Origin of the sequence: Pseudarthrobacter sp. MM222, assembly GCF_947090775.1 — a bacterium.
Classification (GTDB): domain Bacteria; phylum Actinomycetota; class Actinomycetes; order Actinomycetales; family Micrococcaceae; genus Arthrobacter.
The window spans coordinates 1,893,258-2,006,429 of sequence record NZ_OX352321.1 but is presented as its reverse complement, the minus strand read 5'-3'; the positions used below and the strand labels follow the sequence as shown (position 1 = coordinate 2,006,429).

Below are 113,172 nucleotides of genomic sequence, written 5' to 3'. Positions count from 1 at the left end.
GGCTGGTCCTTCGATCCCAAGCGGCCCTGCCTCGTCCGCTAGCCGTGGTCCGCTAGGCACCGTCCGCTAAGCCAAATCCCCTAGGGGATCCCCACTTCCGCACGGCCGGCCCTCCTTCCGCAACGAGGAGACGGCCGTGCGGAAACCCACCTCCGGCGCACCTGGCGGCAGGTACCTGACGGAAAGGTAAGAAACTTGGGCGGCGTCGTCACCGGAATACTGATTGTCGCCTCCGTCATCGCAGTCGGATACGTCGCTGCCCGGCTGCGGATCCTCGGACCGGAGGTCCAGGGCGCCCTGACCCGGACGGCCTACTACATCACCAACCCGGCACTGCTGTTCACAGTGGTGGCTGGAAGCGATATCCGGGCCGCGCTCGGCACCGATGCCCCGCTGGCGCTGCTCTCCGCAGCGGCAGTGGGGCTGCTATATTGCCTGCTCAGTTTCCTGTTCTTCCGCCGGCCGGTGGCGGAGACCGCCGTCGGCGCCATGGCGAGCAGCTACGCGAACGCCAATAACATTGGCATCCCCGTGTCCCTGTACGCCGTGGGAACGGCCCAGCATGTGGCTCCCGTGCTGTTGGCGCAGATCCTGGTGATGGCACCTTTCTATCTGACCGTGCTGGGCCTCGCATCGGGGTCGGACATCTCCTGGCGGAAGCTGCTCCTCCAGCCGCTCGGCAACCCGATGATCATCGCCTCCGGCCTGGGCGCAGCCGTCGCACTGACGGCCTGGACCGTGCCGGGACTGTTGCTGAAACCGATCGACATGCTCGCCGCCGGAGCGGTCCCGATGGTGCTGCTGGCCTTCGGGCTCTCCCTGGCCGGCAAGGCCCCGCTGCAAAAAGGCGACGGCCGCACCGAATCGCTCGTGGCCACTGTCTTGAAGATTATCGGCATGCCCCTGATCGTGTGGGCCCTGGGCCGCTTCGTCTTCGGACTCGAGGGGCAGCATCTGCTGGCCAGTGTGATCATGGGGGCGCTGCCGACAGCCCAGAATGTGTTTCTGTTCGCCGCCCCCTACGGCCGTGGCGTGATCGTTGCCCGTGACGTGATCCTGTGCACCACGCTGCTCTGCGTCGGCTCCCTGCTGGCCATCGCCTGGCTGCTTGGTTGATCGAGGCGATGCCGGAACGACACTTGTTCTACAACTTTTGAACTTGTATCCTAAGTTAGGTGGGGCGGAGTTGCCCCGCAGGAACTTTCAGGGAGACCCATGACCAGCGTTGATCTCATCCGCCACGTAAAGCTGTCCACGGCCAGGCTTCCGCTCGCCGTTCCGATCAGCGACGCGAAGGTGTTCACCGGACGCCAGAAGCCCATGACCGAAGTCGTGTTCCTCTTCGCGGAAATCACCACCGAACAGGGCCACAGCGGCATCGGCTTCAGCTACTCCAAGCGAGCCGGCGGCCCGGCCCAGTACGCCCACGCCAAGGAAGTCGCGGAAGGCATTATCGGCGAGGACCCGAACGACATCGGCCGGCTCTACACCAAGCTGCTCTGGGCCGGAGCCTCCGTCGGCCGCTCGGGAGTGGCCACCCAGGCCCTCGCCGCCGTCGACATTGCACTCTACGACCTCAAGGCCAAGCGTGCCGGCCTGCCGCTCGCCAAGTTCCTGGGCTCCTACCGGGACTCCGTGCAGACCTACAACACCTCCGGCGGCTTCCTGAACGCCTCCCTCGATGAGGTCAAAGCCCGCGCCACCGTGCTCCTCGACGAAGGCATCGGCGGCATCAAGATCAAGGTCGGCCTTCCGGACACGGCCGAGGACCTGCGCCGCGTCGCCGGCATCCGCGAGCACATCGGCTGGGACGTGCCGCTTATGGTTGACGCCAACCAGCAGTGGGACCGCGCCACCGCCCTCCGGATGGGGCGCCGGCTGGAGGAGTTCAACCTCGTCTGGATTGAGGAACCGCTGGACGCCTATGACTTCGAAGGCCACGCGGACCTCGCCCGCGCCCTCGACACCCCCATCGCCACCGGCGAAATGCTGGCTTCCGTCGCGGAGCACAAGGGGCTGATCAATGCCAACGGCTGCGACATCATCCAGCCTGATGCGCCGCGGGTGGGCGGTATCACGCAGTTCCTGCGCCTCGCGGCCCTGGCCGATGAGCGAGGTCTGGGCCTCGCCCCGCATTTCGCCATGGAAATCCACCTCCACCTCGCGGCCGCCTACCCGCGCGAGCCGTGGGTGGAGCACTTCGACTGGCTCGATCCGCTCTTCAACGAGCGCCTCGAAACCAAGAACGGCCGCATGTTGGTACCAGACCGCCCCGGGCTCGGCATCTCCCTCAGCGAGCAGGCACGCGCCTGGACGACGGAGTCAGTGGAATTCGGCAAGTAACCTTGAAGCCATGAGCCGGAACCTGACCGCGGACCTTGCCACCGATCTTCGCAGGCGCATCGTCGACGGCGACATCCAGCCGGGCGCGAAACTGCCCAGCGAAAACGCCCTGATCAGCGAATTCGGCGTCAGCCGGACCGTGGTCCGCTCGGCATTGACCCGGCTGCAGGCCGAGGGACTGGTCGAAACCGAACGGGGGCGGGGCAGCTTTGCGCTGACCCCGCCGCCGGACGGACCGCAGCAGGCCGCCGGAAGCCGCCCCGTGGCCAGCCTGGAGGACCGACTGTGGCAGCTGGAGTTCCGCATAGCGGTGGAGTCCGAAGCCGCCGCCCTCGCCGCCCGGAACCATACGGACCGGCAGCTGAAGGCCGTCCGGAAGGCGTTTGAGGAGTTCACGGAGAGCGCTGCGCACCCGGCCCATGCAATGAAGGCAGACTACGAGTTTCACCGTGCCATTGCCGCGGCGTCCGGAAATCCCTTTTACTCCGACTGCTTGGCATCCCTGGGGCAGACCATGATCGCCATGCCGCGCGCCCGCCTTCTCGGCGGCGACGAGCACCTCGCGCGCGACCACTTCGATCAGGTGGTCCAGGAGCATCGGTCAATCGTCGCCGCCATCGCGGAGGGCGACGGACCGTCCTCGTCGGCCGCAATGCGGAGCCATTTGGCAAACTCCCGACGCCGGTTGCGCACCGCCGCTCCAGGCCCCGGCTGAGGTCACGGAGCGCCCTCCCGCGACAGTTGAGACAGTAGGGTGGGTCTCGTTCCTGAGGTAGGCAAGCGGATATCCGGCCGACAGCAGCCTTCCCCGGACGCCGCCCGGTCATAGATGGCGGCATCCGGGGCGACGGGCCCAGCGAGTCCTTGAAGGTATCCGGTGATGCACAATTTGAGTTGGACGGGCATTACTGCCGCCGAATAAGGTGAATGCATCGCTGTGGCGCGGGCCACAAGCACGCCGCCCCGGCCTGCCAGCTTCGCCAGTTCAAAGGAATTCCCCCAATGCAGTCTGTAGACGACGCTGTCACGGACGTGGCCTTGGCCACGAAAAAGTTCTTCAAAAGGGTGCTGCCCATCATGCTGGTCATGCTGGTGTGCAACCAGCTCAACCGGTCCAACATCGGTTACGCCCAGGAGCATCTGCAGGCTGACGTCGGCATCGGCGCCGCCGCATACGGCTTCGGGGCCGGATTATTCTTCATCGCCTACGCCATCTTCGAACTGCCCAGCAACGTGATGATGGAGAAGTTCGGCGCCAAAGTCTGGCTCGCCCGGATCATGATCAGCTGGGGCATCGTTTCTTTCCTGATGGCATTCGTGCAGAACGAGACCATGTTCTACGTCCTGCGGTTCCTGCTGGGGGCCGCGGAAGCCGGGTTCTTCCCCGCCGTGATCTTCTATTTCGCCCGCTGGGTGCCGGCAGGTCAGCGCGGCAAGGCCACGGCGATCTTCATCGCCGGTTCATCGATCGCCGCGGCCCTCTCGGGCCCGATCGCAGGTTTGTTGCTGAGCCTGCACGATGTGCTCGGCCTTCGCGGCTGGCAGTGGCTGTTCGGCTTTGAAGGACTGCTGTCGGTCGCCGTGGGCGTCGTGGTGTTCTTCCTGCTCGACGCGAAGATCCAGGACGCCACGTGGCTGAGCGCCGGGGAAAAGGCCGCCCTGTCAGCTGCAATTGCCCACGAGGACGCCCAGCACGCCGCCTCCTCCCCGGGCAAGGGAACGCTCAACCGCTGGAAGATGCTGCTGAACCCGCAGATCCTCCTGCTGTGCGGTATCTACTTCGCCGTCCAGCTCTCCATTTACGCCAATACTTTCTGGTTGCCCACCATTGTCAAGCGCATCCCGGGAACCACCGACCTCAGCGTCGGGTTCCTCTCGGCGATTCCGTGGGTCTGCGCCGTGATCGCCATGTACTTTGCCGCCCGGTGGCAGGACAAGGCGAAGTCGAAGCGGCCTTTGCTCGTTGCTGCACTGCTGGTCGCCGCGGTCGGCACCCTCGCAGCCGCCGTCGCCTCGCCCGTGCTGGCACTGGTCTTCCTGGCGGTCGCCGCCATGGGCTTCAAGAGCGCCTCGCCCCTGTTCTGGACCATCCCGCAGTCGGGGCTGCACCCGATGATCCTCGCCCCGGCCATCGCCATCATCAACTCGCTCGGAAACCTGGGCGGCTTCGTGGCGCCCTTCGGCTTCGGCCTGATCAAGGAACAAACGGGCAGCGTCGTCCCGGGGCTCTTCGCCCTGGCCGCGGCGTCGACGATCGCCGCCGGTCTGGTCTACTTCCTGAAGGAACGCCGAACCGAAGCCGCGGCTGACCGGACCGCAGGCGAGAGCGCGGAGGAAGCCGCAGCAGAACTCGCCACTTCCCGGTGAGGGCCTAGGCCCAGAACGCGTCGCCCTGCGCGGTGTCAGCGTAGAACTCGCGGCCTTCGGCAATCTTGCCGTCGCGAATTTGGAAGGCGATTGCACCGTCCGTGTCCAGGCTCCTGCCGTTGTTCTCCGCCTGGTTGTGCTGCAGGCCGACGGTGTGGTTTTCACCGGCGACGACGTCCTGGAGGGTCACCTTCAGCTGGCCACCCGAACGTGTTCCGAGTTCCTCAAAGTAGGCCAGGATGGCGCTCCATCCTTCCTTCCTGCCCGAAAGCGCGCCGTTTCCGGGAACGTACCAGACGGCATCTTCGGCGAACAACCCCCTGAGTGTCTCCATATCGCCCGCGCTGAAGGCCTCGTAACCGCGTCGGACCAGTTCAGCATTCTCTTCTGTGCCCATTTCGACCACCTCTCCGTCGTCGTTGTCGGGTCAGCTTTCTTCGAACGAAATAAGGCTAGTCCGGTCGGTATTGCGTGTCGATGGGTCGCGGGTTGGGCTCACCCCCCTGTCCGTTGCCCGGCGGCGGCGACGGCCAGGAACGTCCTCCCGGCGTAGATTGCGTTTCAATCATTGAAAACGAAGAGCATCGACGACGTCGATCCACGGCACTCTTGAGTGGACACCTCTGTAGATTAGTGACAGGAAAGAAGGAAGCGATGTCCCTCAGCGTTGAGGAAATGAACCAGCAGCTCCCGGTGGCCAACGTGCTCCCCGGCGAGGCCGTCCCGTACTACATGGCCTCGGGCGAAGGCGCGCGCTACGAGATCAACGGTCAACTCGTCACGGTCATCGCGCGCGCGGCGGACAGCGGTGGAATTTTCAGCGCCGCCTATATTTCCGGCGGCATGGGCGCGGAGTCCCCGTTTGTCAGCCACGCAGTGGAACACAAAACTCTGTACGTCTTCGACGGAATCCTGCACGTCTGGCTGCCGGGCGAGAGCCGGATCCTCACCCCGGGAGACTCCGTGGTCATCCCGCCCGGAACACCCCACGCCTACCGGATGGCCAGCCACTACACCCGGTTCCTGAACTGGATGACCCCCGGAGGCGCCGAGGCGTACTACGAGCGCGTCGGCACGCCCGTCGACTCCCACGTCCCGCCCGTCACCCCGGGCCGGAAACCAAGCCGGCAGGAATGCGTCGAGGTGGGCGCCGAATTCGGCATCACTTTCCCGGAGGTGGAACGGGTTGCGCCCTCCCTGCAGCAGAACGCCGGCCTGCCCCCGGCCGCCAGCCCCTACTTCCTCAGCGCCGGTGAGGGCGAGCGGCTGGTGAGCTACCAGACGATGTTCACCTACCTCTCCCGGCCGGCGAACACGGGTTCCAACTACTTTGCCGTGCACACCAAGGGGGCCAAGTCCCCCTACATTCCGCTGCACTTTCACGAACAGCACACGGAGAACTTCCTCTGCACCGAGGGCCGGATGTGGATCTACGCCAACGGCCGCGAGGTCCTGCTGACCAAGGGCGATTTCCTGCACGCCCCCGCGGGCACCATCCACTCCTTCGCTTTCGATGCCCACAACACACAGATGGTCGGGTTCCTGACGCCATCGGTCTTCAACGGCTTCTTCGAGTACTTCAACAAGCGCACCGAGGACTACCACTACACCGAAGGCGGCACGCCGTATATGGACATGGAAGGGTTTGGCCGGGCGCAGGCCGAGATGGACCTGACCGTGGTGGGTCCCCCGCCGCAGCGCCGCGCGGCCCTGGACCTCTGACCTCGACTGCTGAACCCGCCCGACCACAAGGCAATGGCCCGGAACCCCGCGAGGGTTCCGGGCCATTCCCGTCGGTGGATCATCGAATGCTCCGTAGGCGCCCTTTTGGCCCTGAATACGGCAGTTACGGAGCAGTCGATGGGGACTGCTTCACCAGGGCGCGGCCATAATCGTTACCGTTGGGGGTCCTGACCACCGTGTGCATGTGGAACGGCGCGGGCTCGTCATTGCTGAGGAACACCCCCGTGTGGTGGTCCAGCTCCAGGATCAGCACGGGACTCTGCAGCCGGAAGTAGAAGGCTTCCGGCGCCTTCCAGCCGCCGATCCAGCTGAACCACGTCTCGCCGTAATGCTCCTGAATTTCGCGTCTACGTGCCGCCCGTGGACCCTGCGGCAGGTAGGCGATGAAGTCTTCCACAACGTCATCCAGCACGGCCCGGGCCTCCGCCGGCATGGAGCTGACCAGGATGCCCTCGTACGGGATCACCCGATTGTCCTGGAAGCAGCCACCCAGGTGCCGCTCGTCGCCGGAATGGATCCGCCCGTCCGGCATGGCCGGGTCCACCATGGCCTCGTACACCGTGGCCTCTTGCCGCCGACCGTCCGGCAGGGCGGCCATCAGTTGCCGCGCGAGGGCGATCCGCTCCTTGAAGACCTTCACGCCCCGGTGCGGCCCGGCGTCAATACCGTCCGGTTCGGCGCCCAGGAAGACGGGTGAGATCACCAGTTGGGTGCCCGCTACCAGGCAGTTCAGGGCCACGTGGTGGCCAAAAAGCTGCCAGCCCCACGGCGCAGTTTCGGACGGCTCGCCATAGAGGGCGAAGTTGTAGCTGAACTCGTTCAGCAGCAGCGGCAGCTCCACCAGGTCGCCCAGGAACCCGTTGATCCGCATGAGGTTCCGGACCAGCTGGAATCCGGCCGGGCTCAGGCTTGCCTCCACGACGGCCAATGCTGCATCCCGGACATCGGAATCCAGCTCGTCCAGCCGGAGCCCGGTGTCGTGCTGCATAAACTCCGGGTTGGCCCAGCTCTGCCACTCGGTGGCGTCCACGGCGTAGGTCAGCCGGGACATCTCGTTCGAAGTCGCGGCAGAGAGCAGCTTCCGGGCGGCCGCTACCATCGCAGCCGTCGGTGCCTCTTCGCCCTGCCGGGCAGCAGCCAGCGGATATAGGCCGGGCCGGGGCAGGCCGTCGTTGGTGATGCCCTTGAACGGCTGCGGATACAGCTCCTTCCAACCCTCGATCATGGGGCCGGCGAAAGAGTCGGTAGTGGCTGCCACGGCGTACTCGCGGGCATTAAGTCCTCGGATTTCCGCCACGCGCGGGTGGTCGGGGGAAAACAGGAACTCACGGAATGACGGCGCTGACACGGGTGTCCCTTTCCTTGTCAGGGGTTATCGAGGCACGCTGCGCAACCCAACCAGCGGCCACGGCTAGCGCTTCCGCTGCCGCCTCGGCCGAACTTCCGCGCCAGGCAACGTGCTGGTCAGGGCGGACCAGGACAGCGTCCGCGCGCCACAAGTCCGCCATCGGCGTCCCGTCGTCGGCCGGTCCGACGGCGGCTACTGTCACCGGGATGCCACGCTGTGCCGCCGCGTCGAGGACGGGCCGGAAAGCTTGGTCCTCCGGGACTCCGCCCAGCGCACCGGCGTCGGCCAGCAAAGTGAAGCCGGCCCCGAGGCTGCTGTACACCGAAGTGGTGGTGTCCAGCCACGCGTGCGGAAGCAGGCCTCCCGGACTGGCCGATGGTATATAGCGGATGGGGTCCTCGGCTGGAGCAGTCGAACCGTCCGGCACCACGACGGGCGAGTCCGCGTAGGAGTAGCCGAGAACCAGTCCCAACGAATCGAACTCGCTCTGTTTCACCGCGAGGGCCCAGTGCGCTGTCTGCCTGGCGCGGCCGCCTTCCTCGCCCCCGCTGCGCAGGGCAGGGTCAGCAAAGTGGTAGGCCAGCGCCTTGCCGTTGGCGGCGGCATCGCGGATGGTCCTCGCAGCCACGGGCCGTCGTTCCAGCTCGTAGCTGTCCAGGAGCTCCGGGCCCGCCCAGCCGGACAGGTGGGCGGCGATTTTCCAGGCCAGGTTGGCGGCGTCGCCGATGCAGGTGTTGAAGCCGTGCCCGCCCCACGGCGGATTCAGGTGTGCCGCGTCGCCCACCAGGAAGACGCCGTTCCGGCCGTAGGCCGGTGCGAGGAGCATGCGGGCCGTCCACGGATCGGTGGCGACTACGTCAACGTCCACGTCTGCGCCCACCAGCCGGCGGACCATGGCGGCGGCGCCATCCCCCGCGGTGCTGCCGGGGCCCGACGTTTGGGCCGCGGTGGCGTCCACGCCCTGGATGATGGCCCACCAGGTATCGGCGAGATCCATCCGGCCCACCATGCCGGCGGTTTCCGTGCTAACGACCCAGTATTGGACGGCCGGAGGCAGGCTGATCGCGGAGCCCAAATCCTTGGAACGGAACAAGATGCTGATGTTGGACAGGGCGGCGGAACCGCCTTCGAGGCGGATGCCCAGGCTGCGGCGTACGGCGGACGAAGCGCCGTCGGCCCCGACCACGAAGCGGGCGGTGATGGCGCGGGAACGTCCCGCGCCGTCCGCCACCGAAACAACAGATCCGGAACCGGCGCTGGTGCCGCCCGCGCCGGCATGACCGGCCTGACCAGCGACATCCTGAACGGTGACATCCTGAACATGCCACCCGGACAGCAGGGTGACAAGCGGCGACTCGGTCACCGCCGCGCGGAGGACGCCCTCAAGGACGGGCTGCGGAACCTGCTGGCCGCACTCGGGCTGCGGCCCGTAGCGGCCGGGCACCAGCTGGAAGGCGCGGCGGAATGTGCGCAGCTCATGGGCCGAAGGGCCAGTGAGACCGGTGCAGAAGATGACGTCCTGGGCGTAGCCCACGGGCAGGGGCGCCGCGGCCCGGAGTGCCTCCGCGAGTCCCAGCCGGCGCAGGTGCGTCATGGTGCGGGCGTTAGTGGTCTTGGCGCGTGGGCGCGATGGGTCCACGGAAGTGCGGGGCTCGACCACCACGCTGGGGATGCCACGGGAGGCCAGGTCCAGAGACAGGAAGAGTCCGCTGGGGCCGCCGCCGGAGATCAGTACCTGCACCTCTTCCGGCAGCGCATCAGGGGCGGCAGCGTGGACGGTGACCATCAGGCGCGGCCGCGGAGTGAGATGTCGCCGACGGGAGTGGTGAGGGTGCCGAGTTTGTCGATCTCCACCTCCACCGTGTCGCCCGGTTGCAGCAGCCACTGCGGGCTGCGCGCATAGCCAACACCCTCCGGGGTTCCGGTGGCGATCACATCGCCCGGGTGGAGGGTGAAAGTCTGGCTGATCAGCGAGATGATGGCCGGCACGGAGAAGATCATGTCCCGGGTGTTGCCGTTCTGGACTTCGGTGCCGTTCACGCGGGTGCGGACTTGGAGGCCGTCGCGGAGGTCCCCCACCTCATCACGGCTGACCAGCGGGCCGAGCGGTCCGGTAAAATCGCCGTTTTTCCCCAGGGTCCACTGGGTGGTGAGCTTCTGGGCGTGCCGGGCGGTCAGGTCATTGAAGGTGGAGTAGCCAAAGACCGCTTCGCCCGCTTCGTCCTCGTCGGCTGATTGGACGCGCCGGCCGATGTACGCCGCCACTTCGCCTTCCCAGTCCAGGCCGGCCTCGCCCAATGGAACCGGTACCGGCACATTCCCGACCGAGAGGGACGCCGTCCAGCGGCCGAACAGCGTGGGGTAGGGAGGGAGGTCCTGGTCCTTGTAACTGCCTTCTGCCGCGTGGGCCTTGTAGTTCAGGCCAACGCAGATGACCCGGGCGGCTGCAGGCACCAGCGGCACCTCCGTGACGGCGGCCCGCTCATGCCAGTTCCCGGCGTCGGACATGAGGGCGGCGGACTTGTCCTGCCAGCCGGCCACGTCCGCCCAAAACTCGGCCGCGGGTGCCAACGGGAAGACGCGGGAGCCGGCAAGGGCTGCTGCCCAGGCCGAGCCGCGGTGGTTGATGCCGATGTACTGCATGTGGAGCCTTTCAGGTCTAGCCAAGGCACAAGAGATGCCAAACAGGCTGGTTCAAGTCAGATGGTTAAGAGTCAGAAACTGTGCGCTTGCCTGCGGAAGAAATCGATGGTGGCTTCGAGGACCTTCTGCGCCGCCGCCGGACTCTTGTCCGGCAGCGACCACATGTGGTCGCTGCCCTCAATGAGGAGAAGTTCGACGTCGGTCCCGGCGGCTTCCAGCGCCGCCGCAAGGGTGGAGGACTGCGCCGCCGGGACGAACCGGTCAGCGGTGCCGTGCGCGAGGAAGAACGGCGGTGCGTGCTCCCCGGCGTAGGTCAGGGGGCTTGCGGCTGCGGCCTTGTCCGGGGCGTCCGCGGGCTGCGCCCCGAGCAGGAGCGCCTCGCGGGAGCCGGGATCGTCAGCACGGGCAACTGCGTCCGGGAGCGCCTGGGCGCCCATGCGGAACAGGTCGGTGGGCGGGTACCAGGCGGCGACGGCGGCGACGGCGTCGCTGATGCCACCAAGCCCATCGGGGTCATCGAAATGGCCGCGATATCCCGCTGCACCGCCTGTCAGTCCCACCAGGCTGGCGAGGTGGCCGCCGGCCGAATCGCCCCACGCGTAGATCCGGTCCGGGTCCACGTTGAAGCCAGCGGCATGCGTGCGGAGCCAGCGGATCGCAGCCTTTGCATCCAGCAGCTGGGCGGGGAAGTCGGCCACTGAACTCAGCCGGTAATCGGCGGAAGCAACCACGAACCCGGCTTCAACGAGCCGGTCGATCGGGCTCAGGCCCAGGGAGTCCACCGTGGGCCCAAGGGAGGAGCGGGCACCTACCCGCCAGCCGCCGCCGTGGTAATGGACCACCGCCGGGAAGGCTTGGGACTGCCGCCCCCCGGACTGCTGTGCGGCGGCGGGAAGATACAGGTCCAGCAGCAGTTCCGCGGCCCCTTCGGGCTGCGCAAATGCGATCCCTTTCAGGGTCTTTCCTGCCGTCATCGTCGACTCCATCTCCGTACCGTGTCATTTCAGAACTGCGTCATCGCAGCACCGTGTCATCTCTGCACCGTGTCATCTCTGCACCGTGTCATCCCTGCCGCGCGGTGCGTGGTCCGCGTCATAACTCAACTTTCGCTGATGGCGGCGCTCGTCGGCGCCCGCGATTTCACTCAATGGAAATCGGCGCCCGCGACCCTGCCGTCGCGAGTTCCCGGGCAAGGAACTCCAGCACCGGCCGCGACTGGGGGCTGCCCGCCGCATGATTGAGATGACCGTGCACCGCGCCGCGGGCCAGGAAAAAGGACACGGGAACACCTGCGCGCTCCAGGTTAGCCGCGAAGAGCTCAGAGGAGCCCCGGACGTCGTCGTACTCGCAGGCCACGATGGCAGTCGGCGGCAGCCCGGACGGGTCTGCGTAGCCGGGCATGGCATACGAGGACGCCATGCTGACGGGACCGCCGATGTAGTTCTCCGCGTTCCGTACGCAGTCTTCGGGGGTGAAGCGAAGGTGCCTGGGCAGCGTCGCCATCACTTCCTCGTCCAGGCCCTCCGCAGGCGGCGGCAGCTCGGCGTGCAGGAAGGGGTAGGCCAGCAGCAGTTTCGCGGGGACCGGCTTTCCGGCGTCGGTGAGGTACAGCGCGGCACCAACGGCGAGGTTGCCGCCAGCGCCGGCGCCGCCTAGGCACAGGAGCTCCGGGTCCAGCCCAAGGCCGGAGGCGTTCCTGCGGGTCCAGAACCAGGCGGTCAAGGCGTCCTCGTGGGGCACGGGAAAGTGCACGCCGTCGCGGGCCAGCCGGTAGTCCACTGACAGCACCGGCGTCCCGGAGGAGGCCAGCACCCGGCCCAAGTAGTCGGATTCGGGCATGTCCAGGCCGCCGCTGACGAAGCCTCCCCCGTGAAGCCACACCAGGGCGGGTCCGGCCCTGCGGGGGGCCTCACCGTAGATGCGGATGGTCACCGGGCCATGCCGGCCGTCAGCGGTGACGGCGTGGATTGGAACATCGGGACCGACATGTCCGGCCGGGGCTTCCGGACCCTCTGGGGCCGCAAGGTACTGGGCGAAGCCGGCATCGGGAGCCAGCCCCGCGTCCTTGGCTGGAGCAGTGGACTCACGCTCCCGGGATGTCATGGCCGGCCCAGCGTCCGGGAAAAGAAGTCCACGGCGGCAGCAAGGATGGCCTCGATCTGCTCTTCCGCCCCGAAGAAGCAGTGGTCCCCGCCTTTGATCGTGACCACCTCGCGCTCCACCCCTGCGCCCGCAAGCGCGGCGGAAAGAAGGTCTGTCTGTGCATGCGGCACCAGGCCGTCACTGTCACCGTGCACCAGCAGGAACGGCGGCGCGTCGGCGGTCACGTAGCTGACCGGGCTTGCCGCTGCCAGGAGCGCGGGATCATCCGAGCCGCCCACCAGCATGTATTCGGGCTGCAGGGGCATCCCCGCTGGAACAGCGGACGTCAAAGCCGGCGGGAACAGCCCGGCCGGAGTGTTCATGGGCGGAATGTCAACGAGTGAGGAGACACCGTAAAAGTCGACGACGGCGCTGATACGACTGGGGTGCCCCTGCGCCCCAAGACCGCCGTGCAGATCCTCCCGGTTGCCAGTCAGCCCGAGCAGGGCAGCAAGGTGGCCGCCGGCAGATTCGCCCCAGGCTCCGAACCGTCCGGGATCGATTCCAAGGTCCTCTGCCATTTCACGCAGGTAACGGACAGCCGCCTTCACGTCATGCAGCTGCGCCGGGAACGGGGCCTCCAGGGAGTGCCGGTAGTCAACGGTGGCGCAGGCAATCCCCGCCTCATTGAGCAGCCGGAACACCGAATCGGGCGCAAAGGTGGGCGGCAGCTCGCGGCGGTCACCCAGCTGGAAGGCGCCGCCATGGACCCACACCACCAGCGGCACGGGCCCGGCGGCCTGCCGGGGAAGCCAGATGTCCATCTTGAGCGGCCGGAAACCGATCGCGCGGGCGTAAGTGATTTCGCGGTGCACCGCGGAGACGTCCGAGAGGGTCTCGGCAACGCCCGGGGCGTCAAAGACGGGGAATGGGGGAACGTCCATTCCGCCCGGTCGGGCAGGATTCAGCCGCTCGGTTTCGTAAACCTCGGTGGCTTCATTTGCGGTCATGGTGCGCTCCTCACAAGCTCGGGTTCTGTGGCGATGCCGCCGCTGGCGGGGGCAGTAAAGTGATGCGTTCCGGGCCCGACGACGGCGGCAGGCTTGCCGGGGAGACGGACTTCGGCGATGGTCCTGGGCGGGACGGTTGCCTTCAGCCGCAGCCCGCCGTCGCCTCTGGTCCACTCCACCCCAATCAGGCCCTGCGGGCCGAAATGGGAGGTGGCCGCAGAGGTCAGGCCCGCCCCGGGCCGCGGCTCGATGATGATCCGTTCGTAGCCGGCGCTGCCGGGAGCCTGCCGCAGGCCTGCCGTGCAGCGGTGGAGGAAGGACACCACGGCGCCCTTGCTGTAGTGGTTCAGGGATTGGTGCGGGTTGCCGCCGGCGTCGAGGCCGTTCCACAGCTCCCACATGGTGGTGGCGCCGCGGTCCACCATCACCAGCCAGGACGGTTCGGACTCCTGCATGAGGAGTTCATAGGCCAGGTCCAATTCACCGTTTTCGGCGAGGACGGGCAGCAGGTAGGGCGTGGCCAGGAAGCCTGTCCCCACGTGGGTGCCGGCCTCCCTGATGAGCGAAACCAGTTGCCTTGTGACAGTGGCGCGCCGCTCCGGGCTGGCAAGGCCGAACGCGAGGGCGCGGACGCAGTTCGCCTGGCTTGCCTGGGCGACTCGCCCGGAGGAGTCCAGGTATTCCGTCTCCCAGGCCCGCCGGACGTTCTCGGAGAGTTCAGCGAGCGCGGCGGCGTCGTCCGTGTGGCCCAGGACGCCGGCAATTCTGGCCATCAGGGCTGTGGTGTTCCGGTAATAGGCGGTGGCCACAATGCCGTGATCGGCGGAACGGGCGGCGAACAGGTCCGGCTCTGGACCGTCCGGTTCCATCCATTCGCCCCAGTGGAACCCGGTGTCCCAGAGGTACCTTTCGTGTTGCGCCGGGACCGTGCCGGCAGCCGCCCGGACCGGGTGCCGTTGGGATTCTGCGGTGGTCCGGACAAAGTCCAGCCAGCGCTGCATTGCTTCCCAGTTCTCGGCAAGGACTGCGGCATCGCCGGTGGCCAGGTACACCTCCCACGGCACCATCGCGATGGCGTCACCCCAGCCCGCCGAACCGTTGACGAAGGCCATGAAATCCGCCGACGTGATCACCGGACCCGGCGACGGCGAGATGTTGGCGATGACGCCGTTCTCCCACTGGTCGGCGCGGACGTCGTTAAGCCACTTCCGCGAGAACCCCGCCACGTCGTAGAGATACGCCGCCGTGGGAACGAACAGCTGCCAGTCCCCCGTCCAGCCGGCCTTTTCCCGCTGGGGACAGTCCGTGGGAACTTCACAGGCATTGTCCCTGAAGCTCCACTGCACAATGCTATGCAGTTTGTTGAGCCGGTCATCGCTGCAGGTGAAGGTGCCCAGGGGTTCCAGGTCGGTGTGGACGAGGCAAGCCGTGATGTCCTCCGGCGCAAGGTCCGCGGGAAGTCCCTGCACGGACACGTACTGGAAGCCGTGGCTGGTGTGCCGCGGTTCAAACACTTCCCCCGAAGCGCCCGACGTCGTCACCTCATCAACCTGCCCGGCGGCAAGGAACTGGCCGGGGTGGCGGAAATCGTGCGGGCGCAGGTGGTCCTGGGTCACGTCGCCGTCGGCGTCCAGCGCCTCGCCGTACACCAGCGTGATGGTCTCCCCCGGGCCGCCCAGCCTGGTGAGGCGCAGCCAGCCGTGGATGTTCTGGCCGAAGTCCACCACCTGGTTTCCGTTGGCAAGGCGGGTTATGGATATTGGCGCGAGTTCCTCCACGATCCGGGTGGGCGGCGCCACCGGGCCGGTCAAAGTTTGGTAGCTGCAGTCCCGCACGACGGCGTTTTCCTCGGCTGCCGCCTTTCCCTTGAGTGGACCAGCCAGCGTCCGGAAGTCCACGCGCTGCCCCGCCATCAGGTCAGCACTGAGGATCTCCGTTGGGGACACCCGCCACGAGGCATCCGTGCCGATCACCGTCCTGTGGCCGGCGGACTGCATCTCCAGCTGCGCGAGGAGTGCGGTGTGCCTGCCGTACATGTCGGCGTCGCGCGTGTACCCGAAGGTTCCGCGGTACCAGCCGTCCGTGAGGACGGCGCTGACGGTGTTGGTACCAGAACGCAGCAGCGCGGTGACGTCGTAGGCCTGCACCTGGAGGGTGGTGTTGTAGCTGGTGGAGCCGGGAGTGAGCTGCTGATCGCCGACGCGCCTGCCGTTAAGAAACAGCTCGTATATGCCGTGCGCTGTGGCGTACGCACGGGCGTATTCAGGGACAGCGGCCAGGGTGAACGTCTTGTGCAGGGCGTAGCCGGGGCGTTCTCCGGGGGCAGGAACAACCGGCTCGTCGGGGCCGATCCACCGTGCCGTCCAATCCGAGGGGTGCAGGAGCCCCAGCTCCACAGGCATCGGCCCGGACCAGGCGCCTTCGGTTTCCGTGCCGTCCGCGGCAGTGTTCCATGTCCGGACCTGCCACACGAAACGGCTGCGCGAGTCAAGCGACGGGCCGGAGTACGGCACCAGCACGTGCTGGGCGGACTCCACCCGGCCGGTGTCCCAGCCGTTGCTGGCCCTGATCTGATAGGCAGCCTGCGAGATGGTTGCGGCGGGCCCAGTCCCCTCAGGCAGCGTCCAGCTGAGGCGGGGTCGGGGATTGGTGATGCCTATCGCCTCGCGGAGGTGCTCCACGCGGAGCCGGGTGGGCGCGTTCGGGGCCGGGCGTGTTTCCGCGACGTCGGCGTCGAGACTGATAAGGGTCATACAGCAGGCTCCTGAATATGGGTAGCTGGAGTTCCAGCTTCGTTTCCACCGGGCGGTCATCCACAGCGCACTTTCATTGGTTGGAATAGTATTGTGGTCTAGCTCACGGACTACGGTCCGAACCACAACGGCACAAGGACCCAAGCCATGTCTGTCCCCTTGGACACCGAAACCGCCGCCACCCGCGGGAAGCGGCCCAAGCAGGGTGAACCGGTCATTGACCGGGCGTTGAGCCTGCTCGCGGTCTTTTCCGACCGCCGTCGCGCGCTGACCCTTTCGGAACTGGCACGCCATGCCGGGATGCCGGCGCCCACGGCGCTCCGTCTGATCGCCCGGCTGGTTGCCTGGGGTGCCCTGGAACGGCTCGACGACGGCCGGTACGTCGTCGGGGTCCGCTTGTGGGAGGTGGCATCCCTGTCCCCGCGGGGCCACGGAGTGCGCGAGATTGCGCTGCCCTACCTTGAGGACCTCTTCGAGGTGACCCGCCATCACGTTTTGCTGGCCGTTCTCGACAACGAGCAGGCAGTGCTGATCGAGCGGCTCTCGTCGAAGGACGCCACCGAAGTGGCGTACCGGGTCGGCGGGCGCGCGCCCCTGCGGTCAACCGCCGTCGGGCTGGTGCTCCTGGCGGGCGCAGACCAGCAGTTCCAGGAAGTTACCCTGCGGAAGCCGCCGGAGCATGAACCCGGAGTGGAGCCCATGCCGGAAGGGCAATTGCGCCGTACCCTCTCGGATGTGCGGCGCACCGGGATCGCGATGATCCGCCGATCGTCCCCCTCGCGGACGGTGTCCGTGGCCTCGCCGATCTTCGACGCGCAGGGTGCTGTGGTGGCCGCGCTGTCCATCGTGGTCCCCGACGGCTCCACCCCGCCCAACGTGCTGGCTCCCGCGGTCCGGGCCACGGCGCGTGCCGTCTCCAGGAACCTGGGGCACCACGCCGAGGTCAGCCCGGATGTGCGGACGCACTCTGAAGGGTGACAGCCCTGGAGAACCAGGGTGGGCTGGCGTTAGTGCTGGCCCTTGATCACGAAGTAGGAGCCGCGGATTGTGCCGGCGAGCTTTGACTTTTGGCGCGCGAACTTGAAGCTTGACGCCAGCTCCTCGGGCACGTCCATGCCTTCGGAGAGCTTGAAACCTACTGCGCGCTTCGCGCCTTCCGCGATGCCGTACATGACGTTGATGGCCAGGCCTGACTCGTAAAACACGTAGGCCATCCGCATACCGTCCACCTCGAAGGAAGAAACCTCAAGCGGGCGGGCGGCGATGGCGATGTTGCGCTCCCTGGAGAGAATGCCGTGGATCCAGTCGAGCGTCTCGGGCGCCTGCCCCGCCGGAGTGACGGTGAAATCGTGGTCGTACTTATTCTTGAAGTAGCGCGCCTCGTTGGCGCGCAGCCCGGCCAGCGCCTCCACGACAGGTGACGATTCCAAACCAACGGTGGAGACATTCTTGAAATCTACGGTGTACGGCATGCATCCTCCTGGGAGTTTCCTCCGCACATCGTCGCAGACGCAGACCGTCCGCTGCACCTGGACCGCGCCGTCGAACGAGGGCGCTGACCATTCCTGCCGCCGCTAGCCGTAGTTGCCGGGTCCCGGCCTTCCGCTTCGGCTACACCGCCGAGGAAACGGCCAGCCCGGCGGGCGCGGTGAACCGGTGCGTGCCGCCGCTGACGCTGCGGCGCTCACCGCCCGGAAGTTCGACGTCGGCCTCCACTCCATCCGGCACCGTCGCCTCAACAAGGAGCGCGCCGTCGACGACCTGCCAGTCCACGCGGACGGTTCCGTGCGGGGTCTTCAGCGAGGTCCTGGCCCAGTCGATGCCGACGCCTGGCACCGGCGCGATCCTGATTCTGCTGTAGCCCGGAGCCAGCGGGCTGATGCCACCGATTCCCTTGTGCAGCCAGTCCGCCACGGCCCCCAGGGCGTAGTGGTTGAAGCTGGTCATCTCGCCCGGATTGATGGTGCCGTCCGAGAGCATGGAGTCCCAGCGTTCCCAGACCGTGGTGGCACCCATCGTGACCGGATACAGCCAGGACGGGCAGCCCTGCTCCAGGAGCAGGCGGTAGGCCTCTTCGCTGTGCCCGGTATCGGTTAGGGCCGCGGTAATGAAGGGGGTGCCGGCGAAGCCGGTGGACACGCGGTAGTTGTTCAGGCGGACCAGTTCCGCAAGGCGTTCCCCGGCGAAGTCGCGGTGCTCGACGCCGGGAAGGATGCCGAAGGCAATCGCCAGCGCGTAGACCGTGGTGCAGTCGCTGCGGATGGTGCCGTCGGCGCCCACGTAGTGCTCCAGGAAGGAGGCCTGGACCCGTGCCGCGAGCTGCTCGAAGTACTTGGCGTCGTCCTGGTATCCGAGCAGCCGCGCCGTTTGGGCGGTGATTGAGGCGGTGCGGAACATGCACGCCGTGGCCACGACGCCGGTGTCCGCCTTCGCGTCCCACGGCTTGTCCGGATCGGCATCCGGGTCGAGCCAGTCACCGAACTGGAAGCCGTGGTCCCAGAGACCGGTGGGTGAGAGCAGGCCTTCCACCCGGCGGGTGTGTGAGGTCATCGATTGGTACTGGTTCTTCAGGACGGTGTCGTCGCCGTACGCCTCCCACAGTGCCCACGGCACCCAGACGGAAGCTTCGCTCCACAGTGCAGACGATTCCGGCGCCGGAAACTCCGCCGGTTGCGGACAGTATTTGAGGGCGTCCGGGACGGTGATGGGCACCAGGCCGTCGGCCGCTTTCTGCTCGGCTGCCAGGTCCAGGAGCCAATCCTGCAGGAAGCCCTTGACGTCGTAAAGAAATGCTGCCGTGGGGGCAAAGACGGCTATGTCGCCGGTCCAGCCGAGCCGCTCATCACGCTGCGGGCAGTCTGTGGGCAGGTCCAGGAAGTTGCCCCGAAGCCCCCACACGATGTTGCGGTGGAGCTGGTTGACCAGCTCGTTGGAGCACTCGAAGGTGCCGGTGCGCTCCAGCTGCGAATGGACCACCACTGCCTCCAGGGAGTCCTCCGTGAGCGTGCCAGGCCAGCCGGAAACCTCTGCGTAGCGGAAGCCGTGGAACGTCTTGGTCGGCTCAAAGAAGTCCTCGCCACCGGAGAGAATGAACGTGTCCGTCGCCTCCGCGGAACGCAGGGGCCGGACGCCCAGCTCGCCGTCGTCGAGCACTTCTGCGTGGCGGACTCTGATGGTGTTTCCGGCCTTGCCCCGCACGGTGAACCGAAGCCAGCCCACGAGGTTCTGTCCGAAGTCCACGAGTGTTTTGCCACTGGGTGACGTAAAGATCTGCACGGGCTTCAGAACCTCGGTGCGCACCACCGGCGGACCCACGGGTTCGGCGAGCCGCCCGGCGTCGAATTCCAGCGTGTGGACCCCCGCCCAGGTGCCGGCGTCAAAGTTTGGTTCCGCCCAGCCGGGCTGGTTCCGGCGGGCGTCCATGGTCTGCCCGTCGTAGAGGTCGTTGGCTGTGGTGGCTGACGGGCCGGACTGCCAGGAGGAATCCGAAGCGATGGACTGGATGTGCCCGTCCGCGAACTCGATGTCCAGCTGCCCGAAGAAACCCAACTGTTGCCCGTACAGGGCAGACATGCCGTGCCAGGCCAGGCGTCCGCGGTACCAGCCGTTCCCAAGCGAGACACCGAGGGCCGTTGTTGGCTGCACCAGGTGCGTGACGTCGTAGCTGCGGCAGCGGAGCCGCCACTCGTACGAGCTCCAGCCGGGGCTCAGCACGTCATCGCCCACGGGAACGCCGTTGATCTGGGCCTCGTAGACGCCGAAGGCGGTGGCCCGAAGCGTAGCTTTTTCCACGGCGCCGTGGCCCTCCGCGAGCTGGAATTCCTTGCGCAGGAGCGGGGCGCCGTCGAAGTCTTCGTCAGGGGTGATCATGGCTGCTTGCCAGGGTGCCAGTGGCATGGGGTGGTGTTCCGTTCTGGTGGGTGTGTACATGTCAGTGCGTGACGGAGCGGGAGGTCTGGGGCTTAGGGAAGGCGCGTTAGGACGCGTGGTGGCAGGCGACCTCGGAGGCCCCCACCAGCCGGAGCGCGGGGCGTTGCGTCCGGCACAGGTCGGTGGCGAGCGGGCAGCGCTGGCTGAAGGGGCAGCCGCCCGGCACTGCCGTTGCGGCGGCAGCAGTCCGAACGCCGAGGGACTCGCGGGCATGCCGGCGGGCGGCCTGCTCGGCGGGCCGCGGCACCGGGGACGCTGCCACGAGGGCCTGTGTGAACGGGTGCTTGGGATTCTCGGTGACGGCGGCGGCGGGTCCGCTTTCCATCACCTGCCCGCGGTAGAGGACCACGACGCGCTGGGCCAGGAACTGCACCACGGCGATGTCGTGGGCGATGAACAGGTAGCCCAGGCCGCGTTCGTCGCGCAGGTCGGCCAACAGGTTCAGCACCTGGGCCTGGGTGGAAAGGTCCAGCGCGCTCACGGCTTCGTCGCAGACCACCAGGTTGGGGTCGCAGATGAGGGCACGTGCCACGGAGATGCGCTGCCGCTGGCCGCCGGAGAACTGGCTGGGGTACCGGTCCACGGCGTCGCGGGGCAACCCCACACGTTCCAGCATGTCCGCTGCGCGCTGCCTGGCCTCGGCGGGCCTCACGCCGCGGAGCCGGAGCGGTTCTGCCAGCGAGGAGCCCACTGTGTTCCGCGGATTCAGGGAGGAGTTGGGGTCCTGGAAGACGGCGCGCAGTTCCCCGCCGAGGGCCCTTCGCTGGGAGGCAGCAGCAGAGGTGATGTCCGTGCCCTGGTAGCTGATGGACCCGCCGGAGACCTTTTGCAGTCCCAGGATGGCTTTGCCGATGGTCGACTTGCCCGAGCCTGATTCACCAACAAGTCCCACGGTTTCCCCCGGGGCGATGCTGAAGCTCACGCCGTCGACGGCGGCCGGCGCGGCTGCCGCCTTCCGGCCGCGTCCGTAGCGGACCACGAGGTCCTTGACGTCGAGCAACGGCTGGGCGGAGGCGGGCCGCGGGGATTCGGGGCGGACCGAGGTTGCGGTGCTCATGCGTGATCCTTTTCAACAGTCCTGGGTTCAAGTTCAACGGTTCCGGCGGCAGCCGTTCCGGTGTCACCGGTCCGGGCGTCCACCAGATTCAGAACGTGGTGGCTGGGTACGTCCGTGGCGACCCAGTCCAGTCCTTCAACGGCCAGTTCGTCCGCTTTGACACAGCGCACCACGCCGTCGCCGGTTCCGGACGGCAGCAGCGGGATGGGGACCAGGCAGGCGGAGCCGGCGAACTGGCAGCGGGCGGCGAAGCGGCACGTGCTGGGCCAGTCCTGGGGCTGGGGCACCTGCCCGTTGATGGTGGCAAGCCGCTCGGGCATATCCGAGGCGTCGTTGGCATGCGGATCCGCAGCCAGCAGGGCCAGGGTGTAGGGGTGGCGCGGGTTGTCCAGGATGCTGTTCGTCCGGCCGCTTTCCACCACCTGGCCTGCGTACATGACGGCCACCTGGTCGCAAAGGTCGGCCACGACGCCGAGATCGTGGGTGACCATCACAACGGACATTCCGGTGTCCTTCACCAGGCTGCGCAGGAGGGAAAGGATCTCGGCCTGCACGGTGACGTCCAGTGCGGTGGTGGGTTCGTCTGCCACTAGCAGGCGGGGTCGGCCGGAGAGCGCCAGCGCGATGGCCACGCGCTGGGCCATGCCGCCGCTGATTTGGTGGGGGTAGGTATTCAGGATGCGCGCCGCGTCCACGATGCCCACTTTTTCGAGCAGGCTCAGGGCCTCGGCCTTCGCTTCGGCCCTGCCCCTCCTGCGGAGTCGCCGGACGGCGGCTGTGAGCTGGTAGCCCACGGTAAACATAGGGTCCAGGGCGCGCATGGGTTCCTGCGAAATAAGGGCAATTTCCCGTCCGCGGATGCCTTCCATTTCCCTATCGCTGGCCGCGGCCAGGTTTTTGCCGTTCCAGCGGATCTGCCCGCCGGTCACGGAAACCCCGGAGGGCAGCAGTCCCAGGAGGGACAGCGCCGTCATGGTCTTGCCGCAGCCGGATTCGCCCACCAGGCCCAGGACGGTGCCCGGTTCGACGTCGAAGGAGACGTCCGTTACCAGGCGGGGGCCGTTGTCCACGCCGACAGCGAGGTTGCGGACGCTCAGAGTGTCTTTCGCAGCCGCGTCCTCTGTAGCCGGAGCAGCCGCGGCGATCGCGGGGACCGCCGTTTTTACGGACTTCGTCCGACGCCGCCGTGCCGCCGAAGAGGGCAGGTGCGAGGCGGTGGCGTTGGGTGATTTGCCGAGGGCGTTGCCGATTGCGTTGGCGGCCAGGACCGTCAGCGCCAGCACGGCACCAGTTGGGACCATGAGCCAGGGGGCGTCATAAACGTGCTGGGAGGCACCCTGAATCATGCCGCCCCAACTGGGTTGCGGAATGGGCGGGCCGAAGCCGATGAAGGCCAGGCCGGCCTGGATGAGCATGCCGACGGCGAAGATCAGTGCAGACTGGACCACAATCGTGTTCGTGAGGCCGGGCAGCACGTGGCGGAGGCTGATGCCGGCCGTGCCGACGCCGTCCACCCTGGCTGCGTCCACGTAGAGCTGGGACTGCAGGGACTTTGCCTGGCCGAGCATGACCCGGTAGATGCCCGCCGAGATCAGCACGCCCAGGATGGCCATGATCAGCGGGATGTTCGTTCCCACGGCCCCGATGACGGCCAGGATGATCACCGTGCCGGGCAGGGACATCATGATTTCGGTGACGCGGCTGATGACGGCTTCCACGCGCTCACCCGTGGCGGCCGCCAGCATTGCCAGGAGGGTGCCGAGCCCGACGCCGACAATCACCGTGATCAGGGACGTCCCCAACGTCCCGGCGGCGGAAGCGAAGATGCGGCTTAGGAGGTCCCGTCCCAGCTCGTCGGTGCCGAGCCAGTGCGCCGCGGTGGGTCCGGACAGGACGGCGGTGAAATCCTGGTCCTCCGTTTTGAAGGGCAGCCACAGCGGTGCGGTCAGGGAGGCGGCTACGAGCATGGCCAGCCAGATCACCCCGGCGACGCTTGCCGGAGAGGCGAACAGCTTGTTGGGGATCATGAGGCACGCAACTTCGGATCGAGGAACTTGGTGGCGAATTCCAGCAACAGGTTCACGGCAACCACCACAACGGTGGCGATTACCACTACGCCCTGCACGGATGGGGCGTCATGGGTGCTGACAGAGTTCTGGACGGCCTGGCCAAGGCCCGGCATGGCGAACAACTGCTCTGCGATGACTGAGCCGCCGAAAAGCTGGATGAACTGCAGGGCGATGCCTGCCACGATTGGGAGGCTGGCGTAGCGCAGGGCGTGGACGTACAGGATTTTCCACGAGGGGGTAGCGGTGGCCCGGAGGGTGCGGATGTGCTCTTGCTGGAGCGCCTCGAGCATGGAGGCCCTGGTCTGGCGGGCAATGAACGCCGCTCCGCCCACGGCCAGGGTGATTACCGGCAGCGCCAGCGACAGCGCCCAGTCCTGTGGGGAGTCCTCGAACGGAACATAGCCGGTGGCCGGAAAGACGGAAGACTGAACCGCCAGAAAGTAGACAAAGATGATGCCGATCCAGAAGGCCGGCAGGGCGACGGCCATGCCAGCTGCTCCTCCGATGATGCGGTCCACCATGCCGCCCCGGACGGCCGCGGTGACGCCCAGTCCAATCCCAAGGACGGCGCTGAGCAGGGTGGCCCCGGCGGCCAGGGACGCGGTGACGGGGAGCCTGCTCGCGAGGTCCGCGCTGACCGAACGTCCGTCAATGAGCGAGATGCCAAGGTCACCCTGGACTGCGGCGCCGAGCCAACTGAAGAACTGGACCAGGAGCGGATCGGACCAGCCGAGACGCCGGTTGACCTCATCGATCGCTTCCTGGGAGGCGCCGGCCCCGAGGGATACGGCTCCCGGGCTGCCGGGCATTGCGTGCACCAGCAGGAACGCCAGCACCGCCACCACCAGCACGGTGGCCAGTGCCATCAGCAGGCGCTTGGTGATAAATAATGCCATGGTGACCTCCATCGGTCAGGCCCGGCCGGGCGGGCTCTCTGGAAGAGCCCGCCCGGCCGGTCCGGGTATTAGCTGGCCGGCTTGTAGGACGAGAGGAGCGGGTAGGCGTTGGTGCCGGCGAACTGCACCTGCGCCACCTTCTTGGTGTTGTAGCCCTGGTTGGTCAGGGCTTCATAGAGCGGGATCATCCAGCCGGATTCCACCAGCCGGGTGTTCAGCTTGGTCAGCGCCGGCTTGGCGGCGGCCTCGTCCTTGGCTGCCGCAGCCTCGCCGGTGGCAGCCGCCAACTGGTCGTCGGTGGCCTTCTGGACGTTGGTGAAGCCGTTCAGGATCGCTCCGTACATCACGCCGACGGGGTTGTCCCAGTTCAGCGGGGCGTACCCCAGGGGCGTGGTGGCGACCGCGGCAAACGCTTCATCCGTCGAGGACGCCATCTTCACGTTCATCGTGATTCCGACCGCGGCCAGGTCCTTCTGGACTGCCTGCAGGTCCGTCTGGGTCTGGGCGCTGGCGATGATGGTGAATTCGAACCCGTTCGGGTAGCCGGCTTCGGCCAGCAGGCTCTTGGCCTTTTCCGGGTTGTAGGCGAACTTGGTTTCAAGATCCTTGGTGAAGCCTGCGGAGTCCCTGGGCAGGGCGTTCCAGGCGGGGATATCCCCCTTGTGGAGGGCGTCCACCAGGGCCTGGCGGTTGATGGCGTACTGGATCGCCTGCCGGACCTTCTCTTCGGCGAACGCCGGTGCAGTCCTGCCGATCTTGTCAAAGGAAATCATGGTGTTGACGGTGCCGCCGATCTGGGACACGCCTACCCCCTTGGACTTAGTGAAGTCGACGGTGGACGACGTCAGCATGGCCACGTCCGCCTGGCCGGACACCAGCGCGTTTGCGCGGGCCTGCGGGTCCTGGACCACGCTGAAGATGACCTTGGTGAACGCGTATTTCGAGGCGTCCGGGTTCTTGTCGTTTTTCACCAGGACGTACTTGTTGCCCTTCACCGTGCCGGGATCCAGGGTGTACGGACCGGACCCGTCGGGGGTTGCGGAAAGGCTGGCCGCGTCCGTGACGCCGTTCTTGCCAACGATCATGCCGGTGGTGGAAGCCAGGTTCTTCTCGAACCCCGGTTGCGGCTTGGCAAACGTCAAGGCCACCTGGGTGGGGCTGACCACGTCCACGGAGGTGATTTCCTGGGCGCCGCCCTTGGCAACTGCGGAGTAGGCGCTCAGTGCGGGATCGGAGCGGCGGTCAAGGTTTGCCTTGACCAGCCCGGCGTCGAGCTTTGACCCGTCTGTGAACGTCACGCCGTCCTTGAGCGTCAGTGTCAGTACGGTGTTGTCCGCGTTGTAAGCGAATTCCTTGGCCAGGCCCGGGCCTGCGGAACCATCCGGTTGAAGCGTCATCAGGCTCTCGTAGAGGCCCTCGAAAAACTGCCGTTGGGCCGCTGAGACGCGCAGCGGGTCGAAGCCGAACGATGCCGAGTCGCTGTCGATGGCGAGGGTCAACGTATTGGTATCCGCCTTGGCGGCCGCTTGGCTGGAGCCGCCGCCACAGGCGGTCAGCGATCCCAGCAGGAGCGCTCCGGCCAGAACGGCGGAGCTCGCACGAGCGGTGGAGTTCACAAGTTTCATGTAGTGCGCCTTTGCATTCTGATGTGACAACGGAGAAAAGATGTCTTGGGGCTGGCGGCTGGCCGGCTCCTCACAAGCATCGGCGCGCGGCGCTGGGCGCTCACATGAGAATGTCATTGATTGAAAAAGTATTGTGGCCTCGGTCACGTCACGGGAAAGGATTGAAAGCCAGGGCAGAGACGCCCCGAGCGCCGTTCTCAAGGCGCTGAACCGAAAGGAACTACATATGACCACCGCATCAGCATTCCCGCAGGACTTCCTCTGGGGCGTCGCCACCGCCGGGCACCAGGTGGAGGGAAACAACGTCAACAGCGACACGTGGTTCCTGGAGCACCTTCCGGGCACCATGTTTTCCGAGCCCTCCGGGGATGCCGTGGACCACTATCACCGCTACCGCGAGGACATCGCCCTGATCGCGAGCCTCGGGTTCACCAGTTACCGCTTTTCCTTTGAGTGGGCACGCATCGAACCGGAGGAGGGGCACTTCTCAGTTGCCGAACTAAACCATTACCGGCGCGTTCTGGAGGCCTGCCACGAGCACGGACTCACCCCCGTGGTCACGTTCCATCACTTCACGTCCCCGCGGTGGCTCCTGGCCGTCGGCGGATGGGAAGGCACTCGGACGGCGGAGCTCTTCGCCCGCTACTGCGACCGGCTGATGGCGCACCTGGGCGACCTTATCGGCGTGGCCTGCACGTTGAATGAACCAAACCTCCCGTGGCTGCTGGAGTCCTTCGGCATCGGCGGCGTGGCCCCGGAAGAGCGCGGGTCCGTGCCAGTGTGGGCCGCAGCTGCGGAACGCCTCGGCGTGGATGCAAGTACGGTTGCCCCTTTCCAGTTCTGTTCCACGGAAGCCGGGTTCAACGTGAAGCTGGCGGCACACCGGGCCGCCACGGCAGTCATCAAGGCCCGGCGACCGGAACTTCCGGTGGGCTGGACCCTTGCGAACTCAGATATCCAGTTCATTGACGGCGGCCGCGAACTTGCCGACCGGGTGCGCCGCGACGTAAACGAACGCTTCCTCGAGGCCTCCCGCGGTGACGATTTCGTGGGAATCCAGACCTACGGCCGCACCGTCTATGGTCCGGACGGCCATGCCCCGGCCCCGGAAGGCGCGGAGACCAACCAGATGGGTGAGGAGATCTACCCACAGGCCCTTGAGGCAACCATTCGGGAAGCCGCCCGGATTGCCGGCATACCTGTGATCGTGACGGAAAACGGCCTGGCCACGGAGGACGATTCGCAGCGGGTGGAGTACCTGCGGGCCGCGGTGGACTGCGTTGCCGCCTGCCTGGCGGACGGCATTGACGTCCGGGGATACATCGCGTGGACGGCCTTCGACAACTACGAATGGGTTTTCGGCTACCGCCCGAAGTTCGGCCTGATCGCCGTGGACCGGGCCACGCAGGAGCGGACACCGAAGGAGAGCGCCCGCTGGCTGGGCAACGTTGCCCGCACCAACGCGATGATCGTCCAGGCCGCCGACGCGACGGCCTAGAGGGAGCAGGCAACATGAGCGCAACCGCGGACGCGGCACGGCCGGCCCTGGCGTTTGCCACCACTACGGCCGGCGTCGTACGTGGCTGTGTGCGGCACCTTGACGGCCGTCCCGTCCGCACCTTCCTAGGCGTTCCGTACGCGGAATCGCCGGCGGGCGGTCGACGCTTCCTGCCCCCGCTTCCGGTTCAACCCTGGGAAGGAACACGGGACTGCACGGCGCCGGGGGCGATGGCGCCGCAAAACGCCGACGCCTTCACGCCCCCGTCTGACCGCTTTCCTGAACTCTGGGATGAGGAGAGCTGCCTCAACGTCAACGTGTGGACACCCGGAGCCGACGGCGGCGGCCGCCCGGTGTTGGTCTGGATCCATGGCGGCGCCTACCTCACCGGTTCCAACAACGGCGCCCTGCACGACGGCGGGGCACTGGCTTCCGCGATGGACGTTGTGGTGGTCGCCCTCAACTACCGGCTGGGCGCCCTGGGCTTCCTGCACCTGCCGGAGCTTCTGGGGCCCGCGTACGCAGACTCGTCTAATGTGGCGCTTCTGGACCAGCTGGAGGCGTTGCGTTGGGTGGCCCGGAACATCGCGTCGTTCGGCGGCGATCCCGGTAACGTGACGCTGTTTGGCGAATCCGCCGGCGCGGCAGCTGTCGGCACCCTGCTGGGAATGCCGGCGTCGGAGGGCTTGTTCCGCCGCGCCATTCTGCAAAGCGGGACCGCCGAACGGTTCCGCAGCGCGGAGGAGTCAGCGCTGGTGACGCAGGAGTTCCTCGGCCTGTGTGGCCTGGACGCAGCGCGTGCCAAGGAGCTGCTGGACCTACCCGTCGGTCAGCTGCTGGCGGCGCAGAATGCTTTGGAAAGCGCTGCCGCAGCCGTCACCTTCGGCGTTCCGTTGCCGTTCCAGCCCACCGCCGGGACACCCGCAATTCCGCGGCCCCCGCTGGACGCAATCCGGCTCGGGTGCAACTCCCGGATTGACCTGCTGGTTGGCACCAACCTCAACGAGGGTTCCTTCGCCGTGGAATTCAGGCCTGCCGCGCCGTCGGACCCGCCACAACTTGCTGACCGCGTGGACCTGATGCTGGCGCGGGCCAGTTCGAATCCGTCCGGGGCGCGGGCCAGCTACGAGGAAGCACTTGCTAGGACCCTGGGCCTTCCGCCGAACGGCAAGCAGCTCCTCGAGGCCTACCTTGCCGATGTGCATTACCGGCAGCCCACCAACAGGCTTCTGGCGGCGCGCAGCGGCTCCCAGGGGAAGAACTTCAGTTACCTCTTCACGTGGGAGAGCCCGGCCATGGGCGGCAAGCTCGGCTCCTGCCACGCGCTGGACATCCCGTTTGTGTTCCGGCAGTTGGAGGCCGCGGAGGCGAAGTTCCTGACCCGGGGAATCGCACCCCAGGCCCTGGGAGACTCGATGAGTTCCGCGTGGGCCAATTTTGCCCGATCCGGCGCGCCCCAGGCCGCCGGGCTTCCCCCATGGCCGGAATACGGCCGCCAGCACCGGCAGACCATGATCCTCGACGTCATTTCCCGCGTGGAGTCCGACCCGCGGGGTGCACTCCGCGAATTCTGGGCTGCCGACCAGGCCGTCCGTCCAACCATAGGGAGCGGGGGTCCGGGCTGAGGGTCCGCGGCGCAGACGAGCGACGCCGTCACCAGCCGCCGCGCGTCGGCGTATGTCCCTTTCGGGCGTCGTCGGGCATTCGCAAGTTCCGGTCGCCGTGCTCGGGCGGTTCGACTACACGGACCCTTGACACGTCCCGAAGCGGAGTCTAGGACTGGCAGTGTCCAGTCCACCCCACCAGCGTAGGAGCAGAAATGGAGACCACGGCCTACGGAGTCGTGCACTTCTTCCCAGGAGGCACCAAGGAGCAGTACGACGCTGCAATTGCCGCTGTCCATCCAGGCGAGGGCGTTCTGCCGGAGGGCCAGATCTTTCACGCCGCAGGCTCCTCCGCGGGCGGTTGGACCATCATGGCGGTCCATGAATCGAAGGAGAGCTGGGAGACATTCCGCAACGGGACCCTGATGCCGCGGATGGAGCAGGGCATCGAGGGCGGCTTCGCCTCCCCGCCCGAGGAGACCGTCGTCGATCTCTACACGCTCATGCCCTAGCGAAACCTGAGCCCGGGCGCATGCGGCAGGCCTCCCCTGGCGGGGAGGCCTGCCGCATGCACCGGAGCGGCCGGTCGTGGTGCGAAGGGGGTACTGACAGTACCTGTATCAGCAGGGACTCCCGCGGGCTGCGGGGTCCCTGTTTACTTGATAGGGGTCCACCGACCCCACCCCTGACGCAATTCCCAAGAACCACTGGAGACACATGCTGACCGTTAATGCCTATGCCGCCCCGTCTGCTGACGGAGCCCTCGTACCGACCACCATCGAGCGCCGCGACGTTGGCGCCCACGACGTCCTGATCGAGATCAAGTACGCCGGCATCTGCCACTCCGATATCCACACCGTCCGCGGCGACTGGGGTCCCCAGACCTACCCGCTGGTTCCCGGACACGAGATCGCGGGTATCGTCACCGAAATCGGCTCCGCCGTCACCAAGCATCAGGTTGGCGACCGCGTCGGCGTCGGCTGCATGGTCAATTCCTGCCGGGAGTGCGCCAACTGCCTGAAGGGCGAGGAGCAGTACTGCCTCAACGGAATGACCGGCACCTACGGAGCCGTGGACCGGGACGGCACCATCACACAGGGTGGCTACTCCACCCACGCCGTTGTCACCGAAGACTTCGTGGTCCGCATTCCCGAGGGCATCGACCTCGACGTCGCCGCCCCGCTGCTCTGCGCCGGCATCACCACCTACTCCCCGCTGCGGCACTGGGGCGCTGGCCCCGGCAAGAAGGTCGCCGTCGTCGGCCTCGGCGGACTCGGGCACATGGCCGTCAAGCTTGCCCACGCGATGGGTGCCGAGGTCACCGTCCTCTCCCAGTCGCTGAAGAAGCAGGAAGACGGGCTGCGCCTGGGCGCGGACCACTACTATGCCACCAGCGACGAAGGGACCTTCGAGACGCTCGCCGGGAGCTTCGACCTGATCATCAACACCGTCAGCGCCTCGATCGACATCAGCTCCTACCTGCAGCTGCTGGCCCTCGACGGTGCCCTCGTCAACGTCGGAGCCCCTGCCGAACCCCTCCCGGTGAACGCGTTCGCCCTCATCATGGGACGCCGTTCCTTCGCGGGCTCCGCAATCGGCGGCATCCGCGAAACCCAGGAAATGCTCGACTTCTGCGCCGAACACAACCTCGGGGCCGAAATCGAGGTCATCCCGGCCGGGAAAATCAACGAGGCCTACGAACGCGTCCTCGCGTCTGACGTTCGCTACCGCTTCGTGATCGACGCCGCGACGCTGGCCTAAAGCATCCAACTGACATCTTCAACGCAGGAGGAAACGCTGTGGGGCGACCTCATTGTGATGAAGCCGGGCGACACGGTCTACACACCGCCGGGCGAATGGCACTGGCACGGCGCCGCGCCCGAGCACTTCATGACCCATCTGGCGATGTGGGAAGCCGCGGGTGAGGGCCAGGGCCCCGAAACTACCTGGGGCGAGCACATCAGCGACGCCGAATACGGCAGCCGCTAGCAACAGGCCCCTGCCCCGGAGGTAACTCCGGGGCAGGGGCAGCCCTCGTGCCCGGGGCGTGCGCTCCCGGTCCACCAGTCTTTCGTGGCACGATCTTTTCAGGGCCCGGTAAAGGGCCCAGACGCCTGACAGGCCCTCCGACGACGAAAGGCACCACCCATGAGCCTTGAACAGCCCGACCTGACTCCCGGACCCGACGCCGAATTCGATCCGGACTCCACGGCCAATCAGCCGGAGGGCGCTCTCCGGTCCCTGATCGGCCGCATCGAGCATGAAATGGCGACACTCCAGTTCGGCGGCTTCAGCCAGGGCAACGCCCTCGAGCTCGGTCTGCTCCTCGTGGAACTCGGCACGGAACGAAACCTGCCGATAGCGATCGATATCCGCCGAGGCGCCCACGTCCTCTTCCATGTGTCGCTGCCCGGAGCGACCGCCGACAACGAGATCTGGGTGGAAAGAAAGAGCAGGACCGCAGAACAGTATGCGGAGCCCTCGCTCCTGGTCGGCCTCCGGGGGCGGCTCGGCGGCGGCAGAATCGAAGACAACGGCTGGTTCGATCAGTCGCGCTACGCCGCGCACGGCGGGGCCTTTCCCCTCTACGTGAAGGAAACAGGAGCCGTGGCAACGGTGACAGTGTCCGGGCTGCCGCAGAAGGCGGACCACGATCTTGTGGTCGAGGCCCTGACGGCATTCAAGGACACCGCCTAGGCCGCCACCAGGCTGCCTCGGCGAACCCCGCCGAGACCTTCGCTCCCGGCGCCCCGGACAGGCCCCCGTCCTGCGGGCGCCGGAATGAGAGAATCGGGGGCGTGACTGATCTCGATCTTGACATGCACTGGTACACGGGGACGCAAACCCGAAGGGGCGATGCCGCTCCCCCCATCCAGCTCCACCGGTTGGCGGAGCACACCGTAATTCTCCGCCAGAGCATCGCGGACAATTTCGAGGCGCCGTTCCTCTACCTGCTGTTCGGGGAGGAGCGTGCCCTCCTGCTGGACACCGGCGCGACGTCGGACGCAACGAGGTTCCCGCTGCGCGAGACGGTCGACGCGCTGATCGAGGGATGGCTCATAAACCATCCCCACCCGGCCTATGAACTCGTCGTCGCCCACTCCCACGCCCACGGCGACCACGTCGCCGCGGACGGACAGTTCGCGGACCGCCACCTCACCCGCGTGGTCGGCCACACGGCGGACGACGTCGCCGAATTCTTCGGCATCACGGACTGGCCGCGCAGGTCAGCGCAGTTCGACATCGGCGGACGGGTGCTGGAGGTGATTCCCTCACCGGGGCACCATCCCTCGGCGGTCACGGTCTACGACCCGGCGACGGCCGTGCTGCTGACCGGCGACACGGTCTATCCGGGCCGGCTCTATGTCGGCGACTTCCCCGCCTTCGAATCGACCCTGCAGACCCTCTGCGCCTTCAGTGCGGCTCACCCGGTGGCCGCGGTCCTGGGCGCCCACATCGAAATGTCGCGCCGCCCGTTCCGCGACTTTCCGCTCGGCTCCACCCGGCACCCCGACGAGGCTCCCCTTCCCCTGACAACCCCGGACCTGAACGCGATCAAGGACGCGGCAGCCCGCGTCGCCGGCCGGCCGGGCGCCCACCGGTTCCCCAACTTTATTATCTGGAATGGGCCGTGCCGGCGGGAAGCCGCGGCCCAGTTCGGCCGGCTCCTGCTGTCCCGGATTTTCCGGCTGAAGCCGCGGTCCTCCCGTGGCAGGCTGAAAAAACGCTGAGGGCTATTGCCTGAAGCCGCACTTCGGAGGAGGATGTGCGGCAAACTCCAGGAGGCCCGACATGACCCAGCTTGGCAAGTTTGAGAAGTACTTGATCGAGGAATTCTTCGACGATTACCGCGCCGGCGCCCTGTCGCAACAAACCTTCACCCGCCGGGTGGCGTTCATTACGGGGAGCATGGCGGCCGCAGCGGCCGCGATGCTCCTGGTCGGCTGCACTCCGCAGGAAGTTCCCCGCAGCACCGACCCGATGCCAACCCCGAGTACGCCCGCTACTTCCGCAGGGACCGGCTCCGTCACCCCCGGGCCGGTAGCAGGGGCCAAGAGCCCGCTGTCGGTTCCGGAGGGCGCGCCAGGCCTGACGACGGAGACGGTGCGATTTCCCTCCGGTGGAGCCGAGATCAGCGCCTACCTGGCCCGGCCGGAGGGAGGCGCAGCCGGACCTGCCGTGTTGGTCTGCCACGAGAACCGCGGTCTGACGCCGCACATCCAGGATGTGGCACGACGCTTCGCCAAGGCCGGATATGCGGCCCTTGCGCTGGACCTGCTCAGCAGGGAAGGTGGCACGGCGAGCCTGGACCGGGACGCCGTCCCCGGAGCCCTGACGCAGGCCGGCGCGCAACGCCATGTCTCCGACTTCTCCGCCGCGTTCGACTACCTGAAGTCACAGACCTACGTGGACCAGGGGCGGATCGCCATGAACGGCTACTGCTTCGGCGGCGGCATCACCTGGCAGGCCGCCACCGAGATCCCCGGGCTAAAGGCCACGGCGGCGTTCTACGGCCCCTCCCCCGATCTGGCCAAGGTTCCGACGATCAAGCCGGCGGTGTTCGGCGTCTATGCCGAGCTCGACCAGCGGATCACCGGCGCCATGCCCGCGCTCCGGGACGCCCTGGCCGCCACTGACGTCCGCAACCAGCTCACCGTCTATCCCGGCGTCGACCACGCGTTCCACAACGACACCGGGGACCGTTACATGCAAGCGCAAGCCACCGCCGCGTGGAACGACACGCTGGCCTGGTTCACCAAATACGTCTGAGCCGTCAGGCTTGGTTGAGGGAGCCCCTGCCTGCGGGGCCGGCAGGGCCTCCTGCAGCCCGCCGGGGAGGTTCTAGTGCGCCAGGCCGCCGCCCGGAGAAGTTAACCCAGGGTTTACCTGCCCGGTCTTGGAACGTGTGCCGGGTCCCGACCAGACTGGTTACTACTTGAAAAAGCGATCACCTGTGATCGTCAACCAGACCAGCGGGATACGGACGCAGCGGTGCGTTCCGATCCGCGGCGACGACGCTGCGGGGAACGTTCCGCCGACCGGGAGGAAAGTAATGGCCGGCATGTTTGAAGTTTTTGTCGACGAGGAATCCTATTTCAGGTTCCGGCTCAAAGCGCCGGACGGGAGCACCCTTGCGGTCTCTGCCGCGTTCAACAACAAGTCCGCCGCGGTGGCTGGGATCGCCGCCGTCCGTGAGTGCGCCGGAATGGGGCACATCGCAGACCTCTGCCCGGCCGGCATGGTGCAAACCCCGGCCGCTGCGGCGGCCCCTCGTTTCGTTTCCGAAGCCCACCAGAACCGCCGCAAACCCGCCGACGTCTTCCACGCGCGCGCCCGGACCCTCCGGCGTGCCGCAATGGCGCCCAGGTGGACCGGGGCAGCGTAACTGGGCACCGGCTCCGAGACATCCTGTCCGGTCAGCTTGCCGGCGCCACAACATCTTCCAGCATCGTCCTGTCGAAGAATCGGACTTCGCCCGTCGCCTCGAAAAACACCGGAACTACTGAAGTGCTGGGGTTTTTCGAGGTTTCGTAGATCTCCGGGGCGCCCCCGTGTTTGCGCGCAATGGTTCCGACCTGATCAGTGCCGCGGACCCGGACGGTCCGATACTTGTAGCTCATGTGGTGACCCCTTCGTCAGTTGGTGCAAACCCTACACCCGAGGCTTTGGCTGAAACCCGCTCAGATGCAGGAGTGGTTGTAGTCGAAGCCGCCCGAAACGTACTGCGTCAGTGTGACCTTGCCGCCCCCGGTCAGCGGGGCGTCCGAGCATTTGCGTTTCGCCAATGCCAAGGAGCTTGCACCGGCCAGCCAGCTGGGCAGCGTGTACAGGTTGCTCGCAGAAGGGACAGCCCCGACGATCTGGGCCCACTGCGTTCGGGTCGAATAGAGGCCTGTTCTGGCCCCAATACTCGCGAAGAAGGCTGCCATGCCCTCCAGATCGGCCCTGTTCGCGCCCGTGTCCGTTGACCAACTGTTGCCGGTCTCCACATCAAGCCACCACATGTAGGCGGCCGGGTTGCTGATCCCGCGGATGGTCGCGTCGTCGTAGGCCTTGGCGTAGCCATACATGTAGGAGCAGGCCTCGTCGTAGGATCCGTCCGTGCACTCGCCGTACGGATTGGCCACGAGCGTGCCGCCATAAGTATTGCTGGTGGGCCACCACGAGCCGGCCTTGCCCGGGTTGCCCGTGTTCACGTAGAGGGCAACCAGCGGCTGGCCAGTGCCGCCCCTGGACGTGCCGGCCCACGTGAGCTGGGTTTTCAGGCATGGGTTGGTGTTGTTTGCCAGGCCGTTGTTGACCCCGACAATGCCGAACGTCTGGCCTTTCGGCAACGCCTTCCCGCATTGCGGCCACGAGACGTCGTTGCCGGGGCCGGCTGTCGTGGCCGCCTGGGCTGGCACGCCAGCAAGCATCAGCACGGCCGCCGCCGCGGCAGCGAAGAGCATCCGAAAACGTACAGCAGGGGATCCTGGGTTGGTGGCGGGCATCGGCGGCCTTCCAGTTGAGACGGAGCAATTCCGAACCAAGCATGGTCGCCACCGGCTGAGGTGGTCAAGGGTCCGCGGGAGACGAGCGCCGTCCGGCCGCACCGCGCCGTGGACCCTTGATCGAAGTACCCATTCTTGTTGCACTGGTCTTGTGGCCCCTGCGGGCCCGCAATGCTACATACAGCCCCGCCGCCAAGTAACCGGAACAGGAGCCTCACCGTGAGCGCCGCATCCTCCAGAACGGAAACGCCAACGCCTGCCGCCATCAGCACCGAACAGCTGATCATCATCGGATCCGGCCCGGCCGGCTACACCGCGGCGATCTACGCCGCCCGCGCCGGCCTGAAGCCCCTGGTCCTGGCCGGGGCGGTCACCGCCGGCGGCGCCCTGATGAACACCACCGACGTCGAAAACTTCCCCGGCTTCCCGGAAGGCATCCAGGGACCGGAACTCATGGATGGGCTGCAGCAACAGGCCGAAAGGTTCGGCGCCCAAGTGGTGTTCGACGACGTCACCGCAGTCCAGCTCACCGGCCACCTCAAGCGCGTCGTCACCGGCGCCGGCGGGACGCACGAGGCCGGGGCCGTCATCCTGGCCACGGGGTCCGCGTACAAGGAACTGGGGCTACCGGAAGAGAAACAGTTCAGCGGCCACGGCGTCTCGTGGTGCGCCACCTGCGACGGCTTCTTCTTCCGCGACCAGGACATCATCGTCGTGGGCGGCGGGGACTCCGCGATGGAGGAAGCGACCTTCCTGACGCGTTTCGGGAAGTCCGTCACCGTCGTCGTCCGCAAGAGCCAGCTCCGCGCCTCCCGGATTATGGCCCAACGCGCCAAGGACAACCCGAAGATCCGCTTCGCCTGGAACTCGGCCATCACCGCCATCCACGGCAACGGCAAGGTCACCGGCGTCACCCTCAAGGACACCATGACCGGCGAAACCCGCGAGCAGCCCGCCACCGGTATCTTCGTAGCGATCGGCCACGTCCCTCGCACCGAGCTGCTGACCGGCCAGGTGGACCTCGACGCCGAGGGCTACATCAAGGTCGCCTCCCCCACCACGGTCACCAATCTGGCCGGGGTCTTCGCCTGCGGCGACGCCGTGGACCACCGCTACCGCCAGGCCATTACCGCAGCCGGTACCGGCTGCGCCGCAGCGCTCGACGCCGAACGCTACCTCGCCGCGTTAGATGACGCGGACAGCATCGCCACCGCCCTGGTGGAGGAACCCACCCACTCCTGAACCCGGGAGGCCGGGCGGTGAACAGAGCGGATGCGCAGGTACTTCCCAAATTGCGGCGGGCGTGATTGAGTCGCCCTACCGTAAGAGGGGGCTCCATGGCCACAAGAACCAGTCAGTGCGTAACCGGGGCTGCCGGGGCCGCTGCCGCCGCGCTGTTGCTCGTGGCCTGCGGGGCCGGACCGGCGCCGTCCGCCGGACTGGCTTTGTCCGCCCAGGACCGGGAGCCGTGCGCGTTCTCGACAACCGCCGCGACGTTGGAACCGTTCCGAGGCCCGGTCTACGACTACAATCCCAGCCGTTCACCGGACGAGCTCGCACAGCACAGCAGGCTGATTGTGTCCGGGACGATTTCCGCGGTCCGAGCGGGCCGGACGACGGTTTACCCGGCAAGCTCCGCCGAGAATAGCGGTCCGACGTCCATCGTTCTGGTCATTACCGACGTCACGGCTGTCCGCGGGCAACTGCAGGAGCGCAACGATGGCAACGTCTATCTCGAGTTGCGGGGCACCCAGCATCCCGACCCGGCCAGCTACAGCCGGGCGCTTCCGGCCGGAGCCGGCGTCGTCGCCTACCTGGTCCCCGCGTCCGACGGCGAGCCGGACGCGCGAACTGACGTTTCTATAGCAAACCCGGCGGCCGGGAGGCCGGCAGGTCAGGCGCTATACCTGCCGGCGGGACCGCAAGGCCTTGCCATCGAGGCGGCGGAGGGAAACGTGGTGTGGCCGCTCATCGGGGCGCAGGCGCCCGGGTGCATTGCGGACGCGCTGCCCGGTGGCCACCTGATCGGACAGTGACGGCGAAGCAGGAAGGTGCGGCAATTCGACCGGCGCCGAAGGTTCCCAACGGCGGGCAGAACGTGAAGTATGGAGCCATGACTGCAACATACGATGCCTCCCGCCCCGTCGAGTCCGATACACCCGAAGCAGTAAATGCCGCCGTCCGGGACGCCACCAGCGAACTCAGCGAGACGCTGAGGCGCGAGGGCATGGAAGTCGCATTTGAAGACATCGCCCGGCTAGGGCACACCGAGTCCTGGGACGACGAGGGCCAGCGCTGGGTCCAGGTCACATGGACGGACCAAGAGCCGAGCCAGGCTGCGCAGGAACCCTAGGCAGACTCCGCAGGCTCAGCGCCCCTGGTTCATCCGCCCCTGGTTCACGCCGGGCGGCCAGTGCCTGATGGTGTCGATCGCGCAGACGACGCCGCCAGCGGTTCGTACCGCTCGAGGGCCGTGCCGCCGGCGACGATCTTCCGCAGTTCCGGAAGCCCTCCGGCCAGCTGACCGGCGGCCCGCGCCTGCACCAGCACGTTGCCGAGGGCTGTGGCTTCCACCGGCCCAGCGATGACTGGTTTCCCGGTGGCGTCAGCGGTGAGTTGGCAGAGGAGCCGGTTCTGCGAACCGCCACCCACGATGTGCACGACGTCGATACTGCGCCCCGCAAGCCCTTCGGCGTCGCGGATAGTCCGGGCGTAGCCCGCAGCCAGACTGTCCAGAATGCAGCGGACGATCGCCGTGGGCTGCTCTGTCAGGGTGGCGCCGGCATGCCGGACGGCGGCGCGGATCCGCTCGGGCATGTTGTCCGGCGCTGTGAAAGCCGGGTCATCGGCGTTGATCCGGGGTCCGCCGGTTGGCAGCCCCGCCGCACCGTCCAGCAGCTGGGCCAAGGATATGACCAGGCCCTGGGCGGCCCACGACCGCTGGCATTCGCTGAGAAGCCAGAGGCCGCCGACGTTACGAAGGTAGCGGATGGTGCCGTCGACGCCGCGTTCATTGGTGAAGTTCGCGGTGCGGCTGGCTTCAGTGAGGACGGGGTGCTGGAGTTCGACCCCCACCAGCGACCACGTCCCGGACGAGATGTACGCGAAATTCTCCGATTCCGCAGGCACGGCCGCGACGGCCGAGGCGGTGTCGTGCGAGCCGACCGCGACCACCGGGGTCCCGGCGGGCAGCCCGGTCCGCGCGGCGATGGCCGGCAGCAGCGTGCCGACGTTTTCGCCCGGCTGGACCAGCGGCGGGAACAGGTCCTGCGGCAGGTCCAGGGCGGTCAGGAACTCCGTGGCCCACTCCCCCGCCACGGCGTCGACCAGGCCCGTGGTGGAGGCGTTCGTTGCCTCCGTCCGGCGCTCGCCCGTGAGCAGGAAGGCGATAAGGTCCGGGATCAGCAGGGGCTGGACGCCCTCAAGGTCAGGCTCGGCCGCCAGCTGATAGATGGTATTGAAGTCCAGGAACTGAAGCCCCGTCGTGGCGTAAAGGCGTTGCGGGTCGAGACGCCGGTGGACCCGGGCCACGGCGGCGCGGCTTCGCTCATCCCGGTAACTGTAGGGCTGCTCCACCAGCACGCCGGCGGCATCCACCCGCCCGTAGTCCACCGCCCAGGTGTCGATGCCGATGCTCATGATCCGCTCGCTGCGCGCCGCCGCTTTCGCTGCAGCCGCGCCCAGTCCGTTGAGTACCTCCGCGAAGAGGGCGTCGAAGTCCCAGCGGAGGCCGCCGTCGGACTCCACCACACCGTTCGGAAACCGGTGCACCGTCTCCAGTGAGACACCGGGACGCCCGCCGGTATTGTCCGTAATCCTGCCCAGGATCACGCGGCCGGAGGAGGCTCCGATATCGACGGCGGCGAACAGCCCGCTGGCGGGGTCCGCCCCGGTGGTTGCCGGGGCGGACCCCGCAGTTGGTGCGGTGGTCATCGCAGGAACGCGTTGGCGACGCCGGCGTCCACGGGGATGTGCAGGCCGGTGGTGTGGGAGAGTTCGGCGCTGGTGAGCACGGCGGCGGCGTTGGCGACGTTTTCGGGCAGGACCTCGCGCTTGAGCAGGGTGCGCTGGGCGTAGTACTCACCCAGTTTTTCCTCATCGACTCCATAGACAGCGGCGCGTTTGGCGCCCCAGCCGCCGGCGAAGATCCCGGAGCCGCGGACCACGCCGTCGGGGTTGATGCCGTTGACCCGGATGCCGTGCTCGCCCAATTCTGCCGCGAGGAGCCGGACCTGGTGGGCCTGGTCGGCCTTGGTGGCGGAGTAGGCGATGTTGTTGGGCCCGGCGAAGACGGAGTTCTTGGAGGAGATGTAGATGATGTCCCCGCCCATGTCCTGGTCGATCAGGATTTTCGCGGCTGCCTTGGAGACCAGGAAGGAGCCCTTGGCCATCACGTTGTGCTGCAGGTCCCAGTCCTTCTCCGTGGTCTCCAGCAGGGGTTTGGAGATGGAGAGCCCGGCGTTGTTGACCACCAGGTCCAGTCCGCCGAAGGCCAGGACCGCGGCGTTCACGGCGGCCACCACCTGGGCCTCGTCCGTGACGTCGGCCTGGATCCCGACCGCGACGTCGGCGCCGCCGAGCTCTTCGGCGACGGCCTGCGCGTTCTCGAGGTTCAGGTCTGCGATCACGATGCAGGCGCCCTCGGCGGCGAGGCGGGTGGCGATGGCCTTGCCGATGCCCGACGCCGCCCCGGTCACCAGCGCGATCCGGGTCGCGTGCGACTTCGGCTTGGGCATCCGGGCGAGCTTGGCTTCTTCCAGGGCCCAGTATTCGATCCGGAACTTCTCGGCTTCCTCGATCGGGGCGTACGTGGAGATCGATTCAGCGCCGCGCATCACGTTGATCGCGTTGAGGTAGTACTCCCCCGCGACCCGGGCGGTCTGCTTGTCCTTGCCGTAGGAGAACATCCCCACGCCGGGGACCAGCACGATCGCGGGGTCCGCGCCGCGCAGCGCCGGGCTGTCAGGGGTCGCGTGCCGGTCGTAGTAGGCCTGGTAATCCTCGCGGTAGGCGGCGTGCAGTTCCTTCAGCCGGGCCACGGAATCCTCGGCGGAGGCATCGGCGGGCAGGTCCAGGACCAGGGGCTTGACCTTGGTGCGCAGGAAATGGTCCGGGCAGGAGGTGCCCACGGCACCGAGTCGCGGGTGCTCCTGCCCTTCCAGGAACTCCAGGACCGCGGCGTCGTCGCTGAAGTGCCCCACCACCGGTTTGTCCGTGGAGGCGAGCCCGCGGACCACGGGCGCAAGCGCGGCGGCCTTCGCGCGCCGTGCCGGTTCTGGCAGGGCGGCGTAGCCCGGGAGTTTGGGCCCGAACGGTGCGGGGCGGCCGTGCTCGGCGATGTACTTTTCGGCTTGCTCGATGATCCACAGCGAGTTCGCCTCGGCTTCCTCGCTGGTGGCGCCCCAGGCGGTGGTGCCGTGCCCGCCGAGGATGGTCCCGATCGCCTGCGGGTTGGCGTCCTTGATCGCGGCGATGTCCAGGCCCAACTGGAAGCCGGGCCGCCGCCACGGCACCCAGGCGACTTTGTCGCCGAAGATCCGCGCGGTGAGGGCCTCGCCGTCGGCGGCTGTGGCAATGGCGATGCCGGAGTCCGGGTGCAGGTGGTCCACGTGGGCGGCGTCGACGAGTCCGTGCATGGCGGTGTCGATCGACGGCGCGGCCCCGCCCTTGCCGTGCAGGCAGTAATCGAAGGCCGCGACCATCTCGTCTTCACGGTCGACGCCGGGGTAGACGTTCTTCAGCGCGTTCAGCCGGTCCAGCCGAAGCACCGCGAGTCCGGGCTCGGTCAGGGTGCCGAGGTCCCCGCCGGAGCCCTTAACCCACAGCAACTCGACATCCTCCCCGGTCACGGGGTCTTTTTCGGTGCCTTTGGCGGAGGTGTTCCCGCCGGCGTAGTTGGTGTTCCGCTTGTCCGCGCCGAGTCGGTTTGAGCGGGTGATCAGTTGTTCAACTGTTGGATTCGTCATGGTCCTAGGCTCCCCATCCGGCCTGGTGGCCGCCGACGCGGTCCGCATTGATTTTTTCCTGGTAGCCGCTGGCAGCGAAGGCGGCCATCGGGTCCGCGGGCAGTCCACGGGATTCGCGCCATTGCGCAAGGTCGGGTCGGACGTCCGTGTAGAAGGCGTCCATGAGCACGGCGTTCGCTGCCAGGACATCGCCGTCGTTCTGTGCTGTTTCCAGGGCGGCGGTGTCGACCAGCAGTGCCCGGGCCGTCATCTCCTGGACGTTGAGCACGGAGCGGATCTGGCCGGGGATCTTGCCCTCGACGTTGTGGCACTGGTCCAGCATGAACGCCACGCCGGCCGCCGGATCCAGTCCGCCTCCGCGGACCACCTCGTGCATGATGCGGAACAGCTGGAAAGGATCCGCGGCGCCGACGATCAGGTCATCATCGGCGTAGAAACGGGAGTTAAAGTCGAAGGAACCGAGCTTTCCCAGCCGCAGCAGCTGCGCCACGATGAACTCGATGTTGGTGCCGGGCGCGTGGTGGCCGGTGTCCAGGCAGACGAGGGCCTTCTCGCCGAGGGCGGCGCAGTGCACGTAGGAGGTTCCCCAGTCCGGAACGTCCGTGTGATAGAAAGCCGGCTCGAAGAACTTGTACTCCAGCACCATCCGCTGGTCATCTCCGAGGCGGTCGTAGACCTTGCGCAGCGATTCGGCCAGCCAGTCCTGCCGGGCCCGCAGGTTGCCCTGCCCGGGGTAGTTCGTGCCGTCCGCCAGCCAGATTTTCAGATCCCGAGAACCGGTCTGGTTCATCACTTCGAGGCACTCGTACATGTGGTCGATGGCCTTCGAGCGTACCGCCGGATCACTGTGGGTGAGGCTGCCGAACTTGTAGTCATCGTCCTGGAACGTGTTGCTGTTGACCGTCCCCAGCGTCACTCCGAGACCCGTGGCGTACTGCGCCAGGGCCGCGTAGTCATCGGACTTGTCCCAGGGGATGTGCAGGGCCACGGAGGGCGCAAGCCCGGTGAGGGCGTTGACCTGGGCGGCGTCGGCTATCTTTTCCTCGATGCTGCGGGGGGTGCCGGGGGTGGCGAAGACTTTGAAGCGGGTGCCGGAGTTGCCGAATGCCCAGGAGGGCAGTTCGATGCTTTGTTGTTCGAGCCTGGTCAAAACGTCAGTGGGGATAGACACGTCAGTCTCCTTTGGAATTGGAGGGGGTGAGGCCTGGCGCTGAGGCGGCCAGTTGGTCCTCGAGGTTGAATACTTCAGTCAGTTGGAGGAAGCCCTCATCGGGGGCCACCTCAAGGTCTTCGAAGAAGCCGGCCATCTCGGCCTGCCAGCGGGCGTTGATTTCAGTGGCTGCCATCCGGGCCTGAGCCTCGGGAAGGCTGTCGGTTTCGAAATACCCGATCAGCAGCCCGTCGGGGCGGAGGAAGAGCGAGTAGTTGTGCCACCCGGAACTCTTCAGTGCAGCGAGCATCTCCGGCCACACGGCGGCGTGACGCCGGGTGTACTCCTCGATGAGTCCGGGCTTGACCTGGAGCTGGAAGCAGACACGCTGGCGGCTCATGAGAGCACCACCTGGCGGTGTTCGATGCCAAGCAGGGAGGCTGCGGCTTTGATGTCAGCCGCGCGGTGCCCCAAGCAGAGCGCCCAGTGATGGCCGATGCCGGTCTGGCTCCACTGGTCTACCCACAGTCCCGGGTCCCCGCCGAAGTCGACGCGGGAGGTGGTGTTGCCGATTGCCAGCAGCGGACCCGGAACCACCACACCCTCCGAGGTGACAAAGACGTAAGATCCGTCCCGGTCCTGGCCGATCCCGAAGGTGGTGACGGGTCCGTGCCGGACATCGAATTCAACCGAGACGCCCCACCCGCGTTTGCCGTGATAGACGCCCAGCCCGCGGAGCAGCGGGTCCTGGGCGGACACCGCCAGGTGCGCGGGGCCGTCATGGCCCATCTCCACGACGTTGTCGAAGAAGTTGAGGGCCTGGATTTCGGTGAACGAGCCGCCGGCGCCGATCGCTTGGGCGGCAAGCATGGCGATCGAGGTCCGTAGCTCGAATTCACCGGCCATCGGGATTCCGCGGGCCGTCAGGATGGACGCTCCCAAAATCATCCCCGCGCCCAGCCGCTCGTGCTGTTCGCCGGCCAGCCCGCGGTGGTAGTACGCCAGCGAGTCCAGATCGAAGTCCTCCACCAGCCGGTCCAGGCCCACGGATACTTTGGCGCCCCAGGCGAAGTCGTCGTCGTCCACGGACTCGTCGAGGACAAACAGGTCCCGGGCCAGTCCGAGCCGCTCGGAGACCTGTTTCCCGGTGACAGCGTTCACCCGTTCCCGTAGGTCATCGAATTCGAGCACCTCCACGTGGGAACCGAAAGTGGTCGAGACGGTGGTCAGGTCGGTGGCGACGTCGAGCATGCCAGGGTACAGATGGCCCATGAGGCCATGCCGGGCGTCGCGCAGCCGGGCACGGACGCCCGCGGCGTGCACCCACTGGGTGATCCGTTCCCAGGCGGACTCCTGCTTAAGGTGGCCGGAGACGGAACGGAAATCGATTCCGGCCCGGCGGAAGACGTTGGCGACTTCGGGGACCGGGCACTGGCCGCAGTAGGCCAGCCACTTGCCGGTGTCGAAGTTCGCGTGGTCCATCGCCTCGGTCGGCTGGAGGTCAATGACCAGCACCGGGGTCTTGGCCCGCTGGGCGATGGGCAGCACCATGGAGGATGTCAGGTATGTGGTCAGGAAGATGACGATCAGATCGCAATCAGCGACGCGCAGTTTCTCGCCGGCCGTCGCCGCTTCCTGCGCATCGGAAATAAAACCGGTGTCCACAACCTCGGCGTCGAGGTCCTGGAAGCGGCCGGTGACGTAGGCCACGGACTCCCGCAGCTGCGGGAGCAGGGCCGGAAACTGAGGCCAGTAGGCGCCGAGGCCGCCGGACACCAGGCCCACGCGGGTGGGGCGGCGCCGGTGCGGCTGCAGCAGCCGGGCGGCTGATTGCTTCTGGTTCATTGAGGGGCCTTCCGGCATGAAAAAGGGAACTCGTGGCTCGGCCATGCCATGGTGAGCGGCGGGTGGCGCCGGGCGGGTGTCAGTACGCCCGCCCGGCAGCCCGGGTGTGGTTAGAAGTTGTACTTGTCGATGTTCTCGGCGTTGAAGACGGTCGGCGGTCCAACGATCACGAGTCCGCCCTTTTCGACTTTGCGTTCGCCCAGTTCACCGGCCGTGAAGGTATCGCCTTCGGCGCCGGTGATCTTGCCGTCCTGGAGCGCCTTGCCGGCGAAAGCCGCAACGTAGCCCAGCTGCGCCGGGTCCCACAGGGCGAATTCCTTGACTGTCCCGTCCTTGACGAAGGGCCGCATTTCATTGGGCAGCCCCAGCCCGGTGAGCGCGACTTTCCCCTTGTAGGCGGAGGTGGAGAGGTACCGGCCGGTCGCTGCGATGCCGACGGTGGTCGGGGAAATAATGCCCTTCAGGTTCGGGTGGGCCTGCATCAGGCCCTGGGCCTCCTGGAAGGACTTGGTGTCGTTGTCATCGCCGTAGACCTTCGCCACGAGCTTGATGTCCTTGTACGCCGGGTTGGAGGCCAGTTCCTCCTCCATGAACTTGATCCACTCATTCTGGTTCGTGGCGTTCGCCGTGGCCGAGAGGATGGCGATCTCGCCGCTGCCGCCGATCTGCTCGGAAATCAGCTTGGTCTGGATCAGGGCCACCTCCTTGGCGACCACCTGGCTGATGAAGACGTCACGGCAGTCCGGGTTGGCATCCGAGTCGAAGGCCACGATCTTCGCGCCGGCGGAGCGGGCCTCGCCGAGGGCTGTGCACACGGCGTCGGGGTCGTTGGCGGCAATCACAATGACGTTCGTGCCGGCCTGGGTCTCGGCGTTGACGAAGGAAACCTGGCTGGACGCTGAAGCCTCCAGGGGGCCGACGACCTGGGAGGAGGCGAAGCCGGCCTCCTGGGCGCCCTTCTTGCCGCCGCCCAGGACAACGTCCGTGTAGGGGTTGTTCAGCTGCTTCGGGATGAAGGTGATTTTAAGGTCCCCTCCCGCCGCGGGGCTGGTGCCTCCACCGGTTGAGCCGGAGCCGCCGCTGCAGGCTGTCAAGGCCAGGGCGGCCGCGGCGGTGATAGCCGCCAGGGACGCCAAGCGGCCTGTGGGGCCTGTGTTCTTGCGGTTCAACATCATTGTTCTTCCTTTTTCTCTTGGCGGATACAACTGGTTTTGTGTGGACGGGTCTGGAGTGGTGGTCGGTCGGTTGGCAGCCGGTCAGTTTGTTGTCTGGCTGAAGCTTCGGCGGACACGGCGGGTGTGCCGCCATTCCTTGACTGCGGACCCGATGCTTGGAGCAACCACGGAGAAGATGAGGAGCAGCCCCGTGACGGTGATGAGGACGACGTCGGAAACCCGGGCCAGCCGCAGGGCGTAATTGAGTGTCCCGATCAGCAGGACCCCCGCGATGACGCCGGGGATGGATCCCTTGCCGCCGAAGATCGACACGCCGCCAAGGAGTACGGCGGCGATGACGGCCAGTTCCAGGCCGGAGGCGTTGTCGCTGCGGGCGCTGGTGTAGCGCAATGTCCAGTAGATGCCGGCCAGGGCCGAAACCGTGCCTGATCCCACGTAGAGCCAGAACTTGCTGCGCGCCACATTGATCCCGACGAATCCGGCGGCTTCCTTGCTGTAGCCCATTGCGAACAGCCCGCGTCCGAAGGGCGTGAAGTGCAGCAGCACCCCGAAGAAGATCATCACCAGCACGACGCCGATCATCACGGTGGGAATGCCGGTTCCACCGATTTTGGAGGTGAAGAAGGCTGTCAGTGGCTTCGGGAAGTTGGCCACCGCGTTGTCGCCGATAATCACCAGGGCCAGGCCGCGGAAGAGTGCCAGGGTGCCGATGGTGACCGCGAGTGAGGGCAGTCCGAGGACGGCGATCAGGACGCCGTTGAACATCCCGGCCGCTACTCCGGCCAGCAGGCTGATGGCCAGGACCAGCCAGATATCCATTCCGCCGGCCCAGAGGACACCCATCAGGGCGCTGGTCAGGCCGGCGGTGCTGGCGACGGACAAGTCTATTTCCCCGGTGACGATGATCAGCGTCATGGGCATCGCGATCAGCAACACCGGGATGACGTCCAGCAGGAGGAAGCCGGTGGTGACCGGCGAGGCGAAGCGCGGGATGGCGATGGCGGCATAGAGGAGGAAGGCCACGAGGGCATAGACCGTGATGGCGTCCCGGCTGGTCAGGATCCGTGCGGCGCCGGTCTTGCCTTTGGGTTCGCTGGCCAGCGGCTTGGTGCTGTCCGCCACCGGAGTTGGTGCCGTGCTGGTGGGCGACGTGGTTTCAGACATTCCGGGCCTCGCTTATCCGCAGTTTCTTGGCTGTGCGCAGGCTTGCCACGCGGTCGATGATAATGGCCGCGAGGATCAGCACGCCGACGATGGCCTGCTGCCAGAACTTGTCGACCCGCAGCGCGGTCAGGGAACTGGTGATGGTGGTGAGAAGCAGCGCGCCGAGGGCCGCTCCGGCCACCGATCCGCTGCCGCCGAAGATTGCCACGCCGCCGACGACGGCGGCGGCAACGACTGTCAGTTCCATGCCGGTGCCGGTGGTTGCGCCGACGGAGTTGAAGCGGCTGGCGTACAGTACGCCGGCCAGGCCTGCCAGTGCCCCGTTGGCGAGGAAGGCCAGGAACACGCGCTTGGAGACCTTGATGCCGAAGGCCGTTGCCGCGTCCGGGTCCGAGCCGATGGCGTACAGGTCACGACCCGGGCGGGTCCCGGACATGTAGACGGCGACGGCGACCACGACGACGAGTGCCAGGAGCGTGATAATCGGGAAACCCAGCACAGTATCCACCGAGAGGGCTCCGAAGGCGTCCGGCCGGTCACCGGCGAAGAACTGCTTGCCGCCGGCCCACGCGTTGTTCAGGCCACGGAATACGTAGAGCGTCCCCAGGGTGATGACGAGGGCGGGGACCTTGGCCACGGTCACCAGCATCCCGTTGAAGGCACCAAGAACCGCTCCGAAGGCCATGCCGATCACGAAGACAGCAATGATTGGGATGCCGGGCATGCTCGAGAAGATGGACCCGGTGCCGAAGGCCACCAGGCCCAGCATGGACCCTACGGAGAGATCGATGTTCCGGGTGATGATCAGCAGGGTCTGCCCGGCCGCCAGGATGATGATGATAGTGGCATTGAGCAGCAGGTCCTTTATGCCCTGGGGCGCGAGGAACAGCGGGTTAATCAGGTACGTCACCAGGACGAGGACGGCGAGCGCGATCAGCACCGGCAACTCCCGCAGCCGCAGCGCCGAGGCGAGCGTGCCCCGGCCGGCGCCGGGTGCCGGCGTGGTCACTTCCCTGTGATCCAGAGCGGAGCTCATGGCGTACCTCCTGCGGACGAAGTTGCGGCGTGCATGACGGTTTCCGGATTGGCGTCGGCCCGGTCGAGTTCGGCGGTTATCCGGCCCTCCCGCATGACCAGGACCCGGTCAGCCATGCCAAGAACCTCGGGCAGCTCGGAAGAGATCATCAGGATCGCGATGCCGCGGCCGGCGAGGTCGGAGATGAGCCGGTGGACCTCGCTCTTGGTGCCTACGTCAATGCCGCGCGTGGGTTCGTCGATGATGAGCAGCCGCGGGTCGGTGGCCAACCATTTGGCGAGGACCACCTTTTGCTGGTTGCCGCCGGAGAGCGTTGAGACTGCATGTTCCTGCGACCCGGTCTTAACCTGCAGCCGCTTGCTCCACTCTTCCGCCGCCCGGCGCTCGGCGGCACCGTTGATCAGCCCCGCCGTCGCCAGTCTGTTCCGAAGCGTGAGGGTCACGTTCCGGGCCACGGACAGGTTCATGACCAGGCCCTGTTTGCGGCGGTCCTCGGGGACAAATCCCATTCCGGCGGTGATGGCGGCCTGGGGGTCCCTGGCCTTGAGCTTCCGGCCCTCGAAACTGATGTCGCCGGCGTCGTAGGGGTCGATTCCGAAGATGGCACGGGCCACTTCGGTGCGCCCGGCGCCGACAAGTCCGGCCAGCGCCACGATCTCGCCGGCGCGGACTTCGAAGCTGATGTCCCGGAATACGCCGGCACGGCTGAGAGCGTCGACTTTCAGGACAACGTCGCCGGTTTCCGCCGCCGTCTTGGGGAACAGGGCCCCGATATCGCGGCCAACCATCTCACGCACTATCTGCTCGACGGTCACAGCGGCGGTGTGGTGTGTGGAAATGTACCGGCCGTCCCGCATCACCGTGATCCGGTCGCACAGGCCGAAGACCTCGTCAAAGCGGTGCGAAATGAACAGGATGCCGGTTCCTTTGTCCCGGAGGCTGCGGGCGACGGCAAAGAGCCGGTCCACCTCCACCCCGCTGAGGGCGGCCGTGGGCTCGTCCATGACGAGTACTTTGGCGTCCAGCGAAATGGCTTTGGCGATTTCGATGATCTGCTGGTCGGCGATGGACAGGCCTTCTGCAATCCGTGTGGGATCGATGGGGACGCCGAGCCGTTCGAAGAGCGTGCTGGCCTCCCGGACCATGCTGGCCTTGCTGATTAAGCCGAACCGACCCTTGGGCTGGCGGCCGATGAAAATGTTCTCCGCGACGGTCAGATCCGGAAAGAGCGTGGGCTCCTGGTAAATAACTGAAATTCCAGCGGCCTTGCTATCACCAACGCTGCGGAACTGGACGCTCGTTCCGCCGACCTGAAAATCGCCCGAATCCGGGTGGTGCAGGCCAGCCAGGATCTTGACCAGGGTGGACTTGCCGGCACCGTTTTCGCCGACCAGGGCATGGATTTCGCCGGCCTGAATTTCGATGGTCCCGTCGGCCAGGGCGACCACCGGCCCGAAGGTCTTGGCCGCGTGGTGGAGAGAGAGTACCGGCCGGAGTCCGTCCCCTAAGGGGCCGGACGGAGGGCTGTAGGTCTGCTGCATAGATTAACCGCACCTTTGGGGCTGAATGAATCGCACATGAAGTGAACTGCATAATGAATCGTTTCATACAGGTTGTGATTTGAAGCATAAGCGCCCCCCGCTCTTCGCGTCAAGAGCCCGCAGCATTTGCGGGCCGCGCCTTTTGATTCGTTTCATTGAAAGGGTTCAAATCGGGCGCCCTACGGGTATCCTGAGGGCACCACTTGGGAAAGCACCGCCGCCGGCCGGCAGCGCGGCGAGTCCCGCAATCAGGAGTCAGCAGATGGTTTCAGCCAGCGTCAAAGACGTGGCGGCCCTGGCCGGGGTCTCCGTCGGAACGGTTTCCAATGTCTTGAACCGGCCGGAGAAGGTGTCGGCGGATGTCATGTCCCGCGTGCAGGCCGCGATCGAAAAGCTCGGCTTCGTCCGCAACGATGCGGCGCGGCAGCTTCGCGCCGGCATGAGCCACAGTATCGGCCTCGTGGTCCTGGATGCCGGCAACCCCTTCTTCACGGAGCTGGCCCGTGGTGCGGAGGACAGGGCGGCCGCCGAGCATTTCACCGTCCTGGTCGGCAACAGCAATGAAGACGCGGGCCGGGAAGGGGCGTACCTGGATCTGTTTGAGCAGCAGCGCGTCCGCGGAGTGTTGCTGTCCCCCGTCGGTAACGTGCTTCCGCGGCTGGAACAGCTGCGCGGACGAGGGATCCCCACGGTCCTCGTCGACCGGCAGACGGAAAACTTGAGCTTTTCCTCCGTGGCGGTGGATGACCTGGCAGGCGGCGAGATGGCTGCTGCGCATCTGCTCTCGCTTGGCCGGCGGCGGATCGCCTTTGTCGGCGGCCCGTCGGGTATCCGTCAGGTCGCAGACCGGCTCTCCGGTGCACGGAAGGCGACCCAGCAGGTGTCCGAAGCAACCCTGGAAGTGGTCGAGACCGAGTCCCTAACCGTGCTGTCCGGCCGGGCAGCAGGCGAGGCCATCAGGCTCCGGCCCGCAGGGATGCGTCCCGACGCGATCTTCGCGGCCAACGATCTGCTGGCGATGGGCGTGCTTCAGGGCCTGATGCTGATGGGAGACGTGCAGGTGCCGAAGGAGATCGCGCTCATCGGCTACGACGACATCGAGTTCGCGGCCGCAGCGGTGGTCCCGATGTCTTCCATCCGGCAGCCGAGCGCCTTGATTGGTTCCACCGCCCTGGAATTGCTGCTCCGGGAAGCAAGCGCCGAAGCAGGATTCGTGCCGACCCAGATAGTCTTTCCTCCTGAGCTGGTGGTCCGGGCGTCCACCGCGGGCTGACGGCGCACTGACGGAGGGACCACGCGGTGGCACGTATCTTCATCACAGGCTCAGCCGACGGGCTCGGCCGGGCCGCGGCACGCACCCTCCTGGACGAGGGCCACGACGTCCTGCTCCATGCTCGGTCAGCTGAGCGGGCGGACGCCCTCGCAGATCTGGCCTCACGGGCCGCGGGCGTCGTCGTTGGCGATCTCAGCAGCGCGGCGGAAACCCGCGGGCTCGCCGGCCAGGTCAACGGCTTCGGCAGAATGGATGCAGTCATCCATAACGCCGGCGTGTATCTGGAGCCTGCCCGGGCCCCGACGGCGGAGGGGCACGCCCGGACCCTGGCCGTGAACACGCTGGCGCCCTACCTGCTCACCGCACTGATCCACCGTCCGGACCGACTGATCTACCTCAGCAGCGGCATGCACCGGGCCGGCGGTGGCTCCCTGGATGACATCGACTGGACCCAGCGGGGCTGGAACGCCGGCCAGGCCTACTCCGAGAGCAAACTCCACGTCGCCACCCTGGCCCTGGCGATCGCGCGCCGCTGGCCCGAGGTACAGAGCCATGCCGTCGACCCCGGATGGGTCCCCACCAAGATGGGCGGCCCCGGCGCGCCGGACGACCTGGTGATGGGGCACCTCACCCAGACATGGCTGGCCACCAGCAACGATCCGGCGGCGACTGTCAGCGGCGGCTACTGGTACCACCGGAAACGCCGCGCGCCCGCCCCCGCGGCTCTCGACCAGGGATTCCAGGACCGGCTCGTGGACCGGCTTGCTGAACTGACCGGCGTCGAGCTCTTCTGACTGCCATACTGTCTGCCATGGCTATCGGACTGAAACTGGACATCGAGTTTTCCGGACCCAACGGGCGCCCTGCGACCTTCGGGGATCTCAAGCGTTTCGTCGCGCGCGCCGAGGCGGGCGGGTGCGCCGACACGGACGAGCTGCACATTGAAACCAACGAGAACGACGAGATCACGGGCCTCTCGGTGCACCTCGACCCGGACTCCTGACACCGGTGACTGCCACGATCCTCCAGCAGACGCGACAGCTCGGGATGATCGACCCCGAGCACGCGGGCGGTGGCGTCCAGTACCCGGGAGGCGTTCAGCGTGCAGGCCAGCGGCAGGAAGTAGCCTTTCGTGTCGAAAAAAGCGGCGACCAGCCCGGAAGGATCCGCGACGGGCCGTCGGCGACGGCGAACACGGTGCCCGAGGTGCCGATGGAAACGACGACGTCATTCAGGCCCTACATGGCCTGGTGGGCGCGGTGGAAACCACCCACGCCGAAGTGGACGATGCCGGCGGTCAGGCCGGAGCGGTCGTAGCGGGGCACGGAGAGGGCTGCCGGTAACGAGGCCACCGTGGCGTTACTGAGGGTCTGCATGCTGTGTCAGCGCTCCTGGGCAGGTGATGGGGCGGGCAGCGGGCCGAGTTCGGCCGCCCGCGGTGGATTTGCGCCCTGCCGGGAGCAGGTGATTCCGGCGGCGCGGTTGGCGTAGGCGGCGAGGACATGAAGTTGATCCAGGGTCAGGGTCTGCAGCCGATGCCTGCCTCCGGAGCCGAGCGCCCCGAGTTGAGCGAGTCCGGAGATGAGCCCGGCCATGAACGAATCGCCTGCACCCACCGTGTCAGCCACGGTAATGGGTTCGGCTGCCATCTCCACCCGCCCTGCAGCGGAGAGGATGACCGGGCCGTAAGCTCCGCGCGTCAGGGCCACGATGGCCGGCCCCAGGTCCAGCCAGGCCTGCAGTGTTTCATCCGGTGACCGGTCCGGGTAGAGCCACGCGAGGTCCTCGTCGCTGGCCTTGACGATGTCACTCGCGGCGACGAAGCGCTCGGCCTGCCTGCGCGCCGCGGCCGCGTCCGGGCTGATCGCTGGCCGGCAGTTTGGGTCATAACTGATGGTCGCGTGCTCCCGGCCGGCCTCCACCAGGACAAGCGCGGCCTGATTGCCGGGAGGCAGCACGGTGGCGATCGACCCTGCGTGGACGTGGGTGGAAGCTTCGACGGCGGCGAGGGCAGGCAGGGCCCCGCCATTGATTTCCCATGTGATGGCGAAGGTGTACTCGGCGGCACCATCCGGTCCCAGCGTGGCGATTGCCGTTGATGTGGGCGTATTTCCGCCGTTGATCACACTGACGCCGTTCGATGCCAGGTGATCTTCAATTAACAGCCCGTACGGGTCTCCGGCGAAGTGGGTCACCAAGGTGGTCCGCAGGCCCAGGCGCGCCGCCCCCACCGCCACGTTGAGAGGGCTTCCGCCCCGATAGGCCTGGACCGCCGACGGCCGGTGCGGGTCGCTGATGATGTCGACGAGGGATTCGCCGATCACCGTCAGGGCCGTGTCCGGAGCACCGGAGCGGGCTTCGGAGCGGGCTTCGGAGCTGGGTTCAATAGCTGGCATGGCTGCTTCCTTGCAGTATGTGCCCGGTCAGGGCAGGGAAAGGTTCTGTCCGCCGGGCGGCGGCGTGCAGGACAAGCCTGCCGTCGCCCGGCATCACTGACGTGAATCAGCGCCCCGGGTAAACAACGGCCTTCAGCTGACCGGGCTGCTTGCCCGCCTTCAGCGCCGCCTCGGACTCGGACAAATTGAACTTGCCGGTCACCAGGATGTCCAGGTCCACTTTCCCGTCCGCGATCAGCTGGATGGCCAGCGGCCAGGTGTTGGTGTACCGGAAAACACCGGAGAGCCAGATTTCCCGGTTCTGGATAAACGAAACGGGCAGTTCGACGTCGTCCGCTCCGAGTCCCACCAGGATCACCTTTCCGGCGGGCCCCACGGCCTTGATGCCGGAGCGCACAGCCTGCGCGGCGCCGGAGGCGTCGATAAACGCATCCACTTCCAGGCCCTCCACGCTGTCGGTCCGGGCATTCAGGGCGCGGGTCGCACCGTGTTTAAGCGCAAACTCCAGCCGGTCTTCGGCGATGTCGGAGATGTAGATTTCCGTTGCACCGAACGCGCGGGCAGCCTGGGCGGCGATGATGCCGATCGGTCCGGCCCCGGCAATGAGCACCCGGCTGCCCGGCTTGATGCCGGCGCGCTCGCAGGCCCAGAGCCCCACGGAGAGCGGCTCGATGAGGGCTGCTGCCTCGCCGCTGACACTGTCCGGAATGTCGTAGGCAAAGTCGCCCTGGATGGTCACGTATTCGGCGAAGGCGCCGTCGATCGGCGGCGTGGCGTAGAACTCGATGTCCGGGCACAGGTTGTAGCGGCCGGCCTTGCACTGCTTGCATTTGCGGCAGGGACGCTGGGGTTCGACGGCGACCCGCTTGCCGATGCGGGCGGAGTCCACAGCGCTGCCGACGGCGGCGATCCGGCCGGAGAGTTCGTGGCCGAGGATCAGCGGGTGGTCCACGACGTAGTCGCCGATCCGCCCGTGCTCGTAGTAGTGCACGTCGCTGCCGCAAACGCCGACGGCAGCGACCTGCACCAGGACCTGGTCGGCCTCCAGCTGCGGGACGGGCAGGGTTTCCATGGCCATGTCGCCCTGGCGCTTCAGGACGGCGGCCCGCATGGTGGCCGGGAGCTCCGGCCGTCCCAGCGTCTGGGACTGGATGGTAGATGCTGTCATGTGAATCTATCCTCTGGAATCGAAGGGGATTGGAAGGCTATATAACGGCGCCGAGCTACTTGACGGCGCCGAGCGAGAGGCCCTGGACGAGCTTGTCCTGGGCGGCGAATCCGGCCACCAGCACCGGCAGGGAGATGACAACGGCTGCTGCGCAGACTTTCGCGAGGAACAGGCCCTGTCCGGAGACGAACCCGGTGAGGAAGACGGGGGCGGTCCCGGCCACAACCCCGGTGAGTACCCGGGCCAGGAGCAGTTCGTTCCAGCTGAAAATGAAGCAGATCAGGGCGGTCGCAGCGATGCCGGGCATCGCCACGGGGGCCACGACTTTCCGGAGCGTCAGGAGCAGGCCCGCGCCGTCAATCTGGGAAGCCTCCAGCATTTCCACCGGCACTTCGGCGAGGAAGGAGCGCATCATCCACACGGCGATGGGCAGGTTCATCGAGGTGTACATCAGGATCAAGAACCAGATGTTGTCGAGGGCGCCAACGGTTCTGGCGAACAGGTAGAGCGGCAGGATCGCGGCCACCACGGGCATCATTTTCGTGGAGAGGAAGAAGAACATCACGTCGGTCCACTTCTTCACCGGCCGGATGGAAAGGGCATACGCCGCCGGGATGGCCAGCACCAGGACCAGCACGGTGGACAGGATCGACGCGGTGGCGGAGTTAATCAGCGATGGCCAGGGGCTGACCCCGGAACTCTCCCCGAAGAACTCCTTGTACGCGTCCAAGGTGAGGTTGGCGGCGATGGAGGGCGGGTTGGTGGCCGCGTCATTTTCTGAGTGGAACGAGGTGAGGATCATCCAGAGGACGGGAGTGGCGAACAGCAAGGCCAGCAACCATGCCGCGATCCCGGCTGCGGTGTTGTTGCGGGTCGGGTCCATGCGCGACTTGCCTCGGCGTCGTGGTCCGGCATTATTGAGGGCGGTCGGGCCGGGAACTGATGCCTGGGGCTCGGCGGGGGTGAGCGTGCTCATCGAGCTTCCTCCTTCTTGAAGAGCGAGAATACGGTGCGGAGTGCGAAGGTGGCCACGATGATGGTGCCGATGACCACCACGACGCCGGCGGCGGATGCCAGGCCGTATTCGTTGGCGAAGTAGAACGTCTGGTAGATGGCATAGGGCAGGTTCGCCGTGCCCAGGCCGCCCGCGGTAAGGGTGAAGACGGAGTCGAAGTTCTGCACGATGTAGATGGCTCCGAGCAGGCCGCCGAGTTCCAGGTACTGGCGCAGGTGCGGCAGGGTGAGGTGCCGGAAGATGGCCCAGGGTGTGGCCCCGTCCATCTGGGCCGCTTCCACGGTGTCCATGGGACGGGACTGCAGACCCGCGAGCAGGATAAGCATCATGAACGGCGTCCACTGCCAGACGAGCGAGACGATGACGGCCATCATGGGGGCCTGGGACAGCAGGTCCAGCTGGGGCGCCGTGGCGCTGCCGAAGAGGGACCAGAGCCAGGTCAGAATGCCGTTGATCAGCCCATAGGTGGGGTTGAGCAGGGCGTGCTTCCAGATGAGGGCCGCGGCTACCGGCACCACCAGGAATGGGGCGATCAGCAGCGTCCGGGCCAGCCCCCGGCCAATGAACTTCTTGTCCAGGAGCAGTGCCAGGCCGAGGCCGATGACCAGGCTGGCCAGGACCACGGAGACGGTGAGGATGATCGTGGTGAAAATTGCCTGGCGCAGGTCCGGGTCCGTGAGGACCGTGACGTAGTTGTCTAAGCCGGCGAAGGCGGTCTTGTCAGGGCTGAGGCTGTTCCAGTTCAGGAACGAGATGATCAGCGTCACCACGAACGGAAGCTGGGTGACGATAATGAGGAAGATCAGGGCTGGAAGCAGCGGTGCACGCCGTGCCCAGGCCAGGGCGCGTTCCCGCGCTTGCGCGTTCTTGGTAGGTTTGGCGGCCCTGGTCCCTTGGCGGGAGATGCGCGCCGTTGCGGTTGTCATGATGTTCTCCTGCGGTTCGGTTGTTGCTACTTGTACTTATTGCCGACTTTTTGTGCGGCTTCCTGGCCCTTGGCCAGTGCGTCGGCCAGGGTGCCCTGGCCGGCGATCACGGAGCTGACGCCCTGGGAGACGTTGGTGCCCAGGGCAGCGAACTCAGGGATGCCGACAAACTGGATACCGACGGCGGGACGTTCCTGGGCGCCGGGGTTCTTCGGGTCAGCGTTCTCAATGGCGAAGCGTTCGGCCTCGAAGAACGGAGCCGCTTTCTGGAACTCGGCGTTCTCGTAGGTGGAGATGCGCTTGCCCGAGGGAACCTTCGCCCAGCCGAGCTTGGAGGCGACCAGTTTTTCGTATTCGCTCGAACTGGCCCAGGCGATGAACTTTCCAGCAGCGTCCTGCTTCTTCGAGGCCGCCTGCACAGCCCAGGACCAGGTCCACAACCAGCCGGAGGACTTGGTTTCCTTCACTGGGGCCTGGGCGTAACCGATCTTCCCCTTCACAGGTGACGCGTCGGCTTCCAGAGCGCCGGCCGCCGACGTGGCGTCGTACCACATGGCCACTTTGCTTTGGCTCATGTTGTTCAGGCATTCAGTGAAACCGGCCTGGGCGGCGCCTGCTTCGCCGTGCTCGCGGACCAGTTTGGTGTAGAACTCGACTGCGGCGGTGAATTCCGGTGCGTTGACCTGTGCGTTCCAGTCCTTGTCGAACCAGGTTCCGCCGAAGGTGTTGACGACGGTGGTCAGCGGGGCAAAGACCTGACCCCAGCCGGGCTGGCCGCGAAGGCAGATGCCCTTCATGCCGGGCGCAGCGCCGTCGGCCGCGGCCGCGATCGTTGCAACCTCGTCCCAGGTGGGCTTCTCCGGCATGCTCAAGCCCTTGGCATCCAGGATGTCCTTGCGGTACATCAGGAAGGAGGACTCCCCGTAGAACGGTTCGCCGTAGAGCTTGCCGTCCTCGCCGGTGAGGGATGCCGTGTAGGCCGGCAGGATGTCCGCTTGGTTGAACTCGGCATCCTTGGCAACGTTGTCCAGCGGCGCCAGCCAGCCGTTCGCGGAATAGAAGGGAATCTCGTAGTTGGACAACGACGCGACGTCGTACTGCCCGGCCTGGCTGGAGAACTCCTGGCTGATCTTGGCCCGGACGTCGTTCTCGGGAAGGATGGTGTAGTTGACCCTGATGCCGGTCTCCTTGGTGAAGTTGTCCGCGGTGAGCCGCTGCAGATCCTCCATCTGGGGGTTGTTGACCATCAGGACGTTGATGCTGTTCGGGTCTCCTGCGGAATTTCCTCCGCCGGCTCCGGCACAGGCCGAGGCGCTGAGGGCCACGCAGAGGGCGCCCGCCGCCATCGCGGCGGCACGTGTTTTTGCGCGCATGAAAGGACTCCTTTGTTCTTCGGGGGTGCAATGCGGGCTGCAGTCCGACTGCCGTGTCGGGGGTGCGGATCCGCGTGCGGGACGGGGGTTGAATGCCCGCCTGCCGCGCTGGTGTTCCTCAAGATTAGGCCTGTGGGATAGGCCACAACTAGCACGGTGCTTGCGGATTTCTGATACTAATTTTCCTGCGCGGGCGGCATGGCAGGCGCTAACCTAGGGGAAAGCGCTTTGGAGGCCGTCTCCAATGCATAGTCCCGAATGCTGGGGAAATCGATTTGGGCACGGAGGATCGGAGCGAGGGTGCCGCGGCCAGACTGGCCCAGCGGCTCATCGGCATGCGCGCCAACCGGGAGGTCATCCCTGCCGATCCGCGGCATTCCGTGCGTTGGACCGAACATGACTATCCCAGCCCGCTTGCCCGGTGGAACTACCATCCGGAATACGAGATCCACCTGATCCGGAAGGGCACTGGGAAATTCATCGTGGGAGACCACATCGGCACCTTCGAGGCAGGGCATGTGTCGCTGGTTGGTTCCGGGCTCCCCCACGACTGGGTCAGTGACCTTGAGCCCGGCGAAGTGTTGGAGCGGCGTGATGCCGTGGTGCAGTTCGACGGTAAGTGGATCCGGCAGGCGGCTGCCACGGTTCCTGAAATGTCTGAGGTCGAGCCGCTGCTGGAACAGTCGGCGCGCGGCATTGAGTTCCTGGGAAAGTCGGCCGAGTCAGCTGCTGTCGCCATCGAGGCGATGGGCTCCTCTACCGGGCTGGAACGGCTGCATTACATGTTTGAGCTCTTCGCGGTTCTTGCCCGTGCGCCCGAGGGCGAACGGCGCTACCTGGCCGAAGAATGGTTCAGGCCGCAGCTGGACGGCCAGGCGGCGGCCGTGGTCGACATCGTGCTGGAATACGTCTTCGGGAACCACGCTGGCACCGTCAAGATGTCCGAGGCGGCGGCGTTGGTTGGAATGCCGGAACCAACCTTTTCGAAATACTTCAAGCGCGCAACGGGGCAGAACTTCAGCGACCTGGTCCGCAAGCTTCGGCTCGCCCACGCCAGGCGCCTGCTGGAACGCAGCGACAAGGCAATCTCCGACATCTGCTTTGAAGTTGGTTTTTCCAACCTGTCCAATTTCAACCGGCATTTCCGCAACGAGGCCGGCGAGACGCCGCGGCAGTACCGGCAGCGGTTGCAGGGCTGACAACCGGCGAACCGCGCCCGCAACCGAACGCGGCATTGACATGATCCTGTGATCCATGCCATATTCAAGGGGTGAACCTGTCAGACAGCCAGACAGCAGGACAACCTGCCCCAGATGCCGGCGCATCCACTCCGCCTCTGCTCCGCCTTAGCGCCGCCGAAGCCGTCTTCAACGCCCTCCGGACGGACATCGAGTCCGGCAGCGTGGCGGTGGGCGCAAAACTCAGTTCCGAAACCACGCTCGCGCAGCGGTACGGGGTGAGCCGTTCGGTGGTTCGTGAGGCGCTGCGCTCCTGCACGGCACTCGGACTTACCGTGACGAAAACCGGTAAAGGCACGTTCGTGGTCGCCAATCAGGTGGCCAAGGACCTCGTCCTGGGTGCCTACTCGGCCCGGGACCTCACGGAAGCCCGGCCCCACATCGAGGTCCCCGCCGCAGGGCTCGCGGCGCAACGCCGCACTGCCGAGGAACTGGAGAGCCTCCGGGACATCGTGGCCGCCATGGCCGCCGAGGATGATCCCGAGGCCTGGGTCAGCCTCGATTCCAGCTTCCACGCCGCGATCGCCCGCGCCAGCGGCAACAAGGTCTTCGAAAGCGTCGTGGCCGATATCCGCGACGCGATGGCCCATCAGTCCGAAACACTCAACATCGTGGCCGACCGGCAGCTCGCATCCGACGCGGAGCACCAGCGCATCCTGCAGGCCATCGAAGGCGGCGACGCGGCCGCTGCCCGTGCGGCCATGGGCGAGCACCTCCGGGCCGTAGGCCTCGCCCTCGATTCCATCCTCAACTAGTACCCGCAACCCTCCCAAGGACGCCATGCCCTTCCCTGCCCTGACCGAAACCAGCCGTGTCCCGGAGCCCGGCACCCTGCCACAGCATGTCCCCCTCGCGGCCCAGATCCGCGACGGGCTGGTGGAAAGCATCCACTACGGGTCGCTGATCGCCGTCTCCGCGGAAGCCGCGGGCACCAAGACGCTTTTCACCGCGGGAGACCCGCTCTCTGCGTTCTATCCCCGCTCCACCCTCAAGCCCCTGCAGGCTGTTGCCATGGTCCGCGCCGGCCTGGACCTGCCCGCTGACCTGCTGGCCCTCGCCGCCGCGAGCCATTCCGGCGCGGCGATGCACCGCGACGGCGCTGCCCGGATCCTGCAACTCCATGGCCTTCCGGCAGGAGCCCTGGAAAACAGCACCGACCTCCCTTACGGTGTCCGCGAACGCGAGGAATGGCTCCGTGCCGGCGGGACACCCACCCGGCTGGCGCAGAATTGCTCGGGCAAGCACGCCGCCATGGCCGCCACGTGCGTCATCAACGGCTGGTCGGTCCAGGGCTACCTGGACCCCTCGCACCCCTTACAGAAGCTCGTTGCGGAAACCGTCCGCGAGCTCACCGGCGAGGAACCGGCCGGCACCAGCACGGATGGCTGCGGCACCCCGCTCTTCGCCCTCACTCTCCGCGGGATGGCCCGCGCATTCGGCCGTTTGGCCTCGGCGGGACTGCACACCGGTGCTTCCCCGGCCGACGGCGCCGAGGCCGCCGTAGCGGATGCCATCCGCCGCCACCCGGAGATGGTGGGCGGCGAAGAGCGCGACGTCACGGAATTGATGCGCCGGATGCCAGGCCTGCTGGCCAAGGACGGCTTCGAAGGCGTGCAGCTGGTCGGCCTGCCGGACGGCCGCGCTTTTGCAGTGAAGATTTCCGACGGCGGCGACCGCGCACGGATGCCGGTCACCGTCCGCGCCCTGGCGGCGCTCGACGTCGACACCGCGCCCCTGGCGGACCTAGCCACCGGCACCGTCTTCGGCGGGGGCCGCCAGGTGGGCCTGCTGCTGGCCACCGACTTCCCCGCCGCCACTTCCCCCGCCCCCGACACCCTCTGAGGACAGCCATGACCGAACCCGACGCCCGCACGACCTTCCGCTCCGAACACGACCTGCTCGGCGACCGCGACGTCCCCGTCGACGCCTACTGGGGCGTCCACACCCTGCGCGCCGTGGAGAACTTCCCGATCACCGGCCAGCCCCTCTCCTCCAACATGCATCTGGTCCGCGGGCTGGCCGCCGTGAAACTGGCTGCTGCCCGGACCAACCACGAACTCGGGCTCCTGGACGGCGAGCGCGCCCAGGCCATCGAGGACGCCTGCATGGATGTCATGATCGGCAAGTTCAGTGAGCAATTCGTGGTGGACGTCATCCAGGGCGGCGCCGGGACGTCGTCGAACATGAACGCGAACGAGGTCATTGCGAACCGGGCGCTGGAAATCCTGGGCCACCCGAAGGGCGACTATGCCCGGCTGCATCCCAACGACCACGTGAACCTCAGCCAGTCCACCAATGACGTCTATCCCACCGCCGTGAAACTCGGCACCATCTTCGCCGCCCGCGAACTGCTTGAAGCACTCGCGGAACTGGAGGAAGCTTTCGCCGCCAAGGCCATGGAGTTCCGCACCGTCGTGAAAATGGGACGCACGCAGCTCCAGGATGCTGTCCCGATGACCCTGGGCCAGGAGTTCGGTACCTACGCAGTCACCATCGGCGAGGACCGGCTTCGTCTGGCTGAGGCGGACCTGCTGATCCATGAGATCAACCTCGGCGCCACGGCGATCGGCACCGGACTGAACGCTCCCGCGGGCTACGCCGAGGCGGCATGCAGGCACTTGGGGGAAATCACCGGCCTGCCGCTGGTCACCGCCGTGGACCTCATCGAGGCCACGCAGGACGTGGGTGCATTCGTGCACCTCTCCGGCGTGCTCAAGCGCGTCGCCGTGAAGCTCTCCAAAATCTGCAACGACCTCCGGCTGCTCTCGTCGGGACCGCGCGCAGGCTTCGGCGAGATCAACCTGCCGGCCGTGCAGTCCGGTTCCTCCATCATGCCCGGCAAGATCAACCCGGTGATCCCGGAAGTAGTCAGCCAGGTGGCCTACGAAGTCGTCGGCAACGACGTCACCATCACGATGGCCGCCGAAGCCGGACAGCTCCAGCTCAATGCCTTCGAACCGATCATCGTCCACAGCCTCCACAAGAGCATCACCCACCTGGAAGCAGCCTGCCGGACCCTCACTGCCCGCTGTGTCCGGGGCATCACCGCCAACACCGAACACCTCCGCGCCACCGTGGAACAGTCAATTGGCCTCGTCACTGCGCTGAACCCCCACCTTGGCTACGCCACCGCAACAGCCATAGCCCAGGAAGCACTCGCCACCGGAAAAGGTGTTGCCGAGCTGGTCCTGGAACACGGCCTGCTCACCGCCACGCAGCTCCAGGAACTGCTCAGCCCCGAGCGCCTTGCCAACCTGAGCAAATAGACAAAGGAGTCTCATGAACCAGCCTCAACCTGCCAGCATCCAGAAGCAGGCAATTACCGACCACACCATTCCGGCGCACGCCCACGCCTCCGAAACCACCCTCCACGTGGAGGATGAGGGCTATCACAAGGGCCTCAAACCCCGGCAGGTCCAGATGATCGCCATCGGCGGCGCCATCGGCACCGGGCTCTTCATGGGCGCGGGCGGCCGGCTGGCCACTGCCGGACCAGCGCTGGTCCTCAGCTACGCCGTGTGCGGTTTCTTCGCCTTCATGATCCTGCGCGCGCTCGGCGAACTGGTGATGCACCGGCCGTCCTCAGGCTCGTTCGTCTCCTACGCCCGCGAGTTCTTCGGCGAGAAGGCCGCCTTCGTCACCGGCTGGCTGTACTGGCTGAACTGGGCCATGACCGCGATCGTGGACATCACCGCCGTCGCGCTCTATATGAACTTCTTCAAGAAGTACTGGGCCCCAATCGCGGATGTGCCGCAGTGGACCTGGGCCCTCGCCGCCCTGATCCTCGTGCTGGGCCTGAACCTGGTCTCCGTCAAGGTGTTCGGCGAACTGGAATTCTGGTTCGCCCTGATCAAGGTGGTAGCCCTGGTGACCTTCCTGGCGGTGGGCATCTACTTCGTAATCTTCGGAACCCCCGTGGCCGGACAGGAAGTCGGTTTCAGCCTGATCCAGGACCACGCCGGGCTGTTCCCGAACGGCGTGCTGCCGGCCGTTGTGGTGATGCAGGGCGTCGTGTTCGCCTACGCCTCGATCGAGCTCATTGGCACCGCCGCCGGCGAAACCGAAAACCCCGAGAAGATCATGCCGAAGGCCATCAACACGGTGATCGTCCGCATCGCCGTCTTCTATGTCGGCTCCCTGGTCCTGCTTTCCTTGCTTCTGCCGTACACCTCCTACAAGGCCGGCGAAAGCCCCTTCGTGACCTTCTTCGGCTCCATTGGGGTGGAAGGCGTGGACGCGATCATGAACCTCGTAGTCCTCACCGCGGCACTGTCCTCGCTGAACGCCGGCTTGTACTCCACCGGCCGCATCATGCGGTCCATGTCGGTCACGGGCTCGGCTCCCAAGTTCGCCGCACGCATGAACAAGGCCGGCGTACCCTACGGCGGCATTGCGCTCACGGCGGCCGTGGCGGTTCTCGGCGTCGTACTTAATGCGCTGGTACCGGCCGAGGCCTTCGAAATTGTACTGAACGTCGCGTCCCTGGGGATCATCAGCACCTGGGCCATGATCGTTCTGTGCCAGATGCAGCTGCAACGGCTGGCGAGCCGCGGCGAACTGCTGCGGCCCAGCTTCCGGATGCCGGGCTCGCCCGTCACCGGCTGGCTCACACTCGCGTTCCTGCTGGCCGTCCTGGTGCTGATGGCTTTCGACTCGCCGGTGGGCACGTGGACGATCGGCTCGCTGGTGGTTATCATCCCGCTGCTGATGCTCGGCTGGCGCCTCTGCCGGCACCGGATCCTGGAACTGGCGGCGGTGCGGGACGGCTTCACCGGACCGTACCCACTGGTGGCCAACAGGCCGATCCGGGGTGCCGGCGGGGACGAGAGCTAGCCTCCAGCGCCGCACCGCGTCGCCGTCGCGGACGACGGCGGTGCGGCCGGGCGGGTCCCCCGCCTACGATATGACCACACTCTGGAAGTATGGAACCCACCGCGCGACTTCCGAGGCTTTCGGAACCGCCTGCCTGAAGGGAATCCGAACAGATGCCGCAGACCACGAATAACTCCGGCGAAGGCTCTGGCCACCCGGTCCGCTGGGGAATCCTCGGCACAGGCTTCATTGCCGACCTGCAGGCCTCGGACCTGATCGAGCACGGGTTCACCATCCAGGCGGTGGGCTCCCGCAGCGCCGCGTCGGCCACCGGGTTCGCCGCCAAGTTTCACGTCCCCTCGGCCCACGGGAGCTACGAGGACCTCGTGGCAGACCCCGAGGTGGATGTCGTGTACGTCTCGACGCCGCACCCTTTCCACTACGAGAACGCTTTGCTCGCCCTCAACGCGGGCAAACACGTACTCATTGAGAAGCCCTTTGCCATGAACGCCTGGCAGGCCCGGGAAATAGTGGACCTCGCCGAGGCCAAGGGGCTGGTCGCCCTGGAAGCCATGTGGACCCGGTACCTGCCGCACATGGTCCGGATCCGCGAACTGGTCAGGACCGGTGCATTGGGCGACGTCCGGACGATGATTGTGGACCACAACCAGAACCTGCCCAAGGATCCGCTGCACCGGCTGAACGACCCGGCGCTGGGCGGTGGGGCGCTCCTGGACCTGGGCATCTACCCCGTTTCCTTCGCGTTCGATGTGCTGGGGGCGCCCGCGAATATCCGGGCCGTGGCCAGCAGAACGGCCACCGGCGTTGACCGGCAGACCGCGATGATCTTCGAATACAGTGACGGGCAGCAGGCACTCCTGCACTGCGCCCTGGACACGGCCGGGCCGAACCGTGCCTCGATCATCGGCACCGAAGGCAGCATTGCCATCGATTCGGTCTGGTACACGCCGTCGCCCTTCACCCGATACGACGCCGACGGAAACGTCGTCGAGCGCTTCGACGAGCCGGTCACCGGACGCGGGATGCAGTACCAGGCGTGGGAGCTGGAGCGGCTGATCCGCGCCCGCGCCACTGCCAATGACATCCTGTCGGCACGGGAGAGCGTGCGCGTGATGGAGACCATTGACGACGTGCGCCGCCAGATCGGCCTCAGCTACGAAGCTGACCGCACCTAGGCTGTGAATCGCAGCGGGACCGCGGTGGGAGCAACCGCACCCGCTCCGGCTCTCGCGCGAACCTGCCAGGCCGGGGACAATGACACCATGCGGATCCCCTTCGTGCACCTTGCCACCGTGGAAATGAGCGTGAATGACGACGACGGCGCGCCGGGGGCCGCCATCACCTTGGCGCTCTGCGGCAGCTGGGAGCACAGCCCGCCCTGCCCGCTGGCCGCGCACCACACCCAGCCCACCAGGGACGGGAAGACCGTCGACCTCCGGGTGGTCTTCGCGACGGAGCCTGAACACCAGGATGAGGTACGCCGCCGCATAGACGGACTCCGCGGCGGTGCCGCAACCGACCCAGACGGGGTGACCAGCCATTGGGCTCTGCGCGGCAGTAAACCCGGCGTCCTGAGCCAATCCGAAAGGGCGCGGGCCGGAAACTGGTGTTAAAGGGCGGCTGCAACCCGGCTAATCGGCCATCAGCTCGTGGGTGACGCGCCCGAACATGAAGGCCCCCATCGTCCGGAACTGCTGGTTCAACTGGTGGAGGAGTTGCGCCGGACACCCCAGCGCCACCGCAGCGACGCAGTTCCCCAGCTGAGCAGCAACACTGCAACCAGCGCCAGCCCTGCGTCGCCCAAATCTACGGCCGCCAGCCACTCGGTCAGCGGATCCCGGAGTCCGACGGCCGAGAAGATGCCGCCGAAGGTAATGGTGGCGATGAACAGGGCGGACACGGCGGAAATCCCCGTGACCACCGCGTTGAATACCAGCTTGCGCCGGGGATCGGCCAGGGCCGAACGGTACATCCGCATCATGGCCACGCCGTTGACGGTGTCGCACAGCGTCATGGCCGCGGCAAAGGCCAGCGGCAGAGCCAGCAGCGCCAACGGGGAAACACCCGCGAGCGACGCCGCCGTCGCCATGATCAACAGCCCAATGGTGGTGGCGGTGTCGAAGCCCAGTCCAAACAGGAAGCCGAGCAGGAAAATGTGCCGGGGACGCTCGACCCGGGCCAGGGGCCGCGTGAGGAGCCGGGCCACGAAACCTCCGCCCGCCAGCTCCGCTTCGGGCACCCCGGCGCCCGCGCGGATGCCGCGGCACATCTTCACCGTCCGGACAAAGGCCGAACCGTTGAAGAGGCCCATCGCCAGCAGGAAGAGCCCGGACACGCCGCTTCCGATCAGCCCGAGCAGCAAATTGCCGGCGGTCCCCTCGGCCATGAACATACTTCCAACCAGCGACACGCCCGCCACCAGCAGCACCCCGGCCAGAACCACCACGGAGCTGTGGCCCAGGCTGAACGCGAAGCCCACACTCACCGGGTCCTTGTGCTCGGCAACGAACTTGCGGGTGGCATTATCAATCGCGGCCAGATGGTCCCAGTCGTAGCTGTGCTTCACGCCGGCCAGATAGGCGGTCAGCACGAGTCCGATGGCCAGGGGATCGCCGCCGGCGGCGGTTCCGGCGAACAGAAGCCCGACGGCGGCCGCATGGAGGAAGGCCACCGCACCGAAGGTGACGGACAGGCGCGTCCGGAACGGCAGCTGCGCACGGTCCCGGTACAGCGCGGCCAGCTGATCGATCCCTGCCATCAGTATTTCCTCAGATTCAGTGGTTCCTGCCCGTACCAGCGCCGCCGCAGAAGGGCGGCGGCGGCCCGCAGCAGCCGGTTGAGCTCCTCCGTGCTGTTGGAAAGCGATCGCAGGACCAGCCCCGCGGTGCCCAGCCGGGCGGCGGTCAGGGACAGGCCGGTGTAGGCGTCGTAGCCCGCGGACAGTGCGTGGAGCTCATCGGCGAGCGCCTGGTCCACGCGCGGGTCCACGACGATCAGCGACCCCAGATGGCTGAATCCCTCCAGGAAGGCCATCCCGGAAACGTCGCCCAGCGGCGGCCGGATCAGCACGTTGTCGAGGGCCAGCAGTCCGGTGTCGCCGTCTGCGTCCACCCGGATCTCGGTGCGAAGCCCCAGTTCCTCATACCCGAACTGCGACCCGTCCGGTGACCAGCCCGGCGTGATCACTTCGGCCATGATCAGGCTGGACGACGGCCGAAGCGTGACGTGCGTGTTCTGCCGGTAACTGGCCTCACGATAAGCAATCAGCTGCTCCGGGGCCAGCTCCAGCCGCGACCCCTCGCCCAGCCGCAGGTGCATCCGCTGTTCGGCAAAGGAACCGGGAGTCCGGTAAATCTTGGTGGCCGACTGGGTGGTCAGCAACAGCTTCGCCCCCTCCCCCACCTCAACGTCGATGAGGTACAGATCCGCCCCCAAATAAGCCCCGCCCGGATTCACCAGCACATAACAAACCTGCCCCGAATCATCCAGATAATGCCCCCGCAAAACGCGCAAGGCACCCCGGTGGTACTGATGTACAGCCACAGACCGTCCCGCGCGCTCGGCGATGGTGAGTTCGAGCTCCCCCATGGACGGATTGCGCGCGGAGGCGGCGAGGCCGGGTTTGGGGGCCGCGGCGTGGCGGGCACCGCGAAGCGGGCACGGCCCCAAATCCGGCGAAGCCGCCGGATTCAGCCCGACGGCGCTCATGGCGTCAGGTCGAGCATCAGCACCTCGCGCCGCATCCACTCGATGACGCGGTCCAGCCCTTCGTCGGTCTTGAGGTTCGTGAAGCAGAAGGGCTTCTCCCTCCTGAATTCGCGCGAATCCCGGTCCATGACGGAGAGGTCCGCGCCCACGTGGGGGGCCAGGTCCGTCTTGTTGATGATGAAGAGATCGGACTTGATCATGCCCTGGCCCGCCTTGCGCGGAATCTTCTCGCCCTGGGCGACGTCGATGATGTAGATGGAGAAATCGACGAGCTCCGGGCTGAACGTGGCGGAGAGGTTGTCCCCGCCGGATTCGACGAAGATCACCTGCAGGTCCGGGTGCCGCTTCTTGAGCTCCTCGATTGCCGCCGTGTTCATCGAGGTGTCTTCGCGGATGGCGGTGTGCGGGCAGCCGCCGGTTTCCACGCCGATGATCCGGTCCAGCGGCAGGATGCCGTTCGCCGCAAGGATCTTGGCGTCCTCGATTGTGTAAATGTCGTTAGTGATCGCGGCCATGGAGACGTCCCGGCTCATGTGCCGGGTCAGGCGCTCCACGAGCTGGGTCTTGCCGGCCCCCACCGGGCCGCCGATGCCGATCTTGATGGGCTCAGGCACGTCTTTCTCCTCCATTTCAGGTGAACAACTCGGTTAGCTCATGAACGTTCGGGCGCGCTGGCGCTCGTGCCGCATCTGCGCGATTTCCAGCCCCGGGCTGATCGCCCCGAAGTCGTCGGGGCCAAGTTTGTAAACGCGCTCGACGGCGGCAGCGACGTCGTCGGAGGCCCCTCGCAACAGCCGCTGGCCGGCGTTCTGGCCCAGCGGAATGGCCCGGACAGCGTTCTGCGTCAGCGTCGTGACGGTGGCAAATAGGTACGCCGCGAGAGCGTCGGGGTACGGGACACCCAAGGAGCGGGCAATGATGGCGAACACCAGGGGCTGGTGGCCGGCGGCGCGGCCGGACCTCACCAGTTCCCGGTACTCCGCCAGCTCGGAGGACGGAAAAACCTCGGCGCCGATCTCCAGCAGACGGGTTCCCATCTTGGTGCTGGCTTCGCGCAGCTGGCGGGGCAGGAGCTGCGCCGTCAGTTGCTCGTCCAGCTCGACAACCGGAACACCCTCGTACAGAAACCGGACGGCCAGCCCGTCGGAGTAGGTCAGCTGCTGCCCCACAAATGCAGCCAGCCACACGCCAAACGTCGCTTCATCCCGCACCAACCGGCGCTCAATGTAGGTCTCAAACCCGAGAGAGTGAGCAAAAGCCCCAGTAGGCAATGCGGAATCCGTCAACTGCTGCAACGCAAGCTGATAGTCGCTCACTGGACCGCCGCGCAAGGTGACGAAGAAAAGCGGCGCCACGGATATGGGGCCGCGGCGTGGCGGGCACCGCGGGGGGCCCACTGCCGCGAGGGCCCCGACTCGAGCTTGCGAGAGTTGGGAGCGGCTGGGGACGGGCACGGCCCCATGTCCGGGGCGACACCCCAAGCCGCCGGAAGCCGTCCGGCGGCTGTATCAGTGGGAATGCTCGGCATGGCGGAAAGGCACGGGCAGCACGCGCTCCTGGCGGTCGAAGGGCGCTCCGACGGACTTGAGGTAGTCCTCCACGGTGTGGTCATACTGGCAGACCATCACCTCCGCCCCGTACTCCGATGCTGCATCGAAGAACTGGGCCTGCAGGTGCCGGTTGCCCAGCGAATGCGCCACCTCCCCCATTTCCCGGATGGAGCGGGGAGCTATGACCAGGACATCGGTGGGCAATACCGACACCACGATCATGTTGGCTGAGGCCACGTGCAGGATGTCGCCGTCGCGCAGCTCGCCCGAGCCGGACGGCAGGCGGATGCCAAGTTCCTGACCGTGGTCGGTGGTGACGCGCTGGATTCGTTTTACCAGCTGGGAGCTGGGCAGAACGACCATTTCACGGTGCAGCCCCGTGTAGGCGGCCAGGTCCGTAGTTGGCAGTTCATGCAGGTTGGCAAGAACCTTTTCGATGATCATGTTCGTCTCCGGATGGGTCGGGAAATTAGAAGAGGAAGTAGCGCTGGGCCATGGGCAGCAAGTCGGAGGGCTCGCAGGTGACGTCCTCGCCGTCGACCGTCACCTGGTACGTCTCCGGGTCCACCTGGATGTCCGGCGTGGCTCCGTTGAATTTCAGGTCCGATTTGGTCAGGTTGCGGATGCCGGAGACCGGCCGGATGACCTTCTGCAGTCCCAGCTCCGCCGGCACCCCGGCGTCGATGGCTGCCTGGGACAGGAAGGTGATGGAGGATTCCTGCATTGCCCGGCCATAGGTTGCGAACATCGGCCGCATGGTGCGCGGTTGCGGGGTGGGGATGGAGGCGTTGGCGTCCCCCATGAGCGCATACGCGATCTGGCCGCCCTTCAGCACCAGCTCCGGCTTCACTCCAAAGAAGGCCGGGTCCCAGAGCACCAGATCGGCGAATTTCCCCACCTCGACCGAGCCGATGGAGTCGTCCATGCCCTGCGCGATGGCCGGGTTGATGGTGTACTTGGCCACGTAGCGCTTCAAGCGGAAGTTATCGCTTTCCGCGCCCAGGCCGGACGCAGCGCCGTGCACGCCACCGTCCGGGTCCTTCAGGACGCCGCGCTGCTTCTTCATCTTGTCGGCCACCTGCCACGTGCGGGTTACCACTTCGCCCACCCGGCCCATGGCCTGGGAGTCCGACGACGTGATGGCGAAGATTCCAAGGTCCTGCAGGACGTCCTCCGCGGCTATGGTCTCGGCGCGGATGCGGGAATCAGCGAAGGCCACGTCCTCGGGGATATCCGGGTTCAGGTGGTGGCACACCATGAGCATGTCCAGGTGCTCTTCGATGGTGTTGCGCGTGTAGGGCAGCGTGGGGTTGGTGGACGCCGGAAGCACATTCGGCAGCCCGGCGATCTTGATGATGTCCGGGGCATGGCCTCCCCCGGCCCCTTCGGTGTGGAAGGTGTGGATCACGCGGCCGTCAATGGCCCGTATCGTGTCTTCCACAAAGCCGCATTCGTTGAGGGTGTCCGTGTGGATCGCCACCTGAACGTCATAGGCGTCCGCCACCTGCAGCGAGGTGTCGATCGAGGACGTCGTGGAACCCCAGTCCTCATGGACTTTCAGCCCGATCGCGCCGGCGCGGATCTGCTCGGCCAGGGGTTCGACGGCGGAGGCGTGCCCCTTGCCGAACAGGCCAATGTTGATGGGGAGTCCCTCGGACGCCTGCAGCATCCGCTGGATGTGCCACTTGCCGGGGGTGACGGTGGTGGCTTTGGTGCCTTCGGCGGGGCCGGTGCCGCCACCGACCATCGTGGTGACCCCGCTGCACAGGGCGGTGGGGACCTGGTCCGGGGAGATGAAATGGATGTGCGAGTCCACCCCGCCGGCCGTCAGGATCTTCCGTTCTCCGGCAATGATCTCGGTGCTGGCACCGATCACAATGTTCACGCCGTCGGTGATCTGCGGGTTTCCAGCCTTGCCGATCCGGAAAATGTGGCCGTCCCGGAGCGCGACGTCGGCCTTATAGATTCCGGAGTAGTCCAGCACCACGACGTTGGTTATTACGGTGTCCGGCACCCCGCCGCCGGAACCAATACCGTCGCGGGACACCTGGCCGTTCTGGCCCATCCCGTCGCGGATCACCTTGCCGCCGCCAAACACCACTTCCTCGCCGTAGACGGTGAGGTCCTTCTCGATCTCCAGGAAGAGTTCGGTGTCGGCAAGCCGGATGGCGTCGCCGGTTGTCGGGCCGTACAGATCGGCGTACTGCCGGCGGGATAATTCGAAGCTCACTGTGCTCCTCCCCCGCGGCCGGACTCGCCGAGTTTCCCGTTGACGGCGTTGCTGAGTCCGTAGACTTCGCGGCTGCCGGCGATTTCGATCAACCGGATGGTCCTGCTGTCACCGGGCTCGAACCGGGCGGCGGTACCGGCCGGGATGTCCAGCCGCCGCCCGTAAGCGGAGGTGCGGTCGAACTCGAGGGCGGGGTTCGCTTCGGCAAAGTGGTAATGCGAGCCCACCTGTACGGGCCGGTCACCGGTATTGGTCACGATCACGCTCACGGCCTCCCTGCCGGCGTTCAGGACTACGGGCCCCGCGTTGAGAACGTATTCTCCTGGAATCATCTGGCTCCCCTAGCGGATCGGATCGTGGACGGTGACCAGTTTGGTGCCGTCCGGGAACGTGGCTTCGACCTGCACGTCGTGGATCATCTCCGGCACGCCCTCCATGACATCGCCGCGGCCGAGCAGTGTGGTGCCGTAGCTCATGAGCTCCGCCACGGTCCTGCCGTCGCGTGCGCCCTCGATGAGTTCATAGCTGATGATTGCCACGGCTTCCGGGAAGTTGAGTTTCAGGCCGCGTGCCTGGCGGCGTCGTGCCAGGTCCGCTGCGATCACGATCAGCAGCTTCTCCTGCTCACGGGGCAACAGATGCATTCCGGAATCCCTTCTCGAACAGGCCACATTGCGGCTTGCCGGCGCCGCAGTTTTGCCAGCGTAGTCCGGGAAGGTTTCGCGCGTGTTTCCTGCGTCTTACGGGCGCCTGCCTCCGGCTGTGCATATGCTGAACAACAGTTCCGCGGTACGGAAAGCGCTACCGGCAAGCTCCGCGTCGTGGATTCCAGCATCGAGATTCAAGGACCGGGACATGCAATTGGAGCAGTTCAACGACGCCGACCTGGCGGACGCGGTCGCTTCCCTGCGGCCCTGCCTGGACATCCAGCGCTGGATCGACGAGGTGGCGGACTCGCGGCCCTACTCCGACGTCGACTCACTTCTGAACGCCGCCCGACGGGCGGCGAATCCGTTCAGCCCGGCCGAGCTGGAAGCGGCCCTGGCCCACCACCCCCGCATCGGGGAGCGTGCCGCGGGCACCAGTGCCGAGGCACGCCTGTCTGCAGCGGAACAGGCCGGGCTTGGCGCGGAGGATCTCGCCGTCGCGGAGGCCTTGGCCGACGGCAACCGCGCCTACGAACAGAAGTTCGGGCAGGTGTTCCTGATCCGTGCGGCGGGCCGCAGCCGGGAAGAGATTCTGGCCGCGTTGCACGTCCGGCTGGGCCACACACCGGAGCAGGAAGAACGAATCATCGGCGAGCAGCTGCGCGAGATCGCCGTGCTCCGACTCGAAGGGCTGATGAGCACATGAGCGTTTCCCACGTCACCACCCATGTACTGGATACCGGCTCGGGCAGGCCTGCGGCCGGTATCGCCGTCACGCTGCACCGTCTCGATGCCGGGCGATGGGTCCAGATTGCCACCGGCTCTACGGACGCCGACGGGCGGGTCAAGAGCCTTGGCCCCGAGCATCTTCCGTCCGGAATGTACCGGATGGGTTTCGACACAGCGTCTTACTTCGCTGCCACCAACACGGAGGCATTCTTCCCCGAGGTGACCCTCACTTTCGCGGTGGACGAGGAGCAGGCGCACTACCACGTGCCACTGCTGCTGAGCCCCTTCGCTTACTCCACCTACCGGGGCAGCTAGGCCGGTACGGTGTCCAGATGAGCGAGAGCGGAGCAACACGCACGACGGCGGTGCTGCTCGCCGCCGGGGCCGGCACCCGGCTTGGGCTCGGGCCCAAGGCGTTGCTCCCCTTCCACGGCCGCACGCTCGTCGAAGTGCTGGCGGACGTACTGGCCGACGGCGGTTGCCGGGAAGTGGTGGTAGTCCTCGGCGCGGATGCCGCGAAGGTCCGCGCCGCCGTCGACCTTCGCCGGCACCGCGTCCTTGATAACCCGGGCTGGAACACCGGCATGGCCAACTCGTTCCAACTGGGGGTTGCCGCGGCCGTGCCGGAGGATCATGTGCTCATCGCGCTGGTGGACCAGCCCGGCCTGGGCCCGGAAACGGTCGCCCGTTTGCTGGCAGCCCACCGGCCAGGCCGTGTAACGGCCGCCGCCTACCGGACGACGAATGGCAAGACCAGACGAGGACACCCGTTGCTGCTCGACGTCTCCTTACGGTCCGAAGCCGCTGCTATGGCGTCGGGCGACGCCGGCGCGCGGCTGTTTCTGCAGGCCCGCCCCGAGCTGATCGACCTCATAGACTGCAGCGACCTCGCCGGCGGCGAGGACCTCGACGAGCCCGACCAGCTGCACCTCCTCGACTGATATACAGGCGTTCCTTCTCAAGAGGGCAACGGCCTGACCGGCACCGGATCCGGGCCGCGCGCTAGGGCACCAGCCCAGCCGACAAGAGTACCTGCAGCCCGTCCTTGAACCCTGCACGGCCGCCGTGGGCGGGATGCCTGATCTTGGGCACCGAGATGCCGTTCCGCTGCAGGCTGCGGTGCGCCACGTTCCCCACCGCCACCACCGTCGGGATCCCGAAGAGGTCCAGCAAATCCTGCCAAAAAGGGACTCCGACGGCTGTTTCCGTCAGGGTGGGCGTCCGGTTGGACAGCGGCCGCCCGGGGGCATGGGTGTGGAAGGGGTAGGCGCTCCAGAGCAGGGGCAGGAAGTCCAGCTCGGCCAGGACCTGCCACATCACGGTGGCCGTCGGTTCGGACGCTATCCCTTCGGACTCGGCCGGAAGCACGTAGCCTTTCCCCGGTCCGAAAAGGCCGAACTGGTTGGCGGGGCCTGCCAGAATGGAGCGGTTGGTGAAGGGAATCCCGGTGATCCGCATGCCCCGGAAACCAGGCGCCTCCCCGAGGAGCAGCACGCTGGGGCGCCGCTCCAGCATTTCCTGAAGATAGATCTCCAAGTTCCGCCGTCGCTGGGCATTCCCGGGAACAGCGTGATCGAAAAAGTTATGGCAGCCCGGCCCCGTCTGCACGGAAGCAAGCCGGTCAACGAAGCGTTGGATCGACGGACTGGTCATCGTGCCCGTTCCAGGTAACGGCGGAGCGGGCCAACGCTACCAGCGGGGGTGGATCGACGCACGGAAGTAGCGGTCGTAGACTTCCCGGACGCCGACGTCGAACGTGGCGTCGATGCCCCCTGCGCCGGCCGCCTCCGCATTGGACCGCGCCTGGTCCACGGTGCGTGCGCCCGGGATGACGGTGCTGACGCCGTCCTGCGCGGTGATCCAGGCGATGGCGGCCTGCGCCGTGCTGACGCCGTCGGGCACCAGTTCCTCGAACTCCGCAACCGCTTTCAGCCCTTCTTCGTAGTCCACGCCGGAAAACGTCTCCCCGACGTCGAATGCGGAACCGGTGCGGTTGAAGTTCCGGTGGTCGTTCGCCGGGAAGGACGTTTCGCCGGAGTACTTGCCGGACAGCAGCCCCGAGGCCAGCGGCACCCGGGCGATGATGCCCACCCCGGCGGCTTCGGCGGCCGGGAGCACCTCATCCAGCGGCTTGAGCCGGAAAGCGTTCAGGATGATCTGTACGGTGGCCGTGCCCGGGTGCCGGATGGCCTCAAGGGCCTCGTCCGTACGCTCCACGCTGACGCCGTAATTCCGGATCGCACCGTCCGCCACCAGCGTGTCAAGGGCGTCGTAGACCTCGGCGCTGCTGTAGACGGCGGTCGGCGGGCAGTGCAGCTGGACCAGATCCAGGCAGTCAGTACGCAGATTGCGCCGTGACCTGTCCACCCACTCGCGGAAGTTCGCGAGGTTGTAGTTCCCGGGGAGCTGCTCCAGCCGCCGGCCCATCTTGGTGGCCACGGTAATGTCCAGCCCGGGGTTGTCGGCGAGGAACGCGCCAATCGCCTGCTCGCTGCGTCCGTCCCCGTACACATCCGCGGTATCGAAGAACGTGACACCTGATTCCACTGCGGCGGCCAGGACGGCCTGCGCCTGCGCGGGATCGACGGCGCCCCAGTCCGCGCCGAGCTGCCAGGTGCCGAGGCCCACGATGGAGACGTTCCGTCCGGTCTTGCCCAATCTGCGCTTTTCCATCGTCCGACTATAGAACGTCAGCCACGACGCCGTCAGCGGCGCGGCACCAGCCCCGCTTCCTTCAGCCCCAGATAGATCTTGTCCCGCGCGATGGGCAGCGCGGCGAATCGGACCCCGGTTGCGTTCCGGATGGCGTTGGCAAGCGCCGGCGCCACCGGATTGAACGGGCTTTCACTCATGGACTTCGCCCCCAGCGGTCCCAGTTTGTCGTTGGTCACCGCGAAGTACACCTCACTTCGGGGCACGTCCGCAAAGGAGGGGATGTGGTACTGCCGGAGGATGTCCGTGGTGACCCGGCCGGCGTCGTCCACCACCACCTCCTCGTACAGCGCGGCGCCCAAAGCCTGGGCGATCCCGCCCTCGATCTGGCCGCGGCACTGCCGCGGATTGACCACCACCCCGGCGTCGGCCGCCTGGACGCTTTGCAGGATCCGCAGCTCCCCCGTGCCGCGGTTCACCGCCACCCGGAAGCCGTGCACGTTGAACGCCACGGACCGCGGCGTCCCGCCCCAGCGCCCTTCGGCGGCCAGTTCGACGCCGGCTTCCGCAGCGGCGTGCGCAAGTTCAGCCAGCGGCACCGGAGTTCCCTCGCACACGACCGTTTCGCCGTCGAGGACGCAGCCGGAGGCCTGGATCTGCCGTATCCCGGCGGCGAACGCCCGGATCCGGACGGCCAGTTCCTCGGCAGCGGCCAGCGTAGCCTTTCCCGCCACCACGGTGCCCGCGGAGCCGAACGCCCCGGTGTCATGCTCGATCAGGTCCGTGTCCGACTGCCGCACCGCCACCCGCGATGCCACCGTAGACAGCGCCGTGGCGGCGAGCTGGGCGTGGACGGTGGTGGTCCCGTTGCCGAACTCGGCGGTCCCGACGTCGGCCTGGTACGTTCCGTCCGGCAGGAGCCGGAGCTTCGAGTGGGCGAAGTGCCCCCGCGGCGGGACGGTGTCGATCATGGACAGCGCGGCGCCTTCACCGGTCACCCAGTCCGGGCCAAGTTGGTCCGGGCCGGCAGCGCGGTACCGTTCCTCGCCCCGGTCCAGGGCGTCCCGCACCAGCTCCAGGCACTGGTCCAGCCCGTAGCTGCCGTAGTGGACGTCCTCTTCCGGCTCCGGGTGCGTGGACAGCATCCGGTCCCCCTCCTGGACCATGTTGCGGCGGCGGAACTCCAGCGGATCCATTCCGATCCCGACGGCGAGCTCGTCCATGGCGGACTCGATGGCGAAGATCATCTGGCTCAGCCCATAGCCGCGGAACGCGCCGGACGGCACGGTGTTGGTGTAGACGGCCTGGGCGTCCACCTTCTTGTTGGCGCAGTTGTACACGCCCAGCGATTCGCCGCAGCCATGGAACATCACCCCCGGACCATGGTTCCCGTAGGCTCCGGTGTTGGTCAGGACATCCAGCTCCAGCGCGGTCAGCCGGCCGTCCGTACTGGCGCCGGCCTTGAGCTTGATGGTGAACGGGTGCCGGGTGGTGGTGGCGGTGAACTGCTCGGTGCGGGTGAGCTCCAGCTGGACGGGACGGCCCAATTTCAGCGCCGCGAGCGCCACGATGTCCTCCGTGAGCACCTCCTGCTTGCCGCCGAAGCCGCCGCCCACACGGCCCGCCACCACGTGGACGCCGTCCTCGGGCAGCCCGAAAATCCGGCACAAGGTGCGGCGCACCAGGAACGGAACCTGGCTGGACGTGCGGATCTGCAGCCGCCCGTTCGGGTCCACGGAGGCGATTGCGGCGTGTGTCTCCAGCGCGACGTGCTGTACCCGCTGGGTCCGGTAGGTCTGTTCATGGATGAAGCCGGCGGCCGCGAACCCCTGCTCCACGCTGCCGAGCTCGGCGTGAAGTTCGGCCACAACGTTTTGCGCCGGCCGGGCAATTCTGGACGAGTGGCTGTCCTTCTCCGCATGGAGCGTCGGTGCCCCTGGACGAATGGCATCCTGCGGCGTGAACACGGCGTCGAGCACTTGGTACTCCACCACCAGCGCGCGGACCCCGGCCTCCGCCGCGGCAACGCTTTCGGCCACGACGGCCGCGACCCGCTGCCCGATGAACCTCACCACGTCATCGAGCACCCGCGTGTCGTCGGGGTCATCCGTGTAGAGCTCGTGCTGCGCCGTCGAAAACAGCTGGGCAGGCGCGTCGTGATGGGTGAACACCGCCACCACTCCGGGTACTTTGAGGGCCGCTTCCCTGTTGATCGACAGCACCCGCGCGTGGGCGTGCGGCGAGCGGAGGAGCTTCAGATGCAGCAGCCCCGGGAGCTGGTCCGCCGGAACATCCAGGGTGTAGCGGGCGGCGCCGGTGACCACTGCGAGACTGGCCGGGGCCGGTACGTCGTCCCCGAGTTGTCCGGGCCGTTGCTCCGGCTGGCCTTCCCCGGCAATGCCGGAACCCGGACCTGCCGGATCCGGATGGCCGGCGTGCCCGCACACGGCGTCCTCGATTGCCCGGTAGCCGGTGCAGCGGCAAAGGTTGCCCTTAAGACTCCGCGGCAGGTTGTCCTTTTGCTCGTCGGTGAAGGTGGCCGCGGTCATCAGCATCCCGGCCGTGCAGAAGCCGCACTGGAAGCCCTGGCGCTCCAGGAACTGTTGCTGGACAGGGTGCAGATCCCGGCCCATGGCGGAGGCTGTGCCGTCTGCGCCGGTGGCGCAGTCTGAACCGGAGGATCCGCCGAGCCCTTCGATGGTGGTGACGGTGTGCCCGTGGGCCCTGACCGCGGGGTAGATGCAGCTGTGCACCGCGATGCCGTCCACGTGCACGGTGCACGCTCCGCAGTCGCCGCCGTCGCAGCCCTTCTTGACGCCGAGGTTGCCCTGCTCGCGCAGGAAGGTCCGCAGGCACTGGCCCGGGCGCGGTGCCGCGTCCGCAGGAATGCCGTTGATCTCGATAACCATCCTCAGGCCCCTTCCGGCTGGAATCCTTGCGGCGCGGAGGCCGGCCGCAGGTGACCCGGACCAGCGGAGGTGCCTTGCGCAGCCGGTGGCGGCCAGAAGTCACCGGAAACCTGCACCGGACGCTCCCCCCGGGATGCCTGGCCTCCCGGCAGCGAGAGCTCCGCCCGGATCTCGTCGGCCAACCGGTACGTCATGTCCCGGCGCCAGGCCGGCAGCCCGTGGATATCGTCGGAATACAGCCCGGCCGGCACGGCATCGTCCAGCGCCGCGGCCAGCTCGGCAGCATCCGGCAGGTGCCCGAAACGCAGCTGCACCGGCCGTTTGGTGGCGGCGGTGACGGTCAGCACAAGGGAGGCGCCGCCGTCGAGCCTTCCGATCAGCAGCACCCCGGAGCGGCCCAGGTTGCTTAGCGACAGGCGGCGGAACGCCACCCGGGAAGATAAGGCCGACGCCGGGAGGTGGACACTGCGCAACAGCTCGCCCGGCGCCAGGCAGTTCGTCCCGTCCCCGGTGACGAAGTCGGCCACCGGCACCCGGCGCCTGGTGCCGCCGGGGCCCAGCAGGGTCGCCACGCCGTCGAGCCCGGCGCAGAGCGAGATGACGGGCCCGGCCGGCAAGGACGTGCAAAGGTTCCCGCCCACTGTGGACATGTTCCAGACCTTGAACGACGCCACGAAGGAATCGCAGCAAGGGCGCACCAGGTCCAGGGCGGGCCACGCGGCACGGCCCGGGTCTCCCAGCGATTCCGGAAGCGCGTACAGCTCCGCAATGGTGCAGGTGGCGGCCAGTTCGATCCCGGCGCCGGCAGCGCCGGCGCCGCGTTCCCCCTCCACCACGGTCACGGGAGCCCAGCCCGCGTTGCCGAGGTCCAGCAGTCGCTTCAGCGGCTCGGCGCCGAACGCGTAACTGCCGTAGGAAAACAGGACCGTGCCGCCAGCCAGCCAGGCGTCACCGGCGCGCCACTCGGCAGGGTCCGCGGTGGAGACCACCTCCTCGATGCTGTTCATGTCCATGCGATCTCCTGCTCCGCTACGAGTGCGGCCGCCGGCTCCGGGGCGGGTTGAACGGGGTGCTGGTGGGGGCGCTCGTGGATGGGGCCCGACGTGTCACGAAGCGGCAGGCAGGAGGCAGACTGTCTCCGGGCCGCGATGATCTCCGCGGTGACCGCGACGGCGACCTCGGCCGGCGTGACAGCGCCGAGGTCCAGCCCGATGGGTGAATGCAGCTGCGCGATCCGTTCCGGGCGGACGCCGGCGCCCAGGAGGTCGTCGACGCGCTGGAGGTGGCTCCGCCGGGACCCCAGGGCGCCGACGAAGGCAAGGTCCAGATCCAGCGCGGTTTCCAGCAGCGGGAGGTCGAACTTGGGATCGTGGGTGAGGACGCAGAGGACGGTGCGCTGGTCGACGCGGCCCGCCGCGGCCTCTGCTGCGAGGTAACGGTGCGGCCAGCCGGTGATCACCTCATCGGCCGTGCCGGTTAGGCGGGCCTGCGCAGCGAACGCGGGACGAGCATCGATCAAGGTCACGTGATAACCCAGCAGTTTCGCGGCAGGCAGCAGCGCAGCGCTGAAGTCATTGGCGCCACACACGAGCATCCGCGGTGCAGGCAGCCGGCTCTCCACGAGCAGGGTGACCGGCTCCGGAGCTTCCCGGGACATGGCGTCGCTGCGGCAGGAGCCCGGTGCAGCCAGCCGTATCAGGCCGGTCCCGGCACCGCCCAACACGGATTCGAGTTGCGCGGCGGCCGCGGCGGTGTCTTCGTCCGCCAGCCCGGCCAGGCCGAGAAGGCCAGCCATCGCCGCGGATCCGGCCACCCGGAAGTTCGCCGGATCCGGAACCACGACGGCGCCGCTGCCGCCTGAGTCCACGCGGCGGACCAGGGCCACCGGGTCCGCGGGCCGGTACAAGATGAGCTGGCCGAGGGCCGCCCGCAGCAGTTCGCCGCGGCTGCCTGCCCCGTCGAAGGGCTCGATGTGGACTCCCAGCTCACCGCCGCAGGTGAGACCGGCGGCGAAGGCATCCCCGGGACTGTAGCCGAAGACCGCACGACGCGTGCCGCCGTCGTCCATGGCCTCCAGCGCCAGCGTCACCACGGCCCCTTCCACGCAACCGCCGGACAGGCCGCCGAGGACGGCGCCGGTCTCGGAGACCAGCATGGACGTGCCCACGGGCCGCGGTACGGAGCCGGTGGCCATAAGGACGGTGGCGACGGCGCAACGATGACCGGCCAGGAACGGCGCCCAGGTGCTGAGCGAAGCTATCAGGTCCAGCATGGCGGCACTTCCTTCATCCGGCGCTGCGGTGGTTTCCATATTGTCGTTCAAAGTCCCCGAATGCGCTGCGGCTTCGGACATCCGCGGCCCGGGCCCGCGGTGCGGACGTCCGAAACCGCAGCGGTCAGCCGAAAGCCACGCCGGTCCTAGTATTCGATCCTGGATTCGAGCTTGTTCCAGGTGTTGAATGGCTCCAGCGGCGCGGGTGCGCCGGGGTCGCCCAGCTCCAGCTTGGCCACCGGCATCAGGGAATTCCTGTTCCGGTTTTCAAAGTATTCATAAAAGACGGCATCATCGAACCCCACGGATGCGGCGTCGTGGCGGTCCGCGGCATAGACAACGCGCTGGACGCGGGCCCAGAGGGCGGACGCAAGGCACATGGGGCAGGGCTCGCAGCTGGTGTAGAGGACGGCGCCACTAAGATCGAACGTGCCCAGTTCCCGGCATGCCGCGCGGATCGCGGTGACCTCGGCGTGGGCGGTGGGATCGTTGTCGGCGGTGACGCGGTTGACGCCGTCGAACGTCTGGCCGTCAGCCGCCACCACCACCGCCCCGAAAGGGCCGCCGCTGTTCAGGACGTTGGCCGTGGCCAACCGGATGGCTCTGGCCAGGTACTGTTCGGCCGTGACGGTGGTACTCATGATGCGACTCCCTTTTTGCTGGGAAGCCGGGACCCGCTGCGGTAACAGTAGAACCAGGTGCGCCGGGTACCAGGCTTCAGCAGGTGCTGGCAAGGTTAAGTTGCGCCTGGTAGATAGCTTCCCGCGTCCGCGGCGCCCGCCTTTGGCAAGATCGAGATTAGCACCGCTCCGGCAACCCCGCCATCAGTTTCCGGAAATAAAATTTCGCCATGTGAAATCCATGTTTCGACGCCGTCACCCCGGCCCGCCGATTGGTGAACTGACGCGCCGAGACCGCCGTTTCGGTTGGGGGCGCAGCTGGTCTGGCTGCAAGATCCGATCGTTGCTAGCGTGGCGGAATGAACCCGTCGAAGACTCCGGCCGAGACCCTCAGCATTGCCGGCACCGACGTTCGCATCTCGAGTCCGGACAAGGTGGTGTTCCCGGAGCCCGGGCTGACGAAGCTCGACCTGGTCCGCTACTACCTCGCCGTCGCGGAGGGTGCGCTGCGCGGCGCCGGCGGCCGGCCAATGGTGCTCAAACGCTTCCCGAAGGGCATCGACGCTGAGCCGTTCTTCCAGAAGCGCGTCCCCGAAAACCACCCGGACTTCATCGACACCACGACGCTGCACTACGCGTCCGGGACGTCGGCCGAGGAGGCCGTCATCCGGGATGCTGCGGGCCTGGCATGGATCGTGAATCTTGGCTGCCTCGACCTCAACCCGCATCCCGTGCGTGCCGAGGACCTCGAGCACCCTGACGAGCTCCGGGTCGACCTCGATCCGATGCCGGGAGTCGCCTGGTCCCAGATCGTCGATGTCGCCTATGTCGCACGGGAGGTACTCGACGACGTAGGACTGGTGGGGGTGGCCGAAGACGAGCGGGTCGCGCGGACTCCACATCCTGGTGCGCATCGCACCGCAGTGGTCATACCGCGACGTGCGGCTCGCTGCCGAGACCCTTGCCCGTGAGGTCGAAAACCGCGCTCCCGGCCTCGCCACCGCGAGGTGGTGGAAGGAGGAGCGCGGCGAGAGTGTGTTCGTCGACTTCAACCAGAACGCGAAGGACCGGACCGTAGCGTCCGCGTACTCGGTCCGGCCCCTGCCCGACGCCCGGGTTTCAACGCCGCTCACTTGGGACGAGGTCCGCACCATCCGGCCGGAACAATTCACCGTGCGCACGGTGCTCGAGCGCTTCGCGGACATAGGCGACCCTCACACCGGGATCGACGACGCGGTGGGCACACTCGACGGGCTCCTCGCGCTGGCGACCAAGCTCGGTCCTGCCGAGAAAGCGCCGCGCAACGGTGACGGTTCCGGCCGCCGGCAGTCGGTGATGCCACTCATCGAGGTGGCGCGCACCAAGACCAAGCCCGAGGCGCTCGCGGCGCTCGCCGAGTGGAAGTCCCGGCACCCGGACCTCCTCCCGGCTCTCCATCCCGCCGACGTGCTCGTCGACGGGATGCGCGGATCGAGCTCGCTCTGGTACCGGGTTCGGGTGAACCTGCAGCACGTCCCCGAAGGGAAGCGTCCGCCGCAGGAGGAGTTCATCGCCGACTACGACCCGTGGGCCGGCAAGGAGTGGCCGGGGCCGCCGGGTTCCTGACACGGCGGCCCGTTGGGGCCCGGGGCGGAAAGAAACGAACGCGAAATGCGCACGAAATTTCCATCTGGGAGTTTGATTCCACCTACCGGAAGTTGGAAACCTGCTATGAGCAACAAGTTCATCCTCGGCGAGAACCAGTATGGCAAGGCCGAAGTCCGCGTCGTCAAAATCACCCGGAGCACCGACCGCCACGAGATCGAGGACCTGAACGTCACGTCGCAGCTGCGGGGCGACTTCGCTGCCGCCCACCTCGAAGGTGACAATTCCCACGTGGTGACCACGGACACCCAGAAGAACACCATCTATGCCTTCGCCCGCGAAGGCATCGGCTCCCCCGAAACGTTCCTGCTGCGGCTTGGGGAGCACTTCACGTCCAGCTTCGACTGGGTTACCGGCGGCCGGTGGGAAGCCGAGTCCTACAGCTGGGACCGGATCCTGGCCCATGGCAGCGAGCACGACCACTCCTTCGTGCGCAACGGGCAGGAAGTCCGCACCGCGGTGGTGGTCAGGAGCGGCGGCGCCACCCACGTGATCTCCGGCCTCAAGGACCTGACCGTCCTCAAGACCACCCAGTCAGGCTTCATGGGTTACCCCAAGGACAAATACACCACCCTCCCGGAAACAGCGGACCGTATCCTGGCCACGGACGTTTCCGCCCGCTGGCGGTTCAGGACCGGGACCGACTTCAGCACCCTGGACTTCAACAAGAACTACGGCGACGTCAAGGGCCTCCTGCTCGAAGCATTCACCGAAAAGTACTCGCATGCCCTGCAGCAGACGCTCTTCGACATGGGCACCAAGGTCCTGGAAGCCCACAGCGAGATCGACGAGATCCGGTTCTCGATGCCCAACAACCACCACTTCCTCGTGGATCTCGCCCCGTTCGGCCTCGACAACCCGAACGAGGTGTTCTTTGCCGCCGACCGCCCTTATGGCCTGATCGAGGCCACCGTCCAGCGCGACGACGCCACCCCCGCGGACATCGCCTGGTCCGGCATCGCGGGTTTTTGCTAGTGCCGGCTGAGTTCCCGGGAGATCGCCTGCGCCGCCTCGCGCAGCAGCGGCACGGCACGGCCCGCGAAGGACTCATCCAGCCGGGACACTGGCCCGGAGACGGAAATCGCCGCCTGCGTGGGTGCATCGGGGATGGCCATCGCGTAGCAGCGGACGCCGATCTCCTGCTCTTCCTCGTCGATCGCATACCCCCGCTCGCGGATCAACTTCAAATCGGCGAGCAGGGTATCGACATCGCCGATGCTCTTCGGGGTGGGCGTGGGCATGCCCTTTCGCGCGACGATGCCGCGCACTGCGTCGTCGTCCAGCTGGGCCAGGATGGCCTTGCCCATGCCCGTGGCATGCATAAAGCCGCGGCGGCCCACCTCGGTCATCATGCGCATCGAGTGGAGAGACGGGACCTGGGCCACGTAGATCACCATGTCCGAGTCCAAAACAGCCATGTTGGCGGTCTCCCCCAGCCGGTCCACCAGGGATTTCAGCTGGGGCCGGGCGACGGCGCCGAGCTGCTTGTCTGCGGCTTCGCCGAGTCGGATCAACCGCGGCCCCAGGGCATACCGGCGGTTGGGGAGCTGCCGGATGTAACCCAGGCTGACCAGGGTCCTGAGCAGCCGGTGGATCGTGGGAAGCGGCAGATCGGTGGAGGCGGAGAGCTCGCTGAGGGTGACGTCCCCGCCGGCGTCCGTGATGAGTTCCAGAAGTTCGAAAACGCGCTCTACGGACTGCACGCCTCCGGTGGCTTTTTCAGCCATAGCGGTGGTCTCCTGAGGGTCGATCGCGGCAATGTTTATCCGCATCGTGAGAAAGCGATGGAAATCCAAGATATCCCGTCCGCTCGTCGGCGTCGACGGCTGACGGAAGCCTTGTAATTTCCATAGCGTAAATAATAATATCCATCATACGAAATAGGTTGCCGTAGGGCGCCTGCTCGGGCCCCGCCAGGAGGAAATTCTCGGGCAAATCCAGACGTGGCCGCCGAGTACATCGCTTCGGCCCACGACTTATGACTGCCTAGGATAAGGACCATAATGGCTCTCACAGTTTCAGCCCCCAGCCCGATCGACCGCGCGGAGGAGATCCTGACCCCTGAGGCGCTCGTCTTCGTGGAGGAACTCCACCAGCGGTTCGCCGGCACGCGCTCCGAGCTGCTCAAGGCCAGGGCCGCCAAGCGGGAGGATGTGGCCCGGACCGGTCGGCTCGATTTCCTCCCGGAAACCCGGGAGGTCCGCGAAGGTGACTGGACCGTGGCCCCCGCTCCCGCAGCCCTGCAGGACCGCCGCGTGGAAATGACCGGCCCGGCCGCACCCGCCAAGATGGCCATCAACGCCCTGAATTCCGGTGCGAAAGTATGGCTCGCGGACCTGGAGGACGCCAGCACCCCCACCTGGTCCAACGTGGTCGAATCGATCCGCAACCTCCGGGATGCGGCGGGGGGAACCCTCGCCTACACCTCCCCGGAGGGCAAGGAATACGTTCTCCGGACGGACGCCCCGCTCGCCGTCGTCGTGGCACGTCCGCGAGGCTGGCACATGAGCGAGCGCCATCTGCTGATCGGCGGGGAACACACTGTTGGCGCGTTGGTGGACTTCGGCCTGCACTTCTTCCACACGGCCAAAGCGCTGCTGGCGAACGGCCACGGCCCCTACTACTACCTGCCCAAGATGGAAAGCCATCTCGAGGCGCGCCTCTGGAACGACATCTTCGTCTTCGCCCAGGACTACCTCGGCATCCCGCAGGGCAGCATCCGTGCCACCGTTCTGATCGAGACCATCCCCGCAGCCTTCGAAATGGACGAAATCCTTTACGAACTCCGGGACCACGCCGCCGGCCTGAACGCCGGACGCTGGGACTACCTGTTCAGCATCATCAAGTATTTCCGCGACGCCGGACCGCGGTTCGTCCTGCCGGACCGCGCCACGGTGGCCATGACGGCACCGTTCATGCGCGCCTACACCGAGCTCCTCGTCAAGACCTGCCACCGGCGCGGCGCGTTCGCCATGGGCGGGATGGCCGCCGTGATCCCCAACCGGCGCGAACCCGACGTGACGGCCCAGGCGTTCGAGAAGGTGCGCGCGGACAAGACCCGCGAGGCAAACGACGGCTTCGACGGTTCCTGGGTGGCCCACCCGGACCTGGTTCCAGTCTGCCGGGACGTCTTCGACGCGGTCCTCGGCGATCGGCCCAACCAGCTGGACAGGCAGCGCCCGGAGGTCTCCGTGAGCGCAGAGCAGTTGCTGGATATCGAATCCGCCCACGGCACGGTCACCGAAGCCGGTCTGCGCCTGAACCTCTACGTGGCCGTCGCCTACACCGCCGTGTGGATCTCCGGCAACGGCGCGGTCGCCATCCACAACCTGATGGAGGACGCCGCCACGGCGGAAATTTCGCGGTCCCAGGTGTGGCAGCAGATCCGCAACCAGGTGGTCCTCGCCGACACCGGCAACACCGTCACCCGTGAACTGGTTGCCGGGATTCTGGCCGAGGAAACGGAGAGGCTCCGTGGCGAGGTGGGCGAGGATGCCTTCGTAAAGCACTACCAGCCGGCCAGCAGGCTGATAGGTGACATCTGCCTCTCCGAGGACTACACGGACTTCCTCACCACGCCGGCGTACGAACTGGTGGGCTGAACCATGGCAGCGCCCGCCGGTTCCTTCAACGCCGCCGATCTGGCGCAGATAGATGCCCAGCTCGCCGCAACCGACCGCATGCTGGCGCAAAATTATCCGGGAGACGACGGCTCGCGCCAGCCGGTGCATACCGTCTACGTGCCCGGAGACCGCTTCACCCCGTCTTTCTGCGCTGACTGGGGCGCCGAGGCGCTCGCGTCGGCCGACGCCCACGGCGGCCTGGCCCGCCTGGGCAGCCTGCTGGGCCAGGACGCCGGGCTCGCTGAGTCACTGGCCTCACGGGTACAGGTAAAACTGGAAACCGAACCCATCGAGGACCTCCGCCTCGATTTCGAGGACGGGTACGGGGACAGGGGCGACGACGCCGAGGACGCCGCTGCTGTCGCCGCGGCTGCCGCTGTGGCCGCCGCGGTGGCTGCCGGCAGCGCTCCCCCGTTCATCGGCATCCGCTTCAAGTGCTTCGAAGCCCCCACCCGGGCCCGAGGCCTGCGGACGCTGGACCTGTTTGTCTCCGGTCTTACCGCGGCCGGTGAACTGCCCCAGGGCCTGGTCCTCACCTTGCCGAAGGTCACCACGGTGGCGCAGGTCCAGGCGATGGACTTTGCCGTGTCCCGGCTTGAGGAAGTCCATTCGCTGCCCGCCGGCCGCCTGAGGTTTGAGGTGCAGGTGGAAACTCCGCAGCTCATCCTGGGTCCTGAGGGCACGTTGCCGGTGGCGCAACTGGCCCATGCCGTCCCGGGGCGCATCAGCGGGCTGCACTACGGCACGTATGACTACTCCGCTTCGCTGCAGATCTCCGCGGAATACCAGTCCATGGAACACCCCGTGGCCGACTTCGCGAAGGAAGTGATGCAGCTTGCTGTGGCCGGGACCGGCATCAGGCTTTCGGACGGTTCCACGAACATCATCCCGGTGGGCGACAACGTGGAAAGCGCGTGGCGCCTGCATGGCCGGCTGGTGCGGCGTTCCCTGGAACGCGGCTACTACCAGGGGTGGGACCTGCACCCGGCCCAGCTGCCGAGCAGGTTTGCGGCCACCTATGCCTTCTACCGGGAAGGACTCCCGGCTGCGGCGGCGAGGCTGCGCCACTACGTGCTGCGCACCGAGGGCGGCGTCCTGGACGAGCCCGCCACAGCCAGGGCACTCGCGGCGTTCATTCTCCGCGGCGTCCAGTGCGGCGCCGTGGACGCCGAAGACGTCCAGGCGCTCGCCGGCGTCGGAATCGCGCAACTGACGGCACTTGCCCATCCGCGGCTGGCGCGGCCCGCCACCCCACCCAACCACTGACCCACTTCCCGGTTCCCACAGGAGACCATTGATGAGCAACTACTTCTCTCCCGAAGGCGGCCTGCCGCCGCAGACCCAACTCCTCACCGACCGCGCGGTGGTCAAAGAGGCCTACACAGTAATCCCCAAGGGCGTGCTGCGGGACATCGTCACCAGCAACCTCCCCGGCTGGACGAACACCCGCGCCTGGATCATCGCCCGCCCCATCGCCGGCTTCGCCACGACTTTTTCGCAGCTGATCGTGGAGGTGGCGCCGGGCGGTGGCAGCGAGAAGCCCGAGGCCGAGGCCGGCGTCGAGGGCGTTCTTTTTCTGACCAAGGGCACGCTTACCTTGACCTTGGACGGCGAGATCCACCACCTCGCGGCCGGCGGCTACGCCTATCTCGCAGCGGGCTCAAACTGGAAGGTGTCCAACGACTCCGCCCGGGGCGGCGGCGGCGGCGACGGTGACGGTGACAGCGCCGGGGAGGCCGCCAGCTTCCAATGGATCCGCAAGGCCTACGAGCCGCTGGATGGTTACACGGCGAAGTCCTTCGTCACCCGTGACCAGGACGTCGAGCCGCGGCCCATGCCGGGCACCAACGGCGCCTGGGCGACCACCCGTTTCGTGGACCCCGACGACCTGGCGCATGACATGCACGTCAATATCGTGACATTCCAGCCCGGCGCCTCCATCCCGTTCGCGGAAACGCATGTGATGGAACACGGCCTCTTCGTCCTCGAGGGCAAGGCCGTCTACCGCCTCAATGACGACTGGGTGGAGGTTGAGGCCGGCGACTTCATGTGGCTGCGCGCCTTCTGCCCGCAGGCGTGCTACGCCGGGGGCCCGGGCAATTTCCGCTACCTTCTCTACAAGGATGTGAACCGGCAGATCCGTCTTACCCACTGAAGGAACCCACATGACGTACTCCGTGAATTGCTCCATCCTGCTGACGGAGCTGCCCCTCCTCGAACGGCCCGCCGCGGCCAAGGCTGCCGGCTTCGACGCCGTCGAATTTTGGTGGCCGTTCGAAACTTCCGTCCCCGGGGACGCCGCCGTCACCAGCTTCGAGCGGACCATCACCGACGCGGGGGTTCAGTTGACGGGCCTCAACTTCGACGCCGGCGACATGCCCGCCGGCGACCGCGGCCTGGTGTCCTGGAAAGGCCGCTGCTCCGAGTTCAGGGACAACATCGACGTCGTAGCCGGCATCGGCGGTCGGCTCGGCTGCAAGGCCTTCAACGCCCTCTACGGCAACCGTCAGGGTGATCAAACACCTGAGGCCCAAGACGAACTGGCAGTCGAAAATCTCGCGGCCGCGGCCGCGGGAGTCGCGCGCATCGGGGGCACGGTCCTGCTCGAATCGGTCAGCGGCGCTCCCCGCTACCCGCTGCGGACGGCTGAAGACGCCCTCCGGGCCATCTCCCGCGTACGGCAGGAAACTGGCGCGGACAACATCAAATTCCTGGCCGACTTCTACCATCTGGCGGTCAACGGCGAGGACGTCGCCGTCGTCATCGAAAATCACGCCCAAGATTTCGGCCACATCCAGATCGCCGACGACCCCGGCCGCGGGGCCCCTGAAACCGGCGGGCTCCCCCTCGATACCTGGATCGCCCGCAGCCGCCAACTCGGCTATGACGGCTACATCGGCCTCGAATACAGGGAACCGGCGGACAGTGCCTTCACCTGGGTCACCCGGAAGCGCGCGGGCGGCTAGCCACCCGATTCCGACCGGCCCGCAAACAAGGAGACCCTCGATGTCCGAAGAAGCCTACGACCTCGTCATCCGCGGCCAGCATGTCCTGACGGCGGCCGGGTTAACCGCGTGTGAAGTGGGCGCGCGAGCGGGCGTAATCGTCGCCGTCGAGCCCCTCGGCCACGGCCTGTCCGGTGCCGAAGTCATCGAACTCGCCGACGACGAGACCCTGCTCCCGGGCCTCGTGGACACGCACGTCCACGTCAACGAGCCCGGCCGCACGGAGTGGGAGGGCTTCGCCTCCGCCACCCGGGCAGCGGCCGCCGGTGGCGTCACAACCATCATCGACATGCCCCTCAACAGCATCCCTCCCACCACCACGGTGGAAGGACTCAAACTCAAGCGCGAGGTCGCAGCGGACCAGGCCTTTGTGGACGTCGGGTTCTGGGGCGGCGCCATTCCGGGGAACAAACAGGATCTCCGGCCGCTCCACGACGAGGGTGTTTTCGGCTTCAAATCCTTTTTGCTGCACTCCGGGGTGGACGAGTTTCCCGGCCTGAACGCTGACGAACTCGAAGAGGACCTGGCCGAGCTGCAGTCCTTCGACGGGCTGATGATCGTCCACGCCGAGGATTCGCACGCGATAGACGAGGCACCCCACGCCCGGGGCGGCGAATACGCGAAGTTTCTGGCCTCCCGCCCCCGAGGCGCCGAAAATAGGGCCATCGCCGAGGTGATCGCGCGCGCCCGCCGGACCGGTGCCCGCGCGCACATCGTGCACCTTTCGTCGTCGGACGCGCTGCCGATGATCGCCAGTGCCAAGCGCGACGGCGTGCGCCTCACGGTCGAGACCTGTCCGCATTACCTCACCCTCACGGCCGAGGAGATCCCGAACGGCGCCACGGCCTACAAATGCTGCCCTCCGATCCGGGAGGCCGCCAACCGCGAGCTGCTCTGGAAGGGTTTGCAGGACGGCACCATCGATTGCGTCGTGTCGGACCACTCCCCCAGCACCCTGGACCTGAAGGACCTAGAACACGGCGACTTTGCCGTGGCCTGGGGCGGGGTGTCCTCGCTTCAGCTGGGGCTTCCGCTGATGTGGACGGAGGCACGGCAGCGCGGCATTCCACTGGAACGGGTTGTGGAGTGGATGGCCGCGAGGCCGGCCGGACTCGCCCGGCTGACCAACAAGGGGCAGCTTGCCCTGGGCTACGACGCCGACTTTTCCGTCTTCGCCCCGGAGGAGGCCTTTGTGGTCGATGCAGCCAAACTCAAGCACAAGAATCCGATCACCCCGTACGACGGCCGGACTCTTGTGGGCGTGGTCCGGCGGACGTTCCTGCGCGGACGCGAGGTGGACGGACGGACACCAGGCGGCAAACTCCTTCGCCGAGGCGGCATCTGACGCCGGCAGGATTGCTATGGTTGTCCCGGCAGGCACGATTCCGCAGGACCCGCCGTTGGACCAGTAGGCGGACGCTCATCAGCGCCGCATCTCCGCCGAGACGCCCGGCGGGCGCCCGGCCCGGGCCCAACGCCCCATCCTCCAGAAGGAGCACGCTTGCTGATTGTCTTGACCGGAATTGACGGCTCAGGAAAAACCACGGCCGCCCGTTCCGTGGTGGCGGCTGCCCGCAGCGCCGGCGAGGACGCGCTTCTCCTCAGCAACTACGCCGGCCGGCGCAGGATGTCGCTGCTGGGCGCCAGATTCGGGGTTCACCTCCCGCCACGGCTGGCTGATGCCGTGGAGACAGTGGTCCGCTCCGCGAATGTGCTGATGTCCCATGCCCGGGCTCACCGGCATCCGGGACTGGTCATCATGGACCGCCACCTCTACTGCCAGCTCGCGCTACGTCATGCGCGGCAACTCCCCCGCGGCCGAGTCCTGCCGTTCATCCTCGAGAAGCTCCCCGAACCTGACCTGGTGGTCCACCTCGTCATCACCCCGGAACAAGCGCACCAGCGAGTGCTGGCACGCGGCACGGACGCGGAAACCCTTGAGGAGCTCGACTCTTTCCGGGCCGCCTACCGGGCGATTCCCGAGTACGCCCAGTTCACGGAACTGGCAGCCGACGGAACACCGGACGAGGTGCTCGCCAAGCTGACGCTTGCCATCGCCGACGCCGCCGGAGTCCGGGACGCCACCGTCCGGGACGCTGGCTGCAAGGTTGCCGTCCCGGGTTAGCCTTCCGAGCCCTTGTGCGCCGAGGCTTAGCTCAGACGAGAACCGGTCGCCGCGCCAGGATGTAGTCCACCGCTGCGGGTCCGGTCATCCGAAGCCCCGGCCGGACGAAACCGCGCGAGGCACGCCGGTGATCGCGGATACCGAAATCCCGCATGGCCGTCCAGAATGCCTTCGAAGGTTCGGGCCGCTCGCACTCCAGAATGCACCAGCTGATGTATACCCCGTACAGCTCGTCGTCGGCGAGCCCCTCCTCGAGATCCGGGTCGGCGCAGACGCAGGCCGTGAGGAACCGGGCGTAGTCCGTAGTTGTCATGTCTCTGATCCTTTGCTGACGTGGCCTCAACTGACCGCCTCCAGACTTTTCCTGCCTGGTGCAGAAGCAGTTCGAAGCAGGAATGCCGGAGGATGGGTCGGGGCGCGCCAGGATTGTCCGGCCCCCGGTCAGGGTAAGGACGGAATGACGAGAACCGGCCGCTGTGGGTCCCGGGTCAGCTGGGCAGACACGGACCCTTCGAGATGCCGGTCCAACCAGGCCCGAACTCCCGGCCGCTGGCCCCCGACGACCACCACGGACGCCCCGACACTCCCGGCGAGCGACACGGCAACATCCCCGTTCAGCACCCGAAACGACCATTCCGCCCCTGGTGCTCCGAGGACCGCTTGGAGTCGTTGGAGAAGCTGCGCGGCCGGGTACGCAGCCTCCTCGTCGGCCACCGGGTCCAGGGAAACGGCGGGCTGGGCGCCGACGGGCGCCCACTCCGTCAGGTAGCTGGCGGGGTCAACGAACGCACACACGAGGTGCAGGTCCAGTCCGGCAGCGAGGCTGGCGGCCATCCGCACGGCGTGGTCCGAAAAGTCCCACCCGACGCCCAGCACGACCGGTCCGGCCGGCCACTCATCAACGGACACAGCGTCATGCCGTTCCGGAGCGTATATCCATCGGCGCGGCCGCAACGCTGTCCATAGTCGTCAGGATAGCCGCCGGAGGGTCACTTCGGACCAGCCCGCCTTCTCCCGATGGCAACGACGTATCCACTTTCCTTCCGGTGTCACATGCCGCGCGGTGTCACATTCCGCGCCTCCGCGGTGTCCTATGTTTGTAAAGTTCAAATCAGCGATGGGAGCTATGGTGTCAAAACGTTGCCGGGTGGTGATCGTCGGCGCCGGCTACGCGGGTGTCATGGCCGCGAACAGGCTTGCCGGAAACCAGCGATTGTCCGACTCCATAAGCGTTACCGTCCTCAACCCGGCTGCCGATTTCGTGGAACGGATCCGACTCCACGAGGTGGCGGCCGGAACCCGGGAATCAGCGTCGGTACTCATGCGCACGCTTCTGCATCAGCGCGCGGCCATGGTCGAAGGCACTGCTTCGCGTATCGATCCCGAGCACCGCAAAGTACACCTGGCCGGGACCCGCGCCACGCTCGATTACGATATTTTGCTGTATGCCGTGGGCAGCACGCAGGCATCCAGCAAGATTCCGGCCGGCGCGTACGGGCTCAAGGATTCCGAAGACGCGCGCCGCTTACGGGACCGGCTCATCCAGCTGGATCCGGCAGCAACAGTTAGCGTCATCGGAGCTGGCCTGACCGGGATCGAGGTTGCTGCCGAAATCGCGGAACAGTATCCGCACCTGCAGGTTCGTCTCATTTCCCGCGGCGCCATCGCGGAGAGCCTCTCCGGACCCGGACGGCATGCGGTCACTAAGCGACTTTCAGCGCTCGGCGTCGAAATGGTAGAGAATACCGACGTGAAACGGTGCGATGATTCGTCAATTCAGACTGCGGGTGGTGAGGCCTCGCCATCCGACTGCACTATCTGGACTGCAGGATTCAGCGCACCGGACCTGGCACGGGAGAGCGGACTGGTCACGGATGGCCTCGGTCGACTCATCGTCGGCGAGTCCCTCTCGTGCCCGCAGTACCCCAACATCTTCGGGGCGGGCGACGCCATACAAGCTCCTCCCTCGGTCGCGGGACACCTGCGAATGAGCTGCGCAACCGCCCTGCCCCTGGGGGCGCACGCCGCGGACAACATCATCGCCCGGCTCGAAAAGCGGGCACCGGCCCCGCTTTCGGCGGGATACATGCTCCGGTGCATCAGCCTGGGACGCAAGTCGGGGCTAATCCAGGCCGTGCATGCCGACGACCGTCCCCGAAGCCTCGTCCTTCGGGGTCGCCTCGCAGGCATGGCCAAGGCCCAGATGTGCCGAATGACCCTTTCCTGGATCAGGGGCGAACTCCGGAGGAACGGTTCGTACAACTGGCCCACCGGCCCCCGGCCCGCAGAAGCCAGGTAAGGCCGTGGGAACCGCAGGCGTTTTCGAGGAACACCGTTCCCTGCTTTTCACCATCGCCTACGAAATCACCGGAACGGCGACCGACGCCGAGGACGTTGTACAGGACAGCTTTCTCAGATGGTCCGCCGTTGATGCAGAAGCCGTCCAGAATCCGCGAGCCTACCTCGCCAAGACCGTGACCCGCCAAGCGCTCAACTCGCTCCGCGCAGCCCAACGCCGGCGTGAGGATTACGTTGGCCCGTGGCTCCCGGAGCCGGTCGTCACGGCCCCGGATGTCGCCGAAAATGCAGTATTGAGCGAATCTCTGTCCTTTGCGATGCTCGTGGTGCTGGAAACCCTGTCCCCTGATGAGCGGGCCGTGTTCGTCCTCCGCGAAGTCTTTGATTTTCCCTACGCGGAAATCGCCGATGCCACCGACAAATCACTGGCCGCCGTCCGACAGATAGCAAGCCGGGCAAAGGCACACGTGCGCGCCCGGCAACCGCGCTTTGCGGTGGACGCACGAAGGCAAAGAGCTGTCGCCGAACGGTTCCTCACGGCCCTCCTGGGCGGCAACATGCAGGAACTCATGGATGTTCTGGCTCCCGGCGCCGTTCTCCTCTCCGATGGTGGGGGGAAGGTTACTGCAGCCCGCAGGCCGGTCCTCGGCGCGGACAACATCGCGCGGTTCCTCGCCGGCATCGCCAAGACCCCCGTCCCCGACATGCGGGTGGAACCGTCCGTCCTTAACGGCATGCCGGCCCTCGTGGTCTTCAGCGGAGGCAGGGTAGACCTTGTTGCCCTCATCGAAGCGAACGACGACCACGTTACGGGAGTGTACCTGGTTCGAAATCCGGACAAACTCGCGGCGGCCACCGGACCCCGCAAGGCTGGTGAGAGGCCGGCGGTCAGCCTACGTGAACCCACGGGCGACTGGTGACGTCCGGCTCGGCTTCACGCAGTACTTCCCGGGTGACCGGAGCAATCTCGCCTTCACCCAGGAACAGGAAACGCATCAGGTTTACCACGGGGTTTCCCTCGGTCCACCGGAAGTAGATGTGCGGCATCAGCCCGGTTACGTCGCGGATGTGCAACAGGACCGAGGCAATGGTGTTCGGGACCGTGGGGCCGTGCACCTCAAGCACCCGGTAGCCGTGGCGCAGGACGCCCCGGACTTCGAGGTCGGTCTCGAAGTCAGAGGAATCATCCACAATCACTTCAAGGAACAGCGCCTGGTAGTCGACAGGCAGGTGGCTGACTTCGATGGCGGAGGTGAGCTTGCTCGCGTAGGCCTCGGCACTCAGGCGCAACGGTTCGTGGGCGATGATGGCGATGGGTCCCTCCAGGCTGGACGACATGAATTCCAGGGACTGGCGGTCCAAGTGCACGTGCGTCGCATGGAGTTCAAAGGAGCGACGGATCCGGGACAGCAGTGAGATCACGATGATGCCGAGGATGAAGAAGGAGGCGATGCGGATGCCTTCGGGCCGTTCGAAGATGTTGGCAACCGTGGTGTAGATGAACACCATCGCGATGACCCCGAACCCGATGGTTCCCCAGCGCCGATGCCGGCGGCGGGCCGAGAGCGTCACCGCCACGGCCGCGGAGGTCATCAGGACGAGGACGCCGGTGGCGTACGCACCGCCCTGGGCGTCGACGTCGGCCTCGAACAGGAACGTGACGAGGAATCCGATCGCGGTGAACACGAGCACCAGCGGCCGCACGGCCCGGGCCCACGCGGGAGCCATGCCGTAGCGGGGCAGGTACCGGGGCACCAGGTTCAGCAGGCCCGCCATCGCGGACGCTCCGGCAAACCAGAGGATGGCGATGGTGCTGACGTCGTAGACGGTGCCGAAACTGTCCCCAAGGTATTCATGGGCCAGGAATGCCAGGGCGCGGCCGTTCGCCCGGCCGCCGGACTCGAATTCCTGCGCCGGGATCAGGACCACCGTGGTGAAGCTGGTGGTGACCAGGAATGAGCTCATGATGACGGCGGCGGCGGTCAGCATCCTCCGGGCTCCCTGGATCCGGCCGGCGGGATCCTCTTCGGTGTCACCGGGCCGGCCCTGGACCTGCGGCATGACCGCGACGCCGGTTTCGAAGCCGGAGAGGCCAAGGGCTAGTTTGGGGAAGACCAACAGTGCGATGCCGACCACCATGAACGGGTTTCCGTGCGAGGTGGTCAGGGCCTGCCACCAGTCCCCGACGGCCACCGGATGGGCGAAGGCTTCGAAGACTGTTGTGGCCACCACGACCACATTTAGGCCCAAGTAGATGGCGACCAGGACCACTCCCACACGGATCGCTTCCTTGAACCCACGGAGGAACACCGCGGCCAGCAGTGCCAGGAGGAGCAGCGTCACCAGCACATTTTGTCCCTGTAGCCAGCCGGGGGCAAACGGGTTGTGGATGGCATGGGCCGAGGCGTCAGCGGCTGACAGGGTCATCGTGATCATGAAGTCTGTCGCGGCAAACCCCAGCAGAACCAGGACCAGCATTTTGCCGCCCCAGCGCGGCAGCAGGCGCTCGAGCATTGCGATTGATCCCTCACCGCGAGGGCTCTCCGCCGCCACGCGCCGGTACACCGGCAGGGCGCCGAAGAGTGTGACGGCCACGAGGACAAGGGTGGCGAGCGGCGAGATCACCCCCGCGGCCAGGGCCGCGATAGCTGGTTGGTATCCCAGGGTGGAGAAATAGTCGACACCCGTCAGGCACATTACCTGCCACCACGAATGCTTCTTCAAGTTGGGATCCCCGACAGCGCCGGGGCCCTGATGGGACCCCCGAGCGTCCTGCAGGCCGAATAAAAGCCAGCGTCTGAATCGCTCACTGCGCGTCGGTCCGGGCGCTGCGGGATCGAACGGAGGCCTGCTCAGTGTGGTCATGTGTGCCTCTCCATGCGGGCCTAAACCTCGCCCTCACCGCCGACGATAACAGCGGCGGGGCGAGGTGCTCCCGGTGCTGGCCAGATCCTGACAGATTCTTAACGCCGACTTCATCACGGCTGATAGGCGTACGCTATATAGGCTCCCGCGCACCGCTACCGGTCCTTCAGATCCGGACCTGAACGCGCGGAAGCCTTACGAACCACCGGTGAAGGAGCTGGCGTGGACACGCGGAAGCTGAAGTATTTTCTCGCCGTCGTCGACCATGACGGCTTCAACCGCGCGGCAGAACACCTGCTCATCGCCCAACCCTCCCTCTCCCAGACCATCGCCGGCCTGGAGAAGGACCTCGGCGTGCCGCTCTTCCACCGCATCGGCCGCCGGGCAGTTCTCAGCGAAGCCGGCAAGGAACTGGTCGGGCCGGCACGCTTGGTGATGCGGGACCTCGATGCTGCCCAGTCGGCAGTTCAGGCACTTCGGGGTGTCCGCAGTGGCCGGCTGGACATCATCACCATGCCCTCCCCCGGGATCGAACCGCTGACATCCATGATCGCGGCCTTCACCGAACTGCACCCCTCCGTACGGCTCAACGTTGGGGCGGCGTTCACCCCGGAGGAAGTCATCGAATCCGTGCGCACCGGCAGCTCCGAGATCGGCTTGGCCGGATCCTCCACTCCCATCCGCGTGCCGGGGGTCCACGTTCTCGACCTGGAGCGCCAGCCGCTGATCCTCATCGTCAATCCGCAGGCAGACACGTTCAGTCCCGGAGCGGCCATTCAGCGGGAGGACCTGGGCGGGCACCGGCTGATCGCCAGCCAGCGCGGATCCCTGATGCGCTGGCTGGTCGACGACGCGCTGGCACGCGGCGTCAATACCGAAATCGTGGTGGAAGTCGCGCACCGGACCTCCATCCTGCCGCTGGTTCTGGCCGGGGTAGGCCACGCGGTGATGCCCTCCTCCTGGGCGCCGACGGCGCACAAGGCCGGGCTACGAACGCTCCTGATCGAACCCGTGTCGCATCTGAACGTTGCGATCCTGAGCCGGAAGGACGGCCTGACTCCGGCCGCCACCGCGTTCCTGCAGGTGGCGGAGCAGCACACCCCGGGCCAGCCTCATCCATTGCTCCAATAAGGCCCTTTTGGACGCTCAAAAGGGCCACGACGGAGCAGTCGGTGGGATTACCCATAGGCTGAACCTATCTGCCGTATCGAATCTTGGTCTTGGACGGCAGCTGGTGCCGGGCCGTCTACTTGAAGAGGACAAGCAGTGTGACGCTGCTAACACACTCAACGAGGAGGTAGGCACATGAGCGCCACCCAGAAATTCACCATCGCATCAATCCCCGCCGACGGCGTCGGCAAGGAAGTCGTCTCGGCCGGCCGCCGCGTCCTGGACGCCCTGGCGGAGAACTCCGCCGGGAAGTTTGCCTTTGACTGGACCGAGTTCCCGTGGGGCTGCGGCTACTTCGAAAAGACCGGCCAGATGATGGACCCCAAGGGGCTGGAAACGCTGAAGGACTTCGACGCCATTTACTTCGGTGCCGTGGGCTGGGAAAACGTTCCAGACCACATCAGCCTCTGGGGACTGCGCCTGAACATCACGCAGAACTTCGACCAGTGGGCGAACATCCGCCCGGTGAAGTTCCTCCCCGGCATCCAGTCCCCGCTGCGGAAGGCCGATCACACCGAACTCGACTGGGTCGTCGTCCGCGAAAACAGCGAAGGCGAATACGCCGGCCTCGGCGGCCGCAACCTGAGCGGCCGCGGCCCTGGCAACGAAGTGGCCCTGCAGACCGCACTGTTCACCGAGAAGGGCTGCGAGCGCATCATGCGCTTCGCCTTCGACCTGGCCCGGACCCGCACGGTGAAAAAGGTCTCCTCGGTCACCAAGTCCAACGCCCAGCAGTACGGCATGGTCCTCTGGGACGAAACCTTCCAGCGCGTGGCCCTGGACTACCCGGACGTCCAGACCGAAAGCGTCCTCGTGGACGCGATGAGCGCCAAGTTCATCCTCAAGCCGGAGGACCTCTCCGTCGTCGTGGCCTCAAACCTCAACGCCGACATCCTCTCGGACCTCGGCTCGGCCCTGGCCGGGAGCCTGGGCCTGGCGGCCAGTGCAAACCTGAACCCGGAGCGCCGCTTCCCTTCAATGTTCGAACCGGTCCACGGCTCGGCCCCGGACATCGCAGGTAAGGGCATCAGCAACCCGATCGGCGCCATCGCAAGCGCCGCCCTGATGCTGGACCACTTCGGCCTGCATGAGGAAGCCCGCCGGGTCGAAGCCGCCATCGAGCAGACCACCGGAGCCGGGTACCTGACCCGCGACGTCGGGGGAGAAGCCAGCACCGAGGACGTCACCGAGGCCATCATCAAGGCGCTGACCCACACCCTGGCAGCCGTCTAGCCAGAACCGATCGACCGTCCGGGCACGCCCGGCGGTCAGCTCGAAGCCCGGGGTGGGCGGCGTCGCAGCACGCCTCCGCCGTCCACCCCGCCACGAACCATCATCAAAGCACCCCTCCAGCGTCATTCCACAACGAGGTAGGAATCATGGAACACATCACCACCGCGGGCCCGGCTACACCGGCCCCCAAGACACGTTGGTACAAGCAGCTGTACTTCTGGGTACTGACCGCCATTCTGATAGGAATCCTGGTCGGCTGGCTCGCACCGACCGTGGGCATCGCCATGGAACCCATCGGCACCACCTTCGTCAACTCGATGAAGATGCTCATCGGACCGATCGTGTTCCTGACCATCGTCGGCGGCATTGCCAGCGTCGCCGACCTCAAAAAGGTCGGCATGACCGGCCTCAAGGCCCTGACGTACTTTCAGGTCGGCACCATTTTCGCCATGATCTTCGGCCTGGTCGCCATCAACATCTTCCGCCTCGGCGACGGCGTCAACGCTGACGCCGGCTCCATCAAGACCTCCGAATCAGCGGCCAAGCTCATCGACGCCGGCGCCCACCAGGAATGGTGGCAGTTCCTCACCCACATCATCCCCAACAGCATCGTCGGGCCCTTCGTTGAAGGCGACATCCTCCAGATCATCTTCATCGCCGTGGTTTTCGGCATCGCCCTGAACGCCATGGGCAAGGTCGGGGCGCCCGTCCTTGACGGCGTGCAGCGCCTGACCGGCGTGATGTTCAAGATCCTCAGCTTCATCATGAAGGCCGCCCCGATCGGCGCCTTCGGCGCGATGGCATTCGCCGTCGGTAAATACGGCGTCTCCTCCCTCACCAGCATGGGCGGACTGATCGCCCTCTTCTACATCACCTCCATCCTCTTCGTCGTCGTGGTCCTCGGATCCGTCATGGCCTTCCTGAAGCTGAACATCTTCAAGATGATCCGCCACCTCAAAGAGGAATACATGATCATCCTGGGCACCTCCACGGCCGAGCCGGCCCTGCCGGGCCTGATGCGCAAGCTTGAGCACGCCGGCGTGAAGAAGGAAACCGTCGGCCTCGTCGTCCCCACCGGTTACAGCTTCAACCTCGACGGCGCAGCAATCTACCTCTCCCTGGCCGCCCTCTACATCGCCCAGGCCACCAACACCGACCTGACCATTGGCCAGCAGCTGGGCCTGCTCGCGGTCATGCTGCTAACTTCCAAGGGCGCCGCGGGCGTCGCCGGCGGCGGCTTCATCGCCCTGACCGCCACCCTGACAACCATCGGAACCATCCCAGCTGCCGGCATCATGCTCATCTTCGGCATCGACAAGTTCATGTCGGAGTGCCGGGCCCTGGTGAACTTCACCGGCAACGCCGTTGCCACCCTGTTCATCGCCTGGTGGGACCGCACCCTCGACTCGGACCGCGCCCGCCGCGTCTTCAACGGCGAAACCGTCGAGCCCATGCCCAGCGAGGACCCGATCCACCTCGAGGACGTCACCGACATCGACGACGACCTGGCCGGCTACGGCCACCACGCCCCCAAGACAACCGGTGCCGCGCACCGGGATCCCGCCGATCATGCCCCCTCCAGCCGCCGCCCCGCCTACTCGGAGACCGTCTGACATGCAGAACCTGTCGGCGCCGAAGTCCGTGCGCACCCTGATCGCCCCGGATAAGTTCAAGGGCAGCCTCACCGCTAGCGAGGTCGCGGAAGCCCTGGCAGCAGGGCTCCGGTCGGCAGTTGGTTCCACCGGCAGGGCCGGAGCGGTCCACTGCGAACTGCTCCCCCTCGCGGACGGGGGTGACGGCAGCGTCGATGCCGCCGTCGCCTCCGGTTTCAGCCGGCGCAGCTGCACAGTAGCCGGCCCCACCGGCCAGCCCGTCCCAGCCAGCATCGCCTTCGACGGCGTCACCGCCGTCGTCGAGGTAGCCAACAGCTGCGGCCTCGGACTCCTGCCGGACGGAAAGCTGGAGCCGCTGGACGCCTGCAGCCGCGGCTTTGGTGAAGCCGTCCTGTTCGCCCTCAGCCTGAAGCCGGCACGGATCGTCCTGGCCCTGGGTGGAAGCGCCAGCACCGACGGCGGCATGGGAATGCTCACGGCGCTGGGCTATACGTTCCGGGACGCCGCCGGCCGCCCGCTTTCCGGCAGCGGCCGGGCCCTGGCCCGGATCCACGCCATTGACCGCTCCCCGCTCAGTGGACTGGCCGGCACCGAGCTGATCGTCGCCAGCGACGTCCACACCCCGCTGCTTGGCAGCCAGGGAGCCGCCGCGGTCTTCGGACCCCAGAAGGGTGCCTCAGCGGAGGACATCGCCGCCCTGGACGACGGCCTGAAGCATCTCGTGACCACAATGACGGAGGCCGGGTTCGCCGACGCCGCGTCGCTGGCCGGGCAGCGCGGCGCCGGCAGCGCCGGAGGGATCGGCTTCGCCTGCCTTCTCCTCGGGGCGAAACAGGTCTCCGGGGCCGACTACTTCCTGGACCTCCTGGACTTCAACGCCCGCAAGGACAGCTGCGACGTCATCATCACCGGAGAGGGCAGCATCGACGAACAAACCCTCGCCGGAAAACTGCCCGCGGCCGTTGCACGCAGGTCAGGACAACGCCCCATCATCGCGGTGGCCGGCCGCTCGCTGCTCCCGAGGGAACGGTGGTCCGAAATGCCGCTGATCCGGGTGTACACCCTGGCTGAGTATACGGACGAGGACTCGTCGAAGGATCCGGAGCTCTCGGCCCGGCTGCTCCGCAGAATCGGCCAGGACATCGGCGCAAGCCTGCTGTAAGCCGGTCCTCGGCAGGACGCGCCGCGGCCCCGAAGACAGGGACGCCAAAGGCCCCGGAGTCAGGCGGAAGCCTGGTTCCGGGGCTCTGTGGCGTCCGCTAGTGGATGTGGCTGCCGCCGTTGATGTCGATGGTGGTTCCGGTGAGGTAGGCGGATTCCTCGGAGGACAGGAACGTGATGACGGCCGCGATTTCCTCGGTGCTGGCGTTGCGGCCCACGGGGATGCCGGCGTTGATGGCCGCTTCCTGCTCCTCCGTGCTGCCGACCCGGATGTTGGTATCCACCGCGCCGGGCGTGATGGCGTTAACGGTGACTCCCGTGCTGCCGACCTCCCGGGCCAGGGCCTTGGTGAAGCCGAGGATGGCCGCCTTGGCAGCGGAGTACGGGACCTTGCCGAAGACGCCGCCGCCGCGCTGGGCGGAAACCGAAGACATATTCACGATACGGCCCCAGCCGCTGGCGATCATGTCCGGCAGGAAGGCCTTCGTTACGAGGTACGTACCGGTGGAGTTGACCGCCATGACCTTGTTCCACAGATCGAGGGTGGTTTCCAGGAACGGCACCGGAGAGGTGATACCGGCGATGTTGGCCAGCGCTCCGACCGGGGGCAGGTTGCCGGAGCGGACTTCCGCCGCCACGGCGCGGTAGGCGGCGTTGACGGATTCCTCGCTGGCGACGTCGACCTCGTGGCCGAACGCGGGCACATTGAAGTCGTTGCCGATCTCCGCGGCGACCTTGGCTGACTTCTCGCCGTCGAGGTCAAGGATGACGACGGCCCAGCCCTGGCTGGCATAGCGGCGTGCGGTGGTTATGCCGATTCCCCGGTCCGAGGTGGCTCCGGTCAGGACGGCTGTGCGCTGGATGGTGGTGCTCATGATGCTCCTTGGGTTTTTTGGTGTCGTGAAGTGGATCGATTGCTCCGCAACTGCCGTTTTGAGGGCTCATAACGGCAGTTACGGAGCAATCGACGGTTAGATGAGGTCGGTGATAAAGCTAGCCGCTTTGGCGGCCGCGGCAGGCCGTTCCTCGTGCTCGAGGTCCCTGGTTTCGAGCTCGAGTGAGAAATGTCCGGTGTAGCCCTGCGCGGCGAGAGCCCGGAGGCCTGCGGCAAAGTCCGCCTGGCCGTTGCCGATGCTGAGGTTGATGTTCCCGGGCACGGCGTCGCGCAGGTGCACGTGGGAGATCCGGCCCTCGTGGCGACGGAGGTACTCGAGTGGGTCCTCGCCGGCGGCGACGATGTGGCTGAAGTCCATCACAATGCCGACGCCGGTTCCCGCCACACGTTGGGCCAGCAGTTCGGCGCGTTCGAGGTTCCAGCAGAATCGAAGAAAGTGCAGGGACTCGGTCCAGAGTTCGACGCCGAACTCCGCTGCGCGCTCCCCCGCGCGGATCAGCTCGGCCGCGATTGTGTCCAGGTCCTCCTCGAGGCTGCGGACGGGTTCGTGGCCCAGGGCCCCGCAGGGAAGAACCAGCGCCCGGGCACCCGTGTTGGCCGTGAGGGTAAGGAGCGCTTCGAGGTGCCGTCGTCGGGCCGCCTCCCCGCCGGCGTCGAGCACGGTGTTGAGGTTTCCAACGTCCCCGTTGACCGAACGGACGCGAAGCCCCGAAGCTGCGACGTCGGCCGCGACGGAGGCGACGGCCTCCGGACTCAGGTCATAGGGCACGTGATCGCAGACGCCGGGGAGAGCGCCGAGGTCGATCTCCTCGAACCCCTGTTCCGTCATCGTCCGGAGAGCTGTCGGCAGATCCTGGTGGCGGAAGCTGATGGATGAACAGCCGAGTCGGGAGTTGAACATCGTCATTGATCCTCTGGTCATGCCCGGGAGCGGTGGTGATAGGGACCACATTACGGACGTCAACTGTCAACAGTCAACCCTATAAGTTGACTGTTGACATTGTTCTATGGCGCGGGTCACACTGGGGTATCACTTGTTAACAGTCGACAGTGGCGGCGTCCTGGCGCCAGCCACTCCTCGAAAGGGATTTCTAATGAGCAAAGAAGCTCTCACCATGCGGGGCCCGGTCCACGGCACCAAGGATGCAAAGCGGGTCGCCATCGGCTCCGGCGTCGGCGCGGTGATCGAGACCTACGACTTTATCGGTTTCGGCACAGCGGCGGCCTTGTACTTCGGCACGGCCTTCTTCCCCACGGGCGATCCGGTGACCGGAACCCTCGCCGCCTTTGCAACCCTGGGCGTCGGCTTCGCGGCCCGTCCCATCGGCGGCATCATCGGCGGCCACCTCGGCGACAAGCTCGGCCGCAAACCGGTCCTCGTCGCCTCCCTGATCCTGATGGGCGTTGCAACCTTCCTTATCGGCCTGCTCCCCACGTACAGCCAGGTCGGTTTGCTGGCGCCGGCGCTGTTGGTCTTTGTCCGCATTGTCCAGGGCCTCGCCTTCGGTGCGGAATGGGGCGGCGCCATCCTGATGAGCTACGAGCACGCCCCGTGGAAATCCAAGGGCAGGTACACCGGGATTGTTCAGGCCGGCTTCCCGGTGGGCCTGCTGCTGGCCAACCTTGTATTCCTGGTCAGCGTGAACCTGGGCGGCGAACTCGCCTGGCGCGTTCCCTTCCTCGCGAGCATCGTGCTCGTCGCAGTCGGACTGATCATCCGCTCCAAAGTCCCGGAATCCCCCGTTTTCGAGGAAGTCAAGGACAGCGGCACCATCGTCAAGTCCCCGATCATCGAGGTCATCAAGACCGATTGGCGCAGCATCGTCAAGGGAATCGGCCTCCGCATCGCCGAGACTGCAGGCTACGCCGTGTCCATCACCTACATGATTTCCTACCTCCACACGCAGCAGCTGGCGGACAAGACCCAGACCCTGATGGCGCTCTGCATCGCCTCCGCCATCGGCATCTTCGCCACGATGGCCTGGGCACGCCTGACGGACAGGATCGGCCGGCGCCCGCTCTACATCTGGTCCTGCGCGTTCGCCCTGCTGTTCGCCATCCCCATGTTCCTGATGGTCAACACGGGCCTGTTCGTTTTGGTCATCGCCACCCTGGTGATCTCCTACGCCGTTTGCCAGAACTCCCTGGCCGGCGCCCAAGGCGCCTGGTTCCCGGAGTTGTTCCAGGCCAAGACCCGCGCGTCGGGGGCCTCGCTTGCCTACCAGATTTCGGCCATGGTCTCCGGCTTCACGCCCTTCATCACCACCCTGCTGTTCGTCAGCTTCGGCTGGATGGGCCCGGCACTGCTCTTCGGCCTCTACGCCGCCATCGGCCTCCTGTCTGCCGTCTCGACCCGCGAAACGTGGGGCAAGCGCGAACGCCAGCTCGCCGAAGAAACCACCAACAGCACCCCCCAGACGGTGACCGTCTAATGGCCGCCACAAAGGAAGCGCAAATGACCGCCACACAGGAATCCATGACCAGCACCACAGAACGCGTTGCCGATGTCTCAGCCGCGGCCTACCGGATACGGCACCACGCCCTGACCATGGGCGAGGTCCAGGGCCAGGGCTATGTTGGCCAGGCACTGGGTGCGGCGGACATGCTGGCCACGGTGTACGCCGACCAGCTCCGGTTCCGGGCCGCCGACCCCGAATGGGAAGAGCGGGACCGGTTCCTGCTCTCCACCGGCCACTACGCCATCGGGCACTACGCGGCACTGGCCGAGGCAGGGGTCATCCCGGTCGACGAGCTGGACACTTACGGCTCGGATGATTCCCGGTTGCCGATGTCCGGGATGTCCACCTACACCCCCGGCATGGAGATCTCCGGCGGGTCCCTGGGCCACGGGCTCTCCATCGCCGTCGGCATGGCCCTCGGCCTGAGGCACCAGGGCTCCGCCGCGAGAATCTACAACTTCCTCTCCGACGGCGAGCTGGACGAGGGCTCCACCTGGGAGGCCGCCATGGGCGGGCACCACCACCAGCTGGGCAACCTGACCGCCATGGTGGACATCAACGCCCTGCAGGCCGACGGCAAGACCGACACGGTGCTCCGCACCGAACCCGTCACTGAAAAGTGGGAAGCCTTCGGCTGGTACACCCAGCGGGTGGACGGCAACGACGTCGGCGCGCTGCTGGAAGCCTTCGACAACGCAGCCGCCCAGGCTGCCGCCGTCGGACGTCCGTCCGTCATCCTGTGCGACACCAAGGTGGGCCGCGGCGTACCGCTGCTGGAGGACCGCGAAAAAGCGCACTTCATGCGCATCGAGGAACACGAATGGCAGCTCTGCCGCGAGCAACTGACCGCCGGATACGAAGATAAGGCAAGCCGATGAGCACCACCACCGCACCCAAGCTGAAGACCTCGGCCATGATCGCTTCCTTCGCTGATCCCGGCCAGAAAACCGTGTCCGCCCCGTTCGGGCACGCCCTGGTAAAGGCCGCGCAGGAGAACGACAAAATCGTCGGCCTGACCGCGGACCTGGGCAAGTACACGGACATGCACGTCTTCGCCCAGGCCTACCCGGAACGGTTCTTCCAAATGGGCATGGCAGAGCAGCTGCTCTTCGGGGCCGCGGCAGGGATGGCGGAAACCGGGCTCGTGCCGTTCGCCTCCACGTATTCGGTGTTCGCGGCCCGCCGGGCTTACGACTTCCTTTGCCTGGACAGCGCCGAACCCAATCTCAACGTCAACATCGTCGGCGGCCTGCCCGGCCTGACCACCGGTTACGGGCCCAGCCACCAGGCCACGGAGGACATGGCGATCTTCCGTGGCATGCCGAACCTGACGATCGTGGACCCCTGTGACTCAGTGGACATCGAGCAGGCGGTCCCCCAGCTCGCGGCCAGCGACGGGCCCACCTACCTGCGCCTGCTGCGCGGCAACGTGCCCACCGTCCTCGACGAATACGACTACACCTTCGAACTGGGCAAGGCCAAAGTACTGCGCGGAGGCAACGACGTCGTCTTTATCTCCAGTGGGCTGATGACCATGCGGGCGCTCCAGGCCGCCAAGGCCCTGGCCGCCCACAACGTCGACGTCGCCGTCGTCCACGCCCCCACCGTCAAGCCGTTCGATACCGCCACTGTTTTAGCGGAGCTGAACACCGACCGGCTGGCGGTCACGCTCGAGAACCACAGCATCGTCGGAGGCTTGTTCGAAACCGTCGCCTCCGCCGTCGTGACGGCAGGCCTGGGCAAACGGGTCGTGCCGGTGGCACTCCCGGACGCGTTCCTCGACGCCGGCGCCCTGCCCACCCTGCACGAGAGGTATGGACTCTCCGTGCAACGGATCGTCGCGAGGGTTCTGGCGGAACTCGGCTGACGGCTCCGCACCACCGCCGCGCGCGGCCGGGCAACCTCCGGTCGCGCGCGTTTGGCGTATGATCACGGTTAACACGGCAATTGTAAACAGTTAACGCCTTACATTGAGGACACACACCATGGCCGGAGCAACAGCACCCCTGCTGGGACTGGAAAAGAAGAGCCTCCGCGAGCAGGCGTTGGCTGCCCTGCGCACCGCCATCACGAGCGGAGAGCTGGCGCCGGGGCGGCATTTGGTCGAAACCGAATTGTCGGAGATGCTCCAGATCAGCCGGGGAACCCTCCGTGAGGCGCTGCGGCAACTCGAGCAGGAAGGCCTGCTCTCTGCCGGACCCCGCGGTCGCCTCTCCGTGCGCCACCTCGACGCCAAGGAAATCCGGGACATTTTCTCCGTGCGCGCGGCTCTGGAATCGTTGGCTGCCCGGACGCTGTGCGAGCTTCCGGACCGGGACTACGTCATCCGTTCGCTCCGCACCGCCATCGGCGCGATGGAGGCGGCCACCCACGGCACCCTCGAGGAGCGCATCGAAACCGACATGGACTTCCATCGGACCATGTGCCTCCTCACGGGAAACGAGACGCTGCTGCACTCCTGGGAATCGCTGGAGGGCTCCATCCGGATGTCCATCATGTTCGCTGGCCTGGACAAGGGCGTCAAAAACATGAGCGTGGACAGGCACCACGAGATTGTGGCCGCCATCGAAACGGGTGATGCTACCTTGGCCCGCAACACCATACGCGACCACATGGACCAGGCCGCCGACAATCTGGTGGCCTGACGCCGGCTGAGACTTAGGCCTCCCCAAACGGCTTCGGCGCTACTATAATCTGCTTCACACCCCAGAGCGGGAGATGAGCAAGATGCGCGGATTTGCCAGGCGCCCAACGGGACGGCGCGGAGTAGGTCTATTCGGGGCCGTGTATCTGGCCATCGGCGTGGTGGTCGCCGCCACGCACGGTTACCTGGTGGCCTGGAATGTTCCCGGCAACATACTGGAAGGCCTGGCGGCGATCGTCTTGTGGCCGCTCGTGGCGCTCCTTGGAGTCGACCTGCACACCTTGATCGCCTAGACGCCGCAGATCCCCTCTGGGACGGGACTTCACCCGGAAACGATGTTTGTCCATCGCCCCGCTATTGACCGCTTCTGTCCCTACAATTTAATTGTCAGCCTCCATGGCATTCACGTCGCGGGGGCGGCCAAAGAAGGAGAACGACGATGGGATTGGGTGACAAGATCCACAATGCCGCTGAGAAACTCCACGGCAAGGGCAAACAAGCTGCCGGCGAAGCCACCGGCAACGAACGGTTGAGGGCCGAAGGCAAAAGCCGGCAGGTCAAAGCCGACCTGAAGCAGGCCGGCGAAAAAATCAAAGACGCTTTCAAGAAACACTGATTCCCCCAATGGCGGAGGCGTGATCCGTTCGGACCGCGCCTCTGCCCCTACTTGCCCCGCCGCGCGGCCACAGAAGGGGATGCCGATGCTTACCCTGCCGCGCATCACGGTGGAGGTTCCCGTGCTTGGCATAGGATCAGCCCCTTCGGACTACGACGAGCTGGGCACGCTCGTCGACGCGTTGCGTCGACGCCAGGGCCTGCACCTGACCCTGTTGCACGTCGGGGTCCTGGAGGACTTCTCCCGGGACGTCGAGGATTGGACCAGCGGCATCACCAGCAGCGCGGTTGCCACGCGTAGGGTGGTCGCGTGGTTGGAGGCCCTGCCGGTCTTGGCAGCCTTCACGGGACGGGCCGACAAGCTGATCGTCCTGGGCGGCGGCAACGTATCCGGACTGGAGGTGGAGGTCCCCGAGCACGTGCATGAATTCCAGGTCCTGCTGGTGCGCGCCCTCCATGAACTGCTCGACGACTTGCTGGTGGACAACGTTGACGACTTCATTCTCAGCTCACGTGCGCTGGGCTTCAGATACCCCCGTTGGACACCGCATGTTGCTGTCGGCCGCCCCAAGACCCGAACACGGGAGCCCCTGCGCATTGAACCGTTGACCATCGACTTCGGGAGCTCACGGATTCGGAACCACCAGTTCCTGCCGGCGTCCGGCGCCCGCTGACCGCGGCGATCAGGGGCCTGCCGAGCCAATTGGGCGAGCAATCTTGGACAACTCTTGGATTCAGCAGGGATCACTTCTTTCCCTCGGATTCCTAGGGTTGGACCATGAAAGCCAACACAGTCCTCATCCTCGCAGCAGCCAGCATTCTCCTCACGGGCTCGGCAGCCGTCGCAGTGAATACCCAGACTCTGAACAGCACACCTGTAGGGAGTTCCGTCCCCGCGAATATCGCCATTCTTACTCAAAGTGAGACGACTGCCGGGTCGGCCTCCCCTGCCTCAACGCCCAGCCCATCCGCCAGCGAAGACGCGGTCCCTGGCTCCTCATCGCAACCCGCCACCGGAGCCGGCACGGGACCAAGCAGCGGGCGCCCGGCACCGGCCGTCCCTTCCCTCGCCGACGACCGGACCGCGGCATCACTCGCCTCAGCGGCACCAGAACCGTCCCGTTCGATCGAAGCCAATGATGACCATGGCGGCCACGGCGAACCGGAGCCGGGCGACGACAAACACTCCGGCAACGACGACGACCGCGGCCGCAGCGGCGGCCACGGCGAACCGGAGCCGGGCGACGACAAACACTCCGGCAACGACGATTAGGACGATCGAACCGGGCGCCCAGATCTCGCCCACGCCTTCCGAACGCACTGACGCTGCGAGAAGCAGCTGGCGCCGTGCTGCTGGGACGCCTGAGTTTTGCGCCGCAAAATGAAGGCCACGGCAACGTCGCCCTGTAGTAAACCGGCCGCATGGTGACCACTAGCCGTGCCGAGCGGGTAAGCGCGGCCTTCGTAAAAATCACAGACACGCTGGTCCTTTTCAAGGACGGGCTCTCGCCCTAATATTGCATTGTTGCCCCGGACCCCGGCAGCGCCCCCTTGTCGGCGCTTTTTACGGGGGTGTCCTGATGCAACGGAACAACTCAAGCATTTCTTCGGCAACATCGGCGCAGGCCATGACCACTGGTCCCATCCGGGCAGTGGAAGAGGCTGCCGCCATGAACATGTAAGCCGACTTCGAACACGAGCACTCCGCGCCCGAGTTGCAGGTGGCGGCCAGAGCCGTCACCTTCGGAACGCCGATCAAGGACGTGGCCAACGCGGCACATATGACATCGCTCGAAGTCCTCGATGCGGCGGACTCGCACACCTACCGCCGCCACCGGTCCGGATGACGCCAGAAGGGAAGCCTCAGGATGGCCACTGATTACGACGAAGTGCGATTCGAAGTTGCTGAATCGCGCCAGGACTCACTTCGTGCCGTTGAGTCCGCCAATGCCCCGGACGCCGGCAGCGTTATCCGTGACCTGGACGAGGCGGACACCACGGACGGGGTGGAGCTGCCCGGCGCCGACCTTTCCGGCGAGGAGCTGAGAATTGAGATCATCCCGCAAAGGGAGGACGAGTTCACCTGCTTTTCCTGTTTCCTCGTCCGGCACAGGTCACAGATCGCACGTGAGAGTGACGGCCACGCCTTCTGCCGCGACTGTGAGGGTTGACCGGGCCCCGAACTACGATCCACTTGGGGCTTCTCCTGCCTGGGCGGGGGCCCTACGATCGGGGAATGAGGCCCCAACCGAAGGTGCTGATCGAGCGCGCCGTGGAGCTCTACGGCAGGGATGAAGTCGTCCAATGGGCTGCCGCGCTGTTATCCGGTCAGCAGGGCGGCGACGATTTGGAAATCGGCTTGCTGGGCGGCTCCCCCGGATGGACTGCCTACTGGTCCCGGGTCTGGGGAGCCCGGGCGCTCCTCTATGTATGGGACGAATCCGCATCCGCGGCAGTGATATACGGTCTCCGGGACGAGCACTGGCGGGTGCGGGAGATGTGCGCAAAAGTGTGCCGCCGTCGGGAACTCGCAGAGGGTTCGGCCGCCCTGGCGGTCCTGGCCGGTGACCCGGTGGCGCGCGTCCGGGTCTCGGCATACAACGCGATCGCCGACATCTGCGAGGCGGACTCCGCGGAGCCCCTGCTGGCCGTGTCCTTTGAAAGCCCCCGGGAGGCTGACGAGGCAGCGGCCGCCCTGCGGCGCATGGAGCAGCGCTTGGACCGCCGGCTTGGCTGAGATCGGACCAGGCCCTTGGATTTGCTAATGATCGAGCCGGTGGTGCCGCCAGGTGGGAAACTGGTTCCGGGCCGCCTCTACCGACAGCAGGGAAAGGTCCATCGTGGCGGCTGCCGGCCCCAGGCCGAGGACGTGCAGTGCAGCGCCCAAAGGATCAATGAGCATGCGGTGCCCGATGGACACTGGCGGTGTTTGGGAGACGGCGGCCACATAGGCACCGTTCTCAATGGCCCGGGCCTTGGCGAGCGTGGCCCATTGCTCCGTCGTGGAAGTACCGGCCACCCAGGAAGCGCAGACCAGAAGTGCCTGGGCGCCGGCGTCCGTTAGGGCCCGGGTCAGTTCGGGGAAACGCAGGTTGTAGCAGGTCATCAGCCCGAACGTGATGCCGCCGCAGGAAAACGTGACGGGTGCCGGTTCGGACGCGGGTTTGATGTGGTCAGATTCGCGGAATCCCTGGCAGTCGAAGAGGTGAATTTTCCGGTAGCTGGCCAGTCTCGCCCCGTCGGGGCCTATCGCAACGACGGTGTTGTAGGCCCGGTCCGGGTCTTCGGAGGCTTCCAGGAGGCCGGCGACGACGGCGACGCCGTTGCGCGCCGCCGTTGCGTAGAGCAACGTTGGAGCTACTGGGTAGGCTGGGAATCATGAAAGCCAGCCATTCCGAGGCAGGGCCGAGAACCGCGATGGCGAACCCCCCGCAGGACATTCTGGACCGGTTCAGCTCAGGCGCCGCCGACGCCGGGCGAATTCATGAGCTCGTTGACCGGCGGATGCTGCAGGAATGCGCCGTAACGCATTTCTCCGCCCTCAACGCCACCGCCGACCGACTGGCTGAGCTGGACTCGCTCCCGCCGTCACGTCGACGTCCTCCACCGGACCATGTTCATGGCCCTGGCCAGCGCGGAGGAGCCGGACCTCGAACCGGAACTCCCAGCGGATGGAGATCGCGGTGAACGGCAGCGTTGACGCTGTCCTGCACGACGGGACCAGAATTCCAGTCGCGATCAGCGGCAACGGCCCGGCACTTCTCATCCCCACACGGGCGGAACCCCGGCCCGAGGCGGAAGCGGTCACGATGCGCGCCTGGGGCGCGGACCCGGACCTCGGGCCGAACCTCGTGTCGGGCCTCTCGCCGTCGTACCGGGTGATCGCGGCCGACTACGAAGGGCACCGGATGGCGCATCCGGCGCCCGAGACCCTCACCCCGGAGAACGTCGCCACTGATTTTCTGGCCATCGCTGACGCCGCGGCGGCCGGCCGGTTCGGGTACTACGGGTACTCCTGGCTGGCGCTCTGCGGTTTACAGCTGGCGATCCGCACCAATCGACTCTGGGCGCTGGTCATGGGCGGATACCCGCCGCTCGAAGGCCCGTACAAAAGTATGCTGGCTGTCACGAGGGCCGCGCATTCGGCGGCTGCCGGGCCCGCGGCGCAGACGCCGGCAGCAGATGTCTCCGTCGAACCGGGCGACTGGGATGCCGCCACAATACAGACGAGCGAAGCACAAACCCGCCAGTTCGTCACACTCTACGAAGCGCTCCAGGACTTCGATGATTCAGCGGCTGCCGTGGCACCCGGACTGCCCCGGTTTGCGTTTGCCGGCTCCGCCGACCAAATCGACTACGGGCCGCGATGGGGAGGTGTGCAAGTACGGATTGGCGCTCCGCTGGCCGACCATGAGCGCGAGCTCACGGCGGCCGGATGGGACGTGCAAGTACTCCCTGGACTCGACCATCTGGGCGCCATGCAAAGCTCCGTCGTCGTTTCCCTCCTCAAGACCTGGCTCGACAGGGTGAAGGCCAGATGACGGTCCGGAGCGCAGGGATACTGCTGTACCGGCGGGGCGCCTCCTCCGGCTTGGAGGTCTGGATCGCCCATATGGGCGGCCCGTTCTGGGCCCATAAGGATGCTCATGCCTGGTCCATTCCGAAGGGCGAGTACCTCGAGGACGAGGACCCGCTGGTGGCGGCGCTACGCGAGTTCGCCGAGGAAATCGGCACTGCGGCCCCGGCCGTCGACTACCTCATGCTGGGCGCCTTCCGGCAACCCTCGGGAAAGATCATCACGGTGTTCGCCGCCGAAGCGGACTTTGCCCCGGAAGAGATCGTGAGCAACACCTTTGCCCTGGAATGGCCGAAGGGATCCGGCACTATCACCAGCTTCCCTGAAATCGACGACGCCGTATGGACCACGGAGCCGCTGGCCCGCACAAA

General features: G+C 66.6%; 109 protein-coding genes and 2 pseudogenes (2 of these 111 running past the window's edge). 57 read left to right on the top strand and 54 right to left on the bottom strand.

Features of this window, described 5'->3' with window-relative positions; genetic code table 11:
• From OM977_RS09095 to OM977_RS09075, 5 genes are all read left to right on the top strand, one after another.
• On the top strand, positions 1-42 hold the end of the coding sequence (locus OM977_RS09095; RefSeq protein WP_264357157.1) for an enolase C-terminal domain-like protein. Its footprint begins 1,287 nt before the window's first position; 42 of the gene's 1,329 nt are visible here — the last part of the coding sequence; the start codon falls outside the window, past its left edge; its stop codon occupies positions 40-42.
• A 153-nt stretch (positions 43-195) separates the two neighbouring features.
• A complete protein-coding gene (locus OM977_RS09090) occupies positions 196-1,116 on the top strand; it encodes an AEC family transporter (protein ID WP_264357156.1) in 921 nt (306 codons plus the stop codon).
• Positions 1,117-1,215: 99 nt separating this feature from the next.
• Positions 1,216-2,343: an L-talarate/galactarate dehydratase gene (locus OM977_RS09085; RefSeq protein WP_264357155.1), complete on the top strand. Its 1,128-nt coding sequence runs from the start codon at positions 1,216-1,218 to the stop codon at positions 2,341-2,343.
• A gap of 10 nt (positions 2,344-2,353) precedes the next feature.
• Positions 2,354-3,058, top strand: coding sequence for a FadR/GntR family transcriptional regulator (locus OM977_RS09080; RefSeq protein WP_264357154.1), 705 nt, complete (start codon positions 2,354-2,356; stop codon positions 3,056-3,058).
• 287 nt (positions 3,059-3,345) lie between these two features.
• The gene (locus OM977_RS09075; RefSeq protein ID WP_264357153.1) at positions 3,346-4,710 is read left to right on the top strand and encodes an MFS transporter; all 1,365 of its coding nucleotides are present in this window, start codon (positions 3,346-3,348) and stop codon (positions 4,708-4,710) included.
• Positions 4,711-4,714: 4 nt separating this feature from the next.
• On the opposite strand, the gene OM977_RS09070 is transcribed toward OM977_RS09075, so the two are convergent.
• Positions 4,715-5,107: a nuclear transport factor 2 family protein gene (locus tag OM977_RS09070; protein WP_264357152.1), complete on the bottom strand. Its 393-nt coding sequence runs from the start codon at positions 5,105-5,107 to the stop codon at positions 4,715-4,717.
• 257 nt (positions 5,108-5,364) lie between these two features.
• On the opposite strand from OM977_RS09070, the gene OM977_RS09065 reads away from it, so the two are divergent.
• Positions 5,365-6,432 (top strand): quercetin 2,3-dioxygenase, encoded by a 1,068-nt coding sequence (locus OM977_RS09065; RefSeq protein ID WP_264357151.1) that lies wholly within the window; start codon positions 5,365-5,367, stop codon positions 6,430-6,432.
• A 124-nt stretch (positions 6,433-6,556) separates the two neighbouring features.
• On the opposite strand, the gene OM977_RS09060 is transcribed toward OM977_RS09065, so the two are convergent.
• From OM977_RS09060 to OM977_RS09030, 7 genes are all read right to left on the bottom strand, one after another.
• On the bottom strand, positions 6,557-7,801 hold the full coding sequence (locus OM977_RS09060; RefSeq protein WP_264357150.1) for a DUF3500 domain-containing protein: 1,245 nt from the start codon (positions 7,799-7,801) through the stop codon (positions 6,557-6,559).
• Positions 7,779-9,587: an FAD-dependent monooxygenase gene (locus tag OM977_RS09055; protein ID WP_264357149.1), complete on the bottom strand. Its 1,809-nt coding sequence runs from the start codon at positions 9,585-9,587 to the stop codon at positions 7,779-7,781. The genes OM977_RS09060 and OM977_RS09055 overlap by 23 nt, the downstream gene beginning before the upstream one ends.
• Positions 9,587-10,444 carry a fumarylacetoacetate hydrolase family protein gene (locus OM977_RS09050; RefSeq protein ID WP_264357148.1) on the bottom strand — a complete coding sequence of 286 codons (858 nt, stop codon included), beginning with the start codon at positions 10,442-10,444 and terminating at the stop codon, positions 9,587-9,589. Before OM977_RS09050 ends, OM977_RS09055 begins: the two co-directional genes overlap by 1 nt.
• Before the next feature lie 71 nt (positions 10,445-10,515).
• On the bottom strand, positions 10,516-11,418 hold the full coding sequence (locus tag OM977_RS09045; RefSeq protein WP_264357147.1) for an alpha/beta hydrolase: 903 nt from the start codon (positions 11,416-11,418) through the stop codon (positions 10,516-10,518).
• Between the two features lie 166 nt (positions 11,419-11,584).
• Entirely contained in the window at positions 11,585-12,547 is a 963-nt protein-coding gene (locus tag OM977_RS09040) for an alpha/beta hydrolase (protein WP_264357146.1), read from the bottom strand.
• Positions 12,544-13,536, bottom strand: coding sequence for an alpha/beta hydrolase (locus OM977_RS09035; protein WP_264357145.1), 993 nt, complete (start codon positions 13,534-13,536; stop codon positions 12,544-12,546). The genes OM977_RS09040 and OM977_RS09035 overlap by 4 nt, the downstream gene beginning before the upstream one ends.
• Positions 13,533-16,289, bottom strand: a complete 2,757-nt coding sequence (locus tag OM977_RS09030; protein ID WP_264357144.1) for an alpha-L-rhamnosidase — start codon at positions 16,287-16,289, stop codon at positions 13,533-13,535. Before OM977_RS09030 ends, OM977_RS09035 begins: the two co-directional genes overlap by 4 nt.
• A 147-nt stretch (positions 16,290-16,436) precedes the next feature.
• Here OM977_RS09030 and OM977_RS09025 point away from each other — a divergent pair, with 147 nt between their 5' ends.
• Positions 16,437-17,267, top strand: coding sequence for an IclR family transcriptional regulator (locus OM977_RS09025; protein ID WP_264357143.1), 831 nt, complete (start codon positions 16,437-16,439; stop codon positions 17,265-17,267).
• 29 nt (positions 17,268-17,296) lie between these two features.
• Here the strand turns inward: OM977_RS09025 and OM977_RS09020 are convergent, their stop codons facing one another.
• From OM977_RS09020 to OM977_RS08995, 6 genes are all read right to left on the bottom strand, one after another.
• A complete protein-coding gene (locus OM977_RS09020; RefSeq protein ID WP_264357142.1) occupies positions 17,297-17,761 on the bottom strand; it encodes a phage tail protein in 465 nt (154 codons plus the stop codon).
• Between the two features lie 139 nt (positions 17,762-17,900).
• Positions 17,901-20,186: a glycoside hydrolase family 78 protein gene (locus OM977_RS09015; protein ID WP_264357141.1), complete on the bottom strand. Its 2,286-nt coding sequence runs from the start codon at positions 20,184-20,186 to the stop codon at positions 17,901-17,903.
• A 79-nt stretch (positions 20,187-20,265) separates the two neighbouring features.
• Positions 20,266-21,276 carry an oligopeptide/dipeptide ABC transporter ATP-binding protein gene (locus OM977_RS09010; protein ID WP_264357140.1) on the bottom strand — a complete coding sequence of 337 codons (1,011 nt, stop codon included), beginning with the start codon at positions 21,274-21,276 and terminating at the stop codon, positions 20,266-20,268.
• Positions 21,273-23,303: a dipeptide/oligopeptide/nickel ABC transporter permease/ATP-binding protein gene (locus tag OM977_RS09005; protein WP_264357139.1), complete on the bottom strand. Its 2,031-nt coding sequence runs from the start codon at positions 23,301-23,303 to the stop codon at positions 21,273-21,275. The genes OM977_RS09010 and OM977_RS09005 overlap by 4 nt, the downstream gene beginning before the upstream one ends.
• Positions 23,300-24,253 carry an ABC transporter permease gene (locus OM977_RS09000; RefSeq protein WP_333474013.1) on the bottom strand — a complete coding sequence of 318 codons (954 nt, stop codon included), beginning with the start codon at positions 24,251-24,253 and terminating at the stop codon, positions 23,300-23,302. Before OM977_RS09000 ends, OM977_RS09005 begins: the two co-directional genes overlap by 4 nt.
• 56 nt (positions 24,254-24,309) lie before the next feature.
• Positions 24,310-25,866, bottom strand: a complete 1,557-nt coding sequence (locus OM977_RS08995; protein WP_264357137.1) for an ABC transporter substrate-binding protein — start codon at positions 25,864-25,866, stop codon at positions 24,310-24,312.
• A 226-nt stretch (positions 25,867-26,092) separates the two neighbouring features.
• On the opposite strand from OM977_RS08995, the gene OM977_RS08990 reads away from it, so the two are divergent.
• From OM977_RS08990 to OM977_RS08950, 9 genes are all read left to right on the top strand, one after another.
• Entirely contained in the window at positions 26,093-27,364 is a 1,272-nt protein-coding gene (locus OM977_RS08990; protein ID WP_264357136.1) for a glycoside hydrolase family 1 protein, read from the top strand.
• Positions 27,365-27,378: 14 nt separating this feature from the next.
• Positions 27,379-28,989: a carboxylesterase/lipase family protein gene (locus OM977_RS08985; protein ID WP_264357135.1), complete on the top strand. Its 1,611-nt coding sequence runs from the start codon at positions 27,379-27,381 to the stop codon at positions 28,987-28,989.
• 194 nt (positions 28,990-29,183) lie between these two features.
• Complete coding sequence (locus OM977_RS08980; RefSeq protein ID WP_264357134.1) at positions 29,184-29,480, top strand: hypothetical protein; 297 nt, start codon at positions 29,184-29,186, stop codon at positions 29,478-29,480.
• 205 nt (positions 29,481-29,685) lie between these two features.
• Complete coding sequence (locus OM977_RS08975) at positions 29,686-30,729, top strand: NAD(P)-dependent alcohol dehydrogenase (RefSeq protein ID WP_264357133.1); 1,044 nt, start codon at positions 29,686-29,688, stop codon at positions 30,727-30,729.
• A 57-nt stretch (positions 30,730-30,786) separates the two neighbouring features.
• Positions 30,787-30,957, top strand: a complete 171-nt coding sequence (locus OM977_RS08970) for a hypothetical protein (RefSeq protein WP_264357132.1) — start codon at positions 30,787-30,789, stop codon at positions 30,955-30,957.
• A gap of 159 nt (positions 30,958-31,116) precedes the next feature.
• The gene (locus tag OM977_RS08965) at positions 31,117-31,665 is read left to right on the top strand and encodes a heme-degrading domain-containing protein (protein WP_264357131.1); all 549 of its coding nucleotides are present in this window, start codon (positions 31,117-31,119) and stop codon (positions 31,663-31,665) included.
• 101 nt (positions 31,666-31,766) lie between these two features.
• On the top strand, positions 31,767-32,699 hold the full coding sequence (locus tag OM977_RS08960) for an MBL fold metallo-hydrolase (protein ID WP_264357130.1): 933 nt from the start codon (positions 31,767-31,769) through the stop codon (positions 32,697-32,699).
• A 61-nt stretch (positions 32,700-32,760) separates the two neighbouring features.
• A complete protein-coding gene (locus OM977_RS08955; RefSeq protein WP_264357129.1) occupies positions 32,761-33,738 on the top strand; it encodes a dienelactone hydrolase family protein in 978 nt (325 codons plus the stop codon).
• Positions 33,739-34,030: 292 nt separating this feature from the next.
• The gene (locus OM977_RS08950) at positions 34,031-34,354 is read left to right on the top strand and encodes a YegP family protein (protein WP_333474012.1); all 324 of its coding nucleotides are present in this window, start codon (positions 34,031-34,033) and stop codon (positions 34,352-34,354) included.
• A 31-nt stretch (positions 34,355-34,385) separates the two neighbouring features.
• On the opposite strand, the gene OM977_RS08945 is transcribed toward OM977_RS08950, so the two are convergent.
• Positions 34,386-34,589 (bottom strand): hypothetical protein, encoded by a 204-nt coding sequence (locus OM977_RS08945; RefSeq protein ID WP_264357127.1) that lies wholly within the window; start codon positions 34,587-34,589, stop codon positions 34,386-34,388.
• A 60-nt stretch (positions 34,590-34,649) separates the two neighbouring features.
• Positions 34,650-35,459, bottom strand: coding sequence for a hypothetical protein (locus OM977_RS08940; RefSeq protein WP_264357126.1), 810 nt, complete (start codon positions 35,457-35,459; stop codon positions 34,650-34,652).
• Between the two features lie 264 nt (positions 35,460-35,723).
• On the opposite strand from OM977_RS08940, the gene trxB reads away from it, so the two are divergent.
• The 3 genes from trxB (at position 35,724) to OM977_RS08925 (ending at position 37,812) form a co-directional block, all read left to right on the top strand.
• Positions 35,724-36,701: a thioredoxin-disulfide reductase gene (trxB, locus tag OM977_RS08935; RefSeq protein ID WP_264357360.1), complete on the top strand. Its 978-nt coding sequence runs from the start codon at positions 35,724-35,726 to the stop codon at positions 36,699-36,701.
• 95 nt (positions 36,702-36,796) lie between these two features.
• Positions 36,797-37,495, top strand: a complete 699-nt coding sequence (locus tag OM977_RS08930) for a hypothetical protein (RefSeq protein WP_264357125.1) — start codon at positions 36,797-36,799, stop codon at positions 37,493-37,495.
• 77 nt (positions 37,496-37,572) lie between these two features.
• A complete protein-coding gene (locus OM977_RS08925) occupies positions 37,573-37,812 on the top strand; it encodes a hypothetical protein (protein WP_264357124.1) in 240 nt (79 codons plus the stop codon).
• Between the two features lie 44 nt (positions 37,813-37,856).
• On the opposite strand, the gene OM977_RS08920 is transcribed toward OM977_RS08925, so the two are convergent.
• The 9 genes from OM977_RS08920 to OM977_RS08880 form a co-directional block, all read right to left on the bottom strand.
• Complete coding sequence (locus tag OM977_RS08920) at positions 37,857-39,392, bottom strand: rhamnulokinase (RefSeq protein WP_264357123.1); 1,536 nt, start codon at positions 39,390-39,392, stop codon at positions 37,857-37,859.
• On the bottom strand, positions 39,389-41,425 hold the full coding sequence (locus OM977_RS08915) for a bifunctional aldolase/short-chain dehydrogenase (RefSeq protein WP_264357122.1): 2,037 nt from the start codon (positions 41,423-41,425) through the stop codon (positions 39,389-39,391). The genes OM977_RS08920 and OM977_RS08915 overlap by 4 nt, the downstream gene beginning before the upstream one ends.
• Positions 41,426-41,429: 4 nt before the next feature.
• Positions 41,430-42,596 (bottom strand): L-rhamnose isomerase, encoded by a 1,167-nt coding sequence (gene rhaI, locus OM977_RS08910; RefSeq protein ID WP_264357121.1) that lies wholly within the window; start codon positions 42,594-42,596, stop codon positions 41,430-41,432.
• Between the two features lies 1 nt (position 42,597).
• Positions 42,598-42,975, bottom strand: coding sequence for an L-rhamnose mutarotase (locus OM977_RS08905; RefSeq protein ID WP_264357120.1), 378 nt, complete (start codon positions 42,973-42,975; stop codon positions 42,598-42,600).
• Positions 42,972-44,420, bottom strand: coding sequence for an L-fucose/L-arabinose isomerase family protein (locus tag OM977_RS08900; protein WP_264357119.1), 1,449 nt, complete (start codon positions 44,418-44,420; stop codon positions 42,972-42,974). The genes OM977_RS08905 and OM977_RS08900 overlap by 4 nt, the downstream gene beginning before the upstream one ends.
• Positions 44,421-44,530: 110 nt before the next feature.
• Positions 44,531-45,595, bottom strand: coding sequence for a rhamnose ABC transporter substrate-binding protein (gene rhaS / locus OM977_RS08895; RefSeq protein ID WP_264357118.1), 1,065 nt, complete (start codon positions 45,593-45,595; stop codon positions 44,531-44,533).
• Between the two features lie 81 nt (positions 45,596-45,676).
• Positions 45,677-46,759, bottom strand: coding sequence for an ABC transporter permease (locus OM977_RS08890; RefSeq protein WP_264357117.1), 1,083 nt, complete (start codon positions 46,757-46,759; stop codon positions 45,677-45,679).
• Positions 46,752-47,795: an ABC transporter permease gene (locus OM977_RS08885; RefSeq protein ID WP_264357116.1), complete on the bottom strand. Its 1,044-nt coding sequence runs from the start codon at positions 47,793-47,795 to the stop codon at positions 46,752-46,754. The genes OM977_RS08890 and OM977_RS08885 overlap by 8 nt, the downstream gene beginning before the upstream one ends.
• Complete coding sequence (locus OM977_RS08880) at positions 47,792-49,336, bottom strand: sugar ABC transporter ATP-binding protein (RefSeq protein WP_264357115.1); 1,545 nt, start codon at positions 49,334-49,336, stop codon at positions 47,792-47,794. Before OM977_RS08880 ends, OM977_RS08885 begins: the two co-directional genes overlap by 4 nt.
• Positions 49,337-49,598: 262 nt before the next feature.
• On the opposite strand from OM977_RS08880, the gene OM977_RS08875 reads away from it, so the two are divergent.
• The 3 genes from OM977_RS08875 to OM977_RS08865 are packed head-to-tail and all read left to right on the top strand — an operon-like array spanning position 49,599 to position 51,612.
• Complete coding sequence (locus tag OM977_RS08875) at positions 49,599-50,609, top strand: LacI family DNA-binding transcriptional regulator (protein ID WP_264357114.1); 1,011 nt, start codon at positions 49,599-49,601, stop codon at positions 50,607-50,609.
• 26 nt (positions 50,610-50,635) lie between these two features.
• The gene (locus tag OM977_RS08870; protein ID WP_264357113.1) at positions 50,636-51,403 is read left to right on the top strand and encodes an SDR family NAD(P)-dependent oxidoreductase; all 768 of its coding nucleotides are present in this window, start codon (positions 50,636-50,638) and stop codon (positions 51,401-51,403) included.
• Between the two features lie 17 nt (positions 51,404-51,420).
• Positions 51,421-51,612 carry a hypothetical protein gene (locus OM977_RS08865; RefSeq protein WP_264357112.1) on the top strand — a complete coding sequence of 64 codons (192 nt, stop codon included), beginning with the start codon at positions 51,421-51,423 and terminating at the stop codon, positions 51,610-51,612.
• A gap of 26 nt (positions 51,613-51,638) precedes the next feature.
• Here OM977_RS08865 and OM977_RS08860 read toward each other — a convergent pair.
• The 7 genes and pseudogenes from OM977_RS08860 to OM977_RS08830 all read right to left on the bottom strand — a co-directional run.
• A pseudogene (locus tag OM977_RS08860) lies at positions 51,639-51,844 on the bottom strand (xylulose kinase); the annotation flags it as partial.
• Positions 51,845-51,847: 3 nt separating this feature from the next.
• A complete protein-coding gene (locus OM977_RS08855; RefSeq protein WP_264357516.1) occupies positions 51,848-51,985 on the bottom strand; it encodes a hypothetical protein in 138 nt (45 codons plus the stop codon).
• Between the two features lie 6 nt (positions 51,986-51,991).
• Positions 51,992-53,005: a carbohydrate kinase family protein gene (locus OM977_RS08850; protein ID WP_264357111.1), complete on the bottom strand. Its 1,014-nt coding sequence runs from the start codon at positions 53,003-53,005 to the stop codon at positions 51,992-51,994.
• A 106-nt stretch (positions 53,006-53,111) separates the two neighbouring features.
• Positions 53,112-54,173, bottom strand: coding sequence for an NAD(P)-dependent alcohol dehydrogenase (locus OM977_RS08845; RefSeq protein ID WP_264357110.1), 1,062 nt, complete (start codon positions 54,171-54,173; stop codon positions 53,112-53,114).
• A 55-nt stretch (positions 54,174-54,228) separates the two neighbouring features.
• Positions 54,229-55,149, bottom strand: a complete 921-nt coding sequence (locus OM977_RS08840) for a carbohydrate ABC transporter permease (RefSeq protein ID WP_264357109.1) — start codon at positions 55,147-55,149, stop codon at positions 54,229-54,231.
• Entirely contained in the window at positions 55,146-56,114 is a 969-nt protein-coding gene (locus tag OM977_RS08835) for a carbohydrate ABC transporter permease (RefSeq protein ID WP_264357108.1), read from the bottom strand. Before OM977_RS08835 ends, OM977_RS08840 begins: the two co-directional genes overlap by 4 nt.
• A 26-nt stretch (positions 56,115-56,140) precedes the next feature.
• Positions 56,141-57,487 carry an ABC transporter substrate-binding protein gene (locus tag OM977_RS08830; RefSeq protein ID WP_264357107.1) on the bottom strand — a complete coding sequence of 449 codons (1,347 nt, stop codon included), beginning with the start codon at positions 57,485-57,487 and terminating at the stop codon, positions 56,141-56,143.
• Between the two features lie 275 nt (positions 57,488-57,762).
• Here OM977_RS08830 and OM977_RS08825 point away from each other — a divergent pair, with 275 nt between their 5' ends.
• From OM977_RS08825 to OM977_RS08795, 7 genes are all read left to right on the top strand, one after another.
• Positions 57,763-58,686, top strand: coding sequence for an AraC family transcriptional regulator (locus tag OM977_RS08825; protein ID WP_264357106.1), 924 nt, complete (start codon positions 57,763-57,765; stop codon positions 58,684-58,686).
• A gap of 71 nt (positions 58,687-58,757) precedes the next feature.
• Positions 58,758-59,480 (top strand): FadR/GntR family transcriptional regulator, encoded by a 723-nt coding sequence (locus OM977_RS08820; protein WP_264357105.1) that lies wholly within the window; start codon positions 58,758-58,760, stop codon positions 59,478-59,480.
• 25 nt (positions 59,481-59,505) lie between these two features.
• Positions 59,506-60,567, top strand: a complete 1,062-nt coding sequence (locus OM977_RS08815; RefSeq protein WP_264357104.1) for an asparaginase — start codon at positions 59,506-59,508, stop codon at positions 60,565-60,567.
• Positions 60,568-60,575: 8 nt separating this feature from the next.
• Positions 60,576-61,991 (top strand): aspartate ammonia-lyase, encoded by a 1,416-nt coding sequence (locus OM977_RS08810; RefSeq protein WP_264357103.1) that lies wholly within the window; start codon positions 60,576-60,578, stop codon positions 61,989-61,991.
• Between the two features lie 13 nt (positions 61,992-62,004).
• On the top strand, positions 62,005-63,558 hold the full coding sequence (locus OM977_RS08805) for an amino acid permease (RefSeq protein ID WP_264357102.1): 1,554 nt from the start codon (positions 62,005-62,007) through the stop codon (positions 63,556-63,558).
• 152 nt (positions 63,559-63,710) lie between these two features.
• On the top strand, positions 63,711-64,733 hold the full coding sequence (locus tag OM977_RS08800) for a Gfo/Idh/MocA family protein (protein ID WP_264357101.1): 1,023 nt from the start codon (positions 63,711-63,713) through the stop codon (positions 64,731-64,733).
• An 87-nt stretch (positions 64,734-64,820) separates the two neighbouring features.
• Entirely contained in the window at positions 64,821-65,171 is a 351-nt protein-coding gene (locus OM977_RS08795) for a hypothetical protein (protein WP_264357100.1), read from the top strand.
• Positions 65,172-65,257: 86 nt separating this feature from the next.
• Here the strand turns inward: OM977_RS08795 and OM977_RS08790 are convergent, their stop codons facing one another.
• The 8 genes from OM977_RS08790 to OM977_RS08755 all read right to left on the bottom strand — a co-directional run bounded on the left by OM977_RS08790 (position 65,258) and on the right by OM977_RS08755 (position 71,690).
• Entirely contained in the window at positions 65,258-66,316 is a 1,059-nt protein-coding gene (locus OM977_RS08790; RefSeq protein WP_264357099.1) for a HoxN/HupN/NixA family nickel/cobalt transporter, read from the bottom strand.
• On the bottom strand, positions 66,316-67,146 hold the full coding sequence (locus tag OM977_RS08785; RefSeq protein ID WP_264357359.1) for an urease accessory protein UreD: 831 nt from the start codon (positions 67,144-67,146) through the stop codon (positions 66,316-66,318). Before OM977_RS08785 ends, OM977_RS08790 begins: the two co-directional genes overlap by 1 nt.
• Positions 67,147-67,262: 116 nt before the next feature.
• Complete coding sequence (gene ureG / locus OM977_RS08780; RefSeq protein WP_264357098.1) at positions 67,263-67,880, bottom strand: urease accessory protein UreG; 618 nt, start codon at positions 67,878-67,880, stop codon at positions 67,263-67,265.
• A gap of 33 nt (positions 67,881-67,913) precedes the next feature.
• On the bottom strand, positions 67,914-68,582 hold the full coding sequence (locus tag OM977_RS08775) for an urease accessory protein UreF (RefSeq protein ID WP_264357097.1): 669 nt from the start codon (positions 68,580-68,582) through the stop codon (positions 67,914-67,916).
• Between the two features lie 192 nt (positions 68,583-68,774).
• Positions 68,775-69,260, bottom strand: coding sequence for an urease accessory protein UreE (ureE, locus tag OM977_RS08770; protein WP_264357096.1), 486 nt, complete (start codon positions 69,258-69,260; stop codon positions 68,775-68,777).
• 25 nt (positions 69,261-69,285) lie between these two features.
• Complete coding sequence (gene ureC / locus OM977_RS08765) at positions 69,286-71,046, bottom strand: urease subunit alpha (protein ID WP_264357095.1); 1,761 nt, start codon at positions 71,044-71,046, stop codon at positions 69,286-69,288.
• Positions 71,043-71,378, bottom strand: a complete 336-nt coding sequence (locus OM977_RS08760) for an urease subunit beta (RefSeq protein ID WP_264357094.1) — start codon at positions 71,376-71,378, stop codon at positions 71,043-71,045. The genes ureC and OM977_RS08760 overlap by 4 nt, the downstream gene beginning before the upstream one ends.
• Positions 71,379-71,387: 9 nt before the next feature.
• Positions 71,388-71,690 carry an urease subunit gamma gene (locus tag OM977_RS08755; RefSeq protein WP_264357093.1) on the bottom strand — a complete coding sequence of 101 codons (303 nt, stop codon included), beginning with the start codon at positions 71,688-71,690 and terminating at the stop codon, positions 71,388-71,390.
• A gap of 211 nt (positions 71,691-71,901) precedes the next feature.
• Between OM977_RS08755 and uraD the strand changes: the two genes are divergently transcribed.
• The 3 genes from uraD to nboR are packed head-to-tail and all read left to right on the top strand — an operon-like array spanning position 71,902 to position 73,363.
• On the top strand, positions 71,902-72,399 hold the full coding sequence (gene uraD / locus OM977_RS08750) for a 2-oxo-4-hydroxy-4-carboxy-5-ureidoimidazoline decarboxylase (RefSeq protein WP_264357092.1): 498 nt from the start codon (positions 71,902-71,904) through the stop codon (positions 72,397-72,399).
• A complete protein-coding gene (gene uraH, locus OM977_RS08745) occupies positions 72,396-72,737 on the top strand; it encodes a hydroxyisourate hydrolase (RefSeq protein ID WP_264357091.1) in 342 nt (113 codons plus the stop codon). The genes uraD and uraH overlap by 4 nt, the downstream gene beginning before the upstream one ends.
• Before the next feature lie 17 nt (positions 72,738-72,754).
• Positions 72,755-73,363 (top strand): nicotine blue oxidoreductase, encoded by a 609-nt coding sequence (gene nboR, locus OM977_RS08740; RefSeq protein WP_264357090.1) that lies wholly within the window; start codon positions 72,755-72,757, stop codon positions 73,361-73,363.
• A gap of 61 nt (positions 73,364-73,424) precedes the next feature.
• Here nboR and OM977_RS08735 read toward each other — a convergent pair whose 3' ends face one another.
• From OM977_RS08735 to OM977_RS08710, 6 genes are all read right to left on the bottom strand, one after another.
• Positions 73,425-74,075 carry a uracil-DNA glycosylase gene (locus OM977_RS08735; protein WP_264357089.1) on the bottom strand — a complete coding sequence of 217 codons (651 nt, stop codon included), beginning with the start codon at positions 74,073-74,075 and terminating at the stop codon, positions 73,425-73,427.
• Positions 74,076-74,111: 36 nt separating this feature from the next.
• Positions 74,112-75,095: an aldo/keto reductase gene (locus OM977_RS08730; protein ID WP_264357088.1), complete on the bottom strand. Its 984-nt coding sequence runs from the start codon at positions 75,093-75,095 to the stop codon at positions 74,112-74,114.
• Between the two features lie 32 nt (positions 75,096-75,127).
• Positions 75,128-77,983, bottom strand: coding sequence for a molybdopterin-dependent oxidoreductase (locus OM977_RS08725; protein WP_264357087.1), 2,856 nt, complete (start codon positions 77,981-77,983; stop codon positions 75,128-75,130).
• Positions 77,984-77,985: 2 nt separating this feature from the next.
• A complete protein-coding gene (locus tag OM977_RS08720; protein WP_264357086.1) occupies positions 77,986-78,996 on the bottom strand; it encodes an FAD binding domain-containing protein in 1,011 nt (336 codons plus the stop codon).
• Entirely contained in the window at positions 78,987-80,255 is a 1,269-nt protein-coding gene (locus OM977_RS08715) for an XdhC family protein (RefSeq protein ID WP_264357358.1), read from the bottom strand. Before OM977_RS08715 ends, OM977_RS08720 begins: the two co-directional genes overlap by 10 nt.
• 146 nt (positions 80,256-80,401) lie before the next feature.
• Positions 80,402-80,896, bottom strand: a complete 495-nt coding sequence (locus OM977_RS08710) for a nucleoside deaminase (protein ID WP_264357085.1) — start codon at positions 80,894-80,896, stop codon at positions 80,402-80,404.
• Positions 80,897-81,234: 338 nt separating this feature from the next.
• On the opposite strand from OM977_RS08710, the pseudogene ligD reads away from it, so the two are divergent.
• A pseudogene (gene ligD / locus OM977_RS08705) lies at positions 81,235-82,480 on the top strand (non-homologous end-joining DNA ligase).
• Between the two features lie 105 nt (positions 82,481-82,585).
• The gene (pucL, locus tag OM977_RS08700) at positions 82,586-83,494 is read left to right on the top strand and encodes a factor-independent urate hydroxylase (RefSeq protein WP_264357084.1); all 909 of its coding nucleotides are present in this window, start codon (positions 82,586-82,588) and stop codon (positions 83,492-83,494) included.
• On the opposite strand, the gene OM977_RS08695 is transcribed toward pucL, so the two are convergent.
• Positions 83,491-84,246 carry an IclR family transcriptional regulator gene (locus OM977_RS08695; RefSeq protein WP_264357083.1) on the bottom strand — a complete coding sequence of 252 codons (756 nt, stop codon included), beginning with the start codon at positions 84,244-84,246 and terminating at the stop codon, positions 83,491-83,493. The two genes, pucL and OM977_RS08695, sit on opposite strands and share 4 nt — an antisense overlap.
• Before the next feature lie 276 nt (positions 84,247-84,522).
• Here OM977_RS08695 and aceB point away from each other — a divergent pair, with 276 nt between their 5' ends.
• The 6 genes from aceB to OM977_RS08665 all read left to right on the top strand — a co-directional run bounded on the left by aceB (position 84,523) and on the right by OM977_RS08665 (position 91,272).
• Positions 84,523-86,121, top strand: coding sequence for a malate synthase A (gene aceB, locus OM977_RS08690; RefSeq protein WP_264357082.1), 1,599 nt, complete (start codon positions 84,523-84,525; stop codon positions 86,119-86,121).
• A gap of 3 nt (positions 86,122-86,124) precedes the next feature.
• Positions 86,125-87,408, top strand: a complete 1,284-nt coding sequence (locus OM977_RS08685; protein WP_264357081.1) for a DUF6986 family protein — start codon at positions 86,125-86,127, stop codon at positions 87,406-87,408.
• 31 nt (positions 87,409-87,439) lie between these two features.
• Positions 87,440-88,297, top strand: a complete 858-nt coding sequence (locus tag OM977_RS08680; RefSeq protein WP_264357080.1) for a bifunctional allantoicase/(S)-ureidoglycine aminohydrolase — start codon at positions 87,440-87,442, stop codon at positions 88,295-88,297.
• 10 nt (positions 88,298-88,307) lie between these two features.
• A complete protein-coding gene (locus OM977_RS08675; RefSeq protein ID WP_264357079.1) occupies positions 88,308-89,108 on the top strand; it encodes a hydroxypyruvate isomerase family protein in 801 nt (266 codons plus the stop codon).
• A 40-nt stretch (positions 89,109-89,148) separates the two neighbouring features.
• Positions 89,149-90,492 carry an allantoinase AllB gene (allB, locus tag OM977_RS08670; protein WP_264357078.1) on the top strand — a complete coding sequence of 448 codons (1,344 nt, stop codon included), beginning with the start codon at positions 89,149-89,151 and terminating at the stop codon, positions 90,490-90,492.
• A 156-nt stretch (positions 90,493-90,648) separates the two neighbouring features.
• The gene (locus OM977_RS08665; RefSeq protein WP_264357077.1) at positions 90,649-91,272 is read left to right on the top strand and encodes an AAA family ATPase; all 624 of its coding nucleotides are present in this window, start codon (positions 90,649-90,651) and stop codon (positions 91,270-91,272) included.
• Positions 91,273-91,303: 31 nt separating this feature from the next.
• Here the strand turns inward: OM977_RS08665 and OM977_RS08660 are convergent, their stop codons facing one another.
• Together OM977_RS08660 and OM977_RS08655 are read right to left on the bottom strand one after the other, a co-directional pair.
• Positions 91,304-91,585, bottom strand: a complete 282-nt coding sequence (locus OM977_RS08660) for a hypothetical protein (protein ID WP_264357076.1) — start codon at positions 91,583-91,585, stop codon at positions 91,304-91,306.
• Between the two features lie 128 nt (positions 91,586-91,713).
• Entirely contained in the window at positions 91,714-92,181 is a 468-nt protein-coding gene (locus OM977_RS08655; RefSeq protein WP_264357075.1) for a universal stress protein, read from the bottom strand.
• A 217-nt stretch (positions 92,182-92,398) separates the two neighbouring features.
• On the opposite strand from OM977_RS08655, the gene OM977_RS08650 reads away from it, so the two are divergent.
• Together OM977_RS08650 and OM977_RS08645 are read left to right on the top strand one after the other, a co-directional pair.
• The gene (locus OM977_RS08650; protein ID WP_264357074.1) at positions 92,399-93,571 is read left to right on the top strand and encodes an NAD(P)/FAD-dependent oxidoreductase; all 1,173 of its coding nucleotides are present in this window, start codon (positions 92,399-92,401) and stop codon (positions 93,569-93,571) included.
• Positions 93,572-93,575: 4 nt separating this feature from the next.
• Positions 93,576-94,490 carry an RNA polymerase sigma-70 factor gene (locus OM977_RS08645; RefSeq protein WP_264357073.1) on the top strand — a complete coding sequence of 305 codons (915 nt, stop codon included), beginning with the start codon at positions 93,576-93,578 and terminating at the stop codon, positions 94,488-94,490.
• Here the strand turns inward: OM977_RS08645 and OM977_RS08640 are convergent.
• On the bottom strand, positions 94,459-96,435 hold the full coding sequence (locus OM977_RS08640) for an APC family permease (RefSeq protein ID WP_264357072.1): 1,977 nt from the start codon (positions 96,433-96,435) through the stop codon (positions 94,459-94,461). The genes OM977_RS08645 and OM977_RS08640 overlap by 32 nt on opposite strands.
• A 222-nt stretch (positions 96,436-96,657) precedes the next feature.
• On the opposite strand from OM977_RS08640, the gene OM977_RS08635 reads away from it, so the two are divergent.
• The 4 genes from OM977_RS08635 (at position 96,658) to OM977_RS08620 (ending at position 101,613) form a co-directional block, all read left to right on the top strand.
• Entirely contained in the window at positions 96,658-97,566 is a 909-nt protein-coding gene (locus OM977_RS08635) for a LysR family transcriptional regulator (RefSeq protein ID WP_264357071.1), read from the top strand.
• A 174-nt stretch (positions 97,567-97,740) separates the two neighbouring features.
• Positions 97,741-98,838, top strand: a complete 1,098-nt coding sequence (locus tag OM977_RS08630; RefSeq protein WP_264357070.1) for a tartrate dehydrogenase — start codon at positions 97,741-97,743, stop codon at positions 98,836-98,838.
• A gap of 146 nt (positions 98,839-98,984) precedes the next feature.
• Complete coding sequence (dctA, locus tag OM977_RS08625; protein ID WP_264357069.1) at positions 98,985-100,451, top strand: C4-dicarboxylate transporter DctA; 1,467 nt, start codon at positions 98,985-98,987, stop codon at positions 100,449-100,451.
• A gap of 1 nt (position 100,452) precedes the next feature.
• Positions 100,453-101,613, top strand: coding sequence for a glycerate kinase (locus OM977_RS08620; protein ID WP_264357068.1), 1,161 nt, complete (start codon positions 100,453-100,455; stop codon positions 101,611-101,613).
• A 97-nt stretch (positions 101,614-101,710) separates the two neighbouring features.
• On the opposite strand, the gene OM977_RS08615 is transcribed toward OM977_RS08620, so the two are convergent.
• Together OM977_RS08615 and OM977_RS08610 are read right to left on the bottom strand one after the other, a co-directional pair.
• Positions 101,711-102,487 carry an SDR family NAD(P)-dependent oxidoreductase gene (locus tag OM977_RS08615; RefSeq protein WP_264357067.1) on the bottom strand — a complete coding sequence of 259 codons (777 nt, stop codon included), beginning with the start codon at positions 102,485-102,487 and terminating at the stop codon, positions 101,711-101,713.
• Between the two features lie 96 nt (positions 102,488-102,583).
• Positions 102,584-103,408 (bottom strand): sugar phosphate isomerase/epimerase family protein, encoded by an 825-nt coding sequence (locus OM977_RS08610; protein ID WP_264357357.1) that lies wholly within the window; start codon positions 103,406-103,408, stop codon positions 102,584-102,586.
• Between the two features lie 193 nt (positions 103,409-103,601).
• On the opposite strand from OM977_RS08610, the gene OM977_RS08605 reads away from it, so the two are divergent.
• The 7 genes from OM977_RS08605 (at position 103,602) to OM977_RS08575 (ending at position 108,899) form a co-directional block, all read left to right on the top strand.
• Positions 103,602-104,939: an MFS transporter gene (locus tag OM977_RS08605; protein ID WP_264357066.1), complete on the top strand. Its 1,338-nt coding sequence runs from the start codon at positions 103,602-103,604 to the stop codon at positions 104,937-104,939.
• A gap of 23 nt (positions 104,940-104,962) precedes the next feature.
• Positions 104,963-105,844 (top strand): transketolase, encoded by an 882-nt coding sequence (locus tag OM977_RS08600; protein ID WP_264357065.1) that lies wholly within the window; start codon positions 104,963-104,965, stop codon positions 105,842-105,844.
• The gene (locus OM977_RS08595) at positions 105,841-106,833 is read left to right on the top strand and encodes a transketolase family protein (protein WP_264357064.1); all 993 of its coding nucleotides are present in this window, start codon (positions 105,841-105,843) and stop codon (positions 106,831-106,833) included. Before OM977_RS08600 ends, OM977_RS08595 begins: the two co-directional genes overlap by 4 nt.
• Before the next feature lie 118 nt (positions 106,834-106,951).
• On the top strand, positions 106,952-107,611 hold the full coding sequence (locus OM977_RS08590; protein WP_264357063.1) for a GntR family transcriptional regulator: 660 nt from the start codon (positions 106,952-106,954) through the stop codon (positions 107,609-107,611).
• Positions 107,612-107,750: 139 nt separating this feature from the next.
• Complete coding sequence (locus tag OM977_RS08585; protein ID WP_264357062.1) at positions 107,751-107,903, top strand: hypothetical protein; 153 nt, start codon at positions 107,751-107,753, stop codon at positions 107,901-107,903.
• Between the two features lie 146 nt (positions 107,904-108,049).
• Entirely contained in the window at positions 108,050-108,226 is a 177-nt protein-coding gene (locus OM977_RS08580) for a CsbD family protein (RefSeq protein ID WP_264357061.1), read from the top strand.
• 85 nt (positions 108,227-108,311) lie between these two features.
• Positions 108,312-108,899, top strand: a complete 588-nt coding sequence (locus OM977_RS08575) for a hypothetical protein (protein WP_264357060.1) — start codon at positions 108,312-108,314, stop codon at positions 108,897-108,899.
• A 425-nt stretch (positions 108,900-109,324) separates the two neighbouring features.
• On the opposite strand, the gene OM977_RS08570 is transcribed toward OM977_RS08575, so the two are convergent.
• A complete protein-coding gene (locus OM977_RS08570) occupies positions 109,325-109,546 on the bottom strand; it encodes a hypothetical protein (RefSeq protein ID WP_264357059.1) in 222 nt (73 codons plus the stop codon).
• 547 nt (positions 109,547-110,093) lie between these two features.
• Here OM977_RS08570 and OM977_RS08565 point away from each other — a divergent pair.
• Both OM977_RS08565 and OM977_RS08560 read left to right on the top strand, forming a co-directional pair.
• Positions 110,094-110,396 carry a DUF4193 domain-containing protein gene (locus OM977_RS08565; protein ID WP_264357058.1) on the top strand — a complete coding sequence of 101 codons (303 nt, stop codon included), beginning with the start codon at positions 110,094-110,096 and terminating at the stop codon, positions 110,394-110,396.
• Between the two features lie 65 nt (positions 110,397-110,461).
• On the top strand, positions 110,462-110,962 hold the full coding sequence (locus OM977_RS08560; RefSeq protein WP_264357057.1) for a HEAT repeat domain-containing protein: 501 nt from the start codon (positions 110,462-110,464) through the stop codon (positions 110,960-110,962).
• Positions 110,963-110,986: 24 nt separating this feature from the next.
• Here OM977_RS08560 and OM977_RS08555 read toward each other — a convergent pair whose 3' ends face one another.
• Positions 110,987-111,574 (bottom strand): nitrilase-related carbon-nitrogen hydrolase, encoded by a 588-nt coding sequence (locus OM977_RS08555; protein WP_264357056.1) that lies wholly within the window; start codon positions 111,572-111,574, stop codon positions 110,987-110,989.
• A gap of 334 nt (positions 111,575-111,908) precedes the next feature.
• Here OM977_RS08555 and OM977_RS08550 point away from each other — a divergent pair, with 334 nt between their 5' ends.
• Complete coding sequence (locus tag OM977_RS08550; protein ID WP_264357055.1) at positions 111,909-112,766, top strand: alpha/beta hydrolase; 858 nt, start codon at positions 111,909-111,911, stop codon at positions 112,764-112,766.
• Positions 112,763-113,172 carry the 5' portion of an NUDIX domain-containing protein gene (locus OM977_RS08545; RefSeq protein WP_264357054.1) on the top strand. It continues 85 nt past the right edge of the window, so 410 of the gene's 495 nt are visible here — the first part of the coding sequence; the start codon lies at positions 112,763-112,765; its stop codon lies beyond the right edge, outside the window. The genes OM977_RS08550 and OM977_RS08545 overlap by 4 nt, the downstream gene beginning before the upstream one ends.

Coding starts and splice junctions, on each gene's coding strand:
- OM977_RS09045 (WP_264357147.1), bottom strand. CDS start 11,418: ATGACGGCAGGAAAGACCCTGAAAGGGATCGCATTTGCGCAGCCCGAA.
- OM977_RS08560 (WP_264357057.1), top strand. CDS start 110,462: ATGAGGCCCCAACCGAAGGTGCTGATCGAGCGCGCCGTGGAGCTCTAC.
- nboR (WP_264357090.1), top strand. CDS start 72,755: ATGAGCGAGAGCGGAGCAACACGCACGACGGCGGTGCTGCTCGCCGCC.
- uraD (WP_264357092.1), top strand. CDS start 71,902: ATGCAATTGGAGCAGTTCAACGACGCCGACCTGGCGGACGCGGTCGCT.
- ureE (WP_264357096.1), bottom strand. CDS start 69,260: ATGATCATCGAAAAGGTTCTTGCCAACCTGCATGAACTGCCAACTACG.
- OM977_RS08785 (WP_264357359.1), bottom strand. CDS start 67,146: ATGGGGGAGCTCGAACTCACCATCGCCGAGCGCGCGGGACGGTCTGTG.
- OM977_RS08620 (WP_264357068.1), top strand. CDS start 100,453: ATGCAGAACCTGTCGGCGCCGAAGTCCGTGCGCACCCTGATCGCCCCG.
- OM977_RS09010 (WP_264357140.1), bottom strand. CDS start 21,276: ATGAGCACCGCAACCTCGGTCCGCCCCGAATCCCCGCGGCCCGCCTCC.
- OM977_RS08715 (WP_264357358.1), bottom strand. CDS start 80,255: ATGCTGGACCTGATAGCTTCGCTCAGCACCTGGGCGCCGTTCCTGGCC.
- OM977_RS08680 (WP_264357080.1), top strand. CDS start 87,440: ATGAGCAACTACTTCTCTCCCGAAGGCGGCCTGCCGCCGCAGACCCAA.
- OM977_RS08675 (WP_264357079.1), top strand. CDS start 88,308: ATGACGTACTCCGTGAATTGCTCCATCCTGCTGACGGAGCTGCCCCTC.
- OM977_RS08970 (WP_264357132.1), top strand. CDS start 30,787: ATGAAGCCGGGCGACACGGTCTACACACCGCCGGGCGAATGGCACTGG.
- OM977_RS09025 (WP_264357143.1), top strand. CDS start 16,437: ATGTCTGTCCCCTTGGACACCGAAACCGCCGCCACCCGCGGGAAGCGG.
- OM977_RS08630 (WP_264357070.1), top strand. CDS start 97,741: ATGAGCGCCACCCAGAAATTCACCATCGCATCAATCCCCGCCGACGGC.
- OM977_RS08760 (WP_264357094.1), bottom strand. CDS start 71,378: ATGATTCCAGGAGAATACGTTCTCAACGCGGGGCCCGTAGTCCTGAAC.
- OM977_RS08835 (WP_264357108.1), bottom strand. CDS start 56,114: ATGACAACCGCAACGGCGCGCATCTCCCGCCAAGGGACCAGGGCCGCC.
- OM977_RS09080 (WP_264357154.1), top strand. CDS start 2,354: ATGAGCCGGAACCTGACCGCGGACCTTGCCACCGATCTTCGCAGGCGC.
- OM977_RS09035 (WP_264357145.1), bottom strand. CDS start 13,536: ATGACCGCAAATGAAGCCACCGAGGTTTACGAAACCGAGCGGCTGAAT.
- OM977_RS08590 (WP_264357063.1), top strand. CDS start 106,952: ATGGCCGGAGCAACAGCACCCCTGCTGGGACTGGAAAAGAAGAGCCTC.
- OM977_RS09000 (WP_333474013.1), bottom strand. CDS start 24,253: ATGGAGGTCACCATGGCATTATTTATCACCAAGCGCCTGCTGATGGCA.
- OM977_RS08735 (WP_264357089.1), bottom strand. CDS start 74,075: ATGACCAGTCCGTCGATCCAACGCTTCGTTGACCGGCTTGCTTCCGTG.
- OM977_RS08575 (WP_264357060.1), top strand. CDS start 108,312: ATGCTTACCCTGCCGCGCATCACGGTGGAGGTTCCCGTGCTTGGCATA.
- OM977_RS08815 (WP_264357104.1), top strand. CDS start 59,506: ATGCCCTTCCCTGCCCTGACCGAAACCAGCCGTGTCCCGGAGCCCGGC.
- OM977_RS08565 (WP_264357058.1), top strand. CDS start 110,094: ATGGCCACTGATTACGACGAAGTGCGATTCGAAGTTGCTGAATCGCGC.
- OM977_RS08920 (WP_264357123.1), bottom strand. CDS start 39,392: ATGACCACCGCACCAACTGCGGGGTCCGCCCCGGCAACCACCGGGGCG.
- dctA (WP_264357069.1), top strand. CDS start 98,985: ATGGAACACATCACCACCGCGGGCCCGGCTACACCGGCCCCCAAGACA.
- OM977_RS08580 (WP_264357061.1), top strand. CDS start 108,050: ATGGGATTGGGTGACAAGATCCACAATGCCGCTGAGAAACTCCACGGC.
- uraH (WP_264357091.1), top strand. CDS start 72,396: ATGAGCGTTTCCCACGTCACCACCCATGTACTGGATACCGGCTCGGGC.
- OM977_RS08730 (WP_264357088.1), bottom strand. CDS start 75,095: ATGGAAAAGCGCAGATTGGGCAAGACCGGACGGAACGTCTCCATCGTG.
- OM977_RS08685 (WP_264357081.1), top strand. CDS start 86,125: ATGGCAGCGCCCGCCGGTTCCTTCAACGCCGCCGATCTGGCGCAGATA.
- OM977_RS08840 (WP_264357109.1), bottom strand. CDS start 55,149: ATGAGCACGCTCACCCCCGCCGAGCCCCAGGCATCAGTTCCCGGCCCG.
- OM977_RS08885 (WP_264357116.1), bottom strand. CDS start 47,795: ATGAGCTCCGCTCTGGATCACAGGGAAGTGACCACGCCGGCACCCGGC.
- OM977_RS09030 (WP_264357144.1), bottom strand. CDS start 16,289: ATGACCCTTATCAGTCTCGACGCCGACGTCGCGGAAACACGCCCGGCC.
- OM977_RS09020 (WP_264357142.1), bottom strand. CDS start 17,761: ATGCCGTACACCGTAGATTTCAAGAATGTCTCCACCGTTGGTTTGGAA.
- OM977_RS08660 (WP_264357076.1), bottom strand. CDS start 91,585: ATGACAACTACGGACTACGCCCGGTTCCTCACGGCCTGCGTCTGCGCC.
- OM977_RS08805 (WP_264357102.1), top strand. CDS start 62,005: ATGAACCAGCCTCAACCTGCCAGCATCCAGAAGCAGGCAATTACCGAC.
- OM977_RS08890 (WP_264357117.1), bottom strand. CDS start 46,759: ATGTCTGAAACCACGTCGCCCACCAGCACGGCACCAACTCCGGTGGCG.
- OM977_RS08600 (WP_264357065.1), top strand. CDS start 104,963: ATGACCGCCACACAGGAATCCATGACCAGCACCACAGAACGCGTTGCC.
- OM977_RS08800 (WP_264357101.1), top strand. CDS start 63,711: ATGCCGCAGACCACGAATAACTCCGGCGAAGGCTCTGGCCACCCGGTC.
- OM977_RS08925 (WP_264357124.1), top strand. CDS start 37,573: ATGACTGCAACATACGATGCCTCCCGCCCCGTCGAGTCCGATACACCC.
- OM977_RS08950 (WP_333474012.1), top strand. CDS start 34,031: ATGTTTGAAGTTTTTGTCGACGAGGAATCCTATTTCAGGTTCCGGCTC.
- OM977_RS08595 (WP_264357064.1), top strand. CDS start 105,841: ATGAGCACCACCACCGCACCCAAGCTGAAGACCTCGGCCATGATCGCT.
- OM977_RS08955 (WP_264357129.1), top strand. CDS start 32,761: ATGACCCAGCTTGGCAAGTTTGAGAAGTACTTGATCGAGGAATTCTTC.
- OM977_RS09085 (WP_264357155.1), top strand. CDS start 1,216: ATGACCAGCGTTGATCTCATCCGCCACGTAAAGCTGTCCACGGCCAGG.
- rhaS (WP_264357118.1), bottom strand. CDS start 45,595: ATGATGTTGAACCGCAAGAACACAGGCCCCACAGGCCGCTTGGCGTCC.
- OM977_RS09005 (WP_264357139.1), bottom strand. CDS start 23,303: ATGATCCCCAACAAGCTGTTCGCCTCTCCGGCAAGCGTCGCCGGGGTG.
- OM977_RS08945 (WP_264357127.1), bottom strand. CDS start 34,589: ATGAGCTACAAGTATCGGACCGTCCGGGTCCGCGGCACTGATCAGGTC.
- OM977_RS08810 (WP_264357103.1), top strand. CDS start 60,576: ATGACCGAACCCGACGCCCGCACGACCTTCCGCTCCGAACACGACCTG.
- OM977_RS08900 (WP_264357119.1), bottom strand. CDS start 44,420: ATGAACCAGAAGCAATCAGCCGCCCGGCTGCTGCAGCCGCACCGGCGC.
- OM977_RS08845 (WP_264357110.1), bottom strand. CDS start 54,173: ATGACAGCATCTACCATCCAGTCCCAGACGCTGGGACGGCCGGAGCTC.
- OM977_RS08650 (WP_264357074.1), top strand. CDS start 92,399: ATGGTGTCAAAACGTTGCCGGGTGGTGATCGTCGGCGCCGGCTACGCG.
- OM977_RS08880 (WP_264357115.1), bottom strand. CDS start 49,336: ATGCAGCAGACCTACAGCCCTCCGTCCGGCCCCTTAGGGGACGGACTC.
- OM977_RS09050 (WP_264357148.1), bottom strand. CDS start 10,444: ATGCAGTACATCGGCATCAACCACCGCGGCTCGGCCTGGGCAGCAGCC.
- OM977_RS08985 (WP_264357135.1), top strand. CDS start 27,379: ATGAGCGCAACCGCGGACGCGGCACGGCCGGCCCTGGCGTTTGCCACC.
- OM977_RS08905 (WP_264357120.1), bottom strand. CDS start 42,975: ATGAGCCGCCAGCGTGTCTGCTTCCAGCTCCAGGTCAAGCCCGGACTC.
- OM977_RS08615 (WP_264357067.1), bottom strand. CDS start 102,487: ATGAGCACCACCATCCAGCGCACAGCCGTCCTGACCGGAGCCACCTCG.
- OM977_RS08850 (WP_264357111.1), bottom strand. CDS start 53,005: ATGCCAGCTATTGAACCCAGCTCCGAAGCCCGCTCCGAAGCCCGCTCC.
- OM977_RS08610 (WP_264357357.1), bottom strand. CDS start 103,408: ATGTTCAACTCCCGACTCGGCTGTTCATCCATCAGCTTCCGCCACCAG.
- OM977_RS08830 (WP_264357107.1), bottom strand. CDS start 57,487: ATGCGCGCAAAAACACGTGCCGCCGCGATGGCGGCGGGCGCCCTCTGC.
- OM977_RS08915 (WP_264357122.1), bottom strand. CDS start 41,425: ATGACGAATCCAACAGTTGAACAACTGATCACCCGCTCAAACCGACTC.
- OM977_RS08640 (WP_264357072.1), bottom strand. CDS start 96,435: ATGACCACACTGAGCAGGCCTCCGTTCGATCCCGCAGCGCCCGGACCG.
- OM977_RS08990 (WP_264357136.1), top strand. CDS start 26,093: ATGACCACCGCATCAGCATTCCCGCAGGACTTCCTCTGGGGCGTCGCC.
- OM977_RS08695 (WP_264357083.1), bottom strand. CDS start 84,246: ATGGCTGAAAAAGCCACCGGAGGCGTGCAGTCCGTAGAGCGCGTTTTC.
- OM977_RS09015 (WP_264357141.1), bottom strand. CDS start 20,186: ATGCCACTGGCACCCTGGCAAGCAGCCATGATCACCCCTGACGAAGAC.
- OM977_RS09070 (WP_264357152.1), bottom strand. CDS start 5,107: ATGGGCACAGAAGAGAATGCTGAACTGGTCCGACGCGGTTACGAGGCC.
- OM977_RS08605 (WP_264357066.1), top strand. CDS start 103,602: ATGAGCAAAGAAGCTCTCACCATGCGGGGCCCGGTCCACGGCACCAAG.
- OM977_RS08790 (WP_264357099.1), bottom strand. CDS start 66,316: ATGGCAGGGATCGATCAGCTGGCCGCGCTGTACCGGGACCGTGCGCAG.
- OM977_RS09065 (WP_264357151.1), top strand. CDS start 5,365: ATGTCCCTCAGCGTTGAGGAAATGAACCAGCAGCTCCCGGTGGCCAAC.
- OM977_RS08865 (WP_264357112.1), top strand. CDS start 51,421: ATGGCTATCGGACTGAAACTGGACATCGAGTTTTCCGGACCCAACGGG.
- OM977_RS09040 (WP_264357146.1), bottom strand. CDS start 12,547: ATGACATCCCGGGAGCGTGAGTCCACTGCTCCAGCCAAGGACGCGGGG.
- OM977_RS08930 (WP_264357125.1), top strand. CDS start 36,797: ATGGCCACAAGAACCAGTCAGTGCGTAACCGGGGCTGCCGGGGCCGCT.
- pucL (WP_264357084.1), top strand. CDS start 82,586: ATGAGCAACAAGTTCATCCTCGGCGAGAACCAGTATGGCAAGGCCGAA.
- OM977_RS08755 (WP_264357093.1), bottom strand. CDS start 71,690: ATGCATCTGTTGCCCCGTGAGCAGGAGAAGCTGCTGATCGTGATCGCA.
- aceB (WP_264357082.1), top strand. CDS start 84,523: ATGGCTCTCACAGTTTCAGCCCCCAGCCCGATCGACCGCGCGGAGGAG.
- OM977_RS08940 (WP_264357126.1), bottom strand. CDS start 35,459: ATGCCCGCCACCAACCCAGGATCCCCTGCTGTACGTTTTCGGATGCTC.
- OM977_RS08720 (WP_264357086.1), bottom strand. CDS start 78,996: ATGGACATGAACAGCATCGAGGAGGTGGTCTCCACCGCGGACCCTGCC.
- OM977_RS08875 (WP_264357114.1), top strand. CDS start 49,599: ATGGTTTCAGCCAGCGTCAAAGACGTGGCGGCCCTGGCCGGGGTCTCC.
- OM977_RS08855 (WP_264357516.1), bottom strand. CDS start 51,985: ATGCAGACCCTCAGTAACGCCACGGTGGCCTCGTTACCGGCAGCCCTC.
- OM977_RS08975 (WP_264357133.1), top strand. CDS start 29,686: ATGCTGACCGTTAATGCCTATGCCGCCCCGTCTGCTGACGGAGCCCTC.
- OM977_RS08795 (WP_264357100.1), top strand. CDS start 64,821: ATGCGGATCCCCTTCGTGCACCTTGCCACCGTGGAAATGAGCGTGAAT.
- OM977_RS09075 (WP_264357153.1), top strand. CDS start 3,346: ATGCAGTCTGTAGACGACGCTGTCACGGACGTGGCCTTGGCCACGAAA.
- OM977_RS08725 (WP_264357087.1), bottom strand. CDS start 77,983: ATGGTTATCGAGATCAACGGCATTCCTGCGGACGCGGCACCGCGCCCG.
- OM977_RS08965 (WP_264357131.1), top strand. CDS start 31,117: ATGAGCCTTGAACAGCCCGACCTGACTCCCGGACCCGACGCCGAATTC.
- OM977_RS08995 (WP_264357137.1), bottom strand. CDS start 25,866: ATGAAACTTGTGAACTCCACCGCTCGTGCGAGCTCCGCCGTTCTGGCC.
- OM977_RS08980 (WP_264357134.1), top strand. CDS start 29,184: ATGGAGACCACGGCCTACGGAGTCGTGCACTTCTTCCCAGGAGGCACC.
- OM977_RS08710 (WP_264357085.1), bottom strand. CDS start 80,896: ATGAGTACCACCGTCACGGCCGAACAGTACCTGGCCAGAGCCATCCGG.
- allB (WP_264357078.1), top strand. CDS start 89,149: ATGTCCGAAGAAGCCTACGACCTCGTCATCCGCGGCCAGCATGTCCTG.
- OM977_RS09055 (WP_264357149.1), bottom strand. CDS start 9,587: ATGGTCACCGTCCACGCTGCCGCCCCTGATGCGCTGCCGGAAGAGGTG.